Origin of the sequence: Rossellomorea sp. YZS02 (genome assembly GCF_033963925.1) — a bacterium.
In the GTDB taxonomy this organism is placed as follows: Bacteria; Bacillota; Bacilli; order Bacillales; family Bacillaceae_B; genus Rossellomorea.
In genome coordinates this window covers 1-113,237 of record NZ_JAXBLY010000018.1, presented here as the reverse complement: position 1 = coordinate 113,237, position 113,237 = coordinate 1, and the positions used below count along the sequence as shown (strand labels likewise).

106 protein-coding genes, 1 tRNA gene and 3 pseudogenes are annotated in these 113,237 nt (G+C 39.3%); 33 read left to right on the top strand and 77 right to left on the bottom strand.

All coding sequences use genetic code 11. The annotated features are described in order from the left end of the window. The first annotated feature begins 392 nt into the window (after nt 1-392). Nucleotides 393-569: a hypothetical protein gene (locus SLH55_RS17340; protein ID WP_219166288.1), complete on the top strand. Its 177-nt coding sequence runs from the start codon at nt 393-395 to the stop codon at nt 567-569. Nucleotides 570-613: 44 nt separating this feature from the next. Here SLH55_RS17340 and SLH55_RS17335 read toward each other — a convergent pair whose 3' ends face one another. Continuing rightward, nucleotides 614-1,120 carry a GNAT family N-acetyltransferase gene (locus tag SLH55_RS17335; RefSeq protein WP_320324115.1) on the bottom strand — a complete coding sequence of 169 codons (507 nt, stop codon included), beginning with the start codon at nt 1,118-1,120 and terminating at the stop codon, nt 614-616. Then, a complete protein-coding gene (locus tag SLH55_RS17330; protein WP_219166286.1) occupies nt 1,110-2,030 on the bottom strand; it encodes a DMT family transporter in 921 nt (306 codons plus the stop codon). Before SLH55_RS17330 ends, SLH55_RS17335 begins: the two co-directional genes overlap by 11 nt. Before the next feature lie 108 nt (nt 2,031-2,138). Between SLH55_RS17330 and SLH55_RS17325 the strand changes: the two genes are divergently transcribed. After that, on the top strand, nt 2,139-2,831 hold the full coding sequence (locus SLH55_RS17325) for an MgtC/SapB family protein (RefSeq protein ID WP_320324114.1): 693 nt from the start codon (nt 2,139-2,141) through the stop codon (nt 2,829-2,831). 124 nt (nt 2,832-2,955) lie between these two features. On the opposite strand, the gene SLH55_RS17320 is transcribed toward SLH55_RS17325, so the two are convergent. The 8 genes from SLH55_RS17320 to SLH55_RS17285 form a co-directional block, all read right to left on the bottom strand. Further along, complete coding sequence (locus SLH55_RS17320) at nt 2,956-4,824, bottom strand: fructose-specific PTS transporter subunit EIIC (RefSeq protein ID WP_320324113.1); 1,869 nt, start codon at nt 4,822-4,824, stop codon at nt 2,956-2,958. 13 nt (nt 4,825-4,837) lie between these two features. Further along, the gene (pfkB, locus tag SLH55_RS17315) at nt 4,838-5,749 is read right to left on the bottom strand and encodes a 1-phosphofructokinase (protein WP_320324112.1); all 912 of its coding nucleotides are present in this window, start codon (nt 5,747-5,749) and stop codon (nt 4,838-4,840) included. Beyond that, a complete protein-coding gene (locus tag SLH55_RS17310; protein WP_219166282.1) occupies nt 5,746-6,498 on the bottom strand; it encodes a DeoR/GlpR family DNA-binding transcription regulator in 753 nt (250 codons plus the stop codon). The genes pfkB and SLH55_RS17310 overlap by 4 nt, the downstream gene beginning before the upstream one ends. Before the next feature lie 359 nt (nt 6,499-6,857). Next, entirely contained in the window at nt 6,858-8,837 is a 1,980-nt protein-coding gene (locus SLH55_RS17305; RefSeq protein ID WP_226677193.1) for an LTA synthase family protein, read from the bottom strand. A gap of 432 nt (nt 8,838-9,269) precedes the next feature. Next, nucleotides 9,270-10,280, bottom strand: coding sequence for an ABC transporter permease (locus SLH55_RS17300; RefSeq protein WP_320324111.1), 1,011 nt, complete (start codon nt 10,278-10,280; stop codon nt 9,270-9,272). 1 nt (nt 10,281) lies between these two features. After that, nucleotides 10,282-11,157, bottom strand: a complete 876-nt coding sequence (locus tag SLH55_RS17295) for an ABC transporter permease subunit (protein WP_219166279.1) — start codon at nt 11,155-11,157, stop codon at nt 10,282-10,284. A 136-nt stretch (nt 11,158-11,293) separates the two neighbouring features. Continuing rightward, a complete protein-coding gene (locus SLH55_RS17290; protein ID WP_320324110.1) occupies nt 11,294-12,115 on the bottom strand; it encodes a Cof-type HAD-IIB family hydrolase in 822 nt (273 codons plus the stop codon). Between the two features lie 122 nt (nt 12,116-12,237). Further along, nucleotides 12,238-13,188: an aminoimidazole riboside kinase gene (locus SLH55_RS17285; protein ID WP_320324109.1), complete on the bottom strand. Its 951-nt coding sequence runs from the start codon at nt 13,186-13,188 to the stop codon at nt 12,238-12,240. 133 nt (nt 13,189-13,321) lie between these two features. Between SLH55_RS17285 and SLH55_RS17280 the strand changes: the two genes are divergently transcribed. Then, nucleotides 13,322-14,065 (top strand): SIS domain-containing protein, encoded by a 744-nt coding sequence (locus SLH55_RS17280; protein WP_320324108.1) that lies wholly within the window; start codon nt 13,322-13,324, stop codon nt 14,063-14,065. A gap of 469 nt (nt 14,066-14,534) precedes the next feature. On the opposite strand, the gene SLH55_RS17275 is transcribed toward SLH55_RS17280, so the two are convergent. Beyond that, nucleotides 14,535-15,260, bottom strand: coding sequence for a GntR family transcriptional regulator (locus SLH55_RS17275; RefSeq protein WP_219166275.1), 726 nt, complete (start codon nt 15,258-15,260; stop codon nt 14,535-14,537). Nucleotides 15,261-15,384: 124 nt separating this feature from the next. Next, nucleotides 15,385-16,764, bottom strand: a complete 1,380-nt coding sequence (nagE, locus tag SLH55_RS17270; RefSeq protein WP_320324107.1) for an N-acetylglucosamine-specific PTS transporter subunit IIBC — start codon at nt 16,762-16,764, stop codon at nt 15,385-15,387. 220 nt (nt 16,765-16,984) lie between these two features. On the opposite strand from nagE, the gene nagA reads away from it, so the two are divergent. Both nagA and nagB read left to right on the top strand, forming a co-directional pair. Next, nucleotides 16,985-18,193: an N-acetylglucosamine-6-phosphate deacetylase gene (gene nagA, locus SLH55_RS17265; RefSeq protein WP_308807544.1), complete on the top strand. Its 1,209-nt coding sequence runs from the start codon at nt 16,985-16,987 to the stop codon at nt 18,191-18,193. Further along, nucleotides 18,180-18,929, top strand: coding sequence for a glucosamine-6-phosphate deaminase (gene nagB / locus SLH55_RS17260; RefSeq protein WP_219166273.1), 750 nt, complete (start codon nt 18,180-18,182; stop codon nt 18,927-18,929). The genes nagA and nagB overlap by 14 nt, the downstream gene beginning before the upstream one ends. 361 nt (nt 18,930-19,290) lie before the next feature. Here the strand turns inward: nagB and SLH55_RS17255 are convergent, their stop codons facing one another. Continuing rightward, nucleotides 19,291-20,646 carry an arsenic transporter gene (locus tag SLH55_RS17255; RefSeq protein ID WP_320324106.1) on the bottom strand — a complete coding sequence of 452 codons (1,356 nt, stop codon included), beginning with the start codon at nt 20,644-20,646 and terminating at the stop codon, nt 19,291-19,293. A gap of 312 nt (nt 20,647-20,958) precedes the next feature. On the opposite strand from SLH55_RS17255, the gene SLH55_RS17250 reads away from it, so the two are divergent. Further along, a tRNA-Ala gene (locus SLH55_RS17250) sits at nt 20,959-21,031 on the top strand. Between the two features lie 100 nt (nt 21,032-21,131). On the opposite strand, the gene SLH55_RS17245 is transcribed toward SLH55_RS17250, so the two are convergent. The 3 genes from SLH55_RS17245 to SLH55_RS17235 all read right to left on the bottom strand — a co-directional run bounded on the left by SLH55_RS17245 (nt 21,132) and on the right by SLH55_RS17235 (nt 23,666). After that, nucleotides 21,132-22,316: a tyrosine-type recombinase/integrase gene (locus SLH55_RS17245; RefSeq protein WP_159362643.1), complete on the bottom strand. Its 1,185-nt coding sequence runs from the start codon at nt 22,314-22,316 to the stop codon at nt 21,132-21,134. Between the two features lie 412 nt (nt 22,317-22,728). Continuing rightward, nucleotides 22,729-23,418 (bottom strand): tyrosine-type recombinase/integrase, encoded by a 690-nt coding sequence (locus SLH55_RS17240; RefSeq protein ID WP_159362644.1) that lies wholly within the window; start codon nt 23,416-23,418, stop codon nt 22,729-22,731. Between the two features lie 50 nt (nt 23,419-23,468). Beyond that, a complete protein-coding gene (locus SLH55_RS17235) occupies nt 23,469-23,666 on the bottom strand; it encodes a helix-turn-helix domain-containing protein (protein ID WP_198257854.1) in 198 nt (65 codons plus the stop codon). 299 nt (nt 23,667-23,965) lie between these two features. Here SLH55_RS17235 and SLH55_RS17230 point away from each other — a divergent pair, with 299 nt between their 5' ends. After that, the gene (locus SLH55_RS17230; RefSeq protein ID WP_159362646.1) at nt 23,966-24,190 is read left to right on the top strand and encodes a helix-turn-helix domain-containing protein; all 225 of its coding nucleotides are present in this window, start codon (nt 23,966-23,968) and stop codon (nt 24,188-24,190) included. Between the two features lie 4 nt (nt 24,191-24,194). Continuing rightward, nucleotides 24,195-24,563: a hypothetical protein gene (locus tag SLH55_RS17225; protein WP_159362647.1), complete on the top strand. Its 369-nt coding sequence runs from the start codon at nt 24,195-24,197 to the stop codon at nt 24,561-24,563. Nucleotides 24,564-25,098: 535 nt separating this feature from the next. Here the strand turns inward: SLH55_RS17225 and SLH55_RS17220 are convergent. The 15 genes and pseudogenes from SLH55_RS17220 to merR1 form a co-directional block, all read right to left on the bottom strand. Beyond that, complete coding sequence (locus SLH55_RS17220; protein WP_219166270.1) at nt 25,099-26,067, bottom strand: DUF5677 domain-containing protein; 969 nt, start codon at nt 26,065-26,067, stop codon at nt 25,099-25,101. 133 nt (nt 26,068-26,200) lie between these two features. Beyond that, on the bottom strand, nt 26,201-26,539 hold the full coding sequence (locus SLH55_RS17215; protein WP_159362649.1) for a hypothetical protein: 339 nt from the start codon (nt 26,537-26,539) through the stop codon (nt 26,201-26,203). Between the two features lie 405 nt (nt 26,540-26,944). Further along, complete coding sequence (locus SLH55_RS17210; RefSeq protein WP_159362650.1) at nt 26,945-27,544, bottom strand: SMI1/KNR4 family protein; 600 nt, start codon at nt 27,542-27,544, stop codon at nt 26,945-26,947. A 107-nt stretch (nt 27,545-27,651) separates the two neighbouring features. Continuing rightward, nucleotides 27,652-27,924: pseudogene (locus SLH55_RS17205) on the bottom strand (barstar family protein). Between the two features lie 68 nt (nt 27,925-27,992). Then, nucleotides 27,993-28,328, bottom strand: a complete 336-nt coding sequence (locus SLH55_RS17200; RefSeq protein WP_159362651.1) for a hypothetical protein — start codon at nt 28,326-28,328, stop codon at nt 27,993-27,995. A gap of 286 nt (nt 28,329-28,614) precedes the next feature. Continuing rightward, nucleotides 28,615-29,478, bottom strand: a complete 864-nt coding sequence (locus tag SLH55_RS17195; protein ID WP_320324105.1) for a hypothetical protein — start codon at nt 29,476-29,478, stop codon at nt 28,615-28,617. A gap of 125 nt (nt 29,479-29,603) precedes the next feature. Beyond that, complete coding sequence (locus SLH55_RS17190; protein WP_159362654.1) at nt 29,604-30,101, bottom strand: hypothetical protein; 498 nt, start codon at nt 30,099-30,101, stop codon at nt 29,604-29,606. Nucleotides 30,102-30,110: 9 nt separating this feature from the next. Beyond that, nucleotides 30,111-30,368: an ECs_2282 family putative zinc-binding protein gene (locus tag SLH55_RS17185; protein WP_201449566.1), complete on the bottom strand. Its 258-nt coding sequence runs from the start codon at nt 30,366-30,368 to the stop codon at nt 30,111-30,113. A 648-nt stretch (nt 30,369-31,016) separates the two neighbouring features. Beyond that, nucleotides 31,017-31,342, bottom strand: a pseudogene (locus tag SLH55_RS17180) (YnfA family protein). Nucleotides 31,343-31,670: 328 nt separating this feature from the next. Then, entirely contained in the window at nt 31,671-33,017 is a 1,347-nt protein-coding gene (locus SLH55_RS17175; RefSeq protein WP_201449567.1) for a dihydrolipoyl dehydrogenase family protein, read from the bottom strand. Between the two features lie 127 nt (nt 33,018-33,144). Beyond that, nucleotides 33,145-34,785, bottom strand: a complete 1,641-nt coding sequence (merA, locus tag SLH55_RS17170; RefSeq protein ID WP_159362656.1) for a mercury(II) reductase — start codon at nt 34,783-34,785, stop codon at nt 33,145-33,147. 15 nt (nt 34,786-34,800) lie between these two features. After that, nucleotides 34,801-35,139 carry a mercury resistance system substrate-binding protein MerP gene (gene merP / locus SLH55_RS17165; protein WP_079533371.1) on the bottom strand — a complete coding sequence of 113 codons (339 nt, stop codon included), beginning with the start codon at nt 35,137-35,139 and terminating at the stop codon, nt 34,801-34,803. 15 nt (nt 35,140-35,154) lie between these two features. Further along, nucleotides 35,155-35,457 (bottom strand): mercuric transport protein MerT, encoded by a 303-nt coding sequence (gene merT / locus SLH55_RS23280; RefSeq protein ID WP_079533369.1) that lies wholly within the window; start codon nt 35,455-35,457, stop codon nt 35,155-35,157. Next, the gene (locus tag SLH55_RS17160) at nt 35,454-35,723 is read right to left on the bottom strand and encodes a hypothetical protein (protein WP_079533368.1); all 270 of its coding nucleotides are present in this window, start codon (nt 35,721-35,723) and stop codon (nt 35,454-35,456) included. The genes merT and SLH55_RS17160 overlap by 4 nt, the downstream gene beginning before the upstream one ends. Nucleotides 35,724-35,736: 13 nt before the next feature. Continuing rightward, nucleotides 35,737-36,135, bottom strand: a complete 399-nt coding sequence (merR1, locus tag SLH55_RS17155) for a mercury resistance transcriptional regulator MerR1 (RefSeq protein ID WP_079533366.1) — start codon at nt 36,133-36,135, stop codon at nt 35,737-35,739. A 613-nt stretch (nt 36,136-36,748) separates the two neighbouring features. On the opposite strand from merR1, the gene SLH55_RS17150 reads away from it, so the two are divergent. Next, entirely contained in the window at nt 36,749-37,774 is a 1,026-nt protein-coding gene (locus tag SLH55_RS17150) for a hypothetical protein (protein WP_159362657.1), read from the top strand. 275 nt (nt 37,775-38,049) lie between these two features. Here SLH55_RS17150 and SLH55_RS17145 read toward each other — a convergent pair whose 3' ends face one another. From SLH55_RS17145 to SLH55_RS17130, 5 genes are all read right to left on the bottom strand, one after another. Continuing rightward, on the bottom strand, nt 38,050-38,241 hold the full coding sequence (locus SLH55_RS17145; RefSeq protein WP_159362658.1) for a hypothetical protein: 192 nt from the start codon (nt 38,239-38,241) through the stop codon (nt 38,050-38,052). Between the two features lie 384 nt (nt 38,242-38,625). Beyond that, nucleotides 38,626-39,987 (bottom strand): UvrD-helicase domain-containing protein, encoded by a 1,362-nt coding sequence (locus tag SLH55_RS17140; RefSeq protein ID WP_159362659.1) that lies wholly within the window; start codon nt 39,985-39,987, stop codon nt 38,626-38,628. Then, nucleotides 39,975-41,741, bottom strand: a complete 1,767-nt coding sequence (locus SLH55_RS17135) for an ATP-dependent nuclease (RefSeq protein ID WP_159362660.1) — start codon at nt 41,739-41,741, stop codon at nt 39,975-39,977. The genes SLH55_RS17140 and SLH55_RS17135 overlap by 13 nt, the downstream gene beginning before the upstream one ends. A gap of 153 nt (nt 41,742-41,894) precedes the next feature. After that, nucleotides 41,895-42,086, bottom strand: coding sequence for a sigma factor-like helix-turn-helix DNA-binding protein (locus SLH55_RS23275; RefSeq protein WP_397554287.1), 192 nt, complete (start codon nt 42,084-42,086; stop codon nt 41,895-41,897). A 272-nt stretch (nt 42,087-42,358) separates the two neighbouring features. Then, the gene (locus SLH55_RS17130) at nt 42,359-42,688 is read right to left on the bottom strand and encodes a DUF86 domain-containing protein (protein WP_159362662.1); all 330 of its coding nucleotides are present in this window, start codon (nt 42,686-42,688) and stop codon (nt 42,359-42,361) included. Nucleotides 42,689-43,300: 612 nt separating this feature from the next. Here SLH55_RS17130 and SLH55_RS17125 point away from each other — a divergent pair. Beyond that, on the top strand, nt 43,301-43,756 hold the full coding sequence (locus SLH55_RS17125) for a hypothetical protein (RefSeq protein WP_219166265.1): 456 nt from the start codon (nt 43,301-43,303) through the stop codon (nt 43,754-43,756). A 126-nt stretch (nt 43,757-43,882) separates the two neighbouring features. Here the strand turns inward: SLH55_RS17125 and SLH55_RS17120 are convergent, their stop codons facing one another. The 8 genes from SLH55_RS17120 to SLH55_RS17085 all read right to left on the bottom strand — a co-directional run bounded on the left by SLH55_RS17120 (nt 43,883) and on the right by SLH55_RS17085 (nt 53,781). Then, nucleotides 43,883-44,143: a hypothetical protein gene (locus SLH55_RS17120; protein ID WP_159362664.1), complete on the bottom strand. Its 261-nt coding sequence runs from the start codon at nt 44,141-44,143 to the stop codon at nt 43,883-43,885. 320 nt (nt 44,144-44,463) lie between these two features. Continuing rightward, nucleotides 44,464-44,772 carry a helix-turn-helix domain-containing protein gene (locus SLH55_RS17115; RefSeq protein WP_159362665.1) on the bottom strand — a complete coding sequence of 103 codons (309 nt, stop codon included), beginning with the start codon at nt 44,770-44,772 and terminating at the stop codon, nt 44,464-44,466. Between the two features lie 19 nt (nt 44,773-44,791). Then, the gene (locus SLH55_RS17110; protein WP_320324104.1) at nt 44,792-46,891 is read right to left on the bottom strand and encodes a hypothetical protein; all 2,100 of its coding nucleotides are present in this window, start codon (nt 46,889-46,891) and stop codon (nt 44,792-44,794) included. A 475-nt stretch (nt 46,892-47,366) separates the two neighbouring features. Further along, complete coding sequence (locus SLH55_RS17105; protein WP_320324103.1) at nt 47,367-47,714, bottom strand: hypothetical protein; 348 nt, start codon at nt 47,712-47,714, stop codon at nt 47,367-47,369. 1,095 nt (nt 47,715-48,809) lie between these two features. After that, nucleotides 48,810-50,282, bottom strand: a complete 1,473-nt coding sequence (locus tag SLH55_RS17100) for a hypothetical protein (RefSeq protein WP_320324102.1) — start codon at nt 50,280-50,282, stop codon at nt 48,810-48,812. A gap of 856 nt (nt 50,283-51,138) precedes the next feature. Continuing rightward, the gene (locus SLH55_RS17095; RefSeq protein WP_320324101.1) at nt 51,139-52,665 is read right to left on the bottom strand and encodes a multicopper oxidase family protein; all 1,527 of its coding nucleotides are present in this window, start codon (nt 52,663-52,665) and stop codon (nt 51,139-51,141) included. A gap of 139 nt (nt 52,666-52,804) precedes the next feature. Then, on the bottom strand, nt 52,805-53,044 hold the full coding sequence (locus tag SLH55_RS17090) for an SHOCT domain-containing protein (protein WP_320324100.1): 240 nt from the start codon (nt 53,042-53,044) through the stop codon (nt 52,805-52,807). Between the two features lie 134 nt (nt 53,045-53,178). Then, nucleotides 53,179-53,781, bottom strand: coding sequence for a YdhK family protein (locus SLH55_RS17085; RefSeq protein ID WP_320324099.1), 603 nt, complete (start codon nt 53,779-53,781; stop codon nt 53,179-53,181). A 165-nt stretch (nt 53,782-53,946) separates the two neighbouring features. Here SLH55_RS17085 and SLH55_RS17080 point away from each other — a divergent pair, with 165 nt between their 5' ends. From SLH55_RS17080 to SLH55_RS17065, 4 genes are all read left to right on the top strand, one after another. Next, nucleotides 53,947-55,320 (top strand): sensor histidine kinase, encoded by a 1,374-nt coding sequence (locus tag SLH55_RS17080; RefSeq protein WP_320324098.1) that lies wholly within the window; start codon nt 53,947-53,949, stop codon nt 55,318-55,320. After that, nucleotides 55,320-56,006, top strand: coding sequence for a response regulator transcription factor (locus SLH55_RS17075; RefSeq protein ID WP_320324097.1), 687 nt, complete (start codon nt 55,320-55,322; stop codon nt 56,004-56,006). Before SLH55_RS17080 ends, SLH55_RS17075 begins: the two co-directional genes overlap by 1 nt. Nucleotides 56,007-56,033: 27 nt before the next feature. Further along, the gene (locus SLH55_RS17070) at nt 56,034-56,951 is read left to right on the top strand and encodes a F510_1955 family glycosylhydrolase (RefSeq protein WP_320324096.1); all 918 of its coding nucleotides are present in this window, start codon (nt 56,034-56,036) and stop codon (nt 56,949-56,951) included. A gap of 95 nt (nt 56,952-57,046) precedes the next feature. Further along, nucleotides 57,047-57,712, top strand: coding sequence for a sulfite exporter TauE/SafE family protein (locus SLH55_RS17065; protein ID WP_320324095.1), 666 nt, complete (start codon nt 57,047-57,049; stop codon nt 57,710-57,712). A gap of 182 nt (nt 57,713-57,894) precedes the next feature. Here SLH55_RS17065 and SLH55_RS17060 read toward each other — a convergent pair whose 3' ends face one another. Continuing rightward, nucleotides 57,895-59,937 carry a copper-translocating P-type ATPase gene (locus SLH55_RS17060; protein WP_320324094.1) on the bottom strand — a complete coding sequence of 681 codons (2,043 nt, stop codon included), beginning with the start codon at nt 59,935-59,937 and terminating at the stop codon, nt 57,895-57,897. Between the two features lie 264 nt (nt 59,938-60,201). Next, nucleotides 60,202-61,026, bottom strand: a complete 825-nt coding sequence (gene lgt / locus SLH55_RS17055) for a prolipoprotein diacylglyceryl transferase (protein ID WP_320324093.1) — start codon at nt 61,024-61,026, stop codon at nt 60,202-60,204. A gap of 171 nt (nt 61,027-61,197) precedes the next feature. On the opposite strand from lgt, the gene SLH55_RS17050 reads away from it, so the two are divergent. From SLH55_RS17050 to SLH55_RS17040, 3 genes are all read left to right on the top strand, one after another. Further along, complete coding sequence (locus tag SLH55_RS17050; protein ID WP_320324092.1) at nt 61,198-62,793, top strand: multicopper oxidase family protein; 1,596 nt, start codon at nt 61,198-61,200, stop codon at nt 62,791-62,793. Nucleotides 62,794-63,411: 618 nt separating this feature from the next. Next, nucleotides 63,412-64,236: a cupredoxin domain-containing protein gene (locus SLH55_RS17045; RefSeq protein ID WP_320324091.1), complete on the top strand. Its 825-nt coding sequence runs from the start codon at nt 63,412-63,414 to the stop codon at nt 64,234-64,236. Between the two features lie 246 nt (nt 64,237-64,482). Further along, nucleotides 64,483-65,604 carry a cell wall-binding repeat-containing protein gene (locus SLH55_RS17040; RefSeq protein WP_320324090.1) on the top strand — a complete coding sequence of 374 codons (1,122 nt, stop codon included), beginning with the start codon at nt 64,483-64,485 and terminating at the stop codon, nt 65,602-65,604. A 45-nt stretch (nt 65,605-65,649) separates the two neighbouring features. Here SLH55_RS17040 and SLH55_RS17035 read toward each other — a convergent pair whose 3' ends face one another. From SLH55_RS17035 to SLH55_RS16985, 11 genes are all read right to left on the bottom strand, one after another. Beyond that, on the bottom strand, nt 65,650-67,083 hold the full coding sequence (locus tag SLH55_RS17035; RefSeq protein ID WP_320324116.1) for an MATE family efflux transporter: 1,434 nt from the start codon (nt 67,081-67,083) through the stop codon (nt 65,650-65,652). 220 nt (nt 67,084-67,303) lie between these two features. After that, nucleotides 67,304-67,630, bottom strand: a complete 327-nt coding sequence (locus SLH55_RS17030) for a four-helix bundle copper-binding protein (protein ID WP_320324089.1) — start codon at nt 67,628-67,630, stop codon at nt 67,304-67,306. 323 nt (nt 67,631-67,953) lie between these two features. Beyond that, entirely contained in the window at nt 67,954-70,569 is a 2,616-nt protein-coding gene (locus SLH55_RS17025) for a heavy metal translocating P-type ATPase (protein ID WP_320324088.1), read from the bottom strand. Nucleotides 70,570-70,581: 12 nt separating this feature from the next. Continuing rightward, nucleotides 70,582-70,905, bottom strand: a complete 324-nt coding sequence (locus SLH55_RS17020; protein ID WP_320324087.1) for a metalloregulator ArsR/SmtB family transcription factor — start codon at nt 70,903-70,905, stop codon at nt 70,582-70,584. A 210-nt stretch (nt 70,906-71,115) separates the two neighbouring features. Continuing rightward, nucleotides 71,116-71,271, bottom strand: coding sequence for a hypothetical protein (locus SLH55_RS17015; RefSeq protein WP_320324086.1), 156 nt, complete (start codon nt 71,269-71,271; stop codon nt 71,116-71,118). 24 nt (nt 71,272-71,295) lie between these two features. Further along, nucleotides 71,296-71,607 (bottom strand): hypothetical protein, encoded by a 312-nt coding sequence (locus tag SLH55_RS17010; protein ID WP_320324085.1) that lies wholly within the window; start codon nt 71,605-71,607, stop codon nt 71,296-71,298. Between the two features lie 18 nt (nt 71,608-71,625). Next, on the bottom strand, nt 71,626-72,036 hold the full coding sequence (locus tag SLH55_RS17005) for a FixH family protein (RefSeq protein ID WP_320324084.1): 411 nt from the start codon (nt 72,034-72,036) through the stop codon (nt 71,626-71,628). A gap of 10 nt (nt 72,037-72,046) precedes the next feature. Then, nucleotides 72,047-72,631: an SCO family protein gene (locus SLH55_RS17000; RefSeq protein WP_320324083.1), complete on the bottom strand. Its 585-nt coding sequence runs from the start codon at nt 72,629-72,631 to the stop codon at nt 72,047-72,049. Nucleotides 72,632-72,756: 125 nt separating this feature from the next. Continuing rightward, nucleotides 72,757-74,865 (bottom strand): cation-translocating P-type ATPase, encoded by a 2,109-nt coding sequence (locus SLH55_RS16995; protein ID WP_320324082.1) that lies wholly within the window; start codon nt 74,863-74,865, stop codon nt 72,757-72,759. Nucleotides 74,866-74,886: 21 nt separating this feature from the next. After that, nucleotides 74,887-75,255: an ArsR/SmtB family transcription factor gene (locus tag SLH55_RS16990; protein WP_159362698.1), complete on the bottom strand. Its 369-nt coding sequence runs from the start codon at nt 75,253-75,255 to the stop codon at nt 74,887-74,889. A 97-nt stretch (nt 75,256-75,352) separates the two neighbouring features. Then, entirely contained in the window at nt 75,353-75,847 is a 495-nt protein-coding gene (locus SLH55_RS16985; protein ID WP_320324081.1) for a hypothetical protein, read from the bottom strand. A 286-nt stretch (nt 75,848-76,133) separates the two neighbouring features. Between SLH55_RS16985 and SLH55_RS16980 the strand changes: the two genes are divergently transcribed. From SLH55_RS16980 to SLH55_RS16965, 4 genes are all read left to right on the top strand, one after another. After that, a complete protein-coding gene (locus tag SLH55_RS16980) occupies nt 76,134-76,373 on the top strand; it encodes a FeoA family protein (RefSeq protein ID WP_159362700.1) in 240 nt (79 codons plus the stop codon). Beyond that, nucleotides 76,374-77,102 carry a FeoB small GTPase domain-containing protein gene (locus SLH55_RS16975; protein WP_198257882.1) on the top strand — a complete coding sequence of 243 codons (729 nt, stop codon included), beginning with the start codon at nt 76,374-76,376 and terminating at the stop codon, nt 77,100-77,102. Continuing rightward, nucleotides 77,080-78,477 carry a nucleoside recognition domain-containing protein gene (locus tag SLH55_RS16970; protein ID WP_159644799.1) on the top strand — a complete coding sequence of 466 codons (1,398 nt, stop codon included), beginning with the start codon at nt 77,080-77,082 and terminating at the stop codon, nt 78,475-78,477. The genes SLH55_RS16975 and SLH55_RS16970 overlap by 23 nt, the downstream gene beginning before the upstream one ends. 64 nt (nt 78,478-78,541) lie before the next feature. Further along, complete coding sequence (locus SLH55_RS16965) at nt 78,542-78,865, top strand: YnfA family protein (protein WP_159362703.1); 324 nt, start codon at nt 78,542-78,544, stop codon at nt 78,863-78,865. Between the two features lie 42 nt (nt 78,866-78,907). On the opposite strand, the gene SLH55_RS16960 is transcribed toward SLH55_RS16965, so the two are convergent. Next, entirely contained in the window at nt 78,908-80,746 is a 1,839-nt protein-coding gene (locus SLH55_RS16960; protein WP_413787111.1) for an LTA synthase family protein, read from the bottom strand. Nucleotides 80,747-80,933: 187 nt separating this feature from the next. On the opposite strand from SLH55_RS16960, the gene SLH55_RS16955 reads away from it, so the two are divergent. Continuing rightward, complete coding sequence (locus tag SLH55_RS16955; RefSeq protein WP_198257883.1) at nt 80,934-81,779, top strand: COX15/CtaA family protein; 846 nt, start codon at nt 80,934-80,936, stop codon at nt 81,777-81,779. A gap of 14 nt (nt 81,780-81,793) precedes the next feature. Here SLH55_RS16955 and SLH55_RS16950 read toward each other — a convergent pair whose 3' ends face one another. Beyond that, entirely contained in the window at nt 81,794-82,645 is an 852-nt protein-coding gene (locus SLH55_RS16950; RefSeq protein ID WP_320324079.1) for a cation diffusion facilitator family transporter, read from the bottom strand. A 267-nt stretch (nt 82,646-82,912) separates the two neighbouring features. Between SLH55_RS16950 and SLH55_RS16945 the strand changes: the two genes are divergently transcribed. Further along, nucleotides 82,913-83,830, top strand: coding sequence for a YIEGIA family protein (locus SLH55_RS16945; RefSeq protein ID WP_159362706.1), 918 nt, complete (start codon nt 82,913-82,915; stop codon nt 83,828-83,830). 24 nt (nt 83,831-83,854) lie between these two features. Continuing rightward, nucleotides 83,855-84,043, top strand: a complete 189-nt coding sequence (locus SLH55_RS16940; protein WP_159362707.1) for a capping complex subunit for YIEGIA — start codon at nt 83,855-83,857, stop codon at nt 84,041-84,043. A 71-nt stretch (nt 84,044-84,114) separates the two neighbouring features. On the opposite strand, the gene SLH55_RS16935 is transcribed toward SLH55_RS16940, so the two are convergent. Then, complete coding sequence (locus SLH55_RS16935) at nt 84,115-84,534, bottom strand: disulfide oxidoreductase (RefSeq protein ID WP_159362708.1); 420 nt, start codon at nt 84,532-84,534, stop codon at nt 84,115-84,117. Then, nucleotides 84,535-85,197 (bottom strand): thioredoxin domain-containing protein, encoded by a 663-nt coding sequence (locus SLH55_RS16930; protein WP_198257886.1) that lies wholly within the window; start codon nt 85,195-85,197, stop codon nt 84,535-84,537. 220 nt (nt 85,198-85,417) lie between these two features. Between SLH55_RS16930 and resA the strand changes: the two genes are divergently transcribed. From resA to SLH55_RS16915, 3 genes are all read left to right on the top strand, one after another. After that, the gene (gene resA, locus SLH55_RS16925; RefSeq protein WP_198257887.1) at nt 85,418-85,948 is read left to right on the top strand and encodes a thiol-disulfide oxidoreductase ResA; all 531 of its coding nucleotides are present in this window, start codon (nt 85,418-85,420) and stop codon (nt 85,946-85,948) included. 15 nt (nt 85,949-85,963) lie between these two features. Further along, nucleotides 85,964-86,671: a cytochrome c biogenesis CcdA family protein gene (locus tag SLH55_RS16920; protein WP_198257888.1), complete on the top strand. Its 708-nt coding sequence runs from the start codon at nt 85,964-85,966 to the stop codon at nt 86,669-86,671. 229 nt (nt 86,672-86,900) lie between these two features. Next, the gene (locus SLH55_RS16915; RefSeq protein ID WP_159362712.1) at nt 86,901-87,254 is read left to right on the top strand and encodes an ArsR/SmtB family transcription factor; all 354 of its coding nucleotides are present in this window, start codon (nt 86,901-86,903) and stop codon (nt 87,252-87,254) included. A gap of 421 nt (nt 87,255-87,675) precedes the next feature. On the opposite strand, the gene SLH55_RS16910 is transcribed toward SLH55_RS16915, so the two are convergent. The 5 genes and pseudogenes from SLH55_RS16910 to SLH55_RS16890 all read right to left on the bottom strand — a co-directional run bounded on the left by SLH55_RS16910 (nt 87,676) and on the right by SLH55_RS16890 (nt 92,840). Next, nucleotides 87,676-89,802 (bottom strand): heavy metal translocating P-type ATPase, encoded by a 2,127-nt coding sequence (locus tag SLH55_RS16910; RefSeq protein ID WP_159362713.1) that lies wholly within the window; start codon nt 89,800-89,802, stop codon nt 87,676-87,678. Then, nucleotides 89,795-90,160, bottom strand: a complete 366-nt coding sequence (locus SLH55_RS16905) for an ArsR/SmtB family transcription factor (RefSeq protein ID WP_198257889.1) — start codon at nt 90,158-90,160, stop codon at nt 89,795-89,797. The genes SLH55_RS16910 and SLH55_RS16905 overlap by 8 nt, the downstream gene beginning before the upstream one ends. Nucleotides 90,161-90,287: 127 nt before the next feature. Then, a complete protein-coding gene (locus SLH55_RS16900) occupies nt 90,288-90,902 on the bottom strand; it encodes a CadD family cadmium resistance transporter (protein ID WP_159362715.1) in 615 nt (204 codons plus the stop codon). A 625-nt stretch (nt 90,903-91,527) separates the two neighbouring features. Further along, nucleotides 91,528-91,707, bottom strand: a pseudogene (locus tag SLH55_RS23270) (hypothetical protein); the annotation flags it as partial. Nucleotides 91,708-91,799: 92 nt separating this feature from the next. After that, nucleotides 91,800-92,840: a flavin-containing monooxygenase gene (locus SLH55_RS16890; RefSeq protein ID WP_198257890.1), complete on the bottom strand. Its 1,041-nt coding sequence runs from the start codon at nt 92,838-92,840 to the stop codon at nt 91,800-91,802. A gap of 499 nt (nt 92,841-93,339) precedes the next feature. Between SLH55_RS16890 and SLH55_RS16885 the strand changes: the two genes are divergently transcribed. The 4 genes from SLH55_RS16885 to SLH55_RS16870 all read left to right on the top strand — a co-directional run bounded on the left by SLH55_RS16885 (nt 93,340) and on the right by SLH55_RS16870 (nt 97,886). Beyond that, nucleotides 93,340-94,746, top strand: coding sequence for a vWA domain-containing protein (locus tag SLH55_RS16885; protein ID WP_320324078.1), 1,407 nt, complete (start codon nt 93,340-93,342; stop codon nt 94,744-94,746). 165 nt (nt 94,747-94,911) lie between these two features. Continuing rightward, the gene (locus tag SLH55_RS16880) at nt 94,912-96,111 is read left to right on the top strand and encodes an alpha-hydroxy-acid oxidizing protein (protein WP_320324077.1); all 1,200 of its coding nucleotides are present in this window, start codon (nt 94,912-94,914) and stop codon (nt 96,109-96,111) included. A gap of 176 nt (nt 96,112-96,287) precedes the next feature. Then, complete coding sequence (locus SLH55_RS16875; RefSeq protein WP_320324076.1) at nt 96,288-96,833, top strand: GNAT family protein; 546 nt, start codon at nt 96,288-96,290, stop codon at nt 96,831-96,833. Between the two features lie 60 nt (nt 96,834-96,893). Next, nucleotides 96,894-97,886 (top strand): potassium channel family protein, encoded by a 993-nt coding sequence (locus SLH55_RS16870; protein ID WP_320324075.1) that lies wholly within the window; start codon nt 96,894-96,896, stop codon nt 97,884-97,886. On the opposite strand, the gene SLH55_RS16865 is transcribed toward SLH55_RS16870, so the two are convergent. From SLH55_RS16865 to SLH55_RS16855, 3 genes are all read right to left on the bottom strand, one after another. Further along, complete coding sequence (locus SLH55_RS16865; protein WP_320324074.1) at nt 97,879-98,286, bottom strand: YugN-like family protein; 408 nt, start codon at nt 98,284-98,286, stop codon at nt 97,879-97,881. The genes SLH55_RS16870 and SLH55_RS16865 overlap by 8 nt on opposite strands. Before the next feature lie 95 nt (nt 98,287-98,381). Beyond that, nucleotides 98,382-99,731 (bottom strand): glucose-6-phosphate isomerase, encoded by a 1,350-nt coding sequence (locus SLH55_RS16860; RefSeq protein ID WP_098439227.1) that lies wholly within the window; start codon nt 99,729-99,731, stop codon nt 98,382-98,384. A gap of 453 nt (nt 99,732-100,184) precedes the next feature. Beyond that, nucleotides 100,185-101,348: an iron-containing alcohol dehydrogenase gene (locus SLH55_RS16855; protein WP_219166254.1), complete on the bottom strand. Its 1,164-nt coding sequence runs from the start codon at nt 101,346-101,348 to the stop codon at nt 100,185-100,187. Between the two features lie 201 nt (nt 101,349-101,549). Here SLH55_RS16855 and SLH55_RS16850 point away from each other — a divergent pair, with 201 nt between their 5' ends. Then, nucleotides 101,550-101,783: a DUF378 domain-containing protein gene (locus SLH55_RS16850; RefSeq protein ID WP_098350129.1), complete on the top strand. Its 234-nt coding sequence runs from the start codon at nt 101,550-101,552 to the stop codon at nt 101,781-101,783. A 38-nt stretch (nt 101,784-101,821) separates the two neighbouring features. On the opposite strand, the gene SLH55_RS16845 is transcribed toward SLH55_RS16850, so the two are convergent. The 3 genes from SLH55_RS16845 to SLH55_RS16835 all read right to left on the bottom strand — a co-directional run bounded on the left by SLH55_RS16845 (nt 101,822) and on the right by SLH55_RS16835 (nt 106,020). Further along, nucleotides 101,822-103,225: an aldehyde dehydrogenase gene (locus SLH55_RS16845; protein ID WP_320324073.1), complete on the bottom strand. Its 1,404-nt coding sequence runs from the start codon at nt 103,223-103,225 to the stop codon at nt 101,822-101,824. Nucleotides 103,226-103,429: 204 nt separating this feature from the next. Continuing rightward, on the bottom strand, nt 103,430-104,674 hold the full coding sequence (locus SLH55_RS16840; protein ID WP_226677161.1) for a Glu/Leu/Phe/Val family dehydrogenase: 1,245 nt from the start codon (nt 104,672-104,674) through the stop codon (nt 103,430-103,432). A 152-nt stretch (nt 104,675-104,826) separates the two neighbouring features. Next, a complete protein-coding gene (locus SLH55_RS16835) occupies nt 104,827-106,020 on the bottom strand; it encodes an ornithine--oxo-acid transaminase (RefSeq protein WP_219166251.1) in 1,194 nt (397 codons plus the stop codon). A gap of 327 nt (nt 106,021-106,347) precedes the next feature. Between SLH55_RS16835 and SLH55_RS16830 the strand changes: the two genes are divergently transcribed. Continuing rightward, nucleotides 106,348-107,730 (top strand): sigma-54 interaction domain-containing protein, encoded by a 1,383-nt coding sequence (locus tag SLH55_RS16830; RefSeq protein ID WP_320324072.1) that lies wholly within the window; start codon nt 106,348-106,350, stop codon nt 107,728-107,730. Nucleotides 107,731-107,926: 196 nt separating this feature from the next. Here the strand turns inward: SLH55_RS16830 and SLH55_RS16825 are convergent, their stop codons facing one another. The 5 genes from SLH55_RS16825 to yugI form a co-directional block, all read right to left on the bottom strand. Further along, a complete protein-coding gene (locus SLH55_RS16825) occupies nt 107,927-109,387 on the bottom strand; it encodes a catalase (RefSeq protein WP_320324071.1) in 1,461 nt (486 codons plus the stop codon). Nucleotides 109,388-109,578: 191 nt separating this feature from the next. After that, complete coding sequence (locus SLH55_RS16820) at nt 109,579-109,911, bottom strand: DUF779 domain-containing protein (RefSeq protein WP_219166248.1); 333 nt, start codon at nt 109,909-109,911, stop codon at nt 109,579-109,581. A gap of 1 nt (nt 109,912) precedes the next feature. Then, nucleotides 109,913-111,433 carry an aldehyde dehydrogenase gene (gene adh / locus SLH55_RS16815; protein WP_219166247.1) on the bottom strand — a complete coding sequence of 507 codons (1,521 nt, stop codon included), beginning with the start codon at nt 111,431-111,433 and terminating at the stop codon, nt 109,913-109,915. Between the two features lie 193 nt (nt 111,434-111,626). Next, nucleotides 111,627-112,184, bottom strand: coding sequence for an MEDS domain-containing protein (locus SLH55_RS16810; protein WP_320324070.1), 558 nt, complete (start codon nt 112,182-112,184; stop codon nt 111,627-111,629). A gap of 151 nt (nt 112,185-112,335) precedes the next feature. Beyond that, complete coding sequence (gene yugI, locus SLH55_RS16805; protein ID WP_206856724.1) at nt 112,336-112,752, bottom strand: S1 domain-containing post-transcriptional regulator GSP13; 417 nt, start codon at nt 112,750-112,752, stop codon at nt 112,336-112,338. Nucleotides 112,753-113,237: the final 485 nt, after the last annotated feature.

Sequence of the window (113,237 nt, the reverse complement as noted above, 5' to 3'; positions counted from 1 at the left end):
CACGCCGCCAGCGTTCGTCCTGAGCCAGGATCAAACTCTCCGATAAAAGTTTGAATAGCTCTTTTAAAATAAATCTAGAATTAACGTTGACGTATTGTCTTGTTTTGTTTTGTTCAGTTTTCAAGGTTCAATGTTCGCCCACTTCTTAAAGAAGCGACTTTATTAATTTAACACATCTTTCACTCTCGCGTCAATAGCTTTTTTTCATTTATTTTTCAAAACGTTATTTGCTGTATCAGCGACGTTTATTAATATAACACGCTGTTAATGCTATTGCAATATATTTTTAAGGAAAACTTTAAAAAATTAATAATGTACAGTGATGTTCTTTAACATGGTTCTTCTTCATATATATAGTAATACTACGCATATCCGAAAGGAGATCCCTCTTCATGCTTCCAAACCTTGCATTATTTCTATCTTACATTATGGCTGTGTATCTATTTGCGTATTCCTATGTACAAGCCCTGATCATCTGTGAGAGCACTGTTCCTGTAAGAGGAATGACTTTTATCATGTCTGTTGTCATGGCATTTGTATTTTCCGGTTTTACATACGTATTTTCATGATTATCCTTATGTATTCATGAAAAAGAGTAAGGAGCCCCGACTCCTTACTCTTTTTCTATTTCATTGAATTTCAGTAATAAACCTTCTTCCTGATGAAATTCTTTTCCTATTTTTAATCTCTCTTCTTTCACCAATATTGGTTTGTATCTGTAATAAAAGTGCTTAGAGGGGTTTTCTTTCAGCACCCATATCCACATGGAGTTGAATCCCTGCTTTTTCAGCTTGCTGATGGCCAGTTCAAATAATTTCTCACCAATCCCTCTGCCTTGATATTCCTTTAAGATATAGATGGCATATAACTCTCCTTCGTATACACCTGAACGCTCTTTCCCGATTGAAACAAAACCGGCGATTTTATTGTCTTCCATCGTACAGACATACGTATCGTGAGCTCCTGAGAGAATTTGCACCCACTTGTCTTCTTTCTCTCCAATGGATAAGGATTGGAGATATTCTTGGGAAACGATTCCTTGATAGGTGGTTCTCCAACTATTAATATGGACGGACGCCAACCCTTTCGCGTCATGCAACTCAGCCTTTCTAAAGTGCATCTGTCTTCACCTCACTGACTTGTTGAACCATCTTCTTAAGTCTCCTTTCTTCTATTAGAAAGAGAGTGACACCAATGATGATCACCATCCCTCCTAACACTTGGGTCATAATCACTTTTTCCCCTAAAAGCCAATAAGCGAGGATGGAAGCACCGATTGGTTCAAATAGGATGGCCATTGATATGGTTGAAGTGCTTAACCATTTTAACGACCAGTTGAACAATGAATGTCCGAGAAGTGTTGGGATGATGGCAAGAAGGACGAAGTATATCCAATCCTCTTTAGGATATGGACCAAGGCTTTCAGAGCGGGTAAGGGCATAAATGAATAGGACGACCGAGCTAATGGCATATACCAGATAAGTATACGTAATAAGGGACAACCGTTTTCTGATTGCCTGGCCGAATAAAAGGTACCCCGTCACGAGGGCACATGCTGCCAATGCTAAAACATCACCCCAAAGGGCACTCCCACTTATTCGAAAATCCCCCCAGCTGATAATGAAGCTGCCAGCCACAGCTAAAATTGCAGACAGTAGAGCTTTTCCTGTCAACTTCTCCTGAAAGAATAGATACGCACCGATGAATGCAAATAATGGCTGTAATGTTACAAGTACAGTGGAACTAGCCACTGAAGTGTATTGTAAAGACTCGAACCAGAGTATAAAGTGAAAAGCCAGAAATACTCCCGCCAGAATCGAAAACATCCAATCCCTTAAAGTAATAAGTTTCAATTCCTTCACATACTTTAAGAAAAATACCGGGGACATTAAAAGAACTGTGAAAAACAGTCGATAAAATGCCAATACGCCTGCCGGTGCACTTGAGACCTTCACTAAAATGGCAGACGTAGAAACGGAGATGACTCCAATAGCAAGTATGAGATATGGGTTAATCTTTGTTTCTGACATGATAGACCTCCTGATCTGTGGTGTTCAATGCTCTTATTTTATAATCAGCCGAGTAAGATTTCTACAGTTTTTTTTCGGGAGAAGGTTTGGAGGACTGGAGGGGGACGGATGGAGCTATTAGATACGACTTTCATGATAAAGCTTGGCGTTTCGGCCATATTAGGATTGATCATCGGCCTTGAGAGAGAATTGAAACGAAAACCTGTGGGACTGAAGACATCACTGGTTATTTGTATTGTAAGCTGCTTATTGACAATAGTGTCCATGGAAGCAGCTTATCTTGCCGATGGTTCTGACAAGGTGAATATTACCATGGACCCTCTTCGTTTGGCAGCACAGATCGTTTCGGGGATCGGATTCTTAGGAGCAGGTGTCATCCTGAGAAAAGGGAACGACAGTATATCTGGATTGACGACAGCCGCCATGATCTGGGGAGCAGCGGGAATTGGGATCGCCGTCGGTGCGGGTTTTTATTTTGAAGCAACTGCCGGGGTCATCCTCTTGATCGTCTCAGTGGAGGTGGTACCAATCATCATTACCTATTTGGGACCCAAACGACTGCGGGAAAAAGAATTATCCTTACGAGCCACCATTACAGAGAAGAGGAAAATCAAATCTATCATTGAAAAGATCAAAGACGAAGAAATCGCCATTGAAAGTATCAGAATCAAAGACTTAAAAAATCAGCAGCATCTATTGGAGCTAAAGATCATTGTCGACTTCCGAAAAAAGACAGTGGACATTTACTATACAATTTCCGATATTGAAGGAATCAATGATGTGGAAATTGAAAGCCTTTAACTATAGAAAGAAGAACGGGAGGGCATCCACCCTCCCGTTCTTCTTTCGTATAAGTATGTAATGCTACAAAAGTCTAAACATGAAAGAACCAGGTAAACAAATGTTTACCTGGTTCTTTGCGTGTTCATTTAACCGGCTTCTTTAAAAACCCTACCATAAGTGCTGTTATCACGGAGCCAATCAGTACAGCAAGTAGATATAAGAATGGATTCCCCTCGACTACAGGGAAGACAAATAATCCTCCGTGGGGTGCAGGCAGCCCGATCCCAAAGAACATGGTCAAGGCACCGGCTATTGCAGAACCTGTTACAATCGATGGAATCACCCGGAATGGGTCGGCTGCAGCGAATGGAATCGCTCCTTCCGTAATGAAGGAAGCTCCCATAAAGTAAGCGGCAATACCCGCTTTTCGCTCACTATCATTGAATTTCTTCTTGAATACTGTCGTAGCCAAGGCCAATCCTAACGGAGGAACCATCCCTCCTGCCATGATGGCCGCATGGGGAGCAAGATTTCCACCTTCAATCATGGCAATCCCGAAAGTAAATGCCGCTTTATTGATCGGTCCTCCCATATCGACTGCCATCATTCCACCAAGGATCAACCCAAGTAAGATCAGATTTCCTGTTCCGAGACCGTCCAGCCAGTTCTGTATACCGGTATTGACGGCACTTAACGGTTCGACCAGGAATTGAAGCATGATGAACCCAGTAATGAAAATACCGAGTAATGGATAAATCAAGACCGGTTTGATCCCTTCCAGTGCCGGAGGGAATTTATTCGTTAACTTCTTGATTCCAAGCACCACATAACCGGCTAAGAAACCGGCTATGATTCCACCTAAAAATCCGCTTTGCCCTGTTGCTGCAATCAATCCACCAACCATACCAGGGGCAAAGCCGGGCCTGTCAGCAATACTCATGGCGATGAATCCTGCAAGGACAGGAACCATCAGGTAAAAGGCATTGCCTCCCCCGATTGTATTCAAGATAGCGGCAAATTCATTGTATTCCGGTGAATCAGGATTCGCTGACTGTATACCGAATAGGAATGAGATCGCAATCAGGATTCCTCCTCCGACAACAAACGGAAGCATATTGGATACACCATTCATCAGGTGCTTATAGAATCCGGACTTTTGTTTCTTCTCGGATCCCTCATTGGATTCTTTTTCTTGGTTTCCCCCGTTATATAGAGGAGCATCCTGATTCACCGCTTTATTCAATAGTTCTTCAGGACGTCTGATCGCTTCTGCAACCGGTACTTCTATGACGTGCTTTCCTTTGAACCGGTCCATTTCCACTTTCGTGTCGGCTGCGACAATAATAGCTGTAGCGCTTTCAATTTCCTCTGTAGTGAGAATATTCTTTGCACCACCTGAACCATTTGTCTCTACCTTTAGATTTAAGTCCATCGCTTTTGCCTTGGCTTTTAGTGCATCTGCTGCCATATAGGTATGGGCAATACCAGTCGGACAGGCAGTTACTGCAAGAATCATTTCTCCACTGTCTGCCTTTTCAATGGGAGCCTCTTCTTCCTCCCCATCGTGACGGTTAATGATCTCCAGGATTTCTTCTTTCGACTTTGCCTTGAGAAGTGCTTGACGGACATCCATATCCATCAGCATGGATGAGAGTCGGCTTAACGCTTCCAGATGGGTTTGATTCGCCCCTTCTGTTGCTGCAATCATGAAGAAAAGGTGAGCCGGTGCACCATCAAGAGATTCATAGTCTACTCCATCCTCAGATTTACCGAATGCAATGGCCGGTGATTTAACAGCCGATGTCTTCGCATGAGGAATGGCGATCCCTTCCCCGATACCCGTCGTACTCTGTGCTTCACGATTCAATATCGCTTTTTTAAATTCTTTACGATCTTGCAATTTACCACTTTTATCTAAAACGGAGACCAAGTCGTCAATGACACCATCTTTGGTTTGTGAAGATAAATGAAGCTGAATCGTCTCCTCTGTCAGCAATTCAGTGATTCTCATTGTAATTCCCCCTTTATAATTTCGTAATCTGAATTTCTTCAAATAAGCTTTCCACTTTATCCTCTGAACAAAGCCCAATGGAATAAGCGGTCGCTGATCCGGCTGACGTTCCTAGTCGAAAAGATTTTTCAACGCTCCAGCCCCTCGACAGGCCGGCAAGGAATCCTGCAATCGTGGAATCCCCGGCACCTACTGAACTCTTCAATTCTCCTTTTGGTACAGAAGAATAATATACTTCGTCGCCAGTCAGTAAGAGCGCACCTTTTTCAGCCATGGAGACCATGACGTTTTCAACACCGTATCCCTTAAGTTTCTTACCGTAGTGAACCGCCTCTTCAATGGTGCCGATTTCAGTGTCAAACATTTCTCCAAGCTCATGATGATTTGGCTTGATGAGAAATGGCTTCAAGTCAAGAACAGGTTGAATTAAGTTTTTTTCAGCATCGATGACCACTCTCGTCCCCTGCTTTTGACATTGTGCTGCAATCTCCTGATAAAATGTTTTCGGCACTGAACCTGGTATGCTTCCTGCCAGTACTATCATGTCATCCGATGTTAAGGATGATATTTGTTCGAGAAGCTGCCCGATATGTTCCTTGGAAATTGCAGGGCCTCTTCCGTTAATTTCCGTCTCATCGTCCGCTTTCACCTTTACATTGATGCGTGAGGCTTCTTCTATTTCCACAAAATCAGTGCGGATGTCATCCTTACTTAAGAATTGTTTAATATACTCCCCGGTAAATCCACCTGCAAACCCGAGAGCCACACTACTGACGTTTAATACGTTCAAGACACGTGAGACATTGATTCCCTTCCCCCCCGGAAAGGCACTTTCCATACTACTCCGGTTCAGACCGCCTTTTTGAAAGGAGTCCAGTTCCATAATATAATCCACAGAAGGATTCAGCGTTAATGTATAAATCATGGTGTCACAACCTTTATCGTCGTTTGTTTCATCATCGTTGTGCGATGCTCCTCATCCATTCCGTTTGTGATGATCATCGCTCTATCGAGATCCACGATCTTACTAAAAGCGATCTCTCCAAATTTTGTCCCGTCTGTAAGAAACATGGCTTCCCTTGCTAACTCAATCGCTAGGCGCTTCACCTGTGCCTCTTCCGGGTCAGGTGTTGTAAATCCATATTGCTCATGGACGCCATTCGCCCCCATAAAGGCTTTATCAAATCTGTATTGTCGCAGGGCTTCTATGGCTCCACTTCCAACCATCGCTTTTGTTACCGGCTTAATGCAACCTCCGATCATATAGGTTTTAAAGCCTTTTTGAATTAGAGATTCCCCATGGGTCAATCCATTCGTGACAACAACAATATCAATTTCAGGTAAATGGTCGATGAGGCTCAGCGTCGTTGTTCCAGCGTCCAGATAAATGCAGTCTCCTTCTTCCACCAGCGAGGCCGCGTATTGACCTATTACCTGCTTTTCATGAAAGTTTCTGGATGATTTTTCAGAAACGCTCAATTCCTTCAGCTTTCCTTGAAGCCTGGATGCACCTCCATGAACCCGTTTAAGGAATTTTTCATCCTCCAGCTGAGTCAAGTCCCTGCGAATCGTTGACTCGGAAGCATTAGTGGCGTCCACAATATCCTGGATCTTAATAGCTTCCTTCTCCCTCAACAAATCTAAAATGATTCGATGCCGCTCCTCGGTTAACATGGTATTTCCCCTCTTTCTCCGATTGTTGATATCCTCATTATAATGATAACGTTTGCAAAAATCAATCAAAAATAGTCATTTTCAATCAATATATACTCAAAAACAGTCATAACTGATCATCACATCTTGCGTGTTCTTTGTTCACCTGCTGATATTTGAGGTATATTCAGCAGGTGAATTCTTTGGTGATATTAACAGGTGAATCGGCTTTATCATTCAGCAGTCTAATTCCTTCGATTTTTCAGCTGCTGATTTTTCACAAATTATCAGCAGCTGAACCTCCAGCCATATTAAGTCAACAACAAAAAAGCCAGCCCTCCGCCATCATGGCGAAAAGGGCTGGCTTGTGGTTCCCAAAATTACTCGTGAGAGCCTTCCTGATTTGCTTCAGGGTTCTCGGTGCTCTTCGGATTCGGGTTTATATATTGATAATCTGAACGATCGATTTGTTTGTATCCTTCAGGCTTGTAGAAGCGAAGCAGGTCTTCATATACGACCTTGTCTGATAGTTCCAGACGCTTATTAGCTTCTTTCGTCGCATCTTCACATGCGTTGCTTCCTTCTTCAACAGGTTGACCTGTTTCATTATCATAACATACTCCTTTAATTTCAGAGTATTCAGGTGTAATGACGTCACCGTTACGGAACGGAACAATCTGCTTACGTTCTTTAGACAATAAGTCTTGACCGAAGCTGATGTAGTCTTTGTTATTCACCCCAAGAAGGTTGAATAATGTTTCACGGACGTCGACTTGACCACCATACGTGTGGTTGACTTCACCTTCAACTCCAGGAGCGATGATGAATAAAGGAACACGTTGAAGCTGGGCATTTTTGAAATCTGTGATTTCTTCGCCAGTTACTTGCTCCATTGCTTTGTTATGATTTTCAGAGATACCATAGTGGTCACCGTAAAGGACGATAACAGTATCTTCATATAAACCACTTTCTTTTAAATCATTAAAGAATTGTTCCAAAGCGGAATCCATATAGTTGGCCGTTTGGAAATAACGGTTCACTACTCCATCTCCATATTGACCTGGTTCGAAGTCCGTATCATTTTCATGACGGTCGAACGGGAAGTGATTGGAAAGAGAGATGAATTTTGTATAGAACGGCTCTGGTAATTTCTCAAGCATTGGCATGGACTCTTCGAAGAACGGTTTATCCTTCAATCCATACGGAAGCTGTTCTTCAGGTTTACTCATATCATAATATGTTGCATCGTAGAACTCATCATATCCCATCGTACGGTACATTTCAGAACGGTTCCAGAATGTCTTATAGTTTCCGTGGAACGCAGCTGAAGTATACCCTTCACCTTTTAAGATCCCGGGCGCTGATTGCAATGTGTTGTTGGCGTTCGTCATGTATACGGCACCCTGAGGTAATCCGAATAATCCATTTTCCATGATGAACTCAGCGTCGGATGTTTTACCTTGGCCCGTCTGGTGGAAGAAGTTATCGAAGTAGATCGCATCTTCTTTTTCCACTAATGAGTTAAGGAAAGGCGTTACCTCTTGACCATTGATTTCTTTACCAATGACAAAGTTCTGAAGGGATTCCATCGAAACATAAATGACGTTTTTCCCTTTCGCTTTACCGAAGTATTCAGGGTTCGGTTCCACTTTGTTTGCTTTTACATAGTTTTCTACTTCTGAAACCTCATTACTGTCTGCAAGGGCACGCTTTGCAGACGTCTTGGAGTTCTGGATGACATCATAAATTGTAAAGTTGTGGGTACCAAGATACTTCACAAGATAGTTACGGTCAAAGCTTCGTGTCAACAGTTCTGGACGGTCGATTTCCGCAAGGCCAAGGTTCAGTAAGAACACAAGGACTGCCGATGTCATAACTGCAAATACAGAACGAAAGCGCAGCTTTTCCTGTGGCTTTACTTTCTTCAGAACCATCAGTCCTATGATAATGAACAGGTCAGAAAAATACAGGATGTCGACAGGGTTTATAAGTTCAAGTGCACTGCCGCCAAGTCCGTTATTCGTCTTCGCCTGAAGTAATACCGGTACTGTAATAAAGTCATTAAAGAAACGATAGTAGACGACGTTCGCATACAGGACAAAGGACATCAGGAAGTTGATAACGATGAATGCGATATACCGCCCCTTGCCTTTCCAGAATAATGCGATGGCAAAGAATAAAAGTGCTGAACTTAACGGGTTTAGAAATAAAAGAAAATGCTGAAGCGCATTTTGTATTCCCAGGTTAAATTCGGCTAAATATACTGCATATGTCTTAATCCAAAATAATACTACGACTGTAAAGAAGAACGATAACTTCCCAGTGCGCATATCTTCAAATTGTCTTTTAAAGAAGTTCATACTTCATCACCTTTTACTTTTGTATTTATGTTAGAGCATCTATGAATGTAAATTCATTAAGAAAATGTTTAGCCAATGTAAATTCATTTGAATCAACAACGAGTATTATAACAAAAATTAATTTCATGTGTATAACAATTTGCGGTAAATGTAACAAAAATATTTCATGGGAATTCGACAAAGCCTGCCGATAACCACGCAGATGCCTTATTCAGAAAGGATTATCAGGAGATTGGAAAATTGAACAATAAGTGAACTCCCCAACTATTCCCATTTTCGGAGCAAAAAATGAAAACGCTGTAAATGAAATCGTATGTTTTGTTTACTCAGTGTAAACTTATTCCCCAAATCCATTTACATGAAACCTCTAGAGTGAATGAAGTTTTTACCAATGTCCCAAGCTCCACTCATCCATTATTATGCTCCATTCTTTCACATATTCATCTTCTGAAAATCAGACTTGTCCAATTGTCTCGCCTTCTCTTCCTTCACCGGGCGATAAGCTGCTTTGAACTTCTCCCTGTAATGGGACCGCCCGCTCGTTGTCTGTACATACCCTTCAATCATGAGGGAAACGGATAGCATAGTCGCTGAAAAAAACAGGATCGGTGTCAGGGGGATCCACGGTGCCCCCTGAAGGTACCGGAAGGAATCGCCTATCAGACCGGACCATTCATACGTGATCGATCTTGGTGGATCGGGTACCAATTGATAGTCCACGTCGGTACCGCCAAGGAACAACGTGAGTAATCCCAGATGAATAAAGATGATGAGTGTCTGCATGAATTGCTGCCCTAATAATAAGACGAGCTTCTCTTTCATAGAGGGCAGGATATGTTTGAAAATGATTCTCCATCTTCCGGCACCGAGTGTTTTGGCGCTCATAATGAATTCCTGCTTATACAATAAAGACACTTCATTTCCGAGAAGCGCAGAGAGAATCGGGACGATGAGCAGGGTCAGTATGAGAATTTCAATGACAAAACGCTCCACGATGGAAGTGGAAAAGCCGTCAAACGGCTCCCACAGGACGGGGAACAGCAGGAAATAAGCAAGAATCGTCAATGGAATGTAATGAAAGGAATCGATCCAGCCGTTAATGTATTTTTTATATCTCATCAGGTATGTTCCCAGTATCAAACCTAACGGAATGGCCAGGAATACCCGTAAAAAGGCAATGACAAATGCCGTAAGCATCGTATACTTTGCACCGATGATGATTTTGCCGAACATATCCAGTCCCTGGGCATCGGTCCCGAATGGGAATAGCCACTTAGGAGAAATCGGGGAAGACTCAACGACAGATCCTTCTACAGAAATAAAGTAAAGCCTGCGGACCTCGTTGCCCCATAGCATGGAATAAACGATGCTGGACACGATCATTACGGCAATGAAAGTAAATCCAATAAGAAAGAACGGATTCCTCCAGATACTTTTCTTCATACTAAATCTCCTCCCCTTTATTAGCTTTTTTCGAGAGTACCACTTCTCCCACCGAATAAAATATAAAAAGGGGAATGAAGATCGAAAGGATGGCGATCGTAAACATTTTGGGCTGCAGCGTCGATTTCAGGAATCGGGTGATCCCGGCAATATTAAACAGCAGCTCCAGAACGAATAAGTTCGACAGCATAAACCATACCGTTTTCTTCGATTGAAAAAAGACAGAAATGATGGCATTTCTTAATATATGGAAGGTTAAAATCGGGAGTTTCCCCAATCCGATTGATTGAGCCAGCGTCACATAGTCTTTTCTTTCCTCACTTTCAAATGAAAGAATTGAAACCCTGAATAACTGAACCGTCGGTAATATTGCCAATACCAGGATAGGAAGAAGATAGATCTTCTCCGTCGCGACAGACGCAATTTCAAAAAACAAGATTCCTGTCTGCTTGTACAGTGCCAGGATGAAAAGCTGGGAAAGTAAGATCACCAGCACATCCGGGATCGATTCAAAAAGGTAAAAGAAGAACTTGATCCGGTTTCTGTTCTTTTCTGAAAATAACATGGTGAGGATCGTGAGGGAAATGCTCAAGAAGCTTGCAAGAAGAAATGCGGAAAATAACACGATCAGCGAATAGATAATCGGTTCCCACAAATACGGGAATAAATCTCTTTCCTTTTGTCCACCGATCACCATATATGTCAAATCCCCTGTATGAAAAAGGGCATAAACAATTTCCTTTACGGATTGCCAATATTCCCTTACTCTCAGCTCACGTTCACCTAACCCTGAGAGAAGGACCGGGAATCCCCCGATAAAAATGATCCCCATTACGGACAATAGGAATTTAAGCAATATACCTCCGATAACCTTCAATAGCCTGTCCTCCACTTTAATGTTTCTATTAATAGTATCATAGAAAGAACACTTTTATACATTTTTTTCCTTTTATTCTTTGACAAACAAAAAAATGACCGGAATCCCCTCAAGGACTCCGGTCAATGGCTAATCATCAAACTTTGGATAATTCATTCAGAACAAATTTTTCAACGACTTCCGCTACGCCATCTTCCATATTCGAAGATGAGACGTAGTCCGCCTTCTCTTTAATATCCTGCGGTGCATTTCCCATTGCGACCCCGAGACCGGCAAATTCAATCATCGACAGGTCGTTATAGCTGTCCCCAATGGCAATCACTTCTTCTGGAGTAATCCCCATAGGCTTGATCAGGTAGTCCAGGCTTGCTCCTTTTGTCACACCAAGTTGAGTGAATTCAAGGAAGAACGGCTTCGATCGCATTACACTTAGCTCACCGTCAAGTTCGGTTTGAAGTTTTTTCTCCACATCGACCAAGCGATCCGCTTCTTTTAACATAAGAGCTTTAACGACCGGCCCTGTGATGGCTTCCTTGAAATCAGGAACGACTTGCACCGGCAGTCCTGTAAGTTCACTTTCTATAGAAGCAAATTGATTTGTTTCTTCTACTATAATGGCGTCTTCTGCATAAGTCAGAATACCTACATTTTCTCGTTTACTTAAATCATATAAGCGGTGAACCGTCTCAGTTGAAAGTGTCCGGCTGTATTTCTCTTCGTTTGTCTTGCAATCTATGATTTTCGATCCATTAAAGGAAAGGATATAGCTTCCGTATTGATTCAGTTTTAATTCTTCCGCTACCCACCGCATTCCATAAGTAGGACGGCCAGATGCCAGGACCACCTTCACCCCTGCTTCCTGGGCTTGAAACAAAGCATCCTTTGTTCGCTCTGAAATCGTTTGGTCATCTCTCAATAATGTATCATCTAAATCCAGTACTATCATTTTATAGGTCATGATGAAAAATCCTTTCATGAAATCCGTTTTATATTATCTTACTATAACATCTATTGAATCGTTTGAAAAAAGAAATAGGCTGCCCCATGCGGCAGCCTATTTCTGGTTTGCATATGTATCGTCTATTTTTCTAAATGACTCTTTACTTCCTCCAGAGAAGGTAACGCCGTCATGGCTCCTTTGGTTGAGGCTGCAAGCGCTCCGGATACGGCAGCAAACCGGGCCATGCGTGCGGCTTCTTCTAATGAAATTGATTCAATATTCCCTTTGTAGTCATTGATGGAATAAAGAATACCGGATACAAATGCATCCCCGGCACCCGTCGTATCAACGGCTTGTACTTTCATGGCAGGTACATACTGACGCGCCCCCCCTACGTACACATAGCTTCCTTCTGACCCCATCGTGATAATCATTAAAGGAATATTGTAAGCATTGCTTAGATTCGACACCCCTGCTTCAATCTCTTTTTCACCAGTAATGAATTGGAGTTCATCATCAGAGATTTTCAAAACATCTACTTCATTCAGCATGTTTTTAATCGTTTCCCGAGCATGCTTCTCTGAATCCCATAATCCCAATCGGATATTTGGATCATAGGATATGATTAAACCATTCTCTTTCGCTACTTTCACTGCATGTTGTGTCGCTTCCTTAGCGGGTGAGCTGATCAAGGAGATGGAACCGAAGTGCAGGATTTTATGGGTGATGAGATCCCCTTCGTCAATATCATCAACTTCGAGGAAGCGGTCGGCACTCGGATCGATATAAAAGTCAAAGCTTCGTTCTCCCTCTTTTCCATTCGTTACAAATACCACACCGGTACGTACATCTGAAGTCATGAGGAGTTGATTCGGTCTTACTCCATAAACGGTAAGGGTCTCCTTCAGGTATTCTCCTAATAAATCCTTACCTACTTTCCCTAAAAATGTGGATCTTGCACCCAATCGAGCCAGCCCGACAGCCACATTGGCAGGCGCTCCACCTGGACTTTTTTGATAGGTTGCACTCTGTTCATCCAATGGGATAAAGTCTATCAGGGCTTCTCCAAGTGAGATTATTCCTTGTTTCATATTCATTTCCTCCCTGTTACATATTGATTTACTTCTAACTATAGCAAATCCTTACCAGTCAGACAGGTATAAGGTGTGAAAATGTTCATGATCAGTATGTTATGCTGAAAGAAAACAGGAAAGCGGGAAAATCATGATTTCTACTTACTTTGAAAAAATACAGGAAAAGCTGCAGATTGTACAAACAGAGGAAGCTGATAAATTAGCCATACTCGCCCAAAAAATTTCTTCTTGCATTCAACACGACGGCATTATCCATCTCTTCGGGTGCGGTCACTCACACATCCTATCTGAAGAAGTTTTCTACAGAGCAGGTGGACTCGTTCCAATCAACCCCATTCTGATAGAGCCACTCATGCTTCATGAAGGAGCCGTACGATCTTCTCAGTTAGAAAAATCCAGGGAATACGCGGGTACATTCGTGGAAAGACAGGACATTCAGACCCACGATGTAGTAATCGTCATCTCTACTTCAGGGAAGAATCCGGTTCCCCTCGATGTTGCTCTTCATGCGAAGCAAAAAGGTGCTTATGTTGTATCCATCAGTTCGTTTGACTACGTTGAAAATGAAACATCCAGACATGAGAGCGGAAAATTTTTGAGTCAAGTAACGGATCTGGCCATTAATAACCACTCTGTTGTAGGAGATGCTATTCTGAATGATGAACGGGTGGCAGTTCCATTCTCCCCTTCATCGACCGTCGTCGGAGCTGCGATTTTGAATAGTGTCATGGCCGGCGCCATCGGAAACATGGCGGAAGAAGGATTTGAGCCCCCGATCTTCAAGAGCGGAAATGTAGACGGTGCAGAGGATCATAACGAACGGTTGATTGAAAAGTACCGCAGGAGAATTCCTCTGTTAACCAAAGGACTATAAAGAGGCATTTTGTATTGATTGTTCTAAGCTGGTCTGCACTTATCGGTTGGAAGATCGAATCAGGTTAAGCATCAGAGCTATTATATAGACGGAAAAATTCCGTTTCATTAGTATTTAATAGTTAAAAAAGCTGAAATAGACGGATATTTTCCGCCTATTGATCCCAATGCATACAGTACAGGGTGATTTTTCTTTGCATAAGCGGAAAATCTCCGCTTATAAACCTTTAAACAACTTTCATTTTGAATATAACCGGAAACTCTCCGCTTATTTCACTATTGCTGATACTGCTATTACGGAGATACTCTTTATTAAAAGATTACGATGAAATAAGGGTTTTGTATTCCTACTAAAGAAACTCCCCAATATACTTAGGGGAGTTCTACTTTTTATATACCCAAAATGAACAATCATTTCGACACAATAAAAAGAACAGGAGCCCTTTTCATTGAAGGCTCTTGCTCTTTTTTCACAGTCTGTCCAAATTGATTTTAAACTTATATTTATCTGCACGATAAACGGATCGCACTAATTCAAAAGGTGTACCGTCTTCGAGGAATGAGTCCCGTTGAATGAAAAGGACTGGTTCCCCGCTCTTTACCTTCAGATGCTTCGTATCGGCATCCGACACAGTCGCCGCTTCCACTGATTGGGTGGCGTGGCTGATGTGAAGATTCAGTTCGCTTTCGATGTAATGATACAGTGATTTTCCCAGTACTTCCTGATTCAAGCCAGGAAGGAGCCTCACCGGTATATAACTCGTTTCCAGAGCCATCGGTTCCCCATTGGCAAGGCGGATACGCTTCATTGTATACACAAGTTCATCTTCCTCTAATGAAAGAAGTTCCCGGATATCATCTTCGGCGGGAGAAATCTCGAAGTGCAATAATTTATTCCCAGGTTCAAGCCCCCGACTCTTCATATCTTCACTGAAGCTTGTCAATCCTTGCAGGCTTTGTTCAATCTTCCGATGGGAGACGAATGTACCCCTACCTTTTTCTCTATATAAAACATTTTTATTTACAAGATTGGTAATTGCCTGTCTCACGGTCATCCTGCTGATTTTAAACGATTCAGCAAGCTCTCTCTCAGACGGCAGAGCATCACCTGGCTTAAGCTCTTCAGACTGTATTAATTGTTTAAGATGTTCTTCTAACTGATAATACAAAGGAAGAGGAGAATTTTTATTAACCACGAACTGTTCTCCTTTCGATATAACGGATGTATGTTCTATTTTATTATATTCACACTGTTTATAACAGGCAATTATCCGATGTCTATAGAAAAAGTCCGACGGGGTTTCACCCGGCTCTCTTCATTTAGTGTAATTTCCTCATCTCGTCTGCTACAAATTCTACATCCGTTCCGACGATGACCTGAAGGTTTTTGTCATTCACCTTCATCACACCTTTTGCTCCGTGAGCCTTTAAGGCCTTTTCATCTACCAGCGTGACATCATTGATCTGCAAGCGTAAACGTGTGGCACAGTTATCGATTGCTGCCAGGTTTTCTTTGCCGCCAAGATCCTGGAGAAAATGGGAAGCCATTGTTTCGTATTTACTATTTCCTCTTGAATGATCTGAGACAACCTCTTCTGCATCATCTTCACGACCAGGAGTCTTCAAATCGAACTTTCTGATCAAGAACGTGAACAATAGGAAGTAGATGATTCCGTATAGAATCCCGACTCCTAATAATAGCCAAGGTTTTTGACCGATACTGAAATTGAGGATGTAGTCAAAGGCACCTGCTGAGAAACCGAAGCCATGATGAATGCCAAGGACGTAGGTAATGACCATGGAACTCGCCGTCAGGACCGCATGAATTCCGTAAAGGACAGGTGATAAGAACATGAAGCTGAATTCAATCGGCTCAGTGATCCCTGTTAAGAAGGAAGTGACGGCGAGTCCGATTAACATACCCGCTACGTTGGCACGCATATGTTTTTTTGCTGTCACGATCATGGCAAGACAAGCTGCAGGAAGACCGAACATCATGATTGGGAAGAATCCCGTCTGGAACGTTCCTGCTGTTGGATCTCCTGCAAAGAATCGAGGAATATCCCCCTTCACAACTTCCCCTGCCGCATCTTTGAATGTCCCGAATTCAAACCAAACAAGTGTATTCAATACATGGTGCAATCCAACCGGAATCAGAAGGCGGTTCAATAGTCCAAACACACCGACTCCCGTCGCCCCGGCCCCGATGATCCATTCACCGATGGAATTGATCCCGCTCTGAATCGGCGGCCAGACAACCCCGAATATACCTGCGAGGATGACCATGGACGCAGCCGTCACGATCGGAACGAAGCGTCTTCCTCCAAAGAAGCCGAGCCAAGACGGAAGTTTAATATCATTGAAGCGGTTATATAGTAACCCCGCAACGACACCTGAAATGATCCCGCCGAATATCGCCATATTGGCATCAGGGTCCAGAGCCTTCAATCCACCCGTTAACACGAGATAACCGATGGCACCAGCTAACCCGGCTGTACCATTTCCATCTTTCGAAAACCCGATGGCCACCCCGATGGCAAAGATTAAAGCTAAATTTTTAAATATGGCATCTCCTGCTTCAGACATGAACGCGATTCCCAGTAGATCATCCTGACCCAGGCGCAGCAATAAGGCAGCTGCCGGAAGGACCGCGATGGGAAGCATGAGTGATTTACCGATTCGTTGTAAAAAACCTAACATACTATTCTCTCCTTTAGTTTCAATTGAAAGCGCTTAGGCAGAATCATATCATTAATAAGGAATAGATGTCTATACCAATTTTATGAATAAAGTCTCTCTTTCATAAGTATATTATCGCAAATCACGTTAAATAATATGTATACAGAACTCAAACTGGTATAGACATCTATACTTTCTGGTGGTATTGTAGAAGTGTAATGTACTCGAAGGAGTGATATCAGTGACCTTAAATATAGAAAACCTGCTTATTCTAGGCGGAATCATCTATGCAGAAGATGACGTCTATGAAAACGGATTTATCAAAATAGAAAATGGACTGATCACCGAAATCGGTGACCTCTCCCAATTAACACATTCAGATAAGTATAGAGAGATAAATCTGCCCCATGGTTATAGTGTTATCCCTGGAATGATAGATATACACATTCACGGAGTAAATGGCGCGGACACAATGGATGCATCACAGGAAGCCCTTGATACCATGACAAAGACCCTCCCGAAAGAAGGAACCACGAGCTTTCTCGCTACGACCATGACCGAAGAATCCGGTGCAATCGAAAAAGCATTGAAGGCTACTTCGGACTATATGTCTTCGAGGCAAACAGAAGGTCAGGCAGAAATCCTCGGTATCCATTTAGAGGGTCCTTTCATCAATCCTGACAAAGCGGGGGCACAGCCTCTCAACCGTATCCAAAAGCCTAGTATCGATACATTTAAACATTGGCAGGCCATATCTCAAGACCAAATTAAGTTAGTCACTCTGGCTCCTGAGCTGGATGATGAATATGAATTGATCCATTACTTAAAGGAACATGGGATTATTTCTTCAGTCGGCCACTCCAGCGCTACCTTTGATGAAGTAGGGGAAGCCATCAATGCCGGGTTGTCCCATGTGACCCACTTGTTTAATCAAATGTCCGGTTTACACCATCGTGAGCCCGGCATTGTCGGAGCCTCTTTCTTACGAAAGGAATTAATGGTGGAATTGATTTCAGACGGCATCCACGTCCGACCGGAAGTGATCCAGCTCGCATTCAATGTAATTTCAGAGGAACGCTTAATCCTGATCACCGATTCTATGAGAGCAAAATGCTTGAAGAACGGCCAGTATGATCTCGGTGGCCAGATGGTGACGGTCAAGGACGGAAAGGCATTATTGGATGAAGACACATTGGCAGGAAGCGTCCTGAAAATGAAAGATGCCTTTACAAACATTCAAGAATTCACAACGGGCGATATGAGGAGTGCCATTAAAATGACCTCAGAAAATCCAGCCAGGCAATTACAGGTCTATGACCGTAAAGGAAGCCTTGCTCCCCTTAAAGATGCAGACATCGTGATACTGGACGAAAACAAAGATGTGTATTCAACGCTCTGCAAAGGGAAAACAGCCTATCTTCGAGAGGATGACATTCATGAAACTAATTGAAGTAAAAGACTACCAGGAAATGAGTCGTGTCGCGGCAGACTATCTGTTATCCAAAGTTAAAAAAAGCAATAAAATCACACTGGGATTAGCCACAGGTGGCACACCACAAGGTCTTTATCAAGATTTGATCAATGACCATCAGGAAAATAAGACGTCCTATCAGCATGTGTCTTCCTTTAATCTGGACGAATACATCGGATTGTCCGGCAACCACCCCAACAGCTATTGTCACTATATGAAGGAGAACCTGTTCAATCATATTGACATCCCATTAGAAAACACGCATATTCCTTCAGGTAAAGCCGCCGACCTTGACCGGGAATGTCAAGCATATGATGAAAAGATTCATTCCGAGGGAGGAATAGACCTTCAGGTGCTCGGAATCGGAAGCAATGGACATATCGGATTTAATGAGCCCGGCACTTCTTTTGATTCCCCCACTCATATTGTTGAACTTACACCATCCACGCGTGAGGCCAATGCCCGGTATTTCGATTCCATCGAAGAGGTGCCGACACATGCCATTACGATGGGTATCGCATCCATTTTGAAAAGCAAAGAAATCCTTCTTCTCGCCTCTGGTCATTCTAAGCAGGATGCTATGAAAAAGTTAGTGGAAGGGACCATTTCAGAGGACTTTCCCGCTTCTGTCTTGAACCGGCATTCGAATGTGACAGTCATTGCCGATGAAGAAGCGTTGGCTTTGGTGAAGAATCATAAATTACTGACTAGATGAAAGGGTTAGGATGTGGACTATAGTAAAATGCAAAAGAGGCTGGAACAAAAGGGTTTCAGCTAAAGAGTAATCCGAACGAGTGGTTTGAAAAAATCCATCTCGTTCGGATTTTTAATTTTTAGTGCTAGAGCTTAATCCATGTATTAAGCAGGTTCCAGCTGTTGATTGGAGTGCAAGACGAAGACTCCTGCGGGAAAAGCGGAATAGGTGAGACCCCGCAGGAGCGACAGCGACGAGGAGGCTCGCCTTCCGCCCGAGGAAAGCGAAGTCTTGCACGGAAATCAACAGCGGTGTAACACGTAATCTCATTGTTCGTCTTTAGAGTGTATAGATTTTGTTATGTCCCAGCCTCCTTTTTTCATCATGCGAACACCATTTGTACCCAATAGAATAACAGGAATAGAGAAACGACCGTTGCAGCAGGGATGACAATCAAGGATACACTCAAGTAATCCTTCCAGCTGACTTTAATATGGTTTTGTCTGAGGATATGCATCCAAATAAGTGATGCCAGGGTGCCGATCGGTAATAGCAGGGAACCGATATCACTGCCGATGACATTGGCAAGATAAATCGTCTTGAGCGTAATGGGATCCAGACCCATTTCCGTCAAGGTAATCGTCCCGACCATAAGTGCAGGGTGGTTATTAAAGATATTCGAAAGAATTGAAACCAATCCCCCCATAGTGAAGCTCGCCTGCATGAGTCCCTGGTTGACGATCGGTTCGCAAAGCGTAACCAGCATATCCGTCAGCCCCGCATTATGCAATCCATAAATGATGACGTACATGGAAAACGCAAAGATCAGGATATGCCAGGGTGTTTTTTTCAATATATCCAACGGGTTCGTCCTCAAATGATACCATCGCCATATCAGGAGTACGATTGATCCAAGTACCGCTACCAATTCAATCGGGATCGCAAAGAAGGAAGCGACGAAAAGGAGACAGCGCATGATGAAGACAAACAGTAATACTTTCAACATGAAGGCTGTCCGCTTTTTCTTCGTTTCGACAGAAATCGTTCCTTTCAACGGATGGAAATTCTTCGTAAAAAAGCGCTCTTCCACATCATAAGTGGACCTGGGTAATGTCTTCGGTAATTTATTCTTTAATACGATGAACATAAGCAATGACATGATTACCAATCCCAAGGTTGCAGGTACAAACATCATGGCAGTATGCATGTAGAGACTCATATGAACAATCTCCAATGCAATCAAGTTCACAATATTACTTACTCCGATCGGAGCACTCGAAGCGGTGGCAATCAGGGCGCCACTCAATAGATACGGAATCATTTCATGGGGTTTTAATCGAAGATTTTTAAGAAGCAAAATCAAAATAGGGGTTGTAATGAGTATACTGCCATCGTTATTGAATAACAGGGTCATGGTGAAACACAGCAATTGAATGTACCAATACAAACGATACCCTGAGTATTTAGACAATTTCACCATCCTGGCAGCCACCCAATGAAAAAAACCGAAGCTTTCTAAAATGACTGCCATGACAATGGTGGCCATGATGGTAATAGAGGCGCCACCTATTTTATCGATGATATCTGCAACGTCAGATAGGGATACAGTCCCCATAAAAAAGATGATCAAAGCCCCTATGGATGCCGGCCAGGCTTCATTCATCCCACCGGGTCTAAGAAAAATCACTACCATCGTCATCACGAATACAAAAATCGTCATTCCTATCGTGAAAGACATATATATTCTCCTTTCTAAGTAATTACACAGTTTAATCTGCATGTCCCATTCCTTATATGTATATTCCCCCCTATAAAAGTGGACTGGTTTTTCACCTAAATCTAGCAAAATGTATGTTTGTCACTCTAGTATATTTGCCGGTCCGTGACAGGTGCGGAAGAAGCAGATCTCTTCAATCTATTAATGAAACGTATGGGGTCGGGAAGGATCCACACCTGCCAAAGAAGTTTTTTAAACTAAACAACGAATATTTCAAAAAAAGGATTGACGGATGGCATGAACATTTCATATAATAAATCTTGACCGATTCACGGGGCATTAGCTCAGCTGGGAGAGCGTTTGGCTGGCAGCCAAAAGGTCAGCGGTTCGATCCCGCTATGCTCCATACACCTGAAACCCTTGATATTCAAGGGTTTTTTTATATTCCCTCAATTTTCTCTTTTTCCCTTGTATATCCCTTCACCTTCACAAGTCCACATTTGTTTTCAGACATTCCTTTGATTTTTATGTTTCTCCATTTCTTTCTCCAAGCCCCGAACAGCCTCATGGTCCGCATTCGGCCAAAGATGGCCATAATATCGGAATGTGGTTTCTATATCTTCATGACCTAATCTTTCCTGCACCAACTTGGGTTGTGCTCCGCTTCGAATGAGCAAGCTAGAGTGCGTGTGTCTTAGTTCGTGAAACGTAATCCTCCTCACGTTCGCCTTTTTCATCAGATTATATAGTTGCCTGCGCACATTAGATGGATTTTGGAATCCGCCATCCATTTTTGGAAATACCAGGGCAAGTTCATGGTGATAATCTTTACCGATTCGCTGTTTCATCATATCTTGCTTTTCTTTGTGCACCTTCAGTTTTTCTACCAGGTACGTGGGTAAGGACAACGTTCGGTAACTCTTTGGAGCTTTCGGTAGAAGCTCCGGCTCTCCATTTTCATCATAGGAAACACTTCTTGTTACAGTGACTCTTTTCCCATCCAAATCTACATTGAACCAAGGAAGGGCAAAGACCTCCCCCTGCCTTAACCCAGTCGCAAGGGTAAAGTCATACATTACATCTTTCCCCTCTTTTTCAGCTACTGCTAAGAATTGATCGACCTCTGCATAACTCCAAGGGTGGGCTATGCGGATGGGATCTTTTGGCTTATTCTTAATGGCTTTGATCGGGTGTTCCGTTAAGACCCCATTTTCGATTGTAGCTTGAAAGAAACTCGATAGGAATTTGTGAATGCTGCTGATCGTTTTTTGAGCATATCCATCTCGTTTCAGTTTGGCATAAAACTCCTTGATGTCTTGAGTTGTAACGTCTGAAAGGTATTTACCCCCGAAGAATGGACAGATGTGCTTCTCCATAAAGTAACGGCCTGCTTTGAATGTTGTGGGTCTGACTTTTTGGAAGTACTCGACTTCTAACCATTTAGTCGCATATTCGAAGAATAAGATTTCCTCCACCTCTACATCATTTTTGCTGGAAGTCCCGTTTTGATTCATTTCACCTTGATAACTTCTATTTAACGTTACTTGTGATCTAAACTCTTCTGCTTCTTTACTTGACTTGAAAGTCTTTTGAAGTTGTTTCCTATTTCCTGTCACAGGATCAGGCGCACCGTCATACCTTACCACCCAACGTTTTTTATTTCCTTTTCCTTTCGTCTTTACACTAGCCATAAGCTTAACTTACCTCCTATTTTAGGTAAGCACGTGGTCATCAACAGTATGAACACATGCCACCAAATATATAATGCAATGCCCTTTATCAAACCAGAGGTGAAAATTCTAATTACCTGCAATATTTAAAAATAAAAAAGGCAAATAGATTGATAAAACAATCCATTTGCCAGTTCTTCTGTGCAAATTATTCCTATTAATATTTACAGTAGTCACTTACCCGACCTAGAATGGTTATTTCATTTATTGATGATATTCATTCTTCTGAACCTGCGATTTACCTATACGTCTCAATAGCTTGTTTGAATTATGACATACAGCTGGAATTACTCTTTTACTCAAAACTCTATCTTTAGCTATATACAATATCACTGCCTAGGTTATGTATAGAGTAAGAAGTGTTTCAAAGTTTTTAACGCCCTAATCTTTCTTGTATGAACTGAGGATGTGCTCCACTTTGAACCAGCCTGCTCTCGTGTATATTACGCAATTCATGGAAATTGATTTGCCATACGTTTGCCTTCTCTATCAGCCTATATAATTGAAATCGAATACTTGAAGGGTTACGTAATCCCCCATCCATTCTGGGAAATACAAGGTCAAGCCCATGTCGATAATCTTCCCTCAGTCGTTGCTTAATTTCATTTTGTTCCTCTTTATGCTTCTTCATTTTCTCGACCAGGGATGGAGGTAGGGATATCGTACGATGGTGACTCCTGGATGTACTAAGATCAGCCCCTCCATTTAAAAAGAAGGAAACGCTTCTTGATACTGTAACGGTCCCCTGTTTTAAATCCACATTGAACCAAGGTAGGGCTAAAACCTCCTCCAGTCTTAATCCTGTGGAAAGCGTAAAGTCATATAATAGACCTTTTCCTTCTTTATCAGCTACTGCTAGGAATTGACTTACTTCTTTTAAACTCCAAGGTCGTTTATTACTTAACTGTTGGTTTTGCATCCGCTGCTTGGGTTTACTTTGAATAATTAAGTATTCTCTTTTACCTTCCTTTCCCCTCTTATCCGATACTGGAGTATGTTTTCTGACATACCTAGCTTTCAAACATTTCTTGTTTATATTTCCTTCATGATTATTATTTTTCATAGCTCAACTTCCCCCCTGTTTTAAATAAAATTCAAACGCACAATTGTTGGTTAAGAATTGTTTGATTTTTCTTCTAACCAATTGAAAAATTCATTGCGAAGAGCTCTCATATTTCGTCCTAAGATGTTAATCAAAGGAAAATCTTTCTCTCGCATTAGTTTATACGCAGTAGGTTCTGAAACACCAAGTATTTCAGCAATATGACTTGCTTTAAGAACAATTGGATAACTCTCAATCGACTTTCCCAATGTCTCCCCTCCTTATATTGAAATTGATTATTACTATATGTCGTGATTAAAGTAATTCTATTCCCTCATAACTATCTTTCCTCCTAACAAAAAAAGGACAAACGTATTGTGTAAAATCCACAATACATTCGTCCAGTCCTTCTGTACAAAATGCATTAATTCTTATCTCATTAATATTTATTTCTTATTTTAATTATAAGTTTTTTGATAGAGTGAAGGCAAACAGAGGGGATAATTTTTTTTCAGTTTGAATAGTTGTTGTTCAATATGTGTAATATGTGTGATAAGGAGTTGATTGTATGGAAATTGAATTATCACAATTATTTGAAGTTCCTGATGATGTCGTTCTCCATATTGAAGATATATCTGACCTAACTGGTATGCACCCAGAATCAGTTCGCCGCTGGTGCCGAGATGGAAAGATGGCTTCATATTGTTTTGGAAACAAGTATATTGTAACCGGGCATGACTTTAAAGTATTTATGAAAGCTGCTCGTGTAAAACCTAAGTGGGCGCGGGAGTGACTATATGGGCAAACATTATGTTGTATTATCATTCTTTAAAACACGAAAAATTGATTATGTCTTTAATGCAGACGAGATGACAATTGTTTTTCCATGTCCCCATTGCTGGGAAAACACAACCATGGATGCAGTGACGAGTGAATGGAACTGTCTTCAATGTAAAAAAGATGGAAACATCTTTGACTTAATACATATCACAAAACTTGAACCCATCTCCACAAAGGTAGATACCTTTGACCCGGTAAAAGAACGAGCTCAAATTAATAAAAAATTTGAGCTAATTTTAGGAAACCCACCTAAAGAAAAATTACATACATTGCTTATTGAGATCCAACATAAAGTAAATGCAGTTCTTGATTTTTATATAAAATAATATTAATACATTACTAGATGTTCTAATTATTGTGAAGTGCAAAATTTAAATTTTGTACAGAATGTGGTCATAAAAATAGAATCTCACCAGAATAAACGCGGTAGCCCTCCTTTTTAAAAATTTGTTGCTTAGTATATGTCTACTTCGCAATATAAATGTTACTTCGCAATTTGGCCTAATTACTGGAGATAATTTAGTACTTATAATCAATGTTATAAAACCTTTGCAATAATCTTCCCATAACGCCCCCGTTTAGCTTAATAAGGTTTTATTTATTCTCTCTTCCTTTTATCAACCTAAGAAGTTATCTACAAATAAGGGAGGAGTTTAAAATACGAGATCCGTTAATCCCGAGGCAAGTAATACCAAGGCAGTCAAGAGGTGCTTTTGTACTATAAATAAGTGGAAAAGAGCAAAGGATTTCTCCCTCGCTCAAAGCTAGGTGTAGGTGTTACTGTGTGATGATATTTTATAAATAAGTTAATAACAAAGTAAATTGTATTTTAACCAATAATTTACTAAAGAAAGTAATTTTTTATTTTGGCTTTATTTCACTTCTTATTTGATCTGATGTTTTATTACACATGTCATTAAACTTCATTATTACCTTCATAGCGATGATATCGTCTATATTAGGATTAATTGATAATAATGCGGTTGATATCTGGGCTAACGAAATACCTGTTAATTGAATCGGTAAAGCATTCCCGTAAAAAGAGCTTCCAAAAAGATAAAACGACTTCTGATCTACTTTTTCTTGCAAAGAAAGGCTCTCATACATTCCCATAGGGCTAGTGTGAACTTGAGTGTTAGCCTGACTATAGTAAATATTTAAGTTATTTAATTCTGCTTCTGTTTCCAAATCAGAGAAGAATATTTTCTTTTTTCTAGGAAATAATGGGTGAGCCCACATATTAGCCTCTTTAAAATTATCTCCGTATTTCTTTAATATTTTTTCTCTAGTGTCAGTTAAATCTTTAAAATAACCCTTTTCTACTTTTTCAGCAGAAAGTTTTCTTGCAAACTTCCATTCTTCTATTAGTGAATAATCCATAAATCTTCCTATTAACTCCAAAGTGAAAGTGGTGTCTTTAATATTTTTCTTTAAGAGTGAAAAAATCACTACATTTTCATGCAAACTTCTCCATCTTGCCAACGCACCGTCCGGATAACCATTTTCAACTAGTGAAAATATTTCTTTGCTGATTAAAACAGCTCTAGATTGCAATTTTAGCAATACCGAATATATTTCCAGTTCTTTTAGATCAAATTCATCTTCATTGAATCTATCCAGTAAATCAGTAGATATTTCAGTAGATATGACAATGATTCCATGTAAGAGAGACAGTGCTTGATACCATTTAGATTCTAAAAGCTCACAATACTCTCGCTGCTCTTTCTTATTTTCTGAATATAAATTATCTAAATTAGATATCATCGATTTAAAAATTGACCCGGATGACTTTTCTGTAGATTCTTCAATAATTGAAGGTAATTCATCCATGAGTTTATTAATCTTCTCTGTGGGATTATCCATTTCAGGAAATTCTTTTAGTTTATTTGAAATGAGTTGATTAAAGGAATCTTGAATAATTTTAATAGTTACATCCTCCTATCCAGGTAAATCCATTCTTATATCACCTGTTTATGTTTCTCTGAACAGGTTCTCCTCTTTCAACTTGTTTAAATGCTGTTCTAATTTGTGACATCAACTCAAAATAAAAACCTGTTCCCATTAACTGACTTTGTTTTTCTTCTTGTTCCCTCTCACTAAGAAAGACGTATAATCTATCTAACCTCTCTTTGTAAGATGAAGCCCCATCTAACTTGGCTATAAAATCCAATGTCCTTTGGGCTGGTTCTTTCATTCCACCTGCTCCTGAATATTTTCTTCTTGCACTCGGAGTCATCCAATGCTTAGACCATTTGAGAATTAGCTTTAAAGTAGATTTATATTCTTCCTCTTTATTTATCATGGAGATACCTCCCAACTTCAAATTGTCAAAATACAATTATATTTTACCATATTCATCCAAAAAAAGAGGACATAGAGTTTACTTCTAAGTATTTCACTTCAGAGGTACACAACGTATAAATTCAATAGTCTCAAGCATACGAATTCGCACCATTATTCGTATGCTGTTTTTTATTGATATTACAGCATACCTTTTGCTTTTGAGTGCCTTTACGTATCTAACCCTTCGCGCACGTTTCCGCAACACTGAAATATATATTGTAGTTTATAAAAATGGCACAAAAAACATAACGAATTTTGTCCATTATGGTTATAATTCTTACAAAAGGGTTTCAAATTTGTAGCAAATTTACTGATTGAAAAACGGATTTTCTTCAATTAACGCCCCCTTTTGTTTAAGAATGATTTATTCTTCATCTTTTAATAATTTTAAAAGATCCTCACTTATTTCTATACTTTCTATTTCATAATCATCAAATTCTTGTTCATAAACCTCTTCATTTATTAGCCCTTTAATAAAACTTTCAAAATTGTTCGCTAGGAAAGTAATCTTATAATCGTTTTCCTGATCTATAAAAACAACCGATGGCTCTCCATTAGGACCACACTCTCTATAATCAAGAAAAACCATATGATGACCAGCAGATGGACAGTCACAAATTGCAACTCCTATATCTGGATACTCCCACTCTTCAATCCAAAATCTACTACCGAAATTGCCTCCAAGTGAAGAACTTTTTTCGTATCCAACCCCATAAATCCCTGTTATAGCAATATGATCATTTGCCCAACTTGTAGGAGTATTTGTAGGAAAGCAATTATTTATTGGGGTTCCTCCATTGTGCTTTTTCATTAGCCAAATATAAGATTCAGGGAGTTTATACCCTAGATCATTTTCTATTTTATTAATGACTTCATTTGTAGGCGGTTTTGAAATATACTCTTTCTTTGCATATTCACTATCATCCCAGAATATATCAACATTAAAATTTTCAAAATAACTCACTTTTAAATCCCCCTATTCTATAAAACGCTTATTAAAAATTATTGCTCATATTTTTCAAAGAATTCAGCACTTGCTGCCTGTAATTCCTTGCTCAACTTTCGCACCCGTTAGCGAAACAAGAATTCCCTTTTCTCGTCAGTATATTCTCCATTAAAATCAGTAAGACATTCTAATAAAGCATTGGCATCAGAAGGTAATTTTTCTTCTAGATTAGACCAGCCAATAAATTGTATTCTCATTGGTAGCTCAATAAGACCTGTTATTGCATCCCAAAAAGCATTCCAGTTCTCACCATAGAAATCAGGAAATTCAAGGGATTCTTTTAATAATAAATGTCATCCTTTTGATGTTTTAATACTAGATACATCAATTGTTAACATCGTTTGTTCGCCACTCAAATTAAACACCTCAATTAAAGTAATGCCCCCATTAGCGCAATAAGCAGGAACTATAAAACGTGTAGATTTTCGATTTTAAAAGACAATACATTATTATATGAGTCTATAACGGCTTCACAAGATAGTGTTAAATCGCTTTGTTGATTATCAACCCAGAGGTCAAATTCGATAGCATATCCTGAACCCTCATCGTACTTATAATAATATACGGTCTCATAAGCAAATTCAGGTGGAACCGTTAATGAACCCCAGTAATTCAACTCTTCTTTAATGTCCTCGATTGTAAGTTCATCTATTAATTTTGGGTGAATTTTCTTGAAATCACCATTTACAAAATCTAAAACAGTCTCCCTTAGCAATAACTTTAATTTGTCTTTTATGTCCATAGTTTCACCACATTCTTACAGGCTTTCAATTAAAGTTCTTTGTTTCTGCATTAACTTTCTTCTTCAAGTATTCTGCTCCGTTAATCCAATAATTGAAAAAGATCAATAGCCAGATCAATTAGTTATTCTTCGGTTCTTGCCCTCTTTAACAGGAGATTGATTTTCCCAAAATATATTCCTAGAAAAAACAAATCCGTTGGAACATTGTATTTAATTGTAAGTTTCTGTATTAGTCGCGGGCTGAGAACAACTTTAACTAAGTCTGAAAAACAATTCGTAACTGTTTTCAAAGATCAAATGACATTTGTTCCTCTGGATTTTTATTTAGTCTTCCTCTTTTCAATAAATCGTCCCCTCTAATACCCTTTTCATATCTTCTTTTAATTGTTGAGTAAGGTAATTCTGCTTCTTTTGCCCAAACACTCAATGGCTTTTTTTCACCATTAATTTCAATATGTTTGTACTGTGATCCTATTGGAGACAACAAGTGTTCTTCCTTGCAGCCGGTATAAATTCTTCTTTGCAGAGTTTTATATGGGAGTCCACTTATCTCAGCCCATTCTGCGATAGTCTTCGTTTCGCCTTTAATAGTTATAAAATGATTATTTCTTTTGTTTCTTTGTTGCTGCACGTCTGTACTCCATTTGCAGTTTTTAGGTTCATAGTTTCCATCTACATTTATACGATCAATAGACAAATCATCTTTATAACCGTTTTCCATCGCCCACATTGCAAAAGCCTCAAATTCCATCCATTCGTCACATACCGAAACTCCTCTCCCACCATATCTATCATAATAATTTAAATCCTGATTTACACACCTTTGCTTCATTAGCGTCCAAATCCTATATAATCTCGACCATCTCATGCCATGAGTTTTACTTGTTTCTTTCTTTTCAAGAAATACACAGTTTTCTGGGTAAAAACCGTCATCCTTGTCTTTCCTAACTAATTCCAAACCTTCTTTATAACCATTTTGTTTAGCCCATTTCACAAAGGTTACAGGATCTTCTTTCCATTCACTGCATATCCATAAATCCTTCCCTTTATATCGGGTATCTACATTACTCCCATAGCACTTTAACCTCATTGTTTTCCAAAGTTTATATATTTTCGTTCTACTTAATCCATGTTTTTTTAAAAATACCATTTTATCCCTCATTTATGTCTTAAATTTAAAAATGAGTCAAAAATAAACTTGATGACTTCTACAAGTCGTTGGGTTACTTTTAACCTTGTTTTATTTGGTTTAAGTCCCATGCATTTTTACTAATACTAGATTGTTACAATTTGATCTTTTGAATAGTTATTCCCTTGCTTATCGGTCCAAATTGTAGTTACTTTAAATTTTCTGAAAGTCCCGCTATGAACAATAACGTGTTCTTCAAAGCTTTTTCCAGGTTCTAGAAACTCATAAGGTACCTTTTCTTTTAATACTATAGCTTTCGAGTCTTCCTGAGTTTCAAAGTCAACATTGTAGGCGGTAACTTTGCCAGAATTCCACAACTTCATTCTGTACTTACCTCTAGAGATGTTCATAATCCTTGCTTCAATCATTGCTTTTGTTGACTCTTCACGCTCTTTTTCTTTGTCTTCCAATTCAAATCTCTTAAGCTTTTCCTCTAACTCGTTTAGCCTAACTTGAACCTTTTTTGTTTTTCTTGAATCCCAGTAAGAGAGTAAAGATAAAAAGAGTGCAATTGTTGGGAATCCATATTTAACTAGATCAATGAACACCTCTTTAAATTCCAACCATAATTTTACGTAATCCATAATTTCCTCCTATTTAAACACCTTCTTAAAATCTTTCATAAGTTGCTTAATAACGTCGTCTTGTAAGTCCATTAAGTTTGCATCAATTATGTAATTATTTTCTTCAATAATTTGCATTTTAGATTTAACAACCTCACAGTCAGTACATTTAAAGAAAATGTTATCAGTATCCTCCTTTTTATCATCACTGTTATTGTCAATTAAGGAGAATTGATCATTTCCACAAACACTACATTTCAAACTTATATTCATTTCTATATCCTTCACAATTTTAGCCCCTTAAAAATTAGTTTACTTCTACCAATTATTTCAAATTACTCCACTTTAGGCAATGTCGATGTTCAATTAAATGGCCCTTTAACGGAAGAATAAGAATCTTAGCTTACTGACCTTTAGAATATCTTCTGTTTTGTCGTTAATGGGGATTTTATGAGTAACTTATAACATAATGAAAAATGCCAAGATCCCTTTTATAACAAGGATCCTTGTCATTTTTCAGACGGAATAACATATATGACATTATATTTGTATTACATAGCAACTGTTTACTCACCTACTAGTCCATCACCATCTCGATCATCCATATACTTATAAAGCCAATGTTATATTTAGGTTATAGGACTTTAACGCTTGTTATTAAAAGAACTACACATATTAGACATATCTAAAATGTCAGGTCTTATTTTGATCTCATCTTCCACTAACGCCCTTTAACGGAAGAACATTTTATTTTCCCTCGATGTAATTGCACTTAAAGCTATTTTTTGTAGATTATCATATATGGGGTACCGCCAACATTTCGGAAATTTCGTACGCTAAGCGAATCTCAATCTAAAATAGTCAATTTCCTGTACGCTAAGGAACCGACTTTATTAGGTTGACTCTTCAAATAAAGCGCCACTTGAAGAAGTTTTTTTATTGACGTGGTGCAAACAACATTACTGATACCCCAGCCAAGCAAATACCAGCACCAACCCTACCATATAAATCAGGTGTTTTTTATCAATGCCCCATCTCCACAGTACAGAAAGAACAATAAATACTCCTCCATAGGCAGCATAAACTCTACCGAACGATGGGAATGATTGAAAAGTAGCAATGACTCCGTATAAAACTAAGGCTACTCCCCCAAAGATCCACAAATAAAGTGGCTTACCTTCTCTGAGACATAACCAAATTAGATAACCACCACCAATTTCAGCTAATCCTGCAACAATGAATAATACAATTGTATAAATCATAAAGCACTCCTTGAACAATCTAATCAATATAGCAATTATTAACGTATCCTTTTTGAACTATGATAATTATTTCAAGCATAGAGTGGTTAACAACAGTTTGGAGGGATAGTATTGAGCGAGGATTTTATATATACAAATCAAATACTTGAAAGTCGAGGTACCGTCGGGTAAATACAGACGTTAAGGATTTTGAAAGATAAAAAAGCTTAATTCCTCATTATTTTTAGTGAGAAATTAAGCTTTTGATTTTCACCAATCGCGCCCTTTTCTGAATAAGCGTGTGCAAGAGATAATGGAAAAATCGTGCTGAAAAAACATCTAATAAAAGTTACAACATATGTGCGATGTCCGAAGCTACTGTTGGATAGGCAAATATCATTTGTTTCATTTCTTTGGTTGAAATTCCAAAACGAATGGCTGTTGCAAAATGATTAATAAGTTCATCGGCTTCATTACTAATCAAATGAGCACCGACAATTTGATCATGATCTTCGTCAATCAGCACTTTAAACGCAGCAAAGTCCTCATTTGTCCGTTTATATGTAAACCAGTCGGAGATGTTTTTCTGCTTTACTTTAATATTCCGACCAGAGTTTTGGGCTTCCTCCTCGCTCATACCTACCGATGCTATTTTAGGTACGGTGAATACAGCAGATGGAATCACGGGATATTCAATTTTTTTGCTGTTCCCTTTCAATAAATTAGATGCTACGACATGAGAATCTGCACTGGCTACAGGTGTGAGGGGCAAGCCATCCGTTGCTGCAGCATCCCCGGCTGCATAGACTTTCGGGTTACTTACACTTTGCAAATACTCATTAACATGGACACCATGTTTTTTCCTTTTTATATTCCCTTTTTCAAGATCCATATCTAAGGCAGGGACCCTTCCTGCACCATGAATAACAATGTCTGCTTCAAACCGAGTTATATCCTCTTTTTTTCGAGCGTACACATGAAACTTTCCTTGTTCTTTTTCAATGGATTCAACGGAATGTTGAAGATGTACCTGTATGCCAATCTCTTTCGACTTTTCTAAAAGGATATCTACAAGATCTATATCAAAATTCTCCAAAGGTCTTTGACCTCTATGGATAATATGAACTTCTGATCCAGCACGTGCCGCGATATGAGCAAATTCAAACGAAATATACCCCCCACCAACAAAGACGATTCTTTGTGGTAATTCATCCAACTCTAAAAATTCATCACTATAAGTAAGATGTTCTTCTCCTTCTATAGGCAAAGGAGTAGGTTTCGCACCACTTGCGATTAAGAAATAACTCCCCTCGAGCACTTCTTTATTCACTTCAAGTTTGTCCTCACTCACGAAAGATGCATTGCCATGATACGTATCGATTCCCTGTTTATTCAATGCTTGCTCTTTTTTTTCCGGGATATGATCTGTAAAGGTTCTTTTAAAGCTCATAAGATCTTTCCAGTTTATGGAGAATCCAGACGGTACCCCATTATTAACCATCCGTTTGTTCCAATCAATTAGTTCGGCAGCACCGTGCAAAACTTTCTTTGGGTCACATCCACGTAGTGCACACGTGCCCCCAAACGGCCTGTCATCGACCATAGCTACGCTCCAACCGGCTTTATTACATTTTGCTGCTGCAATTGAACCCGCAGAACCTGTACCAATAACAATAAGATCGTATTTCTTAATCATTATTATCCTCCTCACAGAATATTGATTCTATAATACGTTTGCCTTATTTCTATCAAATGAAACCCCGTACCTTATCCAGGGTTAGAAAAATCCACCGTCTTGCCTAAACGGTGGATTAATTGTGTTGTTATCCCGCACAACAAGATAATTTTGAAACATCTTTATCAAACGTCAGGGAAGCTAATTTCAATCCCTCTGCCATGGTTAAATATGGAGCTAGGGTTTCACGGAGATCTTCCACAGTTAACCCAAATTTAACAGCCAATGTTGCCCCATAAATCACATCTCCTGCATTTTCTGCCACCACATGAGCTCCTAGTATTTTCAACGTTTTTGAATCTGCAACCAATTTAAACACACCAGTCGTCTCTCTATTTACGAGTGCACGGGGCACTGCATCTAACGGCAATACGGAGGTTTTCACTTCATACCCTTTTTCTTTTGCCTGCTTTTCAGTCAAACCAACCGTCGCAATTGATGGAGTCGTAAACGTAACCCCTGGAACCAATTCTAAATTAAGCCTTTTGTTCAGTCCACCAATCGCATTTCCAGCTGCAACTCCGCCTTGATAGGCTGCCACATATACAAATTGAGGTCCAAGCGTGACATCTCCTGCAGCATAGATGCAAGCATTTGTAGTTTTCGAATAGTCATCAATTATGATTTCACCACGCGAACCTGTTTCAACGCCTGCAGCAGGTAAATTTAAACTTACCGTATTAGGTGTTCTTCCTGTGGCAATCAGCAATTGTTCTGATTCAATGATTCTCTTCTTGCCATTGACTTCAATATGAACTTTTTTTATGTCTCCATCTTGTTCGATTCGTTTATAGGTTGCTCCTTTCACAAGATTTATTCCTTGTTCAACTAGAGCTTTTTCCACTACTTCTGAAATCTCCGAATCATAATCTTTTAAAAGACGTTCACTTCTTTGCATTAACGTAACTTCTGAACCTAAATTATGAAAAAGTTGCCCTAGTTCCATACCGACATAACCAGAGCCAATGACTGTAAGACGTTTTGGCACTTTCTTTAATTCAAGTAATGTGGTGCTTGTTAAATAATCTACTGTATCTATTCCAGGAATGGCAGGTAAAGACGGTGAAGCACCTGTTGCTATTAAAAATCGTTTCGCTGATAGCTCCGTTCCATTCACTTCAACCGTTTTTTCATTTACAAATTTTGCTTCCCCTTTGATTAATTCAAAACCGTAGTCATCAATTAAATCTACATATTTCCTGTTTCTAAGATCCGTTACCAATTCATTTTTTTGCTTGATCAATGGTGCCAAATCCACCTCACCAGCTGACGTATGCAATCCTACAAACGGATTGTTTTTGGCTAAATGATTGATTTCACCAGCTCTCAACAAGGTTTTTGAGGGAACGCAACCAATGTTCACGCAGGTCCCACCAACTGTTTCACGTTCAATAATAGCCACCTTTGCCCCATATTTTACAGCTTCAATGGCTGATGAAAAGGCAGCCCCACCGGAACCGATGATAATGTAGTCATAATCGCCTTCTTCGCCTAGCTTTACAGGCTCATGCAGTTGTACTTCTTTTGCTTCACCTGGCTCGTATTTGGCTTCGGCAATCGCATTTTTCGCTGTTTCCACCTTAACGTCACTTGGAAGTTCAAATATAGCTTCTCCGCGACGAAAATCGACCTCAATCTCTTTTGCCCCCATTTTTTGAAGGGCGACAGCTACATGTTCTTCACAACCCGTACATGTCATTCCTTGAACGTTTACTTGAAACTTTTTCATGTAAAATTCCTCCTTCTACTCGACTCCAAGGCCAAATTCCGATACAGACATCTTTATTGTCTGTAAATCCGTTTTCTTATCATCAAAGGCAACCGTTACTTCGCCTTTACTTCCACTGACTTTAATGGTTGTTTTGCCAACACCATCTACTTGTTTCAAAACATCTTTAACAACTGAAGGCGGACAACAATTCATACCCAAAACCGTGAATGTCCCTGTTTTAGTTGTTTCAATGGTAGCTTTTACATGCTCCTTAGCATCTATAGTATTTTGTGTTTCTTTTTCGTTATTACACGCACTAACCACGAACAAAAGCGATAATAGCATCATAATCTTGATTAAGTGTACTCTCATATAAGCACCTCATTTTTATAATCCACCTTCAACTAGAAATAAAAAAAGAAACATACAAAAAACGAAAAATGTCGTGAGCCATAAGCCGATGATAGAATTTTTTCTTTTTCTCTTTCCTCCATAAACCATGTAAAAGGAGTAAGCAAGAAGGATAATCGTAACGATGCTAAACAATAATCGATATTTAAATGAGTAGAAGGCTAATGCTCCGGCAAAACCGGTTAAACCCAGGGGTATAAAAATCAACGGACCCAGGCAGCATCCAGCCATAACAAAAGCAGAAAATATAGTAGTTAACTGAGACACTTTTTCCTTCATGATTTAAACCTTTCCATGCTGCAGCAATCATGAGTTGTTGTTTCTTTCTTTGTTTCTCTTTTTGTTTCTGGATCAAGTTTTCTCCAGCCCTTGAAAAGGGCGAATAAAAATAAAAGACCCATCACGATGAAAATAACATCTTTAAATTCCGTAAAGTATGAGCCTAGTGCTGTACCTGCAACCAAAGGAAGCAGTAAAAACAAATGGCACGGACATGTGATTAGTGCGAAAAGAAACCAACCTGAACTTTTTAGTGTGTTTTTCATCCTGTTGCACCTCTTATTTCCTCATCAGTGTTTCAATAATGGGGCATTCATAAATATCTTTATTTTCGGGACATCTTTCTTTTAGATCCACTAGCATTTGTTCAATTCTTTGAAGATCTTCAATTTTACGCTGGATGTCCTCTATCTTAAGAACAGTGAAATCATACATATCACGACACTTCGCTTCATCGCGATCGACAACCCCTAGCAATTTATCAATTTCATTTAAGGTAAATCCCAGTTCCTGCATCCGTTTTATAAAATTCAATCGATCAACTGTTTTCTTCGAATACATTCGGTATCCGTTTTCGGTACGATTAGGCTCTGGAATTAAGCCTAAACGCTCGTAATATCGAATGGTCTCCTTGTTAACGCCGCACTTTTCAGCCAGTTCTCCAATTCGAAATTGCATTTATCTCACCTCATACAAAGTATAAACCCTGTACTATAGTACAGGGTCAAGGGAAGTATTATATACTATATTATCGATTTACTATTTTAAACTGCCATTTTCAAAAAGCTTTATTCAACAATATGGCCCTTTAATTGAACATCCGTTTAGAATTCAACAATAATAGAACGGAAGCCATAAAAACTTCCACTAGACACTATATTTTTCCAACTACCGAATGTACCCGATTAATAATCCTGTATTATCAACTCGCTTGATATAAAAGACTTTGATAACACTATTTTTGTAATAATACGAAGAATAATCTGTATTCTGATCAAAGAGAGGTCTTATTCCATAAGTAGAATAATCGTGTATCCTAATTTATTACTATTAACTTTGCTATGAGAGCTTGCTGCTATAGTTCAACTTCACCACAAATGAGTGTTTTTGCTCCTACTTTACAGCCATAGCATAGCAATCCCAAGGAATTTAATAAAAGGTCTCGTTGGCTTTAAATTTCTTTCAAAAAGGAATTGTTTATTAATATTTAGGAAAAAATATAAAAAGCCTCTTTGAAAATCTTTTTGCGTGTAAAAATACTAATCAATCATATAGGGAAGGGGGAGGGGAAATGTTAAGTTTGCATGATAAAAAGACAATAGAACCCAGAAAGTTCTTTAGTAATGAAACAAAAGATTTCACTCCGTGGCTAGTTCAATATGACAAAATAAGAGAATTAAGTGACGTGATAAAGTTAGATATAGAAGTAATAGGAAAAGAGGTGAACGCCAAAAACCGAAAAAGAGTAGATGTCTTAGGCAGAACAAAAGTTTCAAGGGAAAATGTAGTTATTGAAAATCAATTAACTGTAAGTGACAACGATCACTTCTCAAGGTTATTACAATACGGGGTAAGTTTCAATGCAAAGTATCATATATGGATAGCTCCGGAGTTCAAAGAGGAACACCAGGATACTATAAGAGACTTAAATGAAAAATGTGCAGGTAGAAGCTACTATTACTTAGTGCAATTTATACCGCAACTATTAAAAACAGGAGAATGTGTGTACGAATTTAGGTTAGTGGTTGGTCCTGAAAAAGTAGAGGTGGGTTTAAAAGAAAATAACGTTATTAGCACTGCCAGCAGTAAGCCCTCCTTAAATGAAAGCTTTAGAAAAGAGCAAGTAGCTAAAAGTTCAAATCTTTATCTGCCAGTAAAAGATACGTTTGATAAAAACCTAATACACTTCGCAAACATAAGGCTTTCAGACATTATAGAGCTTTCAGATTCTAAATTATGGAAGGAGTGGGAGCCCAAACCAGATTTTAATTACAATGGATACATGCATGATTTCATAGTGCGACATCAAATTAACCATCTAGATAATGGTAAAATCCTAACACTTAGAGAAGTTCAATATATCTTTAGATTCGATGATTTTTTTGAGTTGAGAAAACATGTGAACTACAGAGTCTTAAAGCCTCATATATTAGATGGAAAATTAAAGGCGACAAAAGGCAATGATCGTAAATGGCTAGTGAAAAGAGAAGATCTAATCGAATATATTTATGAAAATTATATAGCTTTTGTGCCAAAAACATCAAAACTTGTTGTTAAGTACACAGATACGTCTCAATGTGATATGTCGCCTTCTTAAACAGTCGGGCAAAAGTATGCTAGTTTGAACACTCAGATCACACATAAAGGAACTTAGATCGGCTTATAGATATGACAACTGCCTCAAATTTAAATGCCATTTACTTGATGCTACTAAATTAAACAGCTTCTATTAGTATCAACTTTATAGTCTGGCACAGGTAAAGAGCTCCAAGTGTTTTCATTTTGTAATAGTTCTACCTAAGACATTACAGCTATCAAATTGCTTAAACCTACCCAATGTACTATAACTCCATAGTAAGCAGTGGATGTTTTTTATTTAGCATGCTCTATTTTCTTTTGATTAAGAAAGAAAACTTTGGCTAACTCATTGGTGTCAAGGTAATATTTTTTCATAATACATAATGCATTTATCTCCCCATCAACCCCTTTTCTGCTATTTTCATTTATTTCTGGTCCTCTACCACTTTTACCTATTTGGTTTCTAATTATATTTCTGTAGTTCATTTTAATGTCACCCCTATTTAAGTAATTAACAAGACTATTTATAGTTAATTGTACTTACTTTTAAAACTATTAAAGTCCTTTCTTTCTACATTATAAATTCTTATTATCGTGTTACCATCTAGCTAAAGTAAATATTTTCACAAAGTAATTTTAACGGGACTTTTGCACAATATGAGTCAAATACGAAAAAACAATCACTTTCAAAGTGATCGCGTTTAAATATAATTCATAACAAGTATATTTATACTGTTTAGCAATTCTCCTGTTGTCTTTTTCTTGTATAACCAACTTAATACCCAATTGAAAGCGAGATAACCATTGTACCAATTTCACTTTAGCAACGATCTCAACAACCTCAGTTTCTTAACAGTTAAAGTACCAAATTTAGGTCTTTAACTCTGCTATACCTAACTTATTAAGTTGTTCATGAATGTATTTATGGCCATACTTTTTTTCCACCTCGGTTGTAAGCAACATAGTTAAGTCACGTTTAGAACGAGTAAGTGCTACATATAAATAGTTCCTCATTTTATTGTAATCATCTACTTCTTTAAATAAATAAGGAGCAAGTTGAGTGGAAATTATAAACAAACAATTATAGCCTTCTAATCCTTTAATAGCATCAATGGAACCTACTAATATACCTGGTTCACTTGATAATGCACTATGATATGCATTTACAGCAGAACCAATCTTACCTTTGTCATATTTATCTAGACTTAATGTAAGTTCTTTTTCAAGTCCAGAAAAGATTTTATAAGTAGGAATTCCTCGTTTGATAGATTTAACAGTCTTTTTTTTAAGCACATAAACAACTTGATTTAAATTATTCTGTTTTACAGAAGATGCCTTACGAGCTATTACAGTTAATTCGTATGATAATTGCTTCTCTGTTTTTGTTACATCTTCTCTATGAGTCTTAAAGCGGGCATTCCTCTGGTAAATATATGCTAAATCGTACTTTGCACATTTAATATCTTCTTGAATTGTGGAGTTTGATTCCAATAAGTATCGTAATGTTCCCTCTTCTTTTGTTGAAGTCTGATGCTCTGACTTTGATATGAAGCTATTTGAAAAATCTACGTGTAAACTAGGGCAGCGGTGGTTCTCTGACTTATAGTCAACCGATAAATCACCTGCAATAATATCTCGAAAAGCTCCTCTATTTCTAAGGTCTTGTTTAGGGTCACCTATCAAATTAACGTTGATATTATAATTCGCAAGCATTGTTAATACCTCTAAAAAATCTTTATCCATATCTTGTGCTTCGTCCACATATATGGAATCTAAGTATCTAGACAACATTTTCAAGGCATTATTACGCCTGTGTTTTATCTTCGCAGTATCCTTGTTTTTACCACAAAGAAGATGTTTGGCTGTCTTCGTTACATCTTCTACGTGTAATATATGTTCCCTTCTTAACTCCTTTTTCTTAATTGCTTTAAAGGCCGGTTTAGGATGAAGGGGTATCTGCGAAGCAGATTTATAAAGATCCCCATAAACTAAGTGATTAAAAGGATAAATTACTTCTTTTAACAAAAAAGAATGTATAGTTTCAATTTTTAATTGTTTAGGAATGCGTCCTTCGTTTTCTATAACTTTTTCTTTTATTCTATCTCTTGCAGCGTTTGTATAAGTGATAACGTATATTATTTTATTATCAGTAATCTCTTTAAGTCTTGATATTACGAGTTCAGCCATTGAGGTTGTTTTACCGGCTCCAGCTCCAGCCACTACAATATACATGTTTTTTCTCCCGTAATTAAAAAGTGAATGACCTCTCTAATGTGGTTGGGCATTACCACATCTTTTAATTCTTCAGTTCCTATGTCTCGACAAAAGTGTAACATTGTATCCGTCTTAGCTCCCCTCCACTTATCTGAAAGGTTTTCTTTAGTATCAATACCTTCCCAGCCATGCTTGGTAGAAAAGTATGTTTTCAGCTTTTCAAAATTAGTACTAGTGTTAACAAATTCAGGTTCCAGGGTATACTCTTGTGTAGTTGTTACATAAATATTCGGATAATGATTATAAGCCTCATGATCTTCTTGAGCCTTCCTTTGATTGTCAAAATCTCTAATTATGCCTATTTTATGGCTTGTATTTTGATTCACTTTAAGCCATATATCAAGCATATCTCTAAAGCCCTTATGTAAAGAGATTACTTCAATATCATTCAATTGTTCATTTTGTGTACTTAGGTAAGATTTGATAAGCATTTCCTCGGTTGGACCTTCTACTAAGATGCAATTCCTTGAGTATAGAAACTTTAGAAAGTCTAAGTTAGGTTTTTTGGCTAAGTAATCCAATTGGTCACCTTCAAGTTCTTTCTTTAGAGCATAAGTGCTTCCTTCAGCTAATATTGCTACATTCTTTAAATCGAGCTTATCAAGAAACTCCGCGCTATGTGTTGAAATAAAAAGTTGTAGTTGGTTGTTCCTATTCATCGTCGAATTTATAAAACTAGCTAAAAGGTGTTCATTGCTTACACTTAAATGAGCTTCAGGTTCTTCTATTGTTAATATGTTTAAAGCTACATCACTTTCTATGCTTAACGAATTCAACATGACGAATAAGTAGATTAGGTTTCTATATCCTAAACCTTGTGAATTTAAGGATTCATCACCATAGCCTAAACGCACATTGTTTAGTAAAGAGTTCATTGTAGGAACATTAGGTAGCAAAGTAATCTTTCCAAAAAAATCTTTAGCATTTTCTAAGTCCGATGATTCCTGCCAATTAAATACCTCTTCTAAGCTACTAATGTTTTTTAAGTCATTGAAGAATGTTTCATATGATTGTTCCACTTTCTTTTTATCATCTGTATTCATCTTATTATGCAAGAGAGATACTAGTGATTTAGAGCCTAACTGAGAAGATTTATTTGAAAAATCATCTCTTTCAGCAGCTAGTGCATTATATTTGAAGTAAGCCAGGTCTGTATAGGAAACCTTTTCATTGGTCGAGGGTATGATTGTTTGGTACTTATAAAACTCGATTGGAAGTAAATTCATCTTTAAATCATCTATCGAATCAACATCTTGTAATATGTCTGAGATGTGGCGAAGTAAATCTTGAGGGTCCTCAACCTTATATTCATACCTTATAGTGAATAAGGGTGTGTCATTATCTAAATTAGTAGTCCAATTTCTAACATAATATTCTTCTGCCACTTTTTGGGGAGTAAGTGTTACTTCAACATTTACAAAAGGTATATGGTCAATAAATTGATCTATGTCGCATGTACTATTTTTAATTTTTTCTAAGTTTCCTTCTATGAAAGAATAATATTCTTGCTTAGCGGCACTATTAATGTCTTGCCATCCGAGATTTTTATTAACCGCTCCTATTTCTTGATTCATAAAAGGAAGTGTTATTGCTCTAAGTAGATTACTCTTACCGCAATTATTATCTCCAATAAAAACTACAATTTTATTTGTATCTAGGTCAACTGCTCTTAAGTTTCGGTAATTATTGACCTTAATATTTGATATCTTCAAATTAAAGCTCCTTTACCTTGTTAATAGTTAAATGCTATCTTTAATTTCAATTAAAGAATAGCAGTCTATTGGTTGCTCCTCTCCTCTGGAACCGCAAATCATGCCACACACCTAAAATAATCAGTACTTATAATCGATGTTATAAGAACTACCTCAATTCATGAAGAAATTAACCTTGTATATTTGACGTAGGAAATCCACCAATTTCCTTTCACTCTTGTAAACTAATTGTCTTACCCTTTCAGGAGTAACCTCAATGATCTCCGCGACTTCCCTTAGTTTTAAGGGTTTTCCTTTTACACCATAAACAGAATCTAATACTATCTGTTCTCTCTCGGTTAACATACTTTTATGATTTAGATAAACACTTATAAACCTCTTATACTCTTCTGATTCTTTGTTATGTAGGATATTATAGTATCTTTTCCTTAATCCGATTTTTCTGATTTTTTCATATATATAAAATGAAGAATTTCTTCTTTGGTTACTTCTAACACAGCAACACTCCCCCAAAAAAACCTGATAATACATACTTCGACATTATGTTTAAAAATACCTACTCGACATGTAAAAAAGTGGATAATTAGTTCCCTAATCACCCACTTTTTTAGATTAGCCTATTTACTTTTTATTTCAGCACATTTGGCTCTTAGTGTAATTGTATCTACTGTTGCTATTTCCCATATTTCTGATAAATCTAGATTGTCGTATTCATTTATTAGAGTATAACGAAAGCCAATTATCTTTTCCCAAGGAATATGGGGATTATCTTCCTTCTCTTTAATAGGAATGTTTTTTGCTGTTTCTCCAATTAGTTCTAGATTCCAAATTACTGCATCAATAATTAACCTCGACTTTTTGAACTCTTCAATCGACAGTCCTTGTATATATGTCTCTATGCTGTCTGCAGCATTAATAATCTTGTCAATAAAATGAAATTGGCGCATTAGGATAAATTCACTTCCTTTAGTTTTTTTGACTAGAAATAAAACTAGATATAAAACGATTCCTCAGTCACTATCTTGGTAGATTAAAGCCTCGACATACTTATTTTGATAGGTGCTTTATTAGTTGCGATTTACTTATTATAATAAAACAAATAAGACTAGATGTAATTAGATGGATGAAGTTAGTACTGCTGTAAATGGTTCGTAGTTATTTATAAAGGGCAAGATTATGATGAATAAAACAAGCGTTATCAGAACCGAATAAGAAAAAATGCTTCTAAAATAAAGAAATACTTTCATATTGCGTTACAAAGATAAGAAACACGGAAGAGTACTTAAAAACGAATAATAAAATATTAGTGAGGAGATTTTCTAGAAGTATGTTCCCCTTTAATCTCAAAAATAATGGCTGTAGCAAGGTTATGCTATTTGTACCACAAAGCAAATTAAAATGTGCGTTCTCAGGAGCTTAGGGATTAATACTCATCCAACATTAATACTCAATTAAGTGTGCATGGAAGGGTATGAAAAAGCCTTGCTTATAGGTATTGAGAAATTTTTTGAAATGCTGTTACGAAGAAACCGGGAATGTCTGCAACGGAGAATTTCTATTTGTTTGAGGTTCATATTGAAGTGTTAAAAAAATTATTTCCAATAGCAGGAGGTGATAAAATGTGTAGCGATGAATTCAAGAAAAAAGTGGAAGAATTAGTAGTCAAATTAGAAGATGGTGTTGAAAATCCAGCCCTTTTTCAAATTGTGGAACAGATTGTGCTTAGTGATTCAGAATTAGCAAATTTCTTTAAATCAAAGGAGATTATTATGGAAAAGTTAACATTGAAATTAGAACCTCAAGCAATTACATATGATGACATGGAGTCGTATTTGCCACCAAAATGGGAAATGCCGCGAGAGGGTAAGATGCTATACACAGATGAAGAATTACAACGAGCTTTAATATTGATCATGTATAACCTGGGAATCCATAAAAGTTTAGAAGTCATCCCTGACGATTTGATAAAAGTCTATCTACGTAAAAAAACAAAATTCACCGAAAGTAAGGACTGATTTAGCTTTGACAGTTGGAGAAATTAATCAAAAGATACTGGAATAAATACTATTGATTATAAAGACACTTTAAAAATATGGAAATCATCTGGGATGAATAAAAAATAGAGTCCAATTGAAATGTCTTTATAAATCTTTTACTTTGGTATCTTTGTTTATAAACTTCCAGTAGAACGTCTCAATTGAGTTTTTATGCCACTGCTCAGTAAGGAGATCATTTACATTAAGTTTCCCAAGTTGTTCTCTCTTTGATTTCATTTCAAAGTAGTCGTCTATATGACTTTTAATTTCCATTAATAATTCATCCCTATCTAAATCTAACAGACGGTCATATTCCTCTTTAAATGGATGCGATTCACTAATTGATGGCCTATTTTCCCACTTCATTACAAGCACTCCGTTCTGAATAGTATACTGGAGGAACTTTAAAATAATCCCATAAAAACTCTTCCCTTCCAGGATTGGAAATATACTTAGTTTTTTAAAGCTATCTACTTTATCTTTATTAAAAAGATATTTTTATGAACGGCATATTCACACGTTCCTTAACGTAATTTAATTAACGCCCCCTTAGCTTAATAAAGAAAAAGAAAGATTTAATAACTAGTTTACATATATGTCTTGACAATAAAAAACGTACTGTTAGGTTCGTTGGGAAACCCAGTACGTTTTCCATTCTGCACCTCTATAGTAGACATCTTATTACATTATTTATAGTTTTGTATCAACTCTTTCCTTGTCCAATAATACAAGAAATTCTTTAAGTCACTTCCTACCACATGATAAGGTGCACGACCAGTTGTAGTTTTCAGTTTCCAAGAACGGCACCATCTTCGAACCGTTTCCTCTGAATATCCTGTTATATAAGATATATCAGAAGGCGTAAGCAGGTCGTTATCCCGGATTTTTTCAAAAACATGAGGGATGCTCCCTTCAAAGCCATATTCATGGATATAACCTTCAAACTCCTCCCAAGAAGAGTACTTTGAAAATATTTCTAGATTTTGATCTTTCATTAGCTTCCCCCTTATTGAGCTAATTAATGTACATTTTTTCTTTTTCCAAGCTCTCTTTCATCTCAAACCATTCTTCTATGGTTAACCCCTTGGGCCGCTTCCTTAGTTTATTTAATTGCAGATTAATTTCATCTAGACGTTTTGAATTAATCTCATTTAACTCATATTCCTTTCTTTCCTGACTGATCTTTTTACTTTCCTTCTCTTCACTTTGTATTTCAAAATCCTTTGAAGAATGCAGGTTCAATTCCTTTTCCCACATAATCAATTCTCTTCGGTTCCATGGAAAGTTAATCGTGTGATTTAAAACAGTATAAAAATCATCATCTGATATGGGTGCAGTATAATGCATTTCTCCAATATCTCCAGAAATTTTATGCCGCATTTGTATATCCGCAGCCACTTTTTGAATCCTACCGTTCAATCGTTCAATAGGTAACCTCACGCCAAAACCTTCAATTAGATTATTCATGCTCCTCCGTGATGCTTTTAACTCAAAATCTCTTCTCTGCTCATACGATAGAAAATCCAATTGAGTTTTCAACCTCGTCATCACATCTGTCATAATTGCCGATTTGTATCCCTTTTCGGGAAATAAATCTTCCGGTCTGAATAAAAAACCCTTTCCCTTCGGCTCATTCTTTTGCTTTTTATACAATCGTTTCAAGTATTCATTTATCCGTTTTACAGTACCTGCTGGAATTACCGTACCTAGTACGGGGTGTGATGGAGAATTTTCATGTTTAGAGGCTTCACGTGGAATGTGAAGTTCCCCCCACCCCCGACTATTTAATTTCAAATATCCTTCCTTGTCCAATAAGAAATATTCAATTTTGAGTTTTCGTACTTCATAAGGTCTAGTCCCTGTAACACAGCATAACTCCCAGATAGTTGCATCTCTATAAGGATCATGAGAGCCAGGATCATTAAGTAGTTTTTCTCTCACAATAATCATCTCTTCTCTAGTTAAGAAAGACTTATTAATTTTATTAACAGTCTCTCCAGATGCTAGTTCACTATAGTTTGTTGGAAACTGATTTAAGAAGGACTCTATTCTTAGCTCCAGTTGCCCATACTCAAACCATTTATCAGGAGTCAATGCATCGTTTTTTAGACGTTGTAGTATCCAAGCATAAAAAGGCTTAATAGTTTGGAATACATGGACGGCTGATGTAGTCTTAGATTCTGTCATAAATGCAAATGCATCATCCTCACTTATTTGTGTGGGATGGAACTTATTTGAGTCGTATTTCTCCTTTTCATCTTGTGTAAGAAAGGCATACCTCATCTTAGGTTTTTGATCAATATTGCACCGAGCACAAATAATTCTAAAGAAGAATGTGGCCAAGGCACTTCTTAGTTTGGCAAGTGTTTCTTCTTTATTTGCAATGTGTTTTTTTGCCCGATAGTTATTGTGTGATATTCTTCCCCCCTTTTTTCTAAAAGATAGATACTCTTCTATTATCTTCTGCTGTTCACTGTTGAGCACAGAAAAATTCGAGTTCTCATTTGCTGTATTTTTTGAATGCATATATTTTTCCATCTTTTTAGCAAGAACAAGGCTTTCAACTTCATTTAAAGACATCGTATCTATCCCATATTGATTTTCTTTAACTGATAATAGTCCTTCTTTTTTATAACTTAATATAGTCGCATCAGAAACTACTATCCCTCTCTTTTTTAGTAATTTAGCAAGAAAACCAGTTGTTAAGTTCTCACAATGCTCTAGGAAGTCGTATTTAAAAAAATATATATAGGCACCAAAGATCAGGTCGAGTTTTTTTCTGCGTAATACTTTAACAAATAGATGATCGTATTGCTTCGAATCAATCATGTTCTTTATCTCTGAGTTGGTTTGAGTCACCCCTTTAATGAGCCCACCGATGTTCAGGTAATTCGGGTCTTTGGTGTAATTATTAAATTCCTCGCAAGTTTTTTCATATAAAGCCTTAATATTTGGAATTGCTGTCTTTAGAACAAGATCCTGCCCATATTGTGTTGCATCTCCAGTAAACCATGCCTCGTGCTTGGGAAGGCTTTTTAAGACACTGAAGAATCCTTCAGAGATTCCCCATTCATTACATGCAGCATAAACAGTCATAAAATCATTGGATTTCATTTTAATCACCTCTAAGTATTAGTTTATCCAGCTTAAAAACTGACATACACACACTGCACCCATCACCTAGCTTTTAAGGCTTATTAGTGCACCATCCAAAAAGAATAATATGTAGTACGATGTGTATGGGTTGTGTGTGTTCAAGTACATTGATGCATTTACCTATAAAAGGGTATTATTCCAGTTAATGTAATTAAAAATAAAAAAGAACCTCCAATCAAAGTGCATAAAATTTCTTTGGCACTTGTGATTGAGGTTCTTCCTCATCTATTTTAACTTTATATACAATAATATAAAGTAGTGGAATTACAATTGCAATTGAAAGTGAAATTAATGACTTTTTATTTAATCATAATATTAATACGTTCAAATAATGCTTTTCCCCCTTTTCTTGCAAATGCCCTGAATAAGTGAGGGTTTACCCTATACAAATTATTATAGGAAGGTTTCTCACCAACTTTCTCGATTACATTAACTAATTCCATTTTAAAATTATCTTCTGTCCAATACCCTCTTGGTTTAGTATTTTTTTCAACCTGAATCCTAATGAAGCTGCTAACTTTTCCAATTCCTCCCCAGTAAAATTTTCTTTTACTGCACTGTATAAATATCCTCTTTCATTTTTCACATAATCAATATATTTTGGAAATTTATTAATTTCCTTTAAAAAAAGGGTAATTTCTTTTTTTAGTTTCTTTTTATTCCATTTCTCTGGTTTTTTTCTTACCTTATATCTAGATTCTGAGAGTTCAAAACCAATTTCTTTCGAAAGTTGAATCTGTTGTTCTAATATTAATTGATTGAAACTTCTATAAGCACTCATTTGCTCTGTATTCTCAAAATCGTTCTGAATTGGAAATCTACCTACTTTTGTGGCAAGTCGTCAATTACTTTAGTTAAATATCCTTTTTCAAAACTCCAGTGCCCTTTGGGTACTGGAGTTTTATATATTTTAGTAATAAATCCCATTTTACGTTTAACGGTCCATAATCCACCATGATACCTTTTAATCCCAGAATAAAGACCAGACGGTAATTCATTACTTTTAGGGAATCTACCAAGTTTTTCGATTATTAGATTGATTTCTTTTTCAACATTTAACCATTCAAGCCAATGTCCAAATTTTTTCTTCTTTTGTTCAGGTAATTCATACCAATCTAAATCAAGAGAAACACTTTTACTACTGTTTACTCTCTTGAGAAATAAGTCGAATTTTAGTTTGAATGTAACTGGATCTTTAAAATCTTCGGAAAAAATTCGATTACTTCATAGTTATCTCTTTCATAAGCTTTCTTCTTTTTCAAATATCTATCTGTGTAGGCAATATGTATAGAATCATTACTTTCCACTCTATAGTCCCTCATTAAAATTTCCACCAATAGTTTATTGAAAAAGAGGTAGTCAGGATAAACCGTGGATTTTATAATCCTTTACATCTATTGAATGAAAGTAAAAGAAAACAGATAACAGTTTCAATAACAATACTCATAACAAACCTAATTACAAACCCTATTACAAAAAACATTAGGAAAATGCAATTGACGGTAATAGAAGGATTGGATCCCTTGATATATATGTAATTCAAGTTTTATTGATTTTTTCAGATTACAGCAATTTTTCACCAGTATTGGAATTGTGCTTCTTATGGCTTAGAGAAGTTCAATAAAATCTTTTAATGCTATAGGAAGTCGTATAGGAGTAGAAGTAATGGCTTTTATAGAAACGATAATTGTTTTCATCTGAAAAATAATGGAAGTAATGAACACAAAAAAACCAGTTTTTCCTCAATTGGGAGGTGGAACTGGATCGTATTATTGTATGAAATTTCTGTTTTTTTATGACTCCGCTTAAGTATGTTCTATAGACAAACACGAATAAGCTGTTAGCTTCTTATTTAAAAAAGAAGGGCAACAGCTTGTTACGAATTTATATATTCATCAAGGATGGCTAGATAATTCTTTGGTTTTGGTTCTGGTTCCTCACTGCTCTCCTGTATGCGTTGACCAAGAGGAGCATGTTTCTTTTTGAAGAAACGTACCACTTGTTTGAGTTGGTTAGCTTCCTCCTCTAGGTATTTATGTTTAGAGAGTTGGGCGTTGGATGCGAAAGATGCAATGAGTTTTTTTGTGTTCACTGATTCTAGCAGTTCGTAAAGTTCATGGATGCCGGCTTTGACACCTTCGACTCTCAACATCTCGAATAACTTAGTTTTGTGAACTGCATAAGTGGCTTCGATGGATTCTGCTAAGTATGTCCATGGCTCCTCTGCAGCTAAACCTGAGAGTAAATCGTAAGCATTATCGATTTTCTCGATGTCTTGATCTATTAGAATCTTATGTTCATCAGACGAGTTGGCAATAAAGTATTTAATAAGTGTAGGGATGTGAGCGCTTTTTATTGGGATTGACAAAGAAGTGCTCACAAAGCCGCTTAACTGATTTTCAAGAGTACTCAAAATAACCTTCTTGATCTCTTCTAATAAGTAGAAGTCTGTGAAGGTGTTTGCGGCTTTGCCAACAAGGTCGTAATAAATAATACTTTCATTTTTTTCTTTGAAGTATTTTTGGAGGGCTGTACGGTATATCTCAAGTCCGGCAATGCCGAATTGTTCTATCAATGAGTTCTTTCTACCTATGATGAAATTAAATGTTTCTGCTTTCATATCTTCATGGCACATATGGTAACGTTCAGCCAATAAGCGAAGTTCCGCCTTACCAGCTTTATTCTTAATAGCTTCTTCATTGAACAAAGTAGGATTCACTTTCAGATCGAGATTGTGTTTTGGTTTAAAATATTTGCTAGTGCGTGATTTTTTATTATTTTTAAACCCGAAAGTTCTATGGAAATCGGACTTGTAGTGGGTTGCATTATTGTCGATTGGTTCTTCATGTCCTTTGAAGCGCACTGAAATATAGCCATTATCGATAAGAAAGAATAGGTCTTCTGTCATATCTTTATAGCTATCGAAAATATTTAGTCCGTATTCGCGGTCATGCAGTGTATTTTTGTACAGGTTTTCAACGGCTACACGTGTAAATTGATTCCTTATATTGTTTGTAGCGATGTATAGGAATAGACGAGTCTGATTTTTAGATAGGTTTTGGAAATCAGCTGAATTGTAAAAAGGGATATGCTTAAGGTAAGAGTCATCCCCATTTGTAGGCAGGTGGAAATGAGAAACATAATAACCATTTTCGTAGGTTATAAGTTTCTTACCTTGATATGTAGTTTCACGTAACTCATTTAAAGCTTTATGTAATTCGCGTCTGTCGCAATACATCTTTCTCTTTACAACTTCTTTGTCCAGGTGGATACGTCCGTCGCGATCTACGAAAGGAGTTAGATGAAAGATTAAGTTTAAAGCGGTTTGAGAAATGTTTAACTGTTTCATTGGAAAGTCTCTAAGTAATGTTCTATCTAGCTTTGCGGTATGTATGCTAAAACTCATGATTATCACCCAAATTTTTGTATATATGATGTAAATAAATAAAAAAAGGACCACAAATGAACCGATGCAGGTACGAAACCCATCGTTTAATTTGTGGTCCTTCCACTTTTTTTATATTAAATTACTTTATTATTTGATAAAATGATTGTACTTTTATTAACTCATATTATTAAAAAAAATGCAATCAATACCTAAAAGAGATTATGTATTTCCTCGGCTGGGAACTTCTGTATATAACATACCATGCAACCCAATTCTTGTAAAGGTTATTTTTAATTATTTTTGATGAATGAATCAATTCTTTTATCAATGTAGTTTTTAACTCTGTTGATGCGGGAGGATTTCTAAGACTTTAGTAATCTGTATTCAAAAGAATATAGGAATTAATCATTTATTTTCTTAATAAAAGCAAACTCTTACTAGAATTAATTCTAAAAGTCATAAGAACAATTGAGCATTTTGAAATTAAAAATTGACCCCACACGTTACCAAAAAAATTCACAAAGCATACATTTGATTTTTTAATGGGGTTTTTTCGTGATTTTTTTCTTAAAACGACTTAAATTGACTTATTTTAACGTATTTAATAACTTCGCTCGCATCCAAAAGGTCAGCGGTTCGATCCTGCTATGCTCCATATACCTATAACCCTTGATATTCAAGGGTTTTTTTATTCCCTAACGTTTCTCCTTTTTCCTTGCTTATCCCTACACTCTCATTGTGAATTTTTACAGTTGGAGAAATTCCATAGCGTCGAAACACTAAAATTTAACTCTGAGCCCAGTTCTAAAAAGATATATTAGTTTGGCTGGTTATCTTTTTCACCGCCTAACTCAAACGGGGAATATACCCCTTCATAATCCACAATCGTCACCATTCCCATATCCGCATGGTTGTTATCGTGGCAGTGGAACAGCCATTCTCCTGCGTTATCCGCCTTGAAGTAGATGACATACTCTTCTCCGGGTTTCACGTGAATTAAGTCTTTCACAATTGGATTTTCAAATTCCTTCCCGTTTTTAGAATTCACTTGGAACCGGTGACCATGCAGGTGCATAGGATGATTCATTCTTCCTGTATTTCTCAGTGTCACCTTTACAATGTCACCTTCCTTTACCTGAATAGGCGGAGTCTCAGGGAATGTTTTATCATTTATTTGGAAAGCCATCCCTTCTCCCATGTTCATTCCCATGCTTAAATCCATGTCGTAATTGACATCTGGATCAGGGGTATATTCGAATAGGAGTTTTTCACTTCCGTATGAAATACCTTTTGCTGTATCCTTTCCGGATGCAAGCACAACCTCTTGATCCGTCGCTTGGTTATTATTCTCTGAAACCACCGGGATCACCATATCTTCTGCATTTTCTATGTTCTGTTCCTGCCCGATGAAAGCGGTCTCTTGGGTGCGTTTCGTAAACTCCACATCGATTCGTTCGCCAGGAGCAATTTCAAGTACATTGGAGGTGTTTGTTCCCGATACAACCTTTTCTGCATCATTGGCAATCACACGCATAGAACCATCCGGGAAGACTAACTTATGCACCTGATAACCCGCATTAACGAACCTCAACCTTGCTTTTTCACCTGATTCCATCTTAAGTGGTTCGATGGCATCTCCCGATTTACCGTTCACGGTAAACGTGTCGTACATTTGTTTCGTATCCGCTTCACCGTCACCTGACATTGCTCCCTGCATCATGCCCCCCATATTGGACATATCTCGTTTATCCTGATCTACCGCCCACTCATCAAGAATGAAAAACTCATCCTTTTCATATTCTTTTTCCTTTTCTTCAATAACAAGTGAACCATAGAGGCCTTTATCCACCTGTTTTGAGCTTTGTTGGTGAGAGTGATACCAATAAGTCCCTGCGTCGTTTGCTATAAATTCATATGTAAAGCTTTCCCCAGGCTGCACCGCATCCTGAGTGAGTCCAGGAATTCCGTCCATTTTATTAGGTAATAGGACCCCATGCCAGTGAATCGTAACCGGAACGTTGAGTTCGTTCTTTAAATTTACTTTTACAAAGTCGCCTTCTTTAACCCGAAGCGGTTCTCCTGGAACTGTACCGTTATAGGTCCACGCGTTTACAATCTTTCCTTCACTGATTTCCCACTCTTTTTCTTGAGCGGTTAAATCAAATGACTTTACATTTCTTTCACCTTGCTCTTGTGCCCCGACCTCTAAAATACTCCTTTCGCCGCTTTTCACTCCCTCTGGTAAAGTCATGTCCCTATTATTCCATGGAGAATTGAGATACAACAACACACCCATGACCACCAATATTGTAATAAGTATAGATCCTATTATTTTCCTGTTCATCGTTGAGTCTCCTTAAAACATTTTTTGAATCACTACCACGGTACCCATCTCTCATGCAGAATCTTTGCAAGTAAATCGTAAACGAAGACTGCGCCATTTAAGGCGCAGTTAGTGAACACGAAACAGAAACCTCTCAACTCTATTGTTCCAGTTTTCTCTTAAGCCGATCGTATTCCTCTTCAGTAATTTCTCCTTTTGCCAGCCTCTCCTTTAATCGATCCAATGCTTGGTTGTTCATGTTTTGAGTTGGAGGACTGGCATCTCCTTTTGGATTTGACCTCATCATCCAAATGAATACTCCAATGATGGCAAGGATGAGAATAATAAAGAGAAATCCGCTTCCAAAAAAGCCACCGCCCATACCTCCGCCGTTCATCATAAAATCATCTCCTTATTACTCTTATACCCGCTACCGTATTTTATAAACTAGAAATTATCCATGTTTAATTAAATTTCGTAATAGTTTACAAAAAAGAGCATATCCACAATGTACGGATAAGCTCTTTTCGTTTATCATTGTTCTTTGGATGACAGCTCACTTTCCGTAACCCATTTATGATTTTTCACTTCTTCTCCGCCATCCGTTGGGGTGTAATCGACCATATAGACGGTTGTTTCTTCAGCTGAATCAATTGCGGCTTTAGCACCATCCATTCCTTCCATGTGGTTGGCATTTAATACGACTTCATCTCCCTGCTTATATGGTTCTTCCCTGAGGTTCTCCAATTCTTCATGGATGACCCACTTGTGGTTTTTAACTTTTTCACCACCGTTTGTAGGCGTATAAGTAACAGTGTATACTACAGTGTCATAAGCACCTTGGATAGTCGCCTCTGCACCTTTCATCCCCGGCATATGATCCGTTTCGAGTAAGGCATTGCTTCCGACTGCATATTTAGGATTTTCTGCCTCCTTCAAGCCTTCTGGAACTTCACCCGAACCAGAATGATTCATTTCACCATGGTCCATATCATCCATTTCTTCTTTTTCTTCCATCTTCTCTTGATCACTTTGGTTTTCGTTGTTTTCTGTCTTTTCCCCGTTGTTGCTAGAACAAGCTCCCAACACAAGAATAGATAATGTTACTAGAAGTAACGCAAATCTTTTGATTTTCATGGTGACTCCTCCTTAATTACGTTCCATTAAAATTCTACCCTGAAGATATGCAAAATATATGTAGAAACAAAAACTATTTATAAGATTGAGTTACCTGTACTAACTGCACACTTTCTTCAAAATTAAAATGTAAACTTATTAATAGTTCAGAATTGAGGGTTGATAATGAAGATATCTACCAAGTTAACGGTATATTTCACGATTGCAGTATTTATTTTGGTTGTTTTCATCTTGATTTTTCTCCACGAAAGTATCGTGAACAGTAGGATAGATGAAGAAATAAATTCCATTCAATCCAGAGGTGAAAGTCATCGCGACATATTAGAGGATAACTACACTCAGCAAACCCTGCAGCATATAGCTCTGATGGAATCAAGAACAAGTGCGATCGTTGTTGTTACTGACAAACAAAAAAACATGATTATTACTTCGGACAAGGTTTCAGCTGAAATGGAAGGGGTTATAGAGAAAGCTGTTGTAGCTTCCTATCCCAATAGCAACATGCTAAAAAAAGACTACCGTAATGACGATTACATCGTATCTGTGTCTTCTTTTCGTGCAAGTTCTCAGGAAGGCTATATCTTTATGTTCAAACCTACTGGCCCTTTAAGAAAGCTAATCAAGGAACTAAATTCTCACTTTCTAATTGCAGGCTGGCTGAGTTTAGCACTAATGATTATTATTCACTTTATTCTTTCCAAGATTTTAACCCGGCCACTAATTAAAATGAAGGCTGCAACCGAGAGTATCAATAGAGGAGATTATGATGTCATGCTTCCTCAAGCAGGAAATGATGAAATTGGCCAATTGTCACAAGCCATACAAAAGTTGTCTGATGATTTAAAGACAATAAAAGCAGAGAGAGCTGAATTTCTAGCAAGTATCTCTCATGAACTTAGAACTCCTTTAACGTACGTACAAGGCTACACTACTATTGCAAAGAGAATAGAAATCGGGGAGCAGGAGCGAAAAAAATATCTTCATATTATCGAGGAGGAGACCGGTACCATTGTCCAGCTAGTGGAAAATCTATTTGAACTTGCAAAGCTTGATGAAAATACCTTTACTATTTACAAGGAAGCATTAGAAATTGGCCCTTTTTTAAATAGATTATATACAAGGGTAAAGCCAGCCTTTATTAATCAAAGTATTCAATTACATTTTTATTGTACAGTCGATATGGTCATCCACGCAGACCCGATAAGGTTGGAACAAATTTTCTTGAATCTGCTGGATAACGCTAAGAAGTATTCAAAAAAAGGTACGACGGTTACTCTTACTGTCACCTCTGACTCGACGAATGCTATCTTCACGCTTGAAGATGAAGGAATCGGTATCCCTGAAGATGAAATTCCTAAAATTTTCACCCGCTTATATCGCGTTGAAAAGTCTCGTTCAAGAGAACATGGGGGATCAGGACTTGGACTATCAATTGTAAAAGAGCTGGTCGAAGCACACAGGGGTGAAATTCAACTGAAGAGTACAATCGGAAAAGGAACGATTATACAGCTGATTATTCCTATCAAGGAGGGCTCTTAATGAAAAACATTCTTATTGTAGATGATGAAGCGAGAATGCTGAATCTCATTGAACTTTTTCTCAAACCGCATGGGTACTCATGTCTTAAAACTAACAACGGTCATGAAGCCATCCAGCACTTAAAGAAGGGAGAATTTGATTTACTGCTGCTTGATATCATGATGCCCGAGATGTCCGGGTGGGAAGTATGTGAAAAGATCAGGACATTTTCGTCAATCCCCATCATCATGCTTACTGCAAGGGACACAAAAGCCGATCTTATCAGAGGCCTTGAACTCGGAGCAGACGATTATCTCACAAAACCATTTGACGAAGAAGTGCTCCTGGCCAAAATTAAAGCAACATTGAGAAGGCACAAAAATGAATTTCCAACATCTAATTCACACCTCTTAACCAGAGGGGGATTTAGTTTGAATTATCAGTCATTCACACTAATTCATAATGAAAAACAAATATCACTTACTTTAAAGGAATTTAAATTACTGGAAGCTTTAATGAAAAAGCCGGAACAAGTGTATACAAGGCAGCAGCTTCTATTGATGGTATGGGATAATCATGCGGCAACTGAAATCCGCACGGTAGATTCTCATATCCGGAATCTTCGTGACAAGTTAAAATCCGCTCACTTTCCAATTGAAAATCACTTGACCACCATTTGGGGATTTGGTTATCAGTGGAAAGTATAAATAAACAAAAAGGCAGGAGAAAATTATATGAAACTTAATAAAGCAATTGGTATATTAATTGGGTCTGGATTACTAATAACCGGATGTTCCTCCACATCACAAGAATATAAGTTCGTAAGTCCAGAATCAGAAAATGTCGAGCACCTACATGGTGCGGGATATCCAAATAATGACGATGCTTTTTTTATAGCCACTCACAACGGACTCTATAAATATGATGAAAACAAATGGACAGAGGCTAATCGCAATAAACATGATTACATGGGATTCTCTCCATATAAAGACGGTTTTTATTCCAGCGGGCATCCTGAGAATGGTTCTGACTTGAAGAACCCATTGGGAATCATTAAGAGTACTGATCAAGGGAAATCTATAGACAAGCTGGCATTCTATGGGGAAACTGACTTTCATTATCTTTCTACAGGATATGAATCCGGTCAGTTGTTTGTCATAAACCAAGAATCTAATTCTACATTGGAAACAGGCCTTTATTCTTCAAGCGATGAAGGGGAAAACTGGAACAAGAGAAAAATGTCAGGAATCGATCCTGCTAAGATGATTGGACTTGCCGCCCACCCTCAAAAGAAAAATCTGTTGGCTATAAATAGTCAGGAAGGAATCTTTTTCTCTGAAGACGGGGGGGATACCTTTTCACCAATAAGGCAAGGAACACCGGTTACTAGTGTATTATTAAACGATAAAACCGGGGTATATTCGAGTTTAGGAGAAGATGGTATCAGATTGATTCAATTTAACTTGGAATCACTTGAAGAAGTAGAATTACCGTTACCTTCAATAAATAACGATAATCCTATTATGTTCATAGCACAAAATCCAAAGAATCAGTCAGAAATGACGATAGTGACATACAAAAATGATATCTACCGTACGTCTGACGACGGCAAGAACTGGACTGAAATTATGAACAGGGGAAAACCTGAGTGAAAATAATGAGTAAGGTTGTGTAAAGTATGTATGAAATATTAACTAGAATCAGTAATACATTAAGTCTCCCGTTTTATAATATGGTGGACAGTTTAATGGATTTTCCTATTTTAGTTGCATTAATCTTAGGTTTAATCGGTTCACTCGCGCCCTGTCAGCTCACTACGAATATCAGCGCTATTACGATTTATGGAACCAGCAGTATTCAGTCTAAAATGAAGTGGACAGAAGTACTTTTTTTCATAGCCGGAAAAGTCATTGCATTCTCTTTGCTTGGTCTATTATTTTGGTGGATTGGAAATGATTTCAAATCTAATAGCACTATTTTTTTCTCTGCATTCCGGAAGGTTATAGGTCCCATGATTATTTTTATTGGTTTATTTTTATTAGGCTTCTTCAAGTTGCGTTTCATTAATAAACTATCAAGTTGGATTCCAATTACATTTAAAGAGGGGAAATGGGGATCGCTTTGGATGGGAATAAGTTTTTCAGTTGCTTTTTGTCCAACTATGTTTATTTTATTCTTTGTAACCCTAATGCCAGTTGCCATTTCTTCTCCTTCAGGCTTTATACTACCGTCATTGTTTGGAATCGCTACATCTATTCCACTTTTAATTATTCTATTCATGATTAGCTTTTTGGAACTTGATGGATCGTTGATTAAGAAAAGCAGAAAGGTAGGTTCCTTGGTTCAGAAGTTTTCTGGGGCAGCCTTAGTTATCCTTGGGGTTTTTGATACGCTCACGTATTGGAGTTTGTAAACCAACAATTAAAAAAATAAATTCTCATGAGAAAGTATATGATATATGTAAATTTCATCTTCAAATGCATATATAGTAAAAGAGCATCGAAAGAGATGCTCTTTTACTATATTGTGATCTATGCTGTTAAATTTCTTAGAGTATTCCTCAAGTGAGTCACCTGCGCGTTACTCAAAAAAACCTTAAACTTTCAATAAACGTGCATTAATAGCTACTATCACGGTACTGAGTGACATTAGTACCGCTCCAATTGCCGGACTCAGTACAATTCCTGCATTGTACAGTACTCCAGCTGCCAGCGGAATGGCTACAATGTTATAGCCGGCAGCCCACCATAAGTTTTGAATCATCTTCCGATACGTTGCTTTCGATAATGAAATAATGGACACAACATCATTCGGATTACTCTTTACCAAAATAACATCCGCTGTTTCCATTGCCACATCAGTACCTGCTCCCACCGCTATACCAAGGTCGGCGTTTGCAAGAGCCGGTGCATCATTTACACCGTCACCTGTCATTGCTACTCTCAGACCTTCTTTTTTCACCTCCTTGATCTTATCAGCTTTTTGGTGAGGCAACACTTCTGCATAAACCTCATCAAGATCTAAACTATTCGCCACCCAGTTGGCCACCTGCTTGTTGTCTCCTGTCAGCATCATTGCACGGATGTTAAGTTCTTTTAACCGTTTAATGGCTTCCTTCGAGCTTTCCCTCACCTTATCCGCCAGAGCAATCATCGCAGATAATTCTCCTTCAACCAGTACAAACACAACAGTCTTTCCTTCACCCGACAGCTTTTGGTAGATATCTGCCTGATAGGAAATCTTCTCTTCAGCCATATAACCAGGACTGACCACCATTACGCTCTTGCCATTAATGGTCCCTTTAAGGCCCTTACCTGTAATGGATTGGAAGTTTTCCGGTTCTGATAACTTTATTGAACGTTTTTCAGCTTCCTCGAAAATCCCTCTTGCAATTGGGTGCTCTGACTGGGCTTCCAATGAGGCAGCGAGCCTTATAACTTCTTCTTCCGAATTTTCAACCAATTGTATATCAGTGATACCAAACTTACCTTCTGTCAACGTTCCAGTTTTGTCGAATACAATTGCATCAAGGATTCTTGCCCCTTCAAAGCTAGCACGATCTCGAATTAAGAGCCCCCTTTTCGCAGCAATTGCCGTCGATCTTGCGACTACGAGTGGAGCAGCCAACCCCAATGCGTGCGGACAGGCAATAACCATGACTGTTACCATTCTTTCCAATGCGTAAACAAAACTTTCCCCTATTAACAGCCACACTGCCATTGTAATGATGCCCGCTAAAAGAGCTATATAAAACAACCATTTAGCTGCACGGTTTGATAAGTCTTGTGTTCGTGACTTTGATTCCTGTGCTTCTTTCACCATCGTCACGACCTGTGAGAGATAACTGTCTTCCCCTGTTTTCTCCACTGAAACTGTCAAAGAGCCTTCACCATTGATTGAACCGCCAATGACTTGATCTTCTTTGAACTTTTCAACAGGTACTGATTCCCCTGTTAACATTGACTCATCAAGTGTGGATTCTCCTTTAATGATCGTTCCATCGACCGGTACTTTTTCCCCCGGTTTAATCAGAACCTTGTCCCCCTGTTTCAATTCTGAAGTCGGAACATCTTTTACATTTCCTTCTTCATCGACGAGGTGAGCCTCTGACGGCATTAACTTCACTAACTCCTCCAATGCACGTGAAGCACCCATGACCGATTTCATTTCAATCCAGTGGCCAAGGAGCATGATGTCAATCAACGTTGCCAACTCCCAGAAGAAGTTTTTTCCGGAAAGACCAAATACCGTAAGCGAACTATAGGCATAGGCTACGGTTATGGCCAAAGCAATCAGTGTCATCATTCCAGGTTCTTTTCGCTTTAACTCTTTCCAGGACCCTTCAAGAAATGGCCATCCGCCATAAAAGAATATAAACGTAGCAAGGCCGAATAAGATATACATATCGCCATTAAATCTTAAATCTATCCCTAAGAATTCCTGAATCATAGGTGAGAATATCAGTATCGGAATAGTGATGATGAGCGAAATATAGAACCTTCGTTTAAAGTCATCAACCATATGGGCATGATGGGAAGCATGATTTTCCTGCTCCCCGTGTACATGTTCATTTTTCATCCCTGGTTCTCCGTGAGACTCTCGGTGCTGATGATGATCATGTGAATTTTGATGATTCATCCAAATATTCCTCCTCCATAAACAATCTTTCAATTAGTAATGCCCCAAAAATATGCAGAATTCATGAAAATCCATATCTTTACTATTAACAAAAAAGCATAACAGTCAAGTTGCATGGCTGTTATGCTTCATAATAAGTTTAATAATTTTATTTGCTGCCATTGGTATGCACCTGATACTGACGGCATACTTTAGCATTTTCACTTTCAGAAGCGCGTGCATCACAAAATTTCAATGCTGCACATCCGTTGAACATGCAAATCATTAGTGCCTCCGATAGCTGTGAAGATATGGCTCAAGTCTATACTTCTTTCTACGGTAATACATCAGAAAAATAGCTATACCAATAATGAGCAACGAAATCAATTGAGCTACTCGAATACTGTCTGTAAGCATTAGACTGTCTGTCCTCATTCCTTCAACAAAAAATCTGCCCGTGGAATACCAAATCAGGTAAGTGAGGAACACATCTCCCTGCTTTAATTTTGTGAACTTTCTTCTAATAGTGATCAAAACAATAAATCCCAATAAATTCCACATCGATTCATAAAGAAATGTCGGATGATAATAATTACCCTCGATGAACATCTGATCGACTATAAAATCAGGCAGGAACATTGATTCTAGAAACTCCCCGCTCACTTGAGTTCCATGAGCCTCCTGATTGATGAAATTACCCCATCGTCCAATAGATTGCGCCAAGATCAAACTCGGTGCAGCAATATCGGTGACTTTCCAAAAAGATATGCCTTTTTTATAACAGTAAATAATTGTGGTTAATACCGCCCCAATCAACGCACCATGAATGGCTATTCCGCCTTCCCAGACAGCAATAATATTCAATGGATTTTCTTTATAGTATTCCCATTCAAAACTAACATAATAGATTCTTGCAAAAAGAATGGAAGTAGGAATAGCCCAAATCAAAAGATCCGGAAATACGTCATGGTCCAGACCTGTCTTTCTGGACTCTTTAGTAGCCAGCAAGAACCCTATCAGTATACCTAACCCTATTATTACTCCGTACCAGTAAACAGTAAAGGGTCCAGCTTCTATTGCTATACGGTCTATCGTGTTTATGTCCTCCACTGTAAAACATACCTCCTTTTAATAGGATAGTTTATCTGATAAATAAGGAGAAAATATGAAATGAGACACTTTTTTATATAACTGTGAACTTTTTTTGACATACATCTAATTTCATAAGTTTTGCATTTATTTTCATTAACCTAAAGTTATAACTTTTATGGAGGTAACGAGATGAAAAGGTTAATTTTATTTAGTTTTTTCTTGTTTTTCACAATCGTGTTAGCTGCCTGCTCTTCACAAGAAAACGACATGGGCAGCATGGACCATAGTGGTTCCAATGATAATGCCAAACAAAGTTCCACAAATTCTGAGGATCAATCAGATGGAGTTAAAACAGTCGATACGGAAACATTGACAGGTAACGAATTTACAATCACTGCAAAAGAAGGAATCCATCAACTAACTCCTACAACCAGCGTTAACGCATTAACCTTTAACGGATCAGTTCCAGGTTCACAACTTCGAGTCAAACAAGGGGAAGAAGTAAAAATTAATTTAAAGAATGAATTAAATGTCCCAGTTACTATTCACTGGCATGGAATTACTGTTCCTAATGACATGGATGGTATCCCAGGAGTCACTCAGAATGCCGTTCAACCCGGAGAAACTTTCCAGTATGAATTCACTCCTGAAGATGCAGGTACCTATATGTACCATACTCATCAAAATGCAGTCGAACAAATGGATAAAGGGCTATATGGATCTTTAATTGTCGAGCCAAAGGAAGTCAGCTATGACAGAGATTATACGCTCATGCTCGATGAATGGATAGGCGAAGAAAAGAACTCGGGTATGGATGAGATGGAAGGCATGGATCATGAAAAAATGAATTCAGAAGGGGTTCAGAACGAAGACTCTGAAAAAATGGAGAACGATGAGGGAAATTCTATGGGTCATGATATGAGTGAGTACGATGTATTCACAATAAACGGTAAAAGTGGGGAAGCAATAGAACCACTCAAAGTCAAGGAAGGAGAAAAGGTTCGACTTCGCCTTGTGAACGTTGGTTTTATGTCCCACAAGATACATTTACATGGACATGATTATAAAGTAGTCGCAATTGACGGTCAGGAAATAACGAATCCACAGAAACTTAAAGACGAAGTTGTCTCCATCGCTCCAGGTGAACGCTATGATATCGAATTCACTGCAGACAATCCTGGTGAGTGGTTCCTCGAATGTCATGGTGAAATGGAAGGCACAAATGGAATGAAGACTTTAATAAAATATGAAGGTGCAGAGACCAGCGTAGATAAGTCAAATCAAGCTCAAAAATTGCCGGAATTTAACTTTACATCGTACGGGGAACCTGAGGAGACTAAGTTCAGCCTTGATCAACAATATGATGTCGAATATACAATGGATTTGAATACCGCAATGAACCACGAAGGAATGGCCTATACAATCAATGATAAAACATTTCCTAATACAGAAAATATCAAGGTAAATGAGAACGACCTTGTAAAAGTTACATTGACGAACAATTCGAAAAGTGATGACCACCCCATGCATCTACACGGACACTTATTTCAAGTATTGAGTAAAAACGGTAAACCAGTAGAAGGTTCTCCCATTTGGAAAGACACAATAAATTTAAAGCCCGGAGATGAATACGTAGTGGCCTTTAAGGCAGATAACCCCGGAAACTGGCTATTCCATTGTCACGATCTTCATCATGCGAGTGCTGGAATGGTCAATATGGTGAAATACAATGGTTTTACACCAAATTTCACTCCAGACCCAGAAGCAAATAACCAGCCGGAATGATAAGTGTGCTTACTGAAAATATATTTACACTTAGGCTCTGGGAATGTTGGATTTACACAAAATGGTCCCTCACCATAACACAAGGTTGACTACCGAAATTATACAAATTTGGATTATTAGATAATAAGAAAACGAAAACTTCTCTACAGTAGGTATTGGACAATCAAAATACTAGAGAAGTTTTCATTTTTATACTTCATCTGCTTCTGAGTAACCCATCAATTATTTTGTATTATTCTTCCTTTATCTAAAACTGCTCTAATAATTAATCGTGTTCCAGAATTACATATAAATCACTATTTCATGATCTCTTTTTTTCTTGCTTCTTAGTTTAAAAAGTAAAATAGTAATAATCGTTGATTTAATAATATTTGTTTATGATATTGATTAAATTTTGCATCTAACGGGGTTTTTCCCTAAAGATCAAATGATTTCGATAATTTTGGAATGCCTTGTCTTTTCTTCTCATATCATGTAAGCAAACAAAGGGGGGAGATAACGATTCAACCATATCAACTATTTATTTCAATCACTCTTTTTCTCTTAGTCTTGGCTTGTATGGTTATTGGTATAGTATTTAAAAAACGGTTGCATCCCATGTCATACATGGTGATTTGCATGTATACAGGAATGAGTATCGGATTGACACTAGGAGTAATGTTCGGCGCACTATACAAAGGGGATTTATTCTATTCCACTTTATTATCTATAGGGATAGGAAGTGCTGCCGGACTGCTGATAGGACTCATCCACAGTCCACTTTCTTCCATAGAAGGTTTAATGGCAGGATTAATGGGTGGCATGATGGGAGCAATGTTAGGAGAAATGATTTCTCCTAACGAATCTATTGTGATTTTGAAGGTTTTGTCTGTGCTTTCATTAAGTTCTATATTTCTATTTTTTATTTTTCCGCTAACCAAACCTGAACAAAACTTAATTACGAAGAAATGGCTATTTAAGCCTTTGATTGTCTTCGTCACCTTCCTTATATTTTTGGTTTCTAGTGAACTAATTTTTAAATCTGCAACTATGCCCTATGCAGAATCACCTAAAGAACAGACGGGGTATCAATCCCAATATACTCATAACAGTTCAAACCAGCATGAAGAGATACACACAATCAACATCATTGCATCCGATATGCGCTATCAGCCATCCACCTTAACTGTGGCAAAAGGCACAACTGCCAGAATTGTGTTGCAAAACGACGATCAAGTAGAACACGATATTGAAATTAAAGGAATTACAGCTAATATTACTGATTCACCTGGTGGTGGCGGGCACGACCACTCTTCTTCTAATGAATCATTCCATCTTCATGCTCAAGCAAACAGTTCAAATCAACTAGAATTTCTTCCTTCTGAAAAGGGAGTGTATGAATTTTTCTGCACCATCCCTGGGCATAAAGAAAAAGGAATGACCGGTTTGCTGATCGTAACTTAATTTATATTTAAAGAACCTCTTCTAAGGGGTTCTTTTTGTGTATTAGATATCAGTGATAGCAAAGTAATAAAACTATTTCCCCACACTTAAAGCGCTTTTCTTACTTATTACATTTTACGTAATCGGTTAATTTAAAAAAATTCACAACCAAAAACTCATCGAATAAATATTGAATCCTTTCATCTGCAAACAATCTGCAATCCCTTAGGGAATATGCTAGTTATATTCAATATTTAGGAGGATTCGATGAAAACACATAAACAATTAGAACAGTTTGCCAGTAAACCTAATTCTTATAACGATCGCGCAGGGGTTAACCTTAAGACGTATGATACGAAAAATGTCTCGAGACTAAATACAGATAATACGCTGGAGGCTTCAATCTATACTTCCCAAATGATTTGGCCGGCGACACATGATGAAACCAGACCTGGCACTGTTATTCTTTTCCCGAATAAATCGTGGAGTATTGGCTTGGCCTCGGTAAATTTTATTCATCACCCAAATAACGGACCTGTTTTTCATTTTGACTCGGAAGGTGTGTCGGAAGAAGTGCTTAATGAAATCGACAGACTACAACCTAAAGGAAATTCTGAAGGGATTCAAATAATGGTTATGGGAGACATTACTGATCATGTGAATGAACAATTGGCTTCTTATAAGGTTAAATCGTTAACAGCAGAGACGGCTGCTCAGTTTGCTTTTAAAGTCGATGAGGAATATGCAAGATTGACAGATGAGTATCCTGAAAATATCCTCGTTGTATCCTCCGAGGATCATGCAAAGCTTTTTTCTCTAGTAGCTGGTTATTGGATTGCTCATATGCCTGAGCCCATTTTATATGTAGAAACGAATGGCGTTCCATTAGAAACAATTAAAGCCCTGAAGAAAAGAAAGAATCCAAATATTTATATTGTAGGACCTGAAAAAATAATTTCTAAACAAGTAGAAGAAGAACTGAGCATGTATGGTAGCGTTACTAGAATTCCAGGAGATAATCCCGTCGATGTCTCAATTGAATTCACAATGTTTAAAGACCAGGATAGGGGTTTTGGATGGGGTATCGACAAGCCAGGGAGGGGGCTTTCCTTCATCTCAACCTCCCAGCCTGAATTGGCCATTACTACAGCTCCATTTTCCCACCTGGGAAAGCATTGTCCGCTAATTTGGCTGGACCAAGGTAAACTGGAGGACTCTGTTTATCATTTCCTTGCAAAGATTAAACCTACTTTTCAAGATAGCCCCCAAGAAGGTCCATATAATCATTCCTATTTAATGGGGAGTATTGAAACCATCTCTTATGAGACCCAGGGGATAATCGATAACAAGCTTGAAATCGTTGCAAAAAGTGACGGGGGACACCACTAAATCATGAAATAAAAAAGATGGAGCCAAGAATCGCTCCATCTTTTTTTAGTAGTTATTCACACACGCTGACATATTCTCCTTCGATGTTTGAGGGTGGCAATGAGATTCTGGGTCTTCTTCCGGCTCCACTTTCACCACAATCCACTTGTCACGATGAAATTGTAGGGTTAGTACGACGGCTCTAAAGGCAATATCCAAACCAATCGCCATCCATACACCTAGCAGCCCCCATTCAAGCTGAATGCCCAATACATAAACAAGTAACGTTCGGATAGCCCACATACCGATTCCTGTTAAATACATCGGAAATTTTGTATTATTCGCTCCTTGAAAGGCACCTGTTAAAACAAGGACAACTGCCAAAAATGGCTGAAATACTCCTGAGACTTTCAATGCTGTTCCAATGTTTCCGATCACTACTTTGTCTTCTGTAAATAAACTTCCTGCCCATCCGCCTAAGCTAAATAATATGAGTCCAAAGACAGCCATACTTCCAACTGCTAAAAATACACACAGTTTAGCATATGTTTTCGCTTCATCAAACTTACCGGCTCCAACCTGCTGACCTACCAGAATCGTTGCTGCTGTGGCAAATCCAAACCCGATCATGTAAGAGAACACTTCAATGTTACCAGCAATCTGATGAGCTGCGAAAACATTGGTTCCAAGAGCCACCACAAATCCAAAATAAACAATTTGACCTGCTCTCATAATCAATCGTTCTCCTGCTGCGGGAGTCCCTAGGATAAACAGCTCTTTTAAATGAACAGGATCTACTTTCCAATATTCTTTTTTGAAAGTTAAAGAAGTATTTTTTTGAGTATAGCGAAATAGTATAAAAGTTCCTAGTGCACGTGCTACGACTGTAGCAGTTGCTGCACCGACTATTCCCATTTCAGGTATGACCCAAAAACCAAAGATAAACACGTAATCCAGTGCCGCATTCACAATGTTGATGATAATACTCGTCTTCATCGGGGACTTTGTGTCACCTGCCCCCCTGAGAATAGCACTCAAAACGAACATCAAGGCCATAAATACAGATGGAATGGCAACAATCCTAAAATATGTCACCCCTGCATCAAGTACATTGCTCTCAATCCCCATTAATTTAAGCAACGGCTCTGCAAAAAATATAGTAATAATTCCAGTAATTATACCCACAACAATCGTTACAATAATTGATTGTTGTGCAATGTGCCGTGCCTTCTCTATTTTATTGGCACCTATAAAGTTAGCAATATATACATTAGCCGCGACCCCAAGGGCCATAAATAGAGCGAAATATATAGCGAGTATAGCATTTGTTACCCCTACAGCCGATACTTGTATTAGGCCCAATTTTGAAACAAAGTACGTATCAACAAAACCTAAGATAGTCTGAAAAAAGTTCTCCACAACTGCGGGTAGAGCGAGTAGAAGGATCAGCTTTATCTTTTTTCTGTTAGTATCTGCTTCTTGAACCTTTTTTCCTTCAATGTTTGTCGTCAGTTTTAACCACTCCTAACATCATTTTCTACCTTACCTATATCTTTCCCTGAAAATATGAATAATTTATGCAAAACAATAAACACATATGTATTAAGGATAAGCATTCACTTGAATAGTCAAAATATCGTTTTCATTTTGATTTCATATTTTATATAATTGCTGAACCTAAAACAGGAGAGACATTCGAACTGTCTCCCCTGTTTTAGGTTTAAGCGATTTTTTTACACTCTTCTGCACAATTAAAGCAGGCATCTGCACATTCTTGACAATGATCATGATCATGTTTCTTACATTCTTCTCCACACGTTTCACAAATCTTCGCACACACTTGAGCCAGTTCAGTTGCGAATGGTGTCCCTCTTACTAGGGATTGTTCTAAGTATGCACACATATCCGCACATTCTCGATCTAACCGAATGCACTCTTTCATCATGTTGATATCTTCTTCCTTTAAACAAGCATCGTAGCAATGATTACAAGCTTCCATACACTCATGCAGCGCTTTGATAGCAGATTGGTACCTTTCATGTGACATCTTACATTCCTCCTTAGGATTTGAGTTATTTGTTACATAATTACTATATCCAGTTATCATGCCAATAAACGAATAAATAATATTTTTATCGCTCGTAGAAAGTTATTTTTCGTTTGCATGGATAGTGCATATTTTGTGGGTATAAACCGTACTGCTCACCGGAGATACCTGGTCAATTGATATTTGTGTTCAGCAAAAGAATTTGCAATCCAGCATTTAATAAGAGAAAGGATGTGAGCTTCTTTGACTTAACAAAGAAGCTATCAATCAAAAACAGACCACTTAATTAAAAGTGGTCTGATCAACACGGAAACAGCTTTCAACTATTTTACTTTTAAAAGGCGAAGAGCATTTAATATGACAATGATTGCAGCCCCTGTATCGCTCAGAACTGCCAGCCACAGTGTCAGCCAGCCTGGGAAAATCAATGCCAATGCAACAAATTTCACAATCAATGAAAACCAGATGTTTTGTTTGATGATTGTGAGTGCTTTTCTGCTCAAATTGATCGTGTGAGGCAGTTTTTCAAGATTATCCGCCATTAATACAATGTCGGCCGTTTCCATCGCAGTGTCTGTGCCTGCACCGCCCATTGCGATTCCTAAATCAGCGGTGGCAAGTGCAGGCGCATCGTTAATGCCGTCCCCGACCATCGCTACCTTGTGGCCTTCGCTTTGTAACTTCTTAATGGCATCTACCTTATCTTGAGGTAAAAGCTCAGCAAAATAACGATTGACGCTTGCTTCCTTTGAAATCATTTTGGCGGTGCCTTCATTATCGCCGGTCAACATCACGACCTGGCCAATTCCAACTTTTTTCAAACCATCCAATGCTTTTACAGTCGTTGTACGGATCGAGTCAGCAACAGAAATGACTCCGAGGATCTCCTGTTTTGTACCGACGATCACGACCGTCTTCCCTGTGCTTTGTAGCTCTTGAACGATTGTTTCAGCCTCGTCTAAAGGGAGGTTCATTTCTTCAAATAGCCTTGAATTTCCTGCATAGTGTATGACCCCATCAATGGTAGCCTGAACCCCTTTTCCCACTATGCTTTTAAAGAACTCCCCATCTTTAGATTCAATCCCTTTCTCATTGGCAAACCCTACAATAGTTTGTGCAATCGGATGTGTCGAATACTCTTCTAATGTCAGAGCAATGGATAACAACTCTTCTTCTGTTGCATGAAACGCCTTTACTTCAGAAACCTTTGGCTTCCCTTCGGTTAAGGTACCCGTTTTATCAAACGCAATGGCCGTAATCGCACCTGCTTTTTCAAGGAATGTACCACCTTTGATTAAAACACCGTTCTTCGCTGCATTGCCAATTGCCGAGACAATCGCGACAGGTGTGGAAATGACCAGGGCACATGGACAGGCAACGACTAACAATTCGAGCCCTTTGTAAAACCAATCTCCCCAAGTACCAAAGCCAACCAGTGGCGGAAGAACCATGACGACCAACGCGAGCACGAACACAATAGGCGTATACACAGCTGCAAACTTATCGATGAACGCCTGGGTAGGGGCCTTCTGTTCCTGGGCTTCCTCCACCAGGTGAATAATTTTTGCAATGGTTGTATCTTCAGCAAGCTTCGTGACACTTATTTCAAGAGACCCATTCTCGTTTATTGTTCCCGCATAGACCAAGTCTCCGGCTTCTTTATCCACCGGGATGGATTCACCGGTGATTGGGGCTTGATTGATACTTGATTCACCAGTTATAATTTCCCCGTCCAGCGGGATTCTGTCCCCGGGTTTCACAATTAATACTTCACCAATCTTCACTTCTTCCACTGGCTTCTTCTTTAACTGTGCCCCTGCTTTAATCCATGCTTCAGATGGTGCCAGATTCATCAAGTTCCGGATAGAATGTCTGGTTTTCTCAATTGACATGTTTTGAAGGGAAGTTCCCAAGGCAAACAGCCAAACCACCGTGGCTCCTTCAAGCCACTCCCCAATCAATGCTGCCCCAATTGCAGCTGCTGACATCAATACATTCATGTCCAACGAACGGCTTTTGATCGAATAATAAGCACTTTTAACCGGCTTATAGCCGCTGATGAACATAGCAGCTGCATACAACAGTGTGGTCAACAGATAGGAAACATCTGTTAACGACCCTAAGAAACCAAGAGCAATCAAAATTCCGGAAGTGATGATGACTCCATATCCTTCTTTTCTATTTGAAGTTTCAGTGCTTCCATCCTGCTTTGATTGCAAGGATGCATGAAATCCAATCTTTGAAACTTCAGAAACGATGTCTTCCACACGGTTCTCATGATCCACTTTCATTTTTCCCGTTGAGAAATTGACACTTACATGCCGGACTTCAGGAATCGTATTTAAATGGTTTTCAATGCTCTTGGCGCAGCTTCCACAATCCATCCCCTCAACAGCATATATCTTCATATTCCTGTTTTGATTTTTAGGTTCGATCTTAAATCCGAGTTTTTGTACTTCTGATTCTACCAAATCAAAATTGCTGCCTGCTACTTGAAGCTTTGCAGAATTATAGTTCACCTTCGCTTCGTCAATTCCCTCCACCTTTACGAGAGCTTTTTCAATCGACAATCCACAAGAAGGGCAATCCATCCCATAAATCCGGTAATCAGCTATTTCAGATGTGGATGAAAAAGCTTCAGTCTCCCTAGTCCTATGATTGCTGGATGAGCAGCAAGACCCGTTTTTCACATCAACATGTTCGGTCGTTCCAGTACTGCTGCAGCATGATTTCTCAGAATCTTTATTTTCTTCGATTTGGTTGCGTTCATGGTTGAACGCAACCAATCCCTCTTCCTTTTTACGCGAAGTTTCTTGGCTGTTGCAGCAGCCTTTAGGTTCTTGTTTTTTCTCAGCATTACCTTGACTGCTGCAGCAGCTTGCTGTTCCGGTCTCCTTGTTGGTTTCTTTTTCTCTTGAGTTGCAACATGACTCTCCCATTCAATCCACCCTCTACACGATATGATTGCTGCAGCACGCAACATCATTTTCAACTTCATCCAGCACCACGTCAAACATATCAAGCAAATCACGGACATGCTGGTTGCTTACACTATAATACGTATACTTTCCTTCCTGCCGTCCGACAATCAGCCCGCAGCCCCTTAAGCAGGCAAGATGCTGGGAAATACTCGACTGGCTCCCATCCAGTTCCCCGACTATCTGGGAAACCGTCTTTTCTTCCGTTTTAATACTCTCTAATATCTGTATCCTGATTTTGTGGGCAAATCCATGCAGGAACTTTACCTTTGTATCCAAATCAATTTTTGTACTCATATTCTTGTCTCCTATCACATTAGAAATTGCTAATATGTACAACTAACATATTAGCAATTTCTAATATGTGTGTCAAAATTAATATAAATTTGTGCTGCAGGGGTGCAATACACAGGTAATTCGGAAACAACATAAAAGAGCCCATCCATACGGACAAGCTCTTCGAAAATTACTGATCGTACCAAGATAGCAGCAGGCGACATAGCCGCCCTACTTATTGTCAGCTGATGCAACAGAACCTGAATGATCACCTGTTTGTTCCAACTTCTTAATCTCTTTGGATGACTTTCTCTTAAAAAACAGAACTACTAAACCTGCAGGAATTGATAAAATCAAATAAGCCAAAATGAGGTTAATAATATCCATCTTCTCATTCCTTTCTATTGTGTATCACCACTCAAATTCTGACTCCCCTGTAGCGCGATGAAATAAGGTCGTCCTCTTATCAGTGAGTGCTTCTTTAGTACACGATGAATTTGCTTCATAATTAAGTTCATCAAGTTTACCAACCGTTGTTTCTTCCAAGAAATTTGTAGCATCAGCCTGATTGAAACAAGGAGGCGCAATATACGTCTTTTTATCATGATCAAGGATCACTCTGGTTGAATCCGGAGGGCTTAAGTTAAATGGCACATAAAAGAATACAGCCATCCCGACAATCAAGATGATACTCGCAATTCGAATATATTTAAATAATCCCAAGTCTGCTGCACCTGCTTTCTATTGAACATTCACTTCTACTTTTGGCATGTTGTGAAGATCCCTTGCTGTTACATGGGCAATGATGAAATACTTCCCTTTTTCATCGAATATATAGTCGATGGCATATTGTCCATCCTTTTTAAGTTTAGCTTCTTTCTTTATGTGATCTTCCTCAGATACACCTTCCTTCCAGATTTCAAACAGGACTTCATCTGCATCGGACACCTTTTCTTCACCTTGGGTAACGATGGCGCTTACTTGAGTGGTTTTACCGGCCGAAAGTTCACCAGGATCGGTTTTCACTTTAACTTCTAACATTTGAGGCACTTGACCTTCTTCTTTGTCATTTTGCTTTTCGTCGGACCCGCAAGCTGCCAGAATCCCAATTGAAAGCATGATACTAAACAAGAAAATGATTCTTTTTTTCATCTATTCCACCCTATTCATACGGTTTTTTCAAGAGCTTGATGTCGGATACGATTTCTTCATAAGGGACATCCTGTACCCCGCTGTAATTCTTGACGACTTTCCCTTCTTTATTCACCAAATAGAAGCTGGTGCCGTGGATGACTTGATCTGAGGAAGGATCATCCCTTACCAATACCTTAAACGACTCTTCGGCAAGTGAGCTGATTTCTTTTTGGTCATATCCAGTGAGAAGATCCCATTTCTTTGTATCCGCTTCATAGTTGCTTATGTATTCTTTCAATTTTTCCGGAGTATCGACTTCCGGATCAACGCTGAATGAAACAAACCGGACATCGTTGATTCCTTCCTCTTTTAATTGTTTTTGAATTTTCGTTAGGTTATACGTCATTGGAGGGCAGACAGTTTCACAACTGGTAAAGATGAAATCTGCAATCCAAATGTCGCCCTTCAGTTCTTTTAACCCTACCTCTTCATTATTTTGGTTCATATAGCTGAAATCCCTTACCTTCCAATCTGTTTCCGCTTCAAATTCTGCACACCCGGAAAGAACAAGCATTGCAGAGATGAGAATACTAATCCAATAATATTTCTTCATTATTCGTCCTCCAGTGTATTAATTATCATAAATGTATCATGAGCATCGGGCTGGACAATGTATGAAAAATGATCATAATGTGACAATCATAAATAAAAGGAGCAGAAACCATCCTGCTCCTTTTATTATTTTATAGCTTTTTGTTTTTCCCCCAGCATAACCGTAAGACTTATCAATGTGACCAAAATAGTTGCGCCCATATCAGATAAGATGGCAATCCATAGTGTCAGTAACCCTGGAATGGTCAAGAGCAATGCAATCAGCTTTAATCCCAATGCCAATGAGATGTTGATCTTAATAATTTTATTGACCCGTTTAGCAATCTTTATGGCTGATGGGAGTTTCCCAAGATGATCCTGCATCAGTACGATATCGGCTGTTTCTATTGCACTGTCCGTTCCTTTGCCCATTGCGATGCCCAAATCCGCTGTCGCTAATGCCGGAGCATCGTTAATACCGTCCCCCACCATGGCAACCTTTCCTTGGCTTGTGAGTTCTTTTACTTTAGAGACTTTTTCATCCGGAAGGAGACTAGCAAAATAGTCTGTCAGTCCCACTTGTTTTGCCACTTTTTCTGCTGTCTTGTCATGGTCGCCTGTCAACATGACCGCATTTTTAATACCAGCTAAATAAAGGTCTCCTATAATTTCCTTACTTTCTTCCCTGATTTCATCCGTGATCCCAAATAGTCCAAGAACTTCTGTATCACTTGACACAATCACAAGCGTATATCCCATGTCTTTTAGCGTTTGAATACTTCTCTTCACTTCAGACGGAACGGAAAAATCGAGGCTTTTCTCATTTCCTACTTTGTAGGTTTTCCCATCGATTACTGCGGATACTCCTTGACCCGAGATCGTATTGATTTCTTCCGGTTCTGAATATGTTTGGCTTTCAGCGTCTTCGCTTATCTTTTTCATGACTGCTTTTGCGATTGGGTGTGAAGAGGATTTCTCTATTGACCCAGCTATTCGGAAAAAGTTTTCTTTCTCGTACACCACCGTTTCCTCTACATAAGGATGCCCTTTGGTCAGAGTTCCGGTTTTGTCAAATGCAATCGTATCAATCTTCCCTAGCTGCTCAAGGAAAACGCCGCCTTTGACAAGGATTCCGTTCTTCGCGTTACGGGCAATACCGGAGACGATGGCAATTGGAGAAGAAAGAATCAATGCACATGGACATCCGACAATGAGAACAGCCAGCCCTTGATAAAACCATGAACCCCAATCCCCATCTAAAAGAAGAGGCGGTACCAGCATCACTAAAGCGGAAACTGCCATAATGAGTGGTGTGTAATAACGGGCAAACTTGTTTATGAATTGTTCTGTCGGTGTTTTTGTTTCCTGAGCTTCTTCCACCAGGTGCAGGATTTTTGCTAGTGAAGAATCTTTGTATTCTTTTGAAATCCTTACCTTTAATACGCCTTCATTATTGATACTTCCACCAAACACCTTTTCGCCGGGCCCCTTTTCAACCGGCATGGCTTCTCCTGTGATGGCTGCTTCATTGACAGAGCTTTTACCTGATTGAACCACTCCATCGGAAGGAATCTTTTGTCCGGATTTGACCAGGACAATGTCTTCAATCATAAGCGAGCTTATGGGAACCACTCTTTCTTCTCCGCCTTCAAGGAGAATCGCTTCTTTAGGTGCAACCTTCAGCAGTTCTTCCATCGACTTCCTGGCCTTTTCCATCCCCATTCCTTCAAGCAGTTCATTGAGCCCGAACAGAATGGCAACCAATGTTCCTTCTTTCCATTCCCCAATCGAAAAAGCACCGATGAGCGCGATTGTCATGAGAGTATCAATATTGAATTTGAACTTAAGTAAGTTTTTTGCTCCTTTGATGAATGTCGGATAACCACTTGTTGCAGCTGCTGTTAAGTACAAGAGAACGGGTACTATATTGTCCAATTGTGTATCGACATATATGGCAGATAGAAAAATGATTGTAGAGATTCCCAGCAATATCTTCATGGTACTGCTGTTAGTGTGAGAATGATCATGATCGTGGTCATGGGAATCATTGTCACCTTCTTGATCTTTCAAGATGGCAGCTCCATCCGAAGAAAGGATTTTTTCAACCCTTTTAAGATCGACACCTTCAGTCAGAACCATCTTACTGCTGTTATAAAGTATTTTGGAGCCTTCCCCATTCTCGAGCTTATTGATTTCCTCTTCCATTTCCCTCGCGCAATTTCCGCATGAGAGTCCTTGCAGTTTATATTCGTTCATATTGTATCCCCCATTAAAACATTAGTGATGTCTGGCGTGGTGCATGGTTTGTTGAAGCATATTCATCACGTGATCGTCATCAGCAGAGTAATATAGAGTCGTTCCTTCCCTTCTATATTTAACCAAGCGTAAATTCTTCAGAAAACGCAGTTGGTGTGAAACAGTTGTTTGCAATAATGAAAGTTTTTCCGCGATCTGATTAACTGAATGCTCTTCCTGTGCAAGCAGATGAAGAATCTTTACACGCGTAGGCTCAGATAAAGCTTTAAATGTCTGAGTGACAATAAAGAGCGTTTCCTCATCAATGTCTTCGCAATCGCTCGTTTCTACCTGATCAACCTTTGTTTTGTTCAATTCAATTAATTTCTCGTCTTTTTCATTTTTCCCCATACTGACACTCCTATCCTATTCCAATATATGATTATGTGTTCATGTATTATAATTTATATGATAAAAAAAAGATCTGCTTTTGTCAAACAGATTTCCCTCACGTTTCAAATAAATGCATCAACGCATAGATTAGCGATCCTAGTGCAACACCAACAACCCAGTTTGCTATATGTTCATTCACTTGATAATTAGTACCAGCCAACACAGAAAAGTAAAAGACCAGAGTAATAACGATTACAGAAGCACCCGCAGAAGCAAAACGCACCTCATTTCCTTGTTTGAACAATAGACCCGCTATTCCTACCCCCTCACCTAAGTGGTGGATGAACATCCCCTTCAATTGCTTCATCGCCAATATTCCATCGATGGCTGACGTGACCCCAATACTGAAACCAGTCGGAATGCTATGCAGAATAAAGCCTGAGATCATTGCAATGAATGGCAGCCTCCTGCTCGTGCTTATTTTCCGATCAGTAAGCCGAGTCAATGCATAAAAGAAGACAACAGCATTTGTACTCCCCAACAAGACACCAGTGTAATCGTACTTCCCAATAATATGCGGAATGAACTCCAATATTATAAATAAAACCATGCCTATCCCAATCAAGTTCGTGAGGATTTTTTTATTCTTGCCAATCAGATTATATGTAAAAATACCGATTACACCCCCTATGATTAAAGGAATCCCTACGTATAAACCTGTATAAATGTGAATATCAGCACCCCCTTTCCACTAGTTAACTTTATTCAGTAAAAAGTACAAACATTCGTCAATAAAGCTATTGACAAAATCAAATTTCGGTCATACGATAAAGAAAAAGTTGCACTAAGGAAAAAAAATAAACTTAATAAAAAATATGTGAAGGGTGGTAAAACAAATGCCTTTGTCCACAAATAGACTATATGACCTTGAAGAAGGCAAAAGTATGAGAATTACAGAATTGCATCTTACTGGGGTAATGAGAAGACGATTATTAGATTTGGGTTTTGTACCTGGGGGCATTATCACGTCCGTTAAGAAAAGTCCTTTAGGCGATCCCACCGCATTTCGAGTAAGTAATACAATGATTGCTTTAAGAAAAGAAGAAAGTACAAAAATTATTGGGGAGCTGGTTTAATTGGATAACCAAAGGACATATCGTATTGCACTGGCAGGTAATCCGAATACCGGGAAATCAACTTTGTTCAACCTGTTGACTGGTTTACGCCAGCACACAGGAAACTGGCCGGGTAAGACTGTATCCCAGTCAAAGGGTTACTTCGATCATCTGCAGACCTCATATGAAATCATTGATCTGCCTGGGACGTATTCACTGTTTTCAAATTCACTTGATGAAGAAATAGCCCGGAATTATATTGCTTTTGAAAAACCGGATATCACTATTGTTGTATTAGACTCCACCTCCTTAGAGAGAAATCTCAATATTGCTTTACAGGTAATGGAGATTACGAACAAAGTAGTGATTTGCTTGAATTTAATTGATGAGGCTGAAAAAAAGGGAATTCATATCGATGAACAAAAACTACGTAACACACTTGGAGTACCTGTATTGAAAATATCAGCACGAAATAAAATCGGAATAGAAAACATGCTGAACACAATCAGTGACATCGTAAAGAACAACCGTACGTTTGCTCCCATTAATATCAAGTACTCAGAGGAAATAGAAAATAAAATCTCAACGTTACAACCTGACATCGAAGCTGTATATGATGATTTTCTACCATCAAGGTGGATTGCACTGCGACTGTTGGAAGGTGATGAAAGTGTTATTGAAGAATTAAATCAGCGAGTATTTAAGAACAGAAAAGGAGGGAAAGAGTATGAATTTGCATCAGGAGAGTAGTGGTGAAATCACTTTACTTAAACAAAAAGCTTTTAATCTTTCCTCTGAATCAATACGTGATGAAATTGTATCAAGTGCATTTCGGCATACACAGGCCATTTGTCAAGACGTGACAAAAGTGAAGGATCAAAGCAAATTGTTACACACAGAAAAACTTGATAAAATCCTTACCTCAAGATTATTTGGGTTTCCAATTATGCTTGCAATGCTGGGAATCGTCATTTATTTAACAATTGCCGGCGCTAATGTTCCCTCTTCCATGCTTGCCAGCTTTTTTGGATGGCTTGAAGGATACCTGACATTGGGATTCCAGACCATCAACGCTCCTGATTGGCTTCACGGGGTACTAGTATTGGGACTTTACAGAGGAACATCTTGGGTAATCAGTGTTATGCTGCCGCCAATGGCCATCTTCTTTCCAATGTTTGCCCTTTTAGAAAATTACGGATATCTGCCCAGAGTAGCCTTTAATATGGATCGTTTGTTTAAAAAAACCGGTGCACACGGAAAACAATCCCTCACAATGGCAATGGGATTCGGATGCAATGCAGCTGCAATCATGTCTACCAGGATCATTGAATCGCCTCGTGAAAGAATGCTTGCGATCCTTACCAATAATTTCGTTCCTTGTAACGGCCGATGGCCAACACTAATATTGCTTGCATCCATATTTATGGCTGCCGGATTCACCGGTGCTGCTGGAACTCTTGTAACTGCAGGAGTTGTGGTCGGGATGGTCGTATTTGGTATTATTGTTACACTTGCAGTCTCATGGATTCTTTCAAAAACTGCACTCAAGGGAGTTCCAACCCATTACACATTGGAACTGCCTCCATACCGCAAACCACAATTTATGAACACCATCATAAGAGCGACAATTGATAAATCAGCCTTTGTATTAAAAAGGGCCATTGTCATTGCCGCCCCAGCTGGTGTACTAACTTGGATTCTGGCTAATATCATGGTCGGAGATACGAGTATCTTAATGCATATCGTCCAGTTTCTGGATCCGTTCGCACAACAACTTGGCTTGGATGGATTTATCTTAATGGCATTCATTCTGGGTCTCCCTGCAAATGAGATCGTTCTCCCAATCCTATTAATGGGATACTTATCGACCGGAGCAATGATCGAGGTGGAGGATCTGGATTCATTAAAGAAAATTTTCATTGATCAAGGGTGGACCTGGATCACAGCTTTAAATATGATGTTATTTTCACTACTCCACTACCCTTGCGGAACGACCCTGATTAATATCTATAAAGAAACAAAAAGTAAAAAGTGGACATTCTTGTCCTTTGCAATCCCTACAGGTTTGGCTATAGCAGTCACGTTCGCAATTGCTCAATTAGCAAGGATCTTCGGGTGGGTGTAATATATCATCACCAGGTCTGTGATATGATCAGATCTGGCTTTTATGAAAGGGAGGTCGTTTCTATTTGTTAACTGCCATCATATTATTTATCGTTGCCGGGCTGGCTGAAATCGGAGGAGGGTATCTCGTCTGGTTATGGCTGAGGGAGAACGCTTCGCCGTGGTATGGAGTATGGGGAAGCCTTATCCTGGTTCTTTATGGGATCATCCCTACTCTGCAGAACTTCCCCACGTTTGGAAGGGTATATGCTGCATATGGCGGAGTATTTGTCGTTCTCGCAATCCTGTGGGGATGGTGGGTTGATAAGAACACCCCGGACATGTATGACTTTATCGGTGCAGCTATTTGCCTCTTAGGAGTTTCAGTGATTCTTTGGGCACCAAGATAAAAAGCTGAAGTTACCTCTAGTAACTTCAGCTTCTTCTTTAGGTTATTCACCTTGTTTCTTCTCTTCTAAAAACCGTAACAGGTCCCCATAAACTACCTGATCCGAATATTTGAGTTGGTCTTCTGCCTGATTGATATAGGGCTCACATGCATTTTGTTCCGTCAGCTTTTCTGTACTCTTGTCATAACACTTCTGATCGGTATACACGTACTTATCTGTAATGAAGCTGCCGTCTCGGAGTACGACAAACTGATCAGGATCCTTCGTAAATAAATCCGATCCGAACTGGATGTCTTCATCTGGCTTTATCCCCAACATGTTTAATATGGTCGGTTTCACATCGATTTGTCCGCTTACATTTGATATGGTGCGTCCATTTGTTTCACCTGGAATATGAACAATCATCGGGACCCGTTGAAGCTGGGTATTTACGAATGGGGTGATTTCTTTACCTAAATACTGCCCCATTGCTTCATTATGATTTTGAGAGATTCCATAATGGTCCCCCATGATGATGAAGACTGAGTTCTCGTATAAACCTTCCTCTTTCAACCTTTCAAAAAATTGCTTTAATGCTTCGTCTTCATACCTGACTGTAGTGAAGTAACGATTCACCGTTCCGTCATTTGAAGTCCATTCCGGGATCGACTCATCCTCTTGTTCAAGAGAAAAAGGGAAATGGTTCGTCAACGTGATGAATTTTGAATAAAAAGGCTGTGAAAGCTCTTTTAAATATGGAATCGACTGTTCATAAAATGATTGATCCTTCAAACCCCAGCCTATCGAGTTTTCATTATTCACCTCATAATACGATTCGGAGTAGTAGTTTTCATACCCCAGGTTTTTATACATAACATCCCTGTTCCAAAAGCTTTTGTTGTTGGCATGGAACACCGATGTTGTATATCCCTTTTCTTTTAACAAAGATGGAAGCCCATTATACTCGTTCTGAGCATGTGTGAAAAACGCTGCTCCTCTTGGCAGTCCATACAATGAATTTTCAAACAAGAACTCAGAATCGGACGTTTTCCCTTGTCCTGTTTGATGATAGAAATTATTAAAATAATACGTATCTTCTTGTCTGATTAGTTGGTTCAGAAAAGGTGTGATCACTTTTCCATCCACTTTATTATTTATTACAAAGTTCTGAGTAGATTCAAGTGAAATAACAAACACATTCTTTCCTTTTGCAACCCCCGTCATTTCTTCATTTACCGGTCTCTTTATTGATTCTGTGTAGTTCAAAACTTCAGCCAGCTCTGAATTATCCGCAAGTGCCCGATTCATATTCGTCTTAGCCTGCAGAAATCCATCATACAGATGGTAATTGAACACTCCTAAATTTTTCACCAGCATCTGACGGTCAAAGGACCTGGTCAATAGCTGGGGTCTTTCTATGTTCGCAAGACCGATATTCAGTAATAGAATAATGACAGAAGCGAATGCAAATTTGAAATGTTTTCTCTTGTTTTCAACTATCTTCACATATTTTAATAGATAAGTGATAAGCATAAAGTCAGCAATCAAAAGAATATCCAACGGATTCATTAGACTGACTATACTCTCTCCCAAATCCGACGCGTTATCTGTTTGAAAGAGTACCGGCAATGTAATGAAGTCATTGAAAAACCGATAATACACCACGTTAAAATAGAGAATGAACGTTCCAAGGATATTGGTGACCAAAAGCTTCCATTTCAGTGTCTCTTTCTTACCGATCGCCACCAGGGACAGGATCAGCATGATAGACCCTGCATTCGCAAGGAATAGAATCAGTTCCTGCATGACATTCTCAATCTCCAGGTTAAAGACGAACCGGCTGACTACATATGATTTTGCAATTAAAAAGATGAGAGTCAACAAAAAGAAATTGTCTCCCATTTGTTTCTTTAATAAGTTCAATTTGTATCAACTCCATAAATCTATTATTGTTTATCTGACATTACATGAATGGTGAACGTTATGTGAAAACCGCCTTAAACGTTTGTGTTGAAACGCTCGAACCTGTTAATATATGAACATATATAAATATAACATCTAGTTTAACATGAAAGGACTACTATGAAAAATGAAATATAATTTCTCCTTATTTACAATCAATGTAACGATTGCTGCATTAATTCTTGGAAACTTAGTGGTTGCAACAAATTCAGGCGATGCCTGCGGTACTGATTGGCCATTCTGTAATGGGAAAATCATTCCTGATATAACCGATTATCACATAGTGATCGAATATTCTCACCGTGTGTTTACCACACTGCTCGGGCTGGTCATTCTTATTAACGCAATCTTGGCATGGAAGAAATCATCCGATAAAGCAGTAAAAGTCATTTCGGTTCTTTCAATGATTCTCTTATTTATCCAAGCTATGATTGGCGGGATGAATGTATTACTGGGAACACCAACCGGCTTCACGACACTTGATGTGATGTTTAGTCTATTTCTATTAATCTCTCTCATTTTCCTTCATGCAGGGTTAAATAAAAGACCTGAAAACAGGGATCTGGAAGAATTAAGAATACCTTTGTTTGTTGGATTTACAACTCTTATGACAGAGGTGCTAGTAGGTGCTCTCTTTAAACATTTTGAACTAAGTCAACTTCTATTCGAAATAAACACCGTAGAAATCGAACTGGCAACCTTCGTATATTTGATGCATGGTGTTTTAGGAATGGTCACACTATTCTCTACAGGGTATGCACTATTCCTTTCGTTCAGGTATAAAGTGATGAAGAAACAAGCCTTGCTATTGATTTTGCTGGCTGGATTTACAACCTTTGGAGGATTTATTGCCAAAACGGAGGAACTCAGCCCAATCTCTTCATCTCTACACATGATTTTTTCCATTCTTACCGTAGCATTGCTTAGTCATATGACAGCAATCTGCTATTTTAATACTAAGAAGAAAAACTAGGCAGTTTCTTATGCCTAGTTTTCTTTTATATGAATTTCTATAGTGGAATGCTTAATATCAAGGTGTGAAACAAAATCCCTTACCTTCTCTTTTATCTCTTCTTGTTTTTCGCATGCAAAACCCTTCGAAGTATATAAATGAGTAATCATGGCATTCTCTTCTCCATCGATCGACCAGATATGAAGATGGTCAACTTTATCCACGCCGTTTATACTCTTGATTTGTTCACGAAGGGCATCCAAATCCACTTCATCAGGCACTGCATCAAGAAAGACCTTCATCGTTTTAATAAGGTTTCTAACAACGTTAAATAGTACAAAACAAGTAATCACAATGGAAAGAATGGGATCGAGAATATGAATATCATTAAACATCATCACGATACTGATGATCAGGACCCCTACCCAGCCAAGAATGTCCTCAAGAAGGTGCCAGGACAGAACCTTTTCATTCATGGAGCTTCCACTATGTAACCTCCATGCAGCGAATCCATTTATCGCCACACCTAATATGGCAAACCACAACATCCCCTGGGCATCTGGATGAGTAGGATTAAACAATCTGGGTATAGCCTCAGTCAAAACGAAAATCGACCCGAACAGCAATACGGTCCCGCTGATCAACGCGCCCAGTGCTGAAAACCTCTTGTATCCGAAGCTGTACCTATTGTTCCCTTCTTTATTTGAAAGTCTCTGTAAATACCATGATCCCCCGAGCGACAGACTATCTCCCAAATCATGTACAGCATCAGACAATATCGCCATACTATTAGTGAGATATCCTCCAATGAACTCGATAATAGTAAAGATTAGATTTAAGAAAAAGGCCAGCCTGGTATTTTTGGTAGATGAATGATTCTTGGACAATTTGCATCACGCTCCTCTTACACTATTTTTTCATCTTTTTTCCTTTCTTATAAGCAGCAATGATAAAGAACGTATAAAGAAGTACAATGATCAAAATAAATAAACACGTTAATAGAAAGGCAGTCTCCACAATTTGAACCTCCTTATTCATTAATATCCCAATATGAACACATATACACATATAAATGCAAGGATAAACCTCGAATAAACCACAGACTATTTCCTAATACTAATCCAGATCGATCCCATTAATCGAGGTGATACACCATGGAATCAGCCGGTATAACATCAAATGAACTAATTACCATTGTCAGTGCGATTGTGATTGGAACGATCGCGAGAATCATAACCATCAAAGAAGACTTCAGGCAGTATCCCAGTTACCCCAATGGTTATCTTATTCAAATCATTACGGGTTTTGTAGCAGCGGCACTCGGGGCCGTGGCAATTCCTGCTTTACTCAGCAAAAACTTTGTGGCTGTGACATTCCTGACATTGGCTCTTCAACAATTTAGAGATGTAAGAAAAATGGAAAAGGAAAGTTTAAGTGACTTGGAGGAAACAGAATACACCTATCGAGGTAAAGCATACATAGATGGAATTGCCAAAACATTCGAAGCCAGAAATTATATTGCATTTATCGTAGCGCTCGTCACTTCTTTCACGATTTCCCTTCTCCGAAACGCTCTCGATTTGAACAATCTAATGATTTGTATAGTCGGGGGTGCATTGGCGGGTTTCGCACTCTTATATTATTTGCAAAGATTCACGAAAGGCAAGACGATCGGGGATATTGCAGAGGTAAAGGAAGGAAAAGTAGACGTAAAACATTCATCCCTTTATGTAGATGATATGTATGTCAGCAACCTGCTCGGAACGGACAACGCTGAAAAGCTATTTACAGAAGAAGGAATGGCCGTCGTCATCTACCCTAAAGAAAATCATTTCAGGATCAATTTGGATAACTTCGGACAACGGCAGGCTGCTTTATTCGAAGCATGCCGGGCATTGGGTGTCAAACGCTATCAATTCACAAGAAAAGATTATGTGGATGGAAAGGTCATGATCACTCTTGTTCCAATCAAGCGCGATATAGATGCATTCATCGAAGCCGTAAAAAAATGTCCCTTACTCGAAAGCACGAAAAAATCTCATGCTGTTATGAAAACCAACTTGAAAGGGTGAGTCTTCTTGGGCAGGGAAAATTCAATGAAACCTTCATATCAAATATTGGCATACTTAACTTCAGACCGTGACAGGGTAATAAATGGAGGACCGCTTCTTTTATACAGCGACAATCTTGAAGATTTAAAGCAAATGACGGTCGATATAGCGAAAGGTTTAAAAGCAGATGTTGTACAGATGACGAACGGTGATTACCTGGTTATCCGAATATAAAATGAGCCATGATGTTCCATGGCTCATTTGTTGTATACAATTTCCATTTCACATGAATATTGGCTGCATGATTACCTTTTATTTGCTGATAGCAGAGTAAAAATAGTAATAAATACAAAAGCTGTGAGGGCCAGGAATGGAATCGTGATGAATCCGAGCCAATTAATATATTCGGCATTGCAGGGAACACCACTCGCACAAGGCTTGATTCCTCCGAACCCTTCAACTTTTTGCTCCAAATAATGTAATATGGAAATCGTACCTCCAACAATCGACATAGGAAGTATGATTTTTCTAAGTCCGCTATCATTTTGAAACGTCGCCACTCCCAGAATCAACGTCAATGGATACATGAATATTCTTTGAAACCAGCATAATTCACAAGGAATGAACCCTCTTATTTCACTGAAATATAAACTTCCAAGTGTCGCAATGATTGAAACGACCCATGCACCATAAAGAAAATATTGACTTCTGCTAACTTCCTTCATCTACTCTTGTCCTTCTTCAATCAACGATTTAATACGCTCGTAATCATACGGATCCTCAAGCTTTACCCCATTGATGATTACAGTCGGTGTTTTCTCCACCTTGAACTCTTCCACTAGGGAATTATCTAGCTCGAGTTGTTCCTTGAACGTTTGCTGCTCAATATCCTGCTTTAACTGTTCAAGGTCCATATCGGTCGTATTACCCGCTACTTCCAACAGCTTTTCCACTGTAATCCACGGGGCATCATGATCTTCTTTGGGCTGCTGGTTAAATAGTTCTTTTTGGAATTCCCAATAAGAGTCAGGATCGTGTTTATAAACTGACTCGGCAGCTAACGCACCCAAAGTTGATTCCTCACCGTGAAAGAGCACATTTACATAGGATAAATTCGCTTTCCCGGTATCAATGAAATCTTCTTTTAGTTGAGGATAAATCCTTTCCCCCCATGCCTTACATGCAGGACACTTAAAATCACCGAACTCGACCACCGAGACAGGTGCATCCTTTTCACCTAAAAGGGGCTGATTTTTTGTGTCTGGATGAGATTCCAATGTTTCATCCTTGTTTTGCGACTTGGTGTTCAGCATAACGATTGCCGCCAATATGACAGCTACTAACACAGTAAGTAATACGAGATACTTCATCGGGGATGATTTCTTCATAAAAGTACACCTCTTCAAAATTATTAAAACTAGCTTCATCATATCAGCTGTCAGAATCATCAATGAACCAAAATTATTACAGAATTTCAACAATCTTCTGAACTGCGTAAAAATGCCATGCTCTTCTATTGCCCGAAACAAACTAAACTGTTAATTTAAATGTACATTCAAATATATATTAGATTCAAACATATTCTACTAGAAACTGTGAGGGAAAACAATGAAAAAAAGAAAGAGAAGATTGGTACGGACGGGCATTTTACTTGTATTAATCTCTGCTGTCGTCTATACACTCTATCTAAACGCTACGAAAGATCGAGCTATCATAGGGGAAGGGGACATGGCACCAGATTTTAAATTAGAAACGTTAGACGGTGATACAGTTCAATTAAGTGATTATAGAGGGAAAGGTGTATTTCTGAACTTCTGGGGCACTTGGTGCAAACCGTGTGAAAAAGAAATGCCATACATGGAGAAGAGCTACCAACAATTTAAAGATAAAGGCGTTGAAACGTTAGCAGTTAATATTGGAGAATCTGATTTCCTTGTCAACAAATTCGTTAAAAAACATGGTCTGAGCTTCACTTTTCCAATGGATCGAAATCGTGATTTGATTGACACATATGGAATAGGACCTATCCCGACGACATTCCTTATTAACCCTGAAGGAAAAGTAGTAAAAGTAATTACGGGAAGTATGTCACAGCAAGACATTCATGATTATATGAATATGATCAAGCCAGAACAATAAAGGAGAATTGAAATTGTGCAAGAATTAAACATTTTATTTGCTTTCGGAGCAGGCTTGCTGTCTTTTCTATCACCATGCACGCTCCCCATCTACCCAGCTTTTTTATCGTATATAACAGGCATGTCCATAGATGAATTGAATAGCCGTAAAGGAATGCAGAGAAAAGCCATTTTACACACCGTTTTCTTTTTGATCGGTTTTTCAATCATCTTCATATTCTTAGGTGTATCGGGGTCTTTCATCGGAAACTTTTTCTTGCTGAATAAAGAATTACTCCGCCAGATCGGGGCCATATTCGTCGTATTTTTCGGATTGGTGGTTTCCGGTCTCCTTAAGTTTGATTTCTTGATGAAAGACAAAAGGATTCAATTTAAAAGGCGGCCATCTGGTTATTTGGGTACGATGTTAATTGGTATCGGTTTTGCTGCCGGATGGACCCCTTGTACAGGTCCCATTCTAGCGGCAGTCATTTCGCTTGGTATCACAGACCCTAATGCAGGGTTGTTCTTTATGGCGTGGTACATTCTTGGCTTTGCCGTCCCGTTCTTTGTGCTAAGCTTTTTCCTTGGTAAAGCAAAGTGGATCAATAAGTACAGCTCAAAAATCATGAAAATCGGGGGGTACTTAATGATCTTTATGGGAATCATTTTATACTTTAATTGGATGAATCCCATTATTTCCTTTCTTACGAATTATTTATTTGGCGGTTTTACGGGTTTCTAGGCAACCTTGTAGCATTTATTACAATTTACTAACCCCGTGACATTCCACCCATTTAATAATGATGACAGGAATTTAATGACTTTCAAATGGAAAAGGGACTCATTCTATAAAATGAGTCCCTTTTCCATTTGATTTGTGCTGAAATACACGACATAGAATACCAGATTCTGTTGGAACAGGAACCGTGATACAATGTAGATAGTTCTATTATGACTATGAGGTGACTGAATTGAAAAACACAGATATATGTGAAGTTACTTGTATAGATAGTGAAAAAGTATCCTTAATAAAGGAAAAGTTAGAAAAGCAAAATACATTTAATATTGCACAGATGTTTAAAATCCTTTCTGAAGATACACGTTTAAAAATTGCCTATGCACTTTCACTCGAAAAAGAACTTTGTGTTTGTGATGTTGCAAACATAGTAGGCTCTTCTACAGCCACCGCTTCTCACCACTTAAGATTATTAAGAAACCTGGGCTTGGCTCAATACCGAAAAGAAGGAAAACTTGTTTATTATTATCTAGTTAATGAACACATAAAGAGCTTAATACAAATTTCATTTGAATATTACCAGGAATGACTTATGCAACTATTTGTGAAATACTAAATCATTCCTAAAGGTGGTAAATACTTCTCAGTGCTTGCCAGATTCAAATAGTATTACCCTCAATACCTATGTGAAGTATAAAAAGTCATTCCTTTATGAAATGACTTTCAGACCGTAGACAAACCCCACCTTTGTGTTAAGCGTAACCCGTTCTGGTGAGAGGGAAAAAAAAGCATAACTGCAATTGCTTTTACAAGTAAAATTACAAAGTCTTTTGCAAGCAATTTTGAAGGGGAAAACGAATGAAAAACTGCACATAAAAGAGGAGCTGCAACGGGATTGCAGCTCCTCTTTTATATTATGCGTTATTCCATTAAAGCCCCTTGAATAAGACTAGCACTATAATAATAAAGCAAGAGAAACAAACAGTGTTTTCTCTTGCCATATCTTATTTTTATTCCTTTACTTTTAGTAACCGCAAACTGTTAAGGGTCACCAACAACGTAGCTCCCATGTCTGCAAAGATCGCGATCCACAATGTAAGCCATCCAGGCATAACTAACAGTAATGCAACTAATTTAATCGCTAAAGAGAAGGTAATGTTTTGCTTGATGATTGCTAAAGCCTTACGGCTTAATTTAATCGTATATGGCAATTTTCTTAAATCATCAGACATTAACGCAATATCAGCCGTTTCTAGTGCTGTATCAGTCCCAGCTCCACCCATTGCTATACCAACAGTGGAAGCAGCAAGAGCTGGTGCATCATTCACGCCATCTCCAACCATTGCGACACTTTGGTATTTTCTTCGAAATTCTTTAATGAAATTCAATTTATCTTCTGGCAGTAAATCAGCTTTAATATCCGAAACACCGACTTGTTTTCCAATTGCTTTTGCTGTCCTTTGATTGTCACCTGTCAGCATCACGGTATCAATACCCATATTATTCAACTTGCCGATGACTTCTTTAGATGATTCCCTCATTTCATCGGCTACGGCAATGAACGAAAGAATTTCTTTTTCTGTTCCTAACACCATCACTGTTTTGCCTTGTGTCTGCATCTCCGCAATTTTTTCTTTTCTATCACTAGAAATGCTTCCATGCAATTCCTCAAAAAGGTTCGGACTTCCTACATAATACATTTGGTTATTTACTTTTGCTTTTACACCTTTACCTGTAATAGATTGGAAATCATCGACCGATACATCATTGAATTTCAATCCTTTTTCTTCTGCTTTTCGCATAATAGCTGAAGCAAGAGGATGCTGTGAACCTTTTTCAATCGCTGCTGTGATTAACAATAAATCATTATCATTTTCACCAAAGTTTATGATGTCGGTAACAGCAGGTACACCTTTTGTTAATGTTCCTGTTTTATCAAAAGCAATGGCTTTAAGGGCTCCTGCTTCTTCTAAATAAATACCACCTTTAATCAAAACACCATTTCTTGCTGCATTTCCTATTGCGGTAACCACGGCAACTGGAGTTGAAACAACCAGTGCACATGGACAACCAACCACTAATACAGCTAATCCTTGATAAATCCATTCGCTCCAATCACCGCCGAATAACGGAGGAATAACTGCAATTAAGAATGCCAGAATCACAATAGCTGGTGTATAGTATTTTGCAAATTTATCGACAAACGCTTGAGAAGGTGCTCGTTCTGCTTGAGCCTCTTCCACCAAATGAATGATTTTCGATAATGTAGTATCTTCCACTCGTTTCGTTACTTTAACTTCGAGCAATCCCTCTTCATTCAAGGTGCCTGCAAAGACTTCATCATCAATCGTTTTCGTTACTGGAACACTTTCTCCTGTAATCGCAGCCTGATTTAGAGTAGAAGTGCCTTTAATGACCACTCCATCCATCGCTAATTTTTGCCCAGGCTTTACGATCATAATATCGTCCACTTGAATACCCTCAACATGGACCATCATTTCTTCATTTCCACGACGAATTAACGCTTCTTTTGGAGCAATATCCATCAATGATTCAATAGACTGCCGAGCTTTATCCATTGAATATCGTTCTAAGGCTTCGCTGACGGCAAAGAGAATAACTACCGTTGCCCCTTCACCCCATTCACCAATGATTGCAGCTCCTATAATGGCGATGGTCATTAATGTATTCATATCAAACTTTAACCGACTTAGATTTTTAAGACCTTTAATGAATAGCGAATATCCACCAATTAAAATGGATGCTGCATAACCAATCGTCGGAAGAAAATGTTCTTCCCCTAATTGCTCTCCTAAAAACCAACTAATTACAAGCAATATCGCTGAAATATAGACTTTAATATTTTCTTTTTGCTTCCAAAAAGGTTCACGTTCTACCTTTTTTTCATTTTCGTCTCGTAATTTCAAGTTTTCAAAAGCACCTGCCTTTTCAAGTGCGTCAATGGTTGTATTGCCCGTAACCGTAATTTTAGAAGCACCAAAATTAACTTTCGCATCCGAAACACCATCCAGGTGTTTCACGTTCGTTTCGAACGTTTTAGCACAGTCAGTACAGGTGAATCCTTGAACACGGAATGTTTTTGACTCTTGTTCATTGACTTTTACTTGTTCAGACATTACCTTTCCCCTCCTTTTTATGGGCTAATGAGAGCATCATTATCTGCTTGATATGTTCATCATCTAACGAATAAAATGCGAGTTTTCCCTCTTTTCGAAACTTAACGACACCTTGTTTATGAAGTTTTCTCAAATGATGGGAGGCATTTGCGACAGTAACACCTACGATATTCGCGATATCACATACACAAAGCTCTTCATCTTGGCAGAGAGCATAGGTGATTTTTGCCCTATTTTCATCAGCAATCACTTTTAACATTTGGGCAACACTAGAAATATCCACTGTTTTTAAATCTCCTTGTATACGATTCACCTTTTCTTCGTCATAGCAATAGATTTCACAAGTAGCTTTACTCATATTCTCACCTCATTCATTCAAATGTCCGCTTGAATAAAGTATACACATTCTTCGCCATTACATTCAAGTGAATCTCATACAAATCATTTCTTAATGCTTTTGTCTTGTTAACTAGTACAACTATTTATTAAAACAGGAATGTGAATAGGGCATTAAATGTTCTATTTTCAAACATAATATAAATTCCTAATCCTATGAAGACAATTGGAACAATCCAACGTTGATACTTTTCAATTTTTTCCGATATGAAATCCAAGTTGGCTAAACGATATCCGACATAGAGTAAAATTCCAATCATAATTAAAAAAGTAATGATAGAGACAATAATTTCAGTCACGTTTAATGTTGTGAAATACGGTACATAAATGGAAAAATCATCTGCACTGGAAGACAATACAATAAAAGTGACCGTTACAAATAATTGATTAAACCTACCTGAGGAAAATAACGATAAAATGTTGCCTTCATCATCCTCGTCGCCCTTAATCCATATCTTTATACCTAAGTAAATTGGTAAAAGCCCAAGTAGTCCTATAGCCCATTGTTGAGGAATTAGGTTAGTAACACCAAAAGCAACTAAAAGACTTGCTCCTATAACAATTATCGTTCCAATATACTTTCCTAACCAAATATGTTTTGCCTGTCCTTTTTTAATTTGTGAAAATAATAGAATTAAAATAACAAGGTAATCAATACCAGTTGCTACATAAATAGCTGCGGCTGTAAGTATAGTTGTTATCATTTTTCAACCTCCTCTTTCCTGTGTTTCAACACAAACTTTTGAACATTTTATGCAAACACTAGGGATATCTACTGTCTGAAATCCTGTTGTAATCGATTGATCTTTTCTTCGTCATAGCAATAGATCTCGTAAGTATTTTTTTTCATATTCCCACCTCTTTTTCATTCAAACCTTTACTTGAATATAGTATACCCTTTATCCATCCCCTCATTCAAGTATCAGCTTGAATGAAAAAAGAATTGGGGAATCCCAATTCTCGCAATAAGTGTTTTTTTACAAACCTGACACGTCAGTTTAAGGTCATGTCTCTTTTGATTGTATGTAATGGATTCTTCTCTTTTAGGGGTTAATGATGTCTTTTTCTTACAAGATTTACACTGATACTTTTGAGAGCCAGTGCTGCTGAAACCCTGTTTATAAAAAGAATTGGGGTGGTTAAATGGATCTTCCATCTGGAACGGGCAGTCATCCTTATGAAGCATGAATTGTGGCTGATTACTTGAGGTGTATTAATTGGGACGAGCCTACTAATTTCATCAGCAATCGACCAATTGGAAAGAGCTAATGATCTGCAATAAAAGAGATGCCTTTTTCAGTAGCGGCAGGAACGGCTTGGCACTAAACAATACTTATCTTTTACCAGGACATAAATAAATTTAAAGTCAATCGCTTGTTCAACCTTCCTAACTAGATGATCCTCTGGAACAAGTTGGTCCAACGCAACCATTTCAATTTGATTTCTTCCATCCTCAACGTGTTTTGATAACCTTTTATATCCCCCACAAAATAATCGATTCCATTCCATTATACAAAAAAGCTTGTAGACTTGGTCTAATTCTTAGACTTTGTCTACAAGCAGAAAGTCATTCCATTATGGAATGACTTTCTGAATAAACATTATGAATTTGATTCTTTTAGTTGGGTATATATATAACTAGCATCTTCCCCTACTCCCTGAATCAAAACAGAACTTCTATTATGTTGCCAGGGTAACCCTAAAAAGAATAACCCTTTTTGGGAAGTTACACCCCTATTATGGGTCGGAAATCCTTTATCGTTGAATATTTCATTAAGCTCTATCCAGTTGTAATCTGGTTTATACCCGGTTGCCCAGACTACATTATCTACTTTTATTTGAGTTTTGTCTTCGAATAGTATGAGATTTTTTTCAGAAGAAATGGCTCGTGGTTTTAATGTTATAGTTCCATTCTTAATTAACCTTTTCAACCTATAACCAAAAATAGGGTCTGGCCTCTTTTTTAACATTTTTCCGAACAGAGAATTATGACTGGCTTTATACACTCCTAATTTATCCAAATACCAAAAGATGCTTTTATTGCCAACATCTTGTGGCAAAAACACCATTTTATGTCCGACAGATAAAAATACTTTCCTATCTTTTGATAACTCATCAGCAATTTGGGCACCGGAATTTCCTCCACCTACAACTAGAGCTGTCCCTGGTTTTAATTGGCTTGGATTTTTGTATTCTGACGAATGAATTTGTAAGACCTCTTTAGACATAAGCGATGAAAAATCAGGGATGTAAGGTTTTTGAAAAGGTCCTGTTGCCACTACAACATTATTAGCCTTTATTGAACCTTGATTGGTTTCTATTACGAATTCACCATTAATTAAAAATAATCTATTGACCTTAGTGTTCATCTGTAATGGGAGTGAGAATCTCTTTACATATTGCTTTAAGTAATCAGCAACATCATCCTTGGTAGGATATGAATCTGAATCAAGATTAAAACCTGGAAGTGAGCTAAAATAAGAAGGAGTAAACAACTGTAAAGAATCATATCGATTTTTCCACACCTCGCCAATCTCAGACAATTCATCCAAGATGAGGTAAGAAAGACTACTCTTCTTCAAGTAGTACCCCATTGAAAGCCCCGCCTGCCCCCCTCCAATGATAATTACGTCATATTTCAATTGTTATTACCTCCAGAAAAAACTCTTTTTATATATAGTACCATAAAATTCCTTTGTTCTTTTAAAGCAACAATCCCTAAGAAAAGAACCATTTCTATTTAGGTATAGCTTTATTTTAAAAATGACCACGCACATTACCATAAAAGTTCACAAAAGCACACATTTGATTATTTAATGGGGTTTTTCCGTAAATTCTTTTACATTAAAACGACCTAAATTGACTTATTTAAACGTATTTAATAACTCAACGTTCGCTGGCAGCCAAAAGGTCAGCGGTTCGATCCCGCTATGCTCCATACCGAATACATAAAAAAAGGCGTCCTTATTTACGATAAGGGCGCCTTTTTTTATGTTTATCTTTTTATGTAGCATCAATTTGCAACAGCCACTCCTCCCTGCAAATCGGGTTTATCGTCCTGGTCCAAAGGGTAGTAGATAAAAAGTAAATTTATGGATAAAATAGGACGCTGTATAATGTCAGAGAAAGAAGGCGAACGTTATGAAACAAATGAGACCATTATTCCTATTATTGCTCCTCTTCATCCTTTTAACGGGATGTCAGGATGCTTCAGAAAAGGCAGCCACCAAGGATAAATCCGCACAGGAGCCCGGGAAAGCGACCACCACATCCAAGAAAATCGATGTAGCAGGAACTCCCCCTGAAGAATGGATCAATGCAAGCCCGGGAGAACTCTATCAGAAATACATAGAAAAGAAAAGCTGGGCCAAAGAACCCAAAGCATATAAGGATGCCACCGGGAAAGCCATCAATGACTATATGGAACTGGCCGGCAAAGAAGGAACAGAGAAATGGACTGAACAGGAGTGGGCACACTCCATCCTATCCAACCTTCAGACCGGATATGGAGACATTGCCTCAGAGCTTGAAGAATATGAGGTTGTGTATGATGAATTGAAATTGCCGGACGGACGACTCCTGCAGGACATCGAAATGGATGAAATCACCCAGAAAAAAGACAAAAAGGTGAATGTCGCTTTATTGATCGATTCAAGCGGAAGCATGAAAGCCGACGTGGAAGGTGAAAGCAAGATGTCCCTTGCCAAGGTAAGCCTGGATCGTCTCGCAAAGGAACTTCCCGGATCCGTGAATGTTTCCCTGATTGCGTTCGGACACAAGGGGACAGGAAGTGATTCAGACAAAGAGATGTCATGTCAGGCCGTTGAATCATTTTACCCACTGCAGCCCTATGACGGATCCGCTTTCTCACAATCACTGTCGAAATTCGATCCCAGGGGCTGGACTCCGCTTGCAGCGAGTATCGAATTAGCCAACGAACAACTTTCTTCCCGAAGTGACGAAAATACGGAGAACTTCATCTACGTGGTGAGCGATGGGATTGAAACCTGTGATGGCGATCCAGTGAAGGCAGCTCAAAAGGTGAAGGCTGATAACACCAATGTCAAAATCAACATCATCGGATTCGATGTGGACACTGAAGCAGATGAGCAACTTAAGAAAGTCGCCAAAGCCGGCGGTGGAGAATACTCTTCCGTCAAAACGAAACATCAACTATCCGAGATTGAAAATGTTTGGAAAGAAGCGATCGATAAAAATACGTGGAGATGGTGGGTCGTCAACCGGTTCAGCGACAATGTATGGACGACGGTTGACCATTATAATGCGATAAGGGAAATCTTCTCCACTTATCAAAGCATGCGGCAAAATGAACAAAACAGGCTGACACAAACACTCAATCGCCTGGAAAAAGAGAAACTGATTGATTCGGAGAAACGGGAGGCCATCTCTTCCCTTTTCGACGAACGTCAGGAGAAAATCAGAAATTACATGAATGACCTGGAATCCAAGAAACGGGAAGAAGTGAAGACCGTGTCTGATGAGCTTGAAAAGAAGTTGGATGCAATTGAGGAGCAGGTCGGGATATAAACGGAGGAGTCCGGTCTTTAGGATCGGACTTATTCCCTTTTTAATTGATTGACTATTCTGTATAATGACGATACGATTTTCTTATAAAAGGACAGCCCGCCGATGACATACGCTTCCTTTTTCTATTTGCACCCCCGCGGCACATATAGAAAGGAGACGAATTCAATGAATCAATATGGAAATACAGTCCAAAATGAAATCTATCAGGGAAAGGTCCGTCCCTCCATTCCATTTCGGTTTGAGGAACTGGAACGACTGGCCAGGGAAAAGCTTGAGGACGGCCCTTTTTATTATGTAGCGGGTGGCGCCGGTGGTGAGGAGACGATGCGTGCCAACAGACATGCTCTCGAGAGCTGGCAGATTGTCCCCCGCATGCTGAGGAACACGGAAAATCGCGACCTCAGTGTGACACTATTGGGAGAAACCTTCCCATCCCCTCTTATGCTTGCTCCCATCGGTGTGCAATCCATTGTTCATGGGGACGGGGAACTGGCATCTGCCCGTGCGGCAGCTTCCATGAATGTTCCGTTCATTGCAAGCTCCGCCTCTACCTTTTCTTTGGAAGAAATCGCTGCCGTCATGGGTGACGCCACGAGATGGTTCCAGCTGTACTGGAGCAGGGAGCCGGAGATTGCATCGAGCATGCTCAAGAGGGCAGAATCAGCCGGATACTCTGCCATCGTCGTAACGTTGGACGCCCCGATGATGGCATGGCGTGAATCAGATCTTGAAAACACATATCTTCCTTTCCTATGGGGGGAAGGCGTCGGGAATTATGTCAAAGATCCAGCCTTCCGTTCCATGCTGAAAGATCCCCCAGAGAAGGATAAGAAGGCAGCAGCGGCACTTTGGGCAAGGATATTTGGCAATGCTGCCCTGACATGGGAAGACCTCGGGTTTCTCAGGGAACACACTAGTCTGCCGATCCTCCTGAAAGGAATCCTTCACCCTGAAGATGCTCAGCTTGCCATAGACCACGGGATCGATGGGGTCATCGTCTCGAATCACGGAGGCAGACAGGTAGGCGGGGCTATCGGTACCTTAGACACATTGCCCCTGATTAGTCAGGTTGTGGACGGACGAATCCCCATCCTATTTGACAGTGGAATCAGACGTGGAGCGGATGTGGTAAAAGCACTGGCCCTTGGCGCAAGCGCGATTCTCCTGGGAAGACCCTATATGTACGGTCTGACCCTCGCCGGAGAGCAAGGGGTGAAAGATGTGATCCGGAATGTCCTGGCCGATCTTGATTTGACACTGGCCCTCTCCGGACAAACGTCCGTATCCGAGTTGAATCGTTCTCTTTTAATAAATGTGAAAGACTCCCAATGGCAGAAAGAAAAGACGCACAATCTTCGGGTATAAATTTCACATGAGGTAGCCTCTGTCCAACCAGACAGGGGCTTTTTTTCTTCTGGAGTAATATCCTTCACGATACTTCCTCACCAGATTGATTTCTAATGAAAAGGGAATCCATGAAACTTTCTACTCCTCCAATAATCATTCCATGATATACTTTCTTTCACGAGGAGTTGATAATTTTGGAAAAATACCCAGTATTTGAAACGGAGAGATTAATTCTAAGACAAATCACCATGAATGACATCGATTTCCTATACGAGCTCTATACTTCCGAAGAGGTCCTTGCCTATTTCGGGATGAGTCCGATCGATTCAAAAGATGTAGCGGTCAGCATGGTGGAAAACTATGAAAAACATTTGGAATCAGGCGGTCCGATGCGCTTTGCCATTGTTGAAAAACAGGCTGACAAGATGATCGGGACATGCGGGTTCCACGCCATATCCAAGGCATATAAACGCTGCGAGATCGGATACGATTTGACACCCGATCAATGGGGCAAAGGAATCATGGGAGAAGCACTTTCCCCGCTCATCAGCTATCTCTTCTCGGACAAAGGAATGAACCGCGTCGGAGCGGTTATCGTCCCTTACAACAAAGCTTCTTCAAGAGTGGTCGAAAAGCTTGGTTTCAAGCAGGAAGGGCTTCTAAGGGAATATATCCTTCAAGATGGCCATGCCTATGATGCCAATATGTACAGCTTATTGAAGAAAGAATGGCTTCAATAGTTATGAGACGAACCTGAAAAGGAAATAATGGTCAGTGCAGATGAAAAAGGAGCTGGTAGAATGGTACAGCAATTGTTTCATGGGTTCTTGCGCTGGCCTTTAGTTATACGTATATTCATGATTGCCATCACGCTGATGCTGTCATTTGGCACCATCATTCATTTTATAGAACCTGATACTTTCCCTTCCTTATTCGACGGGATCTGGTGGGCCATCATTACGACATCTACGGTAGGTTACGGAGATTTCGTTCCATTAACATGGGAGGGGCGATTGCTTGGGATTGTGCTCATCCTGGTTGGTGCAGGGTTCCTTTCAACCTATTTCGTCACACTGGCAGCGGAAACCGTCATGACTCAGAATGCCTATCTGGAAGGAAAGGCCACATATAAAGGAAAAGAACATGTCGTGATTGTCGGGTGGAATGAACGGGCACGGGAAGTGATCAATCAACTGACCTCCCTTCAGTCTTCCTGTGATATTATCCTGGTCGATGAAACCCTTCAAAAGAACCCCTATAACAATCATCATATCCATTTTGTAAAAGGGACTCCTTTCAGGGATTCAATCCTGAAGAAAGTCAATTTGAAAGAAGCATCGATCGCCATCATCACAGCCGATCAAAATAAAGATGAGATGACATCAGATATGAATTCCGTCTTGACGCTCCTTGCCATTAAAGGAAATCATCCCGAATTGTATACAGTGGTGGAAATCCTTCAAAAGGATCAAGTGGCAAATGCGAAGCGGGCAGGTGCGGATGAAGTCATCCAGACCAATATGCAGACAAGCTATGTGATGATGAACAGCATCATATCTCAAGGAATGTCCAAAACGATCTTAAAGCTGTTGAATCACCTTAAAGGAAATAATCTGAAGCTGATTCCTGTTGCAGAAGAGTACATCAATGAAAACTTCCACTCTCTTAGTGGACACCTGCTCAAGAACAACATCATCCTTCTGGGCATAAAAAAAGGAGAAAACACATCCGTGAATCCTCCTTTAACGACTCTCGTTGAATCATCAGACGAGCTGCTTGTGATATCTAATTAGAAAACAACGTATTCTCAAGTTCTTTGACGAGTTCTTTCCCTACGGCAACGTACTCTTCAGGAAAGCTCGCATCGGGATCCTGGGGCTCTGAGAATTGATTGACAGAACCGGAGAAGCTGCCCGTTGACGCGAAGTCATCCAATCCTATCTGATATTTATGGGAAAGAAGGAACGGTTTTCCGAATTCAACGGTAGCGCCTCTTGAATCCAACTGACCGTCTACAGAGGTAAACGGCACTCTTAAAAATTGATAGCCGACTTCTTCATCAATTTTATAATCAAAATAGCCGTGATCATAATCCCAATTCCCGCCGATCGAATATCCAAGCGGCTTTAATAGCTGTTCAAGTTTATACAGTTGATAATGTTTTCCTTCAATCGTCGATGAAAGCTCAATCACATGGATGCATCCCCTTTCTTTTAGGGATAGTTTCTCCCAAAGCGAAAGAAAAATGTAAAAAGAGCACCGAGTTTCCACACGGTGCTCTTTCTTTATTATTTAAGGCGTTTTTCAAGCTCAGCTTTCTTCTCTTCGAAACCAGGTTTTCCAAGAAGTGCAAACATATTCACTTTATACGCTTCCACTCCCGGCTGATCGAATGGGTTCACTCCAAGAAGATATCCGCTCATAGCGCATGCTTTCTCGAAGAAGTACACTAGGTAACCAAATGTGTATGCATCCATGGCAGGGATTTCTACAATCAGGTTCGGAACCCCTCCATCTGTGTGTGCTAGCAGTGTCCCTTCGAACGCTTTATTGTTCACGAAATCCACTGTCTCACCAGCAAGATAGTTTAATCCATCCAAATCACTGTCTGCTTTCTCGATTTTCAGCTCATGACGGGGCTCTGAAACTTTGATGACTGTTTCAAAAATATCACGTCGTCCTTCCTGAACATATTGTCCAAGAGAATGAAGATCCGTAGAGAAGTTTGCAGATGAAGGATAAATCCCTTTCTGGTCTTTCCCTTCACTTTCTCCGAACAGCTGCTTCCACCATTCCGCGAAATATTGCAGTCCTGGCTCGTAGTTAATGAGCATTTCGATGGTTTTTCCTTTGTTGTAAAGAGCATTACGAACCGCAGCGTATTGATACGCAGGATTCTCAGTCAGTTCCGATTTACCGAAATCTTCACGAGCCTGTGCGGCACCGTTCATCATCGTTTCGATTTCCACCCCACTGACAGCAATCGGAAGCAATCCTACTGCTGTCAGGACAGAGTAACGGCCTCCGATATCATCAGGAACGACAAATGTTTCATAGCCTTCATCCGTTGCCAATGTCTTTAGGGCACCCTTTGACTTATCCGTAGTGGCATAAATGCGTTTTCGTGCTTCTTCCACTCCGTACTTTTCTTCAAGCATATTGCGGAAGATACGAAAAGCGAGTGCAGGCTCTGTCGTTGTACCTGATTTTGAGATGACATTAATGGAGAAGTCTTTCCCATCCAGAAGATCCATTAAGTCTCTCATGTAGGTAGAACTGATGTTTTGTCCAACGAATAACACTTGCGGTGTTGAACGCTTATCCTTCGGCAGGGCGTTATAGAAGCTGTGGTTCAACATCTCGATCGCTGCACGCGCACCGAGGTAAGATCCGCCGATACCGATGACAAGCAGAATGTCAGAATCATTTTTAATTTTCTCAGCAGATTTTTGAATGCGGGAAAATTCCTCTTTGTCATAGTCTACAGGAAGGTCGATCCAACCAAGGAAGTCGCTCCCGGCACCTGTTTGTTCATGTAGTGAATGATGAGCAACCTTCACAGCATCACTTAAGTATGTAAGTTCGTGTTCTCCAAAAAACGATAACGCTTTTGAATAATCAAAACGAATGTGTGTCATAACCATCCTCCGATTAAATAATTATTTTCTTCTATCTCACTTTATCGAAAGCTGACGAGAGAATCAAGAAAGCTCCCTTTATGTAAGCGCGTGCATTGTAAACTTTTTATCGATGCCTTGCCTCACCTGTTTATGTTCCCCTAATTACTGGGAAGAAAACCGCCTTTTATATGAACTTATGAAGGGAAAATGGGGAATCCGGAGTGGAAGTGGTGGAATCTTGTGGAAACCGTTGAAGCTTCGGAAGGGGGATACATTGGAATTCAGCCGAAATGGTTTTGAATCCAGCCGATTTGTGCACTTATCCAGCCGAAACGAGCCGAAAACCAGCCGAATTCTACAACAATCCAGCCGAAAACACTCCAAATCCAGCCAATTAACTAAATTTACCAAAACACCCGCTAAAAAAGAGGGACGGACCTCTCTTCACGAGGTCCGTCCCTCCCCATTTATTTACAGTGATGCTCTCAAAATGGCAAGTACGTCTTCTTTGTTCAGTTTGTTGAAGTTACCGAATTCTCCGTTCACCATTGCTTTGTCGGCCATAAGGTCGATCTGGCTATCATCGATATCATAGTCCGCAAGGCGTGTTGGAGCTCCAAGGCTTGACCAGAATTCACGAAGCTTATCAATTCCTTCAAGGGCCACTTCTTCTTCCGATTTACCAGCGGGATCGACGTTGAATACGCGTTCTGCCAGCTGAGCAAATCGAGAAGGATTCACTTTCAGATTATGCTTCATCCAGTTCGGGAAGATGATTGCAAGTCCACCTGCATGAGGGATGTCATATACAGCAGACACGGCATGCTCGATATTATGACTTGCCCAGTCACCGTTGTATCCCATTTGCAGCATTCCGTTAAGTGCGATTGTACCAGAGTATAAAATGGTCTCGCGAAGCTCATAGTTTTCAAGATCATTGATCAACTTAGGAGCCGTTTCGATAACGGTATTCAGTACCGATTCACACATACGGTCCTGAAGCGGTGTGTTTGTGGCATTATTGAAGTACTGCTCAAACACGTGACTCATCATATCAACCATTCCATAGATTGTATGATCCTTCGGTACTGTGAAGGTATTTTCAGGATCAAGAATCGAGAATTGCGGGAATGTGACCGGGCTTCCCCAACCGTATTTCTCATTCGTTTCCCAGTTCGTGATGACCGATCCGGCATTCATTTCAGAACCAGTGGCAGCAAGGGTAAGAACCGTTCCGAATGGAAGAGCTTCTTTTGCAAAAGCCTTCTTCGTCACAAGATCCCAGGCATCTCCGTCATATTTTGCACCGGCTGCGATGGCTTTCGTACAATCGATGACGCTTCCGCCACCAACCGCAAGGATGAAATCGATATTATTTTCTTTAGCGATTTCCACTCCACGTCTAACAGTGGAAAGACGCGGGTTCGGTTCAACGCCTGATAATTCGAAAACTTCACTATCGATGCCTTTAAGGAGCGACATGACCTGATCATAAAGACCATTACGTTTGATGCTGCCTCCGCCGTAAACAACAAGCACCTTTTTACCATATTGAGGTACCAATTCTTTTAATTGTTCTACTTGTCCTTTACCAAAAATTAATTTAGTCGGATTATAAAAAGTAAATTCATTCATTGTTTGTTACCTCCCTGTATTTAATAAGGGCCGACATCTTTCGTTACCCAAAATGTTTTGAACACATTTTCTATTATCGAATATATCATCCCCAAATTGCAAAGAAACTGCACAAGGAAATTTTATTATGGGCACATTGAATAGGAATGTTCACGAAGGGAAACGTATAAATGAGCCATTGAATAGTAGGAGGAAAACAACATGAGTGGAATTCAACGTATTGCATTGGTTCTTACGATCATCGGTGCTGTCAACTGGGGACTTATCGGTTTCTTTCAATTTGATCTTGTTGCAGCCATCTTTGGTGGTCAAGATGCAGCTTTATCCCGTATTGTTTACGGTTTAGTCGGAATTGCAGGTCTCATAAACCTTGGTCTGTTATTCAAACCGACGGAAGAGCTTGAAAGAGAACCACATACAGAACCAACGAGATAAATGCACACAAAAGGTGACCCCATCCGGGTCACCTTTCTTTATTTCAACAACTTTTTAATGATCTGCATACCGAATCGCCCGCTAGGATATCGGAAACTCATATCGAATTTCGTCGTCTGTTTCAAGATGCTCTTGTAGTGGGAGAAGGTTGAGAAACTTGATTCACCGTGATAATTCCCGATACCACTTTCCCCAACCCCACCAAAAGGAAGATAAGGCGTTACGATGTGCATGAGGGTATCATTTACACACCCTCCTCCGTAGGAAATCGATCTGTTGATCTTTTCTTCTGTAATGGGATTGCTTGTAAACAAATATAATGCCAGCGGTTTCGGCCGTTCTGTCACAAAGTCAATGACTTCCTCAATTTCCTCAAATTCTATCATTGGAAAAACAGGGCCGAATATTTCATCCTGCATCACCGGAACTGAAAAATCTCTTGGCTTCATCAACGTTGGCTCTATTTTTAAACTTGCAGAATCCACATTTCCTCCCAGAAGGATTTCCCCATCTTCCAAATAACTGGTCAACCGATCGAAGTGCCGCTCGTTGACAATTCGACCGAATTTATCACTTTTCAAAGGTTCTGTTCCATAGAAGTCAATCACCGTTTTCTTAAATTCGGTGATGAATTCATCCTTCTTGCTGCTATGGATGAATAGATAGTCCGGCGCAATGCAGGTCTGACCTGCGTTCGTCACCTTACCGAAAGCAATCCTCTTGGCCGCAAGGGGGATATCTGCCGTTTCGTCCACGATGCAAGGGCTTTTCCCTCCGAGTTCAAGGGTAACAGGGATTAACTGCTTGGCTGCAGCTTCCATGACTACTTTCCCAACAGGCACACTCCCGGTGAAAAAGATATAATCAAACGATTGCTTCAGAAGGGTCTGTGTCGTCTCCACTCCCCCCTCAATGACGAAGAGCTGTCTCGGGTCAAAGTGTGTGTTGATCATTTGAGCCAATAATGCAGAAGTGGTAGGAGTTAGTTCTGACGGCTTTATGATAGCGGTATTCCCTGCTGTGATCGCTCCGATGACCGGTGCAAGCGCCAGCTGAATCGGATAGTTCCATGGCGCGATGATCAAAGTGACTCCGTAGGGCTCCGGTACCGTGTACGCTTTTGAACCGATATGGGTCTTCGCTGTTTTCACTTTTTTCGGTTCAGCCCACTCGTCAATATGCTTGAGAACGAATCGAATTTCCTCCAGTAGGATCCCAATCTCTGTCGCATACGTTTCCATCTCTGACTTATTTAAATCTTTTTTCAGTGCATCGATTATCTCTGTTTCATGATTTTTGATGACGGTGGAGAATTTCTCCAACAGTTCTTTTCTGTATTCAATGGGTCTTGTCACCCCAGATTTGAAAAATTGCTTATGTTTTTGAAGGCTGGATTCGATCGCTTCCGATGAAGCTTCCTCTATGAATAATTCAGTAGACATTTGGTTCCCTCCGAATCTAAAATGTTTAACAGTTTAAACATAAGAACATAAATATCGTACGACGAAACTACCCCTATGTCAATTTCAATGATCTTACCCTAAATCAACGCTTTTTAATCATTTCTACATTTTTGGCTAAATTCCTTTAAAGACGCAAAAAGAACGTACCCATTATGAGGATACGTTCTCTGATTCATGCGATCGTTACACCCAACCTCTAAATCTTGAGGCTTCAGCCATTTTGCGTGCGCCGACCATGTATGCGGCTAGTCGCATATTCACTCGACGATTCTGAGATGTTTCGTATACATTGTTGAAAGCTTCGACAAGTTTAGCATAAAGCTTCTCGTTTACTTCTTCTTCCGTCCAGTAATACCCCTGATTATTCTGAACCCATTCGAAGTAAGAAACCGTTACTCCACCGGCACTTGCAAGTACGTCGGGAACAAGGAGGATTCCTCTCTCGGACAGGATTCGTGTTGCTTCAAAGGTAGTCGGACCGTTTGCAGCTTCTACTACAATGGATGCTTTAATATCATAGACATTCTCTTCCGTGATCTGGTTGGAAATCGCAGCAGGTACAAGGATGTCACACTCGAGCTCCAATAATTCTTTATTTGAAATCGTGTTTTCAAATAAGGTCGTGACCGTACCAAAGCTATCTCGGCGGTCCAATAGATAATCAATATCCAGACCGGCCGGATCATGGAGGGCACCATGGGCATCGGAAATAGCGATTACCTTGGCACCTGCATCGTGCATGAACTTCGCTAAGAAACTGCCGGCGTTTCCAAAGCCTTGGATGACGACACGTGCACCTTTAATCTCGATGCCGCGTTTCTTTGCTGCCTGTTCGATACAGATGGTCACACCTTGAGCTGTTGCTTTCTCACGACCTTGAGAACCACCCAGAACAATCGGTTTACCTGTAATGAATCCTGGTGAATCATTCTCACGGAGTCGGCTGTATTCATCCATCATCCATGCCATGATCTGAGAGTTTGTGTACACATCAGGAGCCGGGATATCCTTTGTAGGTCCGACAATCTGACTGATGGCACGGACGTATCCGCGACTCAGCTTCTCCAGTTCAGTGAAGGACATCGTTCTCGGATCACAGATGATCCCGCCCTTCCCTCCACCATATGGCAGATCCACAATGCCGCACTTCAAGCTCATCCACATAGATAAAGCCTTTACTTCCTCTTCATCGACTTCAGGATGGAATCGTACGCCACCTTTGGTAGGACCTACTGCATCATTATGTTGAGCACGGTAGCCTGTAAATACTTTGATACTGCCATCGTCCATTCGAACCGGGATACGTACGGTCAACATACGAACCGGCTCTTTCAGAAGTTCATACATTTCTTCCGTATATCCAAGCTTTGATAAAGCATCATTGATGACATGCTGTGTAGAAGTAAACAGATTAAGGTTTTCTCCCATTGTAAACATTCGCCTCTTTATTATGTGATCTGAAACGTTGTAATTGTAACATATTACCGTATCTTAAACCATTGACTTGGGAAAGAAATAATTTTTATTTTCCTGCTTTTTTTGACCTGTTTCAGGAAAAAATCTTTTTACCCGAAGACGTATTAAGACAATACTTTCTTGATTCTCTCAATGGCCCAATCAAGGTCTTCCTGTGAGATGACAAGTGGCGGGGCAAAGCGAATCACCGTGTCATGTGTTTCTTTACAAAGCAATCCTTCTTCTTTCAGCTGTTCACAGTATTTACGGGCTGGTTCATTCAGTTCAACCCCGATAAACAATCCACTACCACGAACTTCCTTAATCATAGGATTATCTATCTCACGAAGTTTACTCATGAAGTATTCTCCCATTTGAAGAGAACGGCCTGCAAGATCTTCATCGATCAAGACATCCAGTGATGCAACGGAAACGGCACATGCCATTGGGTTCCCCCCGAAAGTAGATCCATGTGAACCTGGATTGAATACGCCCAGCACTTCTTCATCTGCCACAACACATGAAATCGGGAATACTCCCCCACCCAGTGCTTTTCCAAGGATGTACATGTCAGGATCGACATCTTCCCACTCACAAGCAAACATTTTTCCAGATCGGGCAAGACCTGCCTGGATTTCATCCGCGATGAATAGAACGTTATTTTCCTTACATAATTCATATGCCGCTTTCATGAACCCTTTAGGTGGGAAAACGATTCCTGCTTCACCCTGGATCGGTTCAATGAGAAACGCTGCTGTGTTTGGAGTAATCGCTTCTTTCAAAGCTTCAAGATCACCGTAAGGAATCAGATTGATCCCAGGAAGCATCGGACCGAACCCACGCTTGTATTCTTCTTCTGAAGAAAGGGAAACAGCTGTCATCGTCCTTCCGTGGAAATTCCCGTTACATGCGATGATTTCTGCACTGTTCTCTGCTACACCCTTCACATCATATGCCCAGCGGCGAGCCGTCTTGATTGCCGTTTCCACTGCCTCGGCACCTGTGTTCATCGGAAGGGCCATGTCTTTACCTGTCAGCTGACAAATCTTTTCATACCAAGGAGCCAATTGATCATTATGGAACGCACGTGAAGTCAAAGTCACACGATCTGCCTGATCTTTTAACGCCTGGATGATCTTTGGATGACGGTGACCCTGGTTTACCGCCGAATAGGCACTAAGCATATCCATATATTTATTTCCTTCAGGATCCTTGACCCATACACCTTCTGCTTCTGAGATAACGATTGGTAGGGGATGATAGTTCTTTGCACCATACTTTTCCGTTTGTTCGATGATCGAATGAGTACTAACTGCCATGAAAAATTCCTCCTAACGTGATAAAAAGCGATTGAATATTTAAATACAAGGAGAGAGCAACTGTATCCATAGGCTCCTCCTGTTTCCACTCTTAATCTGGAGTGAAAAGGTCATTATCAGATATGCAAAAAAAATTTGCATTTAGAAAACCCTTACACTTATAATAATGCAAAAGATAGTTGCGTTTTTCAAGAGTTTTTTAAAAATTTTCTATTATCCCATTCTTTTTCTAAAAATAACCTGAATTGACCTTTGAATTGACGATAAATTTGCACGAAATGGAACGCTCCAGACATTCCAATCGATATTGAAGAGGAGAGAGACCGTATGCTGGAATTTGAAAAACGGTTGTATATGTACGAAAAGGTTGCCGAACATCTTGAATCAGGCGTCCATGTCATCGACTCGACGGGAAGGACCATCATCTACAATCGCAAGATGCGGGAAATTGAAGGGATGGAAATCGAAGACGTCCTGGATAAAAATCTGCTGGATGTCTTCCAGTTTCACTCAGAGGAAGAAAGCACCCTGTTGAAAGTCTTGAACACAAATGAGCCCACCCTCAATGTGAAGCAAACGTATTTCAATATGAACGGGATTGAAATCACGACGATGAATGATACTTTTCCGATTTTTCACGGTGATGTACTGATTGGGGCCATTGAAATTGCAAGGGATATCACCAAACTTGAAAAGGTGATGAGGGACCAGGTACATAAAAAGCCAAGCAGCTTTTTCACTTTTGACAGCATCATCGGGCATCACCCCCGACTAATGGATGCCGTAGAAACCGGCAGGCAGGCGACGAGGACCTCTTCCCCAGTATTGATTTGCGGTGAAATCGGGACCGGGAAAGAACTCTTTGCCCAGAGCATTCACAACGACAGCGCCCGTGCCAATCGTCCTTTCGTCACCCTGAATTGTTCTTCCTTAAGTGACGACATGCTCGAAGAAGCGTTATTTCAGGATCTAAAAGAACAAAGCAATCCAGAAGACCGCCGCCCCTCCCTCTTCCACCAGGCTCAGGGAGGAACGCTGTTGCTCGACGAAATCAACTCATTATCCCCTTCCCTTCAAGAGAAGCTCTTAAACTTCTTCTCCGAAGGGAGTGACCTTCCATTTGACGTCCGGGTGATGGCGACCGTGAACGAAGATCCCATCGACGCCATTGCAGAGGGCCGTCTTTTGAAGGATCTTTACTATCGTCTTAGCATCGTGTCTGTTTTCATCCCTTCTCTCCGTTCGAGAAAAGGCGATCTGCCGGAGCTTGTGGACTATTTCATCGATCAGTTCAACCATCATTTTGCGATGAACATCAAAGGGATATCCGATGAGGTCCATGGCATCTTCCAACAATATGACTGGCCGGGAAACGTCCGGGAACTTGAACATGTTATAGAAGGTGCATTTAATTTGGTGAGGTTCGAAGAGAAAATCGGCTTCAGCCACCTTCCATTTGGATTCAGGCAGAGGATTCATCATACAGCCGGCGGTGAAGAAAGTCAGGATGAATCCGAGTTCCTCTACCAATCGGGGACCGAAATCAAGCCATTGGAGATATTCATGGAGGAAGCGGAAACCTATTATATACAGAAAGCATTGAAGTACCATGAATTTAATATCACCAAAACCGCCAAATCATTGGGGATGAGCAGGCAGAATCTGCAGTATAGGATACGGAAGTACGGGATTGAGCGGAATTCATTTTAATTGGTTTGATGCCACTTTCTTTTTCGGGAAGTGGTTTTTTTCGCGGAGAGGTGTGTTTAGGACGGAGTTGCCTGGGGGATTTTGTCGATTTAGGTAGAATGGTCGATATCTGATCACACCCACCATCCCCCCCTATCTTCTTTAACCAAAACAATGTACCAGACCCCATCATGAGCGAGTCTGGTACTCTTCCGTTTTATGACATATGTTGTAAATATGGAGTTAAATCCACACCGATTCGCTTAGCCAGCTTCTTACCGAGCTCAACATCCGCACGGAAAAAATTACATACGGCGCGGAGGGCTATTCTTTCGTCAATGATGGATAGCTCCGCAGAAATATTTTTCAAAACCTGCTCTTTCACTTCAGCCGGGTAACTTCTATAAATGATTCCCGCCTGGCCGAAGTCATCTGTTTTCCGTATCTTCTGCCTTCCTCGTTCACCCGTCATCGGCTGGTGAACTTCTGTATAACCCTCAACCTCTTTCGGCGTATCGGCAAAGCTGTTCGGCTCATAGTTCACTGATCCGGTTTGCTGTTTGAAAGGCATATGACCATCCCTTTGGTTATTGGCCACTTGGGCGAAGGGGCAATTGATCGGAAGCTGCATGTAATTTGCGCCGATCCGGTAACGTTGTGTATCAGAATATGAAAATAGCCTTCCTTGAAGTAATTTATCTTCAGATGGAAGCATCCCGTTCACTAACACCCCGGGATTAAAGCCGACTGACTCTGTTTCAGCAAAGATGTTTTCAGGATTTTTATTTAATATCATAGTTCCTACAAATTGTGAGGGGATGTCGTCTTCTGGCCAATCCTTGGTTGCATCCAGAGGATCGAAATCGAATTCATCCATCTCCATCGGATCCAGTACTTGAACATATAGATCCCATTCAGGGAAATTCCCTTTCTCAATTGACTCATATAAATCGCGACTCGCATGATTAAAGTCCTTCCCTTGAATTTCTTCTGCTTTTTCAGATGATAGATTTTCGATGCCTTGCTTAGGTTTCCACCCTAATTTTACATATACGGTATTCCCTGCTTCGTTTACCCACTTATAAGCATGTACACTCGAACCGCGCATTTGTCTGTAATTAGCCGGTATCCCCTCATCTGTATAGAGATGAAGCAGCATATTTGTTGATTCCGGTGTCAAGGACATGAAATCCCAGTATCTTTCAGGTTCCTGAATATTCGTTTGAGGATTTGGCTTTAAAGAATGGACCATGTCAGGAAATTTCATGGCATCCCGAATGAAGAAAACAGGAAGGTTATTCCCTACGAAATCCCAGTTTCCCTCTTCTGTATAAAATTTGACCGCAAACCCACGGGGATCGCGAAGGGTTTCCGGGGAATGTTGACCATGGACCACCGTAGAGAAACGGGCGAATACAGGGGTTTCTTTACCGGCATCCTGAAAAATAGCTGCTTTTGTATATTTTTTCATACTGTTTTTAGTAATGAAGATTCCATGTGCTCCTGCTCCCCTTGCATGAACTACTCTCTCAGGAACCCTTTCTCTATCAAAGTGCGCCAGTTTCTCAATTAGCTGATAATCTTCCAGCAGCGTAGGACCTCTTTCTCCTGCTGTAATAGAATTCTGATTATCTCCGATCAGGGCTCCCTGGTTCGTTGTTAGCTTTCTTCTATCCATTTCTTCCACTCCTTCAGTTTATAATTATTATTAAATAATCATAGTTATATTTTATCTATCTGATCACAAAAGTCAATTACAAATTATAATAATTTTAAATTAATAATTACTTAAAATAACGTATCCAGGCATAAAAATAGAGACAACCTATACAATAGGCTGCCTCTTAATTGAATTTCAGAAATCTTGTGTCATGCTTTAATTAATTTAGAATCCGTTATAAAGCGTACGCCTTCCGTGGATTCCAGGGAAAATACTCCTCCTCTACCTTCCCTTACATCCAATATAATCCTGAAGTGCTTCCAATACTCATATTGCTGCTCATTCATATAGAAAGGACAGTCGGCTACAGTACCTACCAATACATCACTGTCTCCGATGATCAGGTCATCTTGACTTAAGCACATGGGAGAACTGCCATCACAACATCCTCCAGACTGGTGAAACAAAAGGGCGCCGTGCTTACCCTTTAACGTTTCAATCAGCTGGAGCGCCTGCTCCGTCGCCTCTAGTCTCTGTTCCATTTTAGAAGAATCCTAACGCTTTAGGACTATAGCTGACTAGTAAATTCTTCGTTTGTTGATAGTGTGATAGCATCATTTTATGATTTTCACGACCGATTCCGGACATTTTGTAGCCACCGAATGCAGCATGTGCCGGGTATTGGTGATAGCAGTTGGTCCATACACGTCCTGCCTGAACCTCTCTACCGAAACGGTAAGCCGTGTTCATATCCCGTGTCCATACTCCTGCTCCGAGTCCATAAAGAGTATCATTGGCGATTTCAAGTGCTTCCTCTTTCGTTTTGAATGTTGTAACAGAAACAACCGGACCAAAGATTTCTTCCTGGAAAATCCGCATTTTGTTGTTTCCTTTGAATACCGTCGGCTTCACATAGAAACCTGTTTCATGATCCCCATCCAGGGTATTTTGCTCACCGCCGATAAGTAATTCTGCACCTTCTTCTTTTCCGATTTCGATATAAGAGAGAATCTTATCCAATTGTTCTTGAGAAGCCTGGGCACCGAGCATTGTATCTGTATCCAACGGATTCCCCTGTTTAATTTGCTTCACACGTTCGATTGCGCGCTCCATGAACTTATCGTAGATCGATTCCTGAATCAGTGCTCTTGAAGGACATGTACACACTTCTCCTTGATTCAGCGCAAACATGACGAAACCTTCCACTGCCTTATCAAGGAAGTCATCATCATGATCCATGACGTCTTCAAAGAAGATATTAGGTGATTTACCACCAAGCTCCAATGTGACAGGGATGATGTTCTGAGAAGCATATTGCATGATCAGACGCCCTGTTGTCGTTTCACCCGTGAAGGCTACTTTACCGACACGCTTACTTTGAGCAAGAGGTTTACCTGCTTCCACGCCAAACCCTTGTACCACGTTCAATACGCCTTTAGGCAGCAGATCTTCTATCAGTTCAACAAGAACCATGATGGAAGCTGGTGTCTGCTCTGCCGGCTTCAATACCACGCAGTTTCCTGCAGCAAGGGCCGGGGCAATCTTCCATACCCCCATCAGAATCGGGAAGTTCCAAGGGATGATCTGTGCAACAACTCCTATCGGCTCATGGAAGTGATAAGAAACCGTATCATTATCAATTTCTCCTAAGGATCCTTCCTGGCCTCTGATGCATCCTGCGAAGTAACGGAAATGGTCAACCGCTAACGGTAAATCTGCCGCCATGGTTTCACGGACAGGCTTTCCATTATCCCATGTTTCAGCTACAGCAAGCATTTCCAGATTTTCTTCTATACGGTCGGCAATTTTATTTAAAATATTTGACCTTTCAGCTACAGAAGTTTTTCCCCATGCGTCCTTGGCAGCATGCGCTGCATCCAATGCCTTTTCAACATCTTCTTTGTTTGAACGGGCGATTTTTGTGAACACCTTCCCCGTTACAGGTGATACATTTTCAAAATACTCCCCGCTTGCCGGCGGTACATATTCCCCACCGATAAAGTTTTCATATTTGTCTTTGAAGTGTACCAATGACCCTTCCGTGTTCGGATTATTATAAAGCATCTAAGTCCCTCCTGTTTTTATGTATCTCTTATTAGTTAAGCGCTTTCATTTCCATTATAGGACATCAGGGAGGTACGGACAAGTTTATTGTATAAATATTCTTTATTTTTAGTTAATTAATTGCAAAATGCTCCATGAATGGACAAAATTTTTTCATAAAAAAAGATGACCCTATTTAAGGATCATCTTTCTTTCACTGACTGTATACGACCGAAGATAAAATATCATAGTCGGACATCAGATGGCCGTGATTTTTCTTTAAGGATTCTGCCAGTCGCTCTGGCATTTTCTCTGAGTCGTAAGCACAGACGACAGTCAGTTTGAGCTCATGGACCACCCGGTCGGTTTCGTTCTCGAACCAATCAACGATTGAGCATGGGTCTTCCAACTCCCCCCATTCCACATTTGTCCATGATCTAAATGCAATCCCTTTTTCGATAAAGGGTGTGATTGTCTTCATCAGTTGCTCATAGATAGCTGGGGGATGATAACTTCCACTGGATTGATAAAAGTCGAAGTTGCTGACAGAGTGGACCTTTTCTAATTGATCACTCGTTAATCGACTGTTTAGCTCTTTACTAAATACGTTCATGTTTCGTTCGTTCTCAATTAATATGACATGTTCTCCTGCTTCAATTCCTTCAATAATGTAGGTTATCGTATTTTTCAAATACTTCTCCCTATCCTGATAGGCATAAAGCACATGCGTACACTCATTTCCCTCTATTAGTTCACTTATCTTCTCTTTCAATTCTTTCCACCTCCCCATTACTCTTCCTTTAAAACTTATTCGATACTATATTGGTAAAATCCTCTATTATATAAGGAACTCATTGGAATGTAAGGAGCTTGTAATAAAACAAAAAAACTGCCCATTGAATGGACAGTTTTTGATTAGGTTATTATTTTTTGATTAGATCTTCACGTTCTGATTGTTCGATCCACTCTTCAAGTTTGTCTTTAAGTGTGTTGAAACCAGCTGGAGTTGTTTCTTCGTTCGCTTGTTTCACACTTCCTTGACCTTGACGGCGAGGCTTTTTCGCTGCTGCAGGTTTTGCTTGAGGTGCTGCTGGCGCTTCCTCTGTAGCACGGATAGAAAGGCTGATTTTACCAGCTGCTTCGTCCACTGATAATACTTTAACCTTTACTTCGTCGCCTACTGAAAGGTGCTCACTAACATCTTTAACAAATCCGTGAGTGATTTCAGAGATGTGAACTAATCCTTGTGTTTCTTCGTCAAGTGCAACGAATGCACCGTATGGTTGAATGCCTGTAACTTTACCTGTTACAACAGAGCCTGTTTCGAATTTTGTAGTCATGGTAACACTCCTAGTATATATATTATTTTTCGTCTTTACACGCAATTGTAGATTATATCATAGAATCACAATTTCGGCAAAGATATATTCTTTACCTACTATGAACATCCTATCGTGGTCTATAATTGCATTCTCACTAGTTATGCTTCCCCAATACCCACATTATTAAAACAGTGTAAATACAGCATTCATCAGGATTTTCAGGCAAATCTCTCTTTTTAAAAATATCGCATTGAAATAACGATTTCTATATCATTTTTTATTATGTAATATTTTCCTTTATAGATAATCAAAAAAAAGCTATTTTCGTAAATATTGTTGTTTTTGGATGTAGCGAGTGGCGGTTGATTTCCGCTACAGGTGCTCGCTTTCCGCGGGGCTGGCGGTGAGCCTCCTCGGCTGCGCCTGCGGGGTCTCACCTATCCAGCGTTTCCCGCAGGAGCTATTCCTGTGAGGTGAGAATTCATCTATTGCATAAAAAAAGA

Coding starts and splice junctions, on each gene's coding strand:
- SLH55_RS17340 (WP_219166288.1), top strand. CDS start 393: ATGCTTCCAAACCTTGCATTATTTCTATCTTACATTATGGCTGTGTAT.
- SLH55_RS17335 (WP_320324115.1), bottom strand. CDS start 1,120: ATGCACTTTAGAAAGGCTGAGTTGCATGACGCGAAAGGGTTGGCGTCC.
- SLH55_RS17330 (WP_219166286.1), bottom strand. CDS start 2,030: ATGTCAGAAACAAAGATTAACCCATATCTCATACTTGCTATTGGAGTC.
- SLH55_RS17325 (WP_320324114.1), top strand. CDS start 2,139: ATGGAGCTATTAGATACGACTTTCATGATAAAGCTTGGCGTTTCGGCC.
- SLH55_RS17320 (WP_320324113.1), bottom strand. CDS start 4,824: ATGAGAATCACTGAATTGCTGACAGAGGAGACGATTCAGCTTCATTTA.
- pfkB (WP_320324112.1), bottom strand. CDS start 5,749: ATGATTTATACATTAACGCTGAATCCTTCTGTGGATTATATTATGGAA.
- SLH55_RS17310 (WP_219166282.1), bottom strand. CDS start 6,498: ATGTTAACCGAGGAGCGGCATCGAATCATTTTAGATTTGTTGAGGGAG.
- SLH55_RS17305 (WP_226677193.1), bottom strand. CDS start 8,837: ATGAACTTCTTTAAAAGACAATTTGAAGATATGCGCACTGGGAAGTTA.
- SLH55_RS17300 (WP_320324111.1), bottom strand. CDS start 10,280: ATGAAGAAAAGTATCTGGAGGAATCCGTTCTTTCTTATTGGATTTACT.
- SLH55_RS17290 (WP_320324110.1), bottom strand. CDS start 12,115: ATGACCTATAAAATGATAGTACTGGATTTAGATGATACATTATTGAGA.
- SLH55_RS17285 (WP_320324109.1), bottom strand. CDS start 13,188: ATGAAACAAGGAATAATCTCACTTGGAGAAGCCCTGATAGACTTTATC.
- SLH55_RS17280 (WP_320324108.1), top strand. CDS start 13,322: ATGATTTCTACTTACTTTGAAAAAATACAGGAAAAGCTGCAGATTGTA.
- nagE (WP_320324107.1), bottom strand. CDS start 16,764: ATGTTAGGTTTTTTACAACGAATCGGTAAATCACTCATGCTTCCCATC.
- nagB (WP_219166273.1), top strand. CDS start 18,180: ATGAAACTAATTGAAGTAAAAGACTACCAGGAAATGAGTCGTGTCGCG.
- SLH55_RS17255 (WP_320324106.1), bottom strand. CDS start 20,646: ATGTCTTTCACGATAGGAATGACGATTTTTGTATTCGTGATGACGATG.
- SLH55_RS17245 (WP_159362643.1), bottom strand. CDS start 22,316: ATGGCTAGTGTAAAGACGAAAGGAAAAGGAAATAAAAAACGTTGGGTG.
- SLH55_RS17240 (WP_159362644.1), bottom strand. CDS start 23,418: ATGAAAAATAATAATCATGAAGGAAATATAAACAAGAAATGTTTGAAA.
- SLH55_RS17230 (WP_159362646.1), top strand. CDS start 23,966: ATGGAAATTGAATTATCACAATTATTTGAAGTTCCTGATGATGTCGTT.
- SLH55_RS17225 (WP_159362647.1), top strand. CDS start 24,195: ATGGGCAAACATTATGTTGTATTATCATTCTTTAAAACACGAAAAATT.
- SLH55_RS17220 (WP_219166270.1), bottom strand. CDS start 26,067: ATGGATGAATTACCTTCAATTATTGAAGAATCTACAGAAAAGTCATCC.
- SLH55_RS17215 (WP_159362649.1), bottom strand. CDS start 26,539: ATGATAAATAAAGAGGAAGAATATAAATCTACTTTAAAGCTAATTCTC.
- SLH55_RS17200 (WP_159362651.1), bottom strand. CDS start 28,328: ATGGACATAAAAGACAAATTAAAGTTATTGCTAAGGGAGACTGTTTTA.
- SLH55_RS17195 (WP_320324105.1), bottom strand. CDS start 29,478: ATGGTATTTTTAAAAAAACATGGATTAAGTAGAACGAAAATATATAAA.
- SLH55_RS17190 (WP_159362654.1), bottom strand. CDS start 30,101: ATGGATTACGTAAAATTATGGTTGGAATTTAAAGAGGTGTTCATTGAT.
- SLH55_RS17175 (WP_201449567.1), bottom strand. CDS start 33,017: ATGATTAAGAAATACGATCTTATTGTTATTGGTACAGGTTCTGCGGGT.
- merA (WP_159362656.1), bottom strand. CDS start 34,785: ATGAAAAAGTTTCAAGTAAACGTTCAAGGAATGACATGTACGGGTTGT.
- merP (WP_079533371.1), bottom strand. CDS start 35,139: ATGAGAGTACACTTAATCAAGATTATGATGCTATTATCGCTTTTGTTC.
- merT (WP_079533369.1), bottom strand. CDS start 35,457: ATGAAGGAAAAAGTGTCTCAGTTAACTACTATATTTTCTGCTTTTGTT.
- SLH55_RS17160 (WP_079533368.1), bottom strand. CDS start 35,723: ATGAAAAACACACTAAAAAGTTCAGGTTGGTTTCTTTTCGCACTAATC.
- merR1 (WP_079533366.1), bottom strand. CDS start 36,135: ATGCAATTTCGAATTGGAGAACTGGCTGAAAAGTGCGGCGTTAACAAG.
- SLH55_RS17150 (WP_159362657.1), top strand. CDS start 36,749: ATGTTAAGTTTGCATGATAAAAAGACAATAGAACCCAGAAAGTTCTTT.
- SLH55_RS17145 (WP_159362658.1), bottom strand. CDS start 38,241: ATGAACTACAGAAATATAATTAGAAACCAAATAGGTAAAAGTGGTAGA.
- SLH55_RS17140 (WP_159362659.1), bottom strand. CDS start 39,987: ATGTATATTGTAGTGGCTGGAGCTGGAGCCGGTAAAACAACCTCAATG.
- SLH55_RS23275 (WP_397554287.1), bottom strand. CDS start 42,086: ATGTTAACCGAGAGAGAACAGATAGTATTAGATTCTGTTTATGGTGTA.
- SLH55_RS17130 (WP_159362662.1), bottom strand. CDS start 42,688: ATGCGCCAATTTCATTTTATTGACAAGATTATTAATGCTGCAGACAGC.
- SLH55_RS17120 (WP_159362664.1), bottom strand. CDS start 44,143: ATGAAGTGGGAAAATAGGCCATCAATTAGTGAATCGCATCCATTTAAA.
- SLH55_RS17115 (WP_159362665.1), bottom strand. CDS start 44,772: ATGAAAGATCAAAATCTAGAAATATTTTCAAAGTACTCTTCTTGGGAG.
- SLH55_RS17110 (WP_320324104.1), bottom strand. CDS start 46,891: ATGAAATCCAATGATTTTATGACTGTTTATGCTGCATGTAATGAATGG.
- SLH55_RS17105 (WP_320324103.1), bottom strand. CDS start 47,714: ATGAGTGCTTATAGAAGTTTCAATCAATTAATATTAGAACAACAGATT.
- SLH55_RS17100 (WP_320324102.1), bottom strand. CDS start 50,282: ATGAAACAGTTAAACATTTCTCAAACCGCTTTAAACTTAATCTTTCAT.
- SLH55_RS17095 (WP_320324101.1), bottom strand. CDS start 52,665: ATGAACAGGAAAATAATAGGATCTATACTTATTACAATATTGGTGGTC.
- SLH55_RS17090 (WP_320324100.1), bottom strand. CDS start 53,044: ATGATGAACGGCGGAGGTATGGGCGGTGGCTTTTTTGGAAGCGGATTT.
- SLH55_RS17085 (WP_320324099.1), bottom strand. CDS start 53,781: ATGAAAATCAAAAGATTTGCGTTACTTCTAGTAACATTATCTATTCTT.
- SLH55_RS17080 (WP_320324098.1), top strand. CDS start 53,947: ATGAAGATATCTACCAAGTTAACGGTATATTTCACGATTGCAGTATTT.
- SLH55_RS17075 (WP_320324097.1), top strand. CDS start 55,320: ATGAAAAACATTCTTATTGTAGATGATGAAGCGAGAATGCTGAATCTC.
- SLH55_RS17070 (WP_320324096.1), top strand. CDS start 56,034: ATGAAACTTAATAAAGCAATTGGTATATTAATTGGGTCTGGATTACTA.
- SLH55_RS17065 (WP_320324095.1), top strand. CDS start 57,047: ATGGATTTTCCTATTTTAGTTGCATTAATCTTAGGTTTAATCGGTTCA.
- SLH55_RS17060 (WP_320324094.1), bottom strand. CDS start 59,937: ATGAATCATCAAAATTCACATGATCATCATCAGCACCGAGAGTCTCAC.
- SLH55_RS17050 (WP_320324092.1), top strand. CDS start 61,198: ATGAAAAGGTTAATTTTATTTAGTTTTTTCTTGTTTTTCACAATCGTG.
- SLH55_RS17045 (WP_320324091.1), top strand. CDS start 63,412: ATGTATACAGGAATGAGTATCGGATTGACACTAGGAGTAATGTTCGGC.
- SLH55_RS17040 (WP_320324090.1), top strand. CDS start 64,483: ATGAAAACACATAAACAATTAGAACAGTTTGCCAGTAAACCTAATTCT.
- SLH55_RS17030 (WP_320324089.1), bottom strand. CDS start 67,630: ATGTCACATGAAAGGTACCAATCTGCTATCAAAGCGCTGCATGAGTGT.
- SLH55_RS17025 (WP_320324088.1), bottom strand. CDS start 70,569: ATGGGAGAGTCATGTTGCAACTCAAGAGAAAAAGAAACCAACAAGGAG.
- SLH55_RS17020 (WP_320324087.1), bottom strand. CDS start 70,905: ATGAGTACAAAAATTGATTTGGATACAAAGGTAAAGTTCCTGCATGGA.
- SLH55_RS17015 (WP_320324086.1), bottom strand. CDS start 71,271: ATGGATATTATTAACCTCATTTTGGCTTATTTGATTTTATCAATTCCT.
- SLH55_RS17005 (WP_320324084.1), bottom strand. CDS start 72,036: ATGAAAAAAAGAATCATTTTCTTGTTTAGTATCATGCTTTCAATTGGG.
- SLH55_RS17000 (WP_320324083.1), bottom strand. CDS start 72,631: ATGAAGAAATATTATTGGATTAGTATTCTCATCTCTGCAATGCTTGTT.
- SLH55_RS16995 (WP_320324082.1), bottom strand. CDS start 74,865: ATGAACGAATATAAACTGCAAGGACTCTCATGCGGAAATTGCGCGAGG.
- SLH55_RS16990 (WP_159362698.1), bottom strand. CDS start 75,255: ATGGGGAAAAATGAAAAAGACGAGAAATTAATTGAATTGAACAAAACA.
- SLH55_RS16985 (WP_320324081.1), bottom strand. CDS start 75,847: ATGGTTTTATTTATAATATTGGAGTTCATTCCGCATATTATTGGGAAG.
- SLH55_RS16980 (WP_159362700.1), top strand. CDS start 76,134: ATGCCTTTGTCCACAAATAGACTATATGACCTTGAAGAAGGCAAAAGT.
- SLH55_RS16970 (WP_159644799.1), top strand. CDS start 77,080: ATGAATTTGCATCAGGAGAGTAGTGGTGAAATCACTTTACTTAAACAA.
- SLH55_RS16960 (WP_413787111.1), bottom strand. CDS start 80,746: ATGGGAGACAATTTCTTTTTGTTGACTCTCATCTTTTTAATTGCAAAA.
- SLH55_RS16955 (WP_198257883.1), top strand. CDS start 80,934: ATGAAATATAATTTCTCCTTATTTACAATCAATGTAACGATTGCTGCA.
- SLH55_RS16945 (WP_159362706.1), top strand. CDS start 82,913: ATGGAATCAGCCGGTATAACATCAAATGAACTAATTACCATTGTCAGT.
- SLH55_RS16940 (WP_159362707.1), top strand. CDS start 83,855: ATGAAACCTTCATATCAAATATTGGCATACTTAACTTCAGACCGTGAC.
- SLH55_RS16935 (WP_159362708.1), bottom strand. CDS start 84,534: ATGAAGGAAGTTAGCAGAAGTCAATATTTTCTTTATGGTGCATGGGTC.
- SLH55_RS16930 (WP_198257886.1), bottom strand. CDS start 85,197: ATGAAGAAATCATCCCCGATGAAGTATCTCGTATTACTTACTGTGTTA.
- resA (WP_198257887.1), top strand. CDS start 85,418: ATGAAAAAAAGAAAGAGAAGATTGGTACGGACGGGCATTTTACTTGTA.
- SLH55_RS16910 (WP_159362713.1), bottom strand. CDS start 89,802: ATGTCTGAACAAGTAAAAGTCAATGAACAAGAGTCAAAAACATTCCGT.
- SLH55_RS16905 (WP_198257889.1), bottom strand. CDS start 90,160: ATGAGTAAAGCTACTTGTGAAATCTATTGCTATGACGAAGAAAAGGTG.
- SLH55_RS16900 (WP_159362715.1), bottom strand. CDS start 90,902: ATGATAACAACTATACTTACAGCCGCAGCTATTTATGTAGCAACTGGT.
- SLH55_RS16885 (WP_320324078.1), top strand. CDS start 93,340: ATGAAACAAATGAGACCATTATTCCTATTATTGCTCCTCTTCATCCTT.
- SLH55_RS16880 (WP_320324077.1), top strand. CDS start 94,912: ATGAATCAATATGGAAATACAGTCCAAAATGAAATCTATCAGGGAAAG.
- SLH55_RS16870 (WP_320324075.1), top strand. CDS start 96,894: ATGGTACAGCAATTGTTTCATGGGTTCTTGCGCTGGCCTTTAGTTATA.
- SLH55_RS16860 (WP_098439227.1), bottom strand. CDS start 99,731: ATGACACACATTCGTTTTGATTATTCAAAAGCGTTATCGTTTTTTGGA.
- SLH55_RS16855 (WP_219166254.1), bottom strand. CDS start 101,348: ATGAATGAATTTACTTTTTATAATCCGACTAAATTAATTTTTGGTAAA.
- SLH55_RS16850 (WP_098350129.1), top strand. CDS start 101,550: ATGAGTGGAATTCAACGTATTGCATTGGTTCTTACGATCATCGGTGCT.
- SLH55_RS16845 (WP_320324073.1), bottom strand. CDS start 103,225: ATGTCTACTGAATTATTCATAGAGGAAGCTTCATCGGAAGCGATCGAA.
- SLH55_RS16840 (WP_226677161.1), bottom strand. CDS start 104,674: ATGGGAGAAAACCTTAATCTGTTTACTTCTACACAGCATGTCATCAAT.
- SLH55_RS16835 (WP_219166251.1), bottom strand. CDS start 106,020: ATGGCAGTTAGTACTCATTCGATCATCGAACAAACGGAAAAGTATGGT.
- SLH55_RS16830 (WP_320324072.1), top strand. CDS start 106,348: ATGCTGGAATTTGAAAAACGGTTGTATATGTACGAAAAGGTTGCCGAA.
- SLH55_RS16825 (WP_320324071.1), bottom strand. CDS start 109,387: ATGGATAGAAGAAAGCTAACAACGAACCAGGGAGCCCTGATCGGAGAT.
- SLH55_RS16820 (WP_219166248.1), bottom strand. CDS start 109,911: ATGGAACAGAGACTAGAGGCGACGGAGCAGGCGCTCCAGCTGATTGAA.
- adh (WP_219166247.1), bottom strand. CDS start 111,433: ATGCTTTATAATAATCCGAACACGGAAGGGTCATTGGTACACTTCAAA.
- yugI (WP_206856724.1), bottom strand. CDS start 112,752: ATGACTACAAAATTCGAAACAGGCTCTGTTGTAACAGGTAAAGTTACA.